This window comes from Arthrobacter sp. JZ12 (genome assembly GCF_035189165.1).
Taxonomy (GTDB): Bacteria; Actinomycetota; Actinomycetes; order Actinomycetales; family Micrococcaceae; genus Arthrobacter_D.
Genome location: NZ_CP045246.1, coordinates 2,630,821 through 2,744,484, shown reverse-complemented (window position 1 = coordinate 2,744,484; position 113,664 = coordinate 2,630,821). Strand labels below are relative to the sequence as shown.

Genomic DNA, 113,664 nt, shown 5'->3' with positions numbered 1-113,664 from the left:
GCCCGGGCTCGCTACTTATGGTCAACTGGGCCACGGCCTCAAGGCGTTCCGATTCCCTCCGGAGCTATTGCAAGAACAGGCTAATTAGCGCAGCGGCAAGGAAGCCCGCCCCCACCAGCATCAGAATTAGCCCGGAGATCAACCCATAGCGGAGCCTGCGACTGTAGGCCTTCTCGTACGAGTCCTCCGAGGAACTCATAGCAGCCGATGCGCGAGCTCCGAAGGCGGACAATCTAGCTCGAGCGAAGACAGACACGGCACCCATGCTCAAAAGGATCGAGCCAAAGATCAGCGGCATGAGTACGGAAGTAGTCACGGTACATCCCAGTACGACGTGTTCATGACAGAGCATCCTACTTTGACCACCAGCGTGCCCAACTAGATGCCCGGGCTTACCAACCTAGTGATTCCTAATTGACCGCGGAAATTAGGGATCCTTCACAGCTCCTCAGGTGGGGAGTGAAGCGGTGATATGGACGGGTTCTCCAGCGTTGGGATCACTTCTAAGAAGTCGGATGAGCCCACTCTTACGCGGACTGGCGAAAGGCTTCACAGGTTCCTGCTGCATCTCGACGAAGAGCTCGAACCGACGACCGCGAGCGTTTCCTTCAATCCACCGTTGCACTTCGGTTAGATCCTCGACGTCGCTCAGGACGTAGGCATCCAGCATCCAGCCGCGCGGCGGTGAGGCTTGTTCCCAGAAGTTGACCCGATAGAACGGTGAATCAAGGAAGTCTTGGTTCTCGGCATGAACAGTTTCAGATGCGCGCATGTGCAATACGGTAGACATTCACGTGACTGCGCGTGATCGCTGGCCGGAGAACGTGATGCACTCGCAACAGAGCAGACTCCTAGCCGGTCTTGCACTCCAGCTTCGATCCCTCACCGCACGATCAGATGATGATGTCGTGCGAAATCTTTACACGGTCAAATTTCGCCTGTGCGGTCGATGAGTAGCTTCAAACTGGCGTCTGATGCTGCAAGTTCAACTTCGCCTCTATCAGTTGCCACCTCCACTACTTTCCCTCCTGGGAAAACACCCCATGCGGCCTCGACTGGCTCACTAATTACTCGTGGTTGGCGATAAACCTCCACAGGTCCAACTAGAGGGCCCAATGTCCCTGTTTTCTGTTAGAACAGAAACTTGCCCGGCTCGGCTTTCACATAGCCGAGCACCCACCTTCCTCTGAGCGTTGATCCTCTTTCTCGATGTGCACACTCAAAAAGACCCCGCTCGGCGTCGGCAGCTATTCGCTTCAGTTGCTGCGGTCGCAAGATTCTTCCAAGTAGCAGGACTACCGAGATGGAAACAAGAGTTACGAGGGCAACGGCCGGCCAGAAACCGATGGCCTCTCGTAAGGAAAGAGAGACCGGGACCGCGAAGCCGATCACGACGAAGGTCGGGATGTTGAAGTCTTGAGCCTTTTCGAGCCAGCCTCGAGGTTCGGGATCCAGATCCTCGTGCCGCTGCATGTGCCCCCCGGTCATCCCTTAAGTAGTACGAAACTCTTCACAGCCCTCGGGTGAAGCCTACGAACCCGAAGACCAGCTAGACCAGCTCTACCTGCCCGACCCTGTGAGAACGTTCGAACGATCCCACAACGTGCCCATGGTGAGGTCGGTCGAACGTGCCAAGGTGATCTGAGACATCGGACGGCCAGTGGTCACAGCTAGGGGCAGTCGCCAGGTGCTTAGGGGAGGTCTGCCAGCTCCGGTGGGCCAGAGACGATGAATTCTCCGATGACTGTTTCGCCGTCCGATTCGTAGACAGGTATCGGGAACTCTTCGCCGCGATGTTCTTCCTGCCAGGCGATTGCCTCTTCTGGGCTATCGAATTGGGGTTGCACGTTCAGGGCGTCCGAGTACGCGTAGCCGGTCCGTCCGTTGGTTGCTATGACAGCAACAAGGTCAGGAGCGACACCTTGCGAGTTATGTGCTGCGCCGTAGGTTTCGCCTTTCTCATTCACCCCAAGTTCGGTGGGGGTTCTGTTGATGTAGCGAGCTTCTGCTCTCCAGCGCATATCCGCTTCTTGTGTGCGGATATCAACTGAATTGTTCCCCGTGGAGATTGGGAGGGCGTCTGCCTCGCTGACGCTGCTGGGGCTGCCGATATCGGAAGGTGAACAGGTGATCGTGCCTGCCTCGTCCAGGAACAAAGTGCCCGGACTCAAACAAGTGACCTTCACAGAGATGTGGGTGCTGCCTTCAGGGGCAGGACCCAGATCAATGCTCGCCGAACCGGTATAAACGCCGTCCACTGGCCCCGACAGTTCGGTGATCACATCACTTCCCGGAAGGGTGAAGAACCCGGCCGCTGCCGCGCCCACTCCACCGAGTACGCCGGCACCGGCAAAGGCGCCCACCCCGAGCCAAAGACGCCGGCGCCGACGCCGTGCTGCAGTAGTCCCTTCCTCCGTGACCTGACGGACGAGATGAGCCCGCAGCGCTTCGCTGAACACCTGGTCCATGGGATCTGTCTTCATGATCGTGCTCCTTCTGCGGCCTCGACCCGAGCCAACTCCGGATGTCCCTCAAGACAGGAACGGAGCCTTATCCTTGCGCGGCGGATCCGCGTCTTCGCAGCACCCTCTGTCAGGCCCACCATGTGCGCCGCCATGGAGATGGGGTATCCCTGAATGACGACCAGGGCAAACAGCTCCGCATCCTTCGCTTTCAGTGACCGCAAAGCGAGGACCAGGTCTTGATGCACCGCGTCTAAAGGTGACTGCTCCAGATAGTCCTCTTCAGCATCCGGCGCTGAGTTCCTGCTCCGAGGAAGCTCATCGAGAAGACCGCGATACCGGATGGTGGCACGCCGGGAATTGCGAGCCGCGTTGGTCGCCGTCACCAGCAGCCATGGCAGCACCGAGCCCTCAACAAGCCGCACGTCTTGACGCCGGCGCCACAGCTCCAGGAAAGCGGTCGCAGCCACATCTTCAGCATCCCGTGCACTGCCAAGGAAATAGCAGACATGCCGATGAACCCGCTCCCGGTGCCGATCAAACAAGGCACCGAAAGCATTCCCATCGCCTGCCAAGCTGCTCGCCCACAACGCAGCTTCGTCAGAATCGGACTCTCCCATACCCTGTAGTGTCCGGCAGGGCACGGAAAGTTTCACACCCTCGGTGAACAAAGCTGATCCCTCACCGCACCCCAGGCGGGAGCGAAGCGGTGATATGGACGGGTTCTCCAGCGTTGGGATCACTTCCAAGTAGTCGGATGAGTCCACTCTTACGCGGACTGGCGAAAGGCTTCACGGGCTCCTGCTGCATCTCGACGAAAAGCTCGAATCGACGTCCGCGAGCGTTTTCTTCAATCCACCGTTGCACTTCGGTTAGATCCTCGACGTCGCTCAGGACGTAGGCATCCAGCATCCAGCCGCGCGGCGGTGAGGCTTGTTCCCAAAAGTTGACCCGATAAAACGGTGAATCAAGGAAGTCTTGGTTCTCGGCATGAACAGTTTCTGATGCGCGCATGTGCAACACGGTAGACATTCACGCGACTGGGCGTGATCGCTGGCCGGAGAACGTGATGCACTCGCAATAGAGCAGACTCCTAGCCGGTCTTGCACTCCAGCTTCGATCCCTCACCGCACGATCCAATTTCGGCTCGACTGTCACCAATCGCGACCTATCATCGTCAAATGATCAAGGTTGTGAAGTGGCTGATCACTGTGGCCTTACTCGTCGGTTTGATAGTTCTTGTCGAGCGCTTGTGGGGATCGGAACCGGCCGCATTGCTCGGCACCTTGATTGCAGTCTCCATCGGCGTATCGCTTGGCGTCACCTGGGGAAGCAGACAAGCAGATGAAACGGACGAGTATCGTCAGAAATGGTTATCCCGTCGACGGGAGAACCCGGAAGATCAGGACGGCAACCCGGCATAGGTTGCTGTAGGCTTCCCTCACTGTACTGAGGGATCGAAAGTTTGGGGGGAGGAACCCCTTCTTCCTTACCCGCTCAAGACTCTATTTTTGAGGTACACCTTCGAGGCTGTGAACATCACCAGGTCCAGAGTGATCCCCACCAGACAGATGATTTGAATCCACGTTTTAACCGTCGGCGCCATTCCACCCCAGGCGCCAGACATCCAGCCCATTCCCGCCCCAACTAGGACAAAGAGCCACACAAGAGACTGCAGCAGGAAGCCTATCGGCTTGAACAGTCTGAGATTGAGCCATGACAAGAACGCGAGGCCGATCAGCAGGAAAGAGAACAGGCCGATGATCGCAAGACCTCTTTGGCCTAGATCGTTGTCTACTCTCAAACCCCTTGCCTCGTACTGGTTTATCCAACCCACGACCCTGCTCGCGTAGACCACAGTGAGCGCAACGAGAGATAGGACAACGACCAGGTTCGCCACGTTAGCGAGAAAGAAGCCTGGCCTTAAACGACGACTCACCGCAGGCCGTGTCGATGACACCCTCGACGCACGTTCGGCTGCCATTACTCGCCAACCCCCAGATTCACTAGTCGCCATGATCCGGCTGTTCACGAAGCTACTAGCTGTAAGCGATATGAACTAGCAATCCCTGTGCACGTGATCCGTCACCCGCACCTACCAGTGCCTTCGCGGTCCTCCAGCGTGCGCTTGCTCGGGCGGGCCTATCGGTCACCGGCTAAGTTGAGAGTGCCGATTATGCTGGAACGTGCCGCTGCGGCCTCTCTCTTAGATGGCAGCGTCCGTGCTGCTAGATAGCCAAAAATCTTCGCGAAATGAGCCTGCTTTGAGCGATTTTGTAAACCTGAGGTTCAAGCGGAATCGCGGGTGGCCATGGCCTGAGGATTCGTACGGCCTCACCCCGATGTTCGGCGAAGATGGATGGTGCCACACTTGCGGCACACCTAGGCGGAAGCAAACTGGATCGCTCACCTTGCAGCGGAAAGGGATGACAAACCCAACAGGTGCCTGGTTGCCATACTGGATGTTCGATTCCTTTTGTGTGGACTCAGCCTTGGGCGAGGAAATATTGGGGAACTTCTCGGTTGAGATGTTTCCTATTCATTGGCATGTGACACCGCCCGGCGAGGCCAAGCAGATAGTTGCTCCGACAAGCGAGGCAGCTTGGTACAGAGAAGAGGACCTCACGAAAGCAGCGCTGTCACGTCACAGCAGCTCAGGCGCACGCTGCTCCGCATGCAATACATGGAGGTGGATGCCAGTACTCATTCAGGACTTACCTGCCCCTTCAACCGAGGTACTTGCTAGCAGATCAGATGTCATCGCGAGCCCGGAATGGTTCGGTGACGGCATGCAATCATTCCGTCATGTGCTATTTCGGCGTGGCCTCGCTCAGAGAATAGCGGAGACGTCCCCGCGGGACTTCAAGATCTTGGAAATCGGCCGCTCCTAGCACCACGACGTTAGGCCGAAGCCTTCCAGCAACGCCGAACCCGCCGACGCGAGTAAGCCACGTCGGATCCTTCACCGCGCGCTTCGCGCGGGGCAATCACCCGCGAACCCGGCTCCATCGCTTAGTTCCCGAGGGAGCTCACTAGGCGAAGGGCAGAAGCCACGTAAGACCGATGAGGATGATTGCGATGCTGAAAATCACAGCCGTTATCTTAAGCAGTCGTTGAACCGCCGCGAGATGGCCTTTGAATGGCCGCAGTTCCTGGATGGCGACGATCTGAAAGGAGATGATGCGCTTCCTGAAAAGGAACAAGGCTACTCCAATGAGTATGAAAGCGATCCCCGATACCACTTCCTCTGGCGCGGTCATCTGCCGCGAGCTGGTGAGGGTCAAGAGCACTGTATTGGGCAACCCGTCTCTCCTCATTGCTGCCAGCCCACTGCCGATCACGACTCTGCCCCCAGCACTCTCACCGAATCACCGAACCAATGGCTGAAGGGCTAAAGCAAGCCCTCCCCACCCCACGAAGAGTCCTACACCGAACAGCACCCTGGAGGTAACGTCGCGGCGCTCCTTGTCATTGAGGTCGCCATAGATAGAAGCGGTCGGCCGCGCAAGGGGTTTCGCGACTCTCCGACGAAAAACAATCAGGAGCAGCGCCGACAGAAGAACCAAGATCCCTACCCACCACTCACTTCTAAGCACAGTGATTAGCGAGCCGCCGATAGCCCCGAACAGGACCAGGAGAAGAGCCGCACCGCCGAGAATGGAAGCACTTAACCTGCTTCGCGCCTTCTCGAAGTTGGGCGAGGTCTTGAGGATCCGCTTAGCGGCCGGTCGATTCGCCCTCTCCAGAGGACCGGCGGTGAAGAAGAGAATTAAGGCCATGACCAGGGCCAGAACTCCGAAGAGGACCGTTACTTGCGATTCAGACAATCGACCCTCCTCGAAAGAACGTTCGGGAAGTCTAACCCGTAACAAGGCGTTCTAACCCTTCAGAAAGTGGATCCCTCACCGCACGCCGATGGTGTCAGGACTTGAGCCGCCGCCGAAGCCACCCTTTGATCGATCGCCTGTCTCCTTCGCGCTCTACTTGGGCCGGCGGTAGTAGCTCGGTGAATTGTTCACTTAGCCGCTGCATCAAGCTCAGATACGCCGTCTTATCGAAGGTGAACCGCTGAAGCTCGAACAACCAGGGTTGTGGTGGTTCCTCGGTGTAGCCGTCTTGCCAGCCGAAGTCTTCCCAGATGACCGTGTCAGCTTCGATTGCGATGCGGGCGCTCACTGTCCCGCAGTCGACATCCCCACAGACAGGGCACAGGAGGAGAGCGACGCGGCCGTCCTTGAACTCTCCTGGCGCAGCAAGCGTAAGCCGGTTGATTTGTTCGATAGCTGCGTGAGGCCAGTCAGCACGCAGCAATGTGGCCTCCTGCTCGATCGCCGCCAAGTCGGTCCCGGCCCGCAGCGTCCTACGCAGTAGGTGCCCGTCGATTGCGAAATCCATGAACTGTTGAGGGGCAGCTAGCCCCTCATACTCAACATCCGCAGGCACCACGCTCAGCACACTCAGCGTCTCCACCCCATCAGTATGCGGCGCCTCTCACGCTCGAACTGCCGTATGGGATGGCTCGATAAATGGTTCGACGAAACGGACTGGCCGAAAGATCCGAACCTAGACGTCTTCCGGGAAGCGGTCTGGGAACTGTCGCTGAATGGCGAATCCGTGGGATGGCTTACCACCGCAGTCATGACTATGCGGTCCTTTCCCTTCATGTGGTTGAAGCAGGAGCAGATGTGGACACAGGTGCACTGGCTCGATGGGACGCACGAATATCTCGAGGAGGACTACGGCCCCGAATGGCCGATAGCGAAGGACCTACGGAATGGGCGCCTAGTTACCACTGACCCTCGGACAGGCCAGGACGTCACCTTCGAAGCAGCGGCCGTCACCGGGCATGACCGCGATCGGCTCTGGGCGCAGCTAGAACATGGCGCAAAACCACAGGATCGAAACGCATAGCCCCCTTCCGACAACCTCGGATACGATCCAGCACCGAACGTTCGAGGTTCGGTTTTTCTGAGGCTTGGTCAGGGCGTCGACCCGAACTGCACCATAAAGGCGCAACCCACGAGGGCGGCACCGCCCAGCACTGCCAAGATCATCGAGATCACTACAGCAACATGTTTCCGCCAACAGATCTTGCTCATCTTCACCAATTGGTGCGTCAGGACGGGCAGGAGATCCTTTTCCATTATTGCCCCCGGCAGCATCTCGTAGTCCCAGTACTTCAGGTGGCCGAAGTAGATGAAGTTGCTCGGCCATTCCTTCTTGACCTTAAAAAAACGCAGCCTCGGGATGACCACCCACACTGAAAATGCAGCAGCGATACTCAGCGCGACAAGACCGCCGAAGTAGAGGATTTCTTGCACTGGACCTTCAAGAGCGTCGTACACTCGCTTGTCGTCGGCTAGCGCAATGGCCGTCGCGACACCGGCTGACTCCAGGGTGAAAGCGAAGGAAGCCTTTGCATCTACCTTCCCGGTCCAGTCGCTAAGTGCACCGTGGATGCGCCAGGCAGTCTCTATGGCCTTGTCATGCGTCTCCTGTGCGATCTCTTCATCAGTCCTACGACCGAACACTCAAACACCCCAGTAAGCGTGGGAGCGGAAAACTCGTTCGTTCACGCCGCTGTCATTCCGCCTGTAAGCCTGCGTCCACAGCCTTTTACCTTCTTCCGTGAAGGCGACTTCATTGTCCATAGCTTCATAGACCTCTGAGGTAATGGTCAGCTGGTAAGCATCACGGATCTCACTGAGCTTGGCAGCTCGGTTTGGCGCTTTACCTATAGATATGAGGTCGTTGCGGTCACGAACACCGCCGCGGACGATCAAAGCTTCACCGGTATCGATGCCGATGCCGTGGCTGATGTTTGCGAACTTCTCGCCGTTACTCCAGCTTTCTTTGATCTTGGGGCGCAAGACTTCGAATACTGCCCAGTTGATTGCAAGAGCAGCACGAACGGCCTTGGTCTCCTTGTCCGCGCCCATGAAAATTGCCATAACCCGGTCGCCGTCGAAGCTCCTGATCTCACCGCCAAAGTTGCGGAGAATACGTGAGGCCGTGTTGATGTAGGCCCGGATGATTTTGGCAGTCGTCTCTTTGTGTAGCGAATTAGCCATTTTGGATGAGCCCGCAAGATCAGCGTACAGGTAGGTTGCGTTAATGCGCCGGCCTCCGTTCTTCATCACAACGTCTTCCGTCTTTGGCACGACGCGTCCATCTGTGATGGCCCAAGGTTCTTTCAAGATGTCGCTGACGCTGCTTTCGATGCTTGGATACAAGCTGTCCCCCTAAGTTCTGCTGGTACCTCGACCTTACCGACGGTCTCCGACATCCAGCGGTGCGCCCCTATCTAACGCCTGCAGCTACGGATTTTTTCACGGCATAACTCTCAATGGTGCCATCGAGGGCTCGGGACGTACCGGCCCATCGCGGCCGCTCACCTAAGGTCCGAGATAGAGCAGGTCTCGGGGAATCAGACAGGCTCGGGCTGACTAGAAGAGCATCTCGGCTCCGGGATGCGGTCGGATCGTATGCATTAGCCGGTCGTCCAGGGTTGCGTAAGCCGAACGCTCTGCGGGACGGTACGAGGCAGAAGAAGAGCGCCGCTCAATTGCTGCGGCGAGGGAGCCGGGAGCCAAACATGCAGCGTCGAGGAAGAGCTTGCTACGGCCGACGGACGTCCCAGCAGATGCGGGGTGACTCGGAGCTATTCCTCATCGATGCGAAACCAACCGTGGAGACATGTGAACGCTAGCACCGAACAAGCGAGGATACCGGCTCCCGCTATGGGCGATAGGCCCCAGATGGTGAGTGCGGTCCACACGGCGCTGCCCAGAGTAACGAAAGACCCGAACCGCGATAGGCGCCGGTTCCGATTGGACTCCTTCGTCGAGATCGGCCGAAACAACGCAAGAGCGAAAGTGAAGGCGCCCGCAACGATCGTCAGGCCGACGCTGATCGAGTATCCACAGCGTTCAGAACCACCAATGGAATCAGCGCTCGAGATACCTGACGAATCGGTCAAGGAGATTCCGAGCGCGGTGATTCAGCCAACTGATAGAAGAGAAGTAGCGGGCGAAAATCGGGCTGACCCAGTAGTAGCCCCTGACGAACGCGCGACCAAGTGCTGAGGTCTGAAGCCGATCGTCTCTGAACCGACGTAGAACAATAACGGACGGATGTTCATATGATCCGTACACGGCAGTCGCGATGTAACACCCACCGCTCGCCGCCTGTCGCCCACCCTGAGTGAACGGGTTCGTCTCCCGCCTCATAAACTTGTCAATGTTCTGCTCGAATACGGCGAGCTGCGCGAGTCGCTCACCATATTCAATTGTTATCTGCTGATTGTAGGCATTAGCTCGGGAAGCGTACTTCTCGGCGGTAGAGTACAGATCCTTCAATTGCGCAATTAGGTCGAGCAACTCCGCCTTGGAGACAACACCATCTGGCGCCCGACGCAGGAGAGCCATCAGCACGCTCATGCGGAGCGCCGCGAGGCCGGCAGCTTCACCCAACTCGATGTCGGGGAAACCGTACTGCCTCGTCAGAATATTCATCTCGACACCGATCACGAAGCACTGCCTGTCCCACTCGTAGATCTGGGCAACAGAAGCTTGCGAGTTCGATCCGGCATCCATCAGCTTCGCCTGCAACGGTTGCAGTTTAGAGTGGCACCGTTGAATCTCGGGTGGGAACATCGGCAGCAGACTCCTTCGGGAGAGCACAATTTCGGGATCACCCGGATGTGTCCCGCACACACCCTATCCAGGGCTGTTGTTTCTAGCCCAAAACAATCTCTGACCTGGTCAAAGGGAAGTGCGGCACCAGGTTGTTAATGAAGGAAATTCCTGTTAGTCATGAAAGCGACTAAACAACCAAGACCAACAGGAATTCCTCATGCGATCATTCCTCGAAAACCTCATCCGGCGCCACCCGACACTCCGGAACTCGACTACGAAACACTGGCCGATTTGCCTTCGGGGCTCCTAGCTGCGCTGGCAACCGTGCCGGCCCCCGCCGCGCCTAGGGCCGCCGCCCATCCGGGGCGGTTGAGTTCCGGGGTCATGCACCGGGCCAAAGCAACGCCGCGTCCACGGCCTTTGTCGTAGGTCGGATGACAGCGGCGGGGATACTGCGTGTGGCGTTATCGACCATGGCCGTCAACTCAACCCGTCCAATGACACCGTCACCGAGTTCAACGGCGATATCCAGGGGCGTGGAATAGGTCTGCATCAGTTAACCGGGCCGCACCGGGTAGACGGCACCGAACAGGCCACCGGGCTGCTGCGCCAGCGTTCGCCTGGTCCGCGCAGGACTTGTCGCGTGCCGGCCCTCTGCCAGCCGGCGGAGCAAACGCTGGAAGGTAGAGGTCGACGGCAGTGGCACGGTTCCGACGCCATGCTCAGCCTCAAGTAGCGCTGACCTGCCGCATCATCCGGTCGGTGGCGCCAGAGGATTGTTGGGTGTTCTCACCCAGGACATTCAGGATCGCGTCGAGAACCCGCTGATGGGGGACAGCACGGATCATCATGTTTGGCGAGGTTTCCCAGTGCGCCCGTCGCGTGGCGTGTACCGCGACGAACGTAGGAGTCGACGTATTCCGTGCTTCCCGGAAATGAACAGAACCCAGCGACGCCGTATCTCGGAGCGGAAGCAGGAATGGCACTTTCTGTTTCCGGGCGGGTCACAACATCCCGCAAGGGGTCTGTTCCGTTGGGCAATTCAAAGTGTCCCGTGAGCCGGTCCAGCCGTAACCAGCACACGCTGCAGGACCGCCCCTTCATGTTGACCAGGGCTGCGATCGCCAAGTAAGTCACCCCGTAAGCCGAACCGGCATAGTGCAGACTCCCAGGCTTCAACACGGGCAAATGCCGCCAGTCCGCCAATCGCACGAATAACCGGCACGGTGGTTTGCCCGGTGAAGGTTGCTCAAAGGTGCCCCGCAAAAGCCCAAAAGTGCCACACTTAATTCATGAAGATCGGCTACGCGCGGGTCTCAACAGTCGAGCAAGACCTCACCATCCAGCAGCATGGACTGGAAGCCCTGGGCGTTGATCCCACCTACATCTTCGTGGATCGCGGCCTCACGGGAACCAACCGCGCCCGCCCCGGACTTCGCGAAGCGATGGCCGCGGTAAGAGCAGGGGACACCCTTGTCGTCACCAAGCTCGACCGCCTCGCGCGCTCTCTAACTGACGCTCGCGACATCGCCGACGAACTCACCCGCAAGGGCGTTGCCCTCAGTCTCGGCGGCAGTGTCTACGATCCCACCGACCCCGTGGGACGCCTGCTCTTCAACGTCCTCGGCATGGTCGCCGAATTTGAAAGCGACCTGATTCGAGCGAGAACCAGGGAAGGTATGGCCGTCGCCAGGGCAAAGGGCCGGTTGCGCGGCAAGCAGCCAAAACTGTCGCTGCCACGCCGCCGTCACCTGCTCGAGCTGGTGGATTCGGGCAAGTACACGCAAATGGAACTCGCCGAACTTTTCGCGGTCTCGCGCACCACGATTTACCGCGAAATCCAACGGCGCGCGCTGCAACGGGCCGCCAAAGGCCGCTAGACCCGGCGGTACGTGAGATCGAAGATCATCCGGCCGGCAGTGTGCGCCTTGTTCTCAAAACTTGTCAGCACACGGCCCTCAAACCGGGGTGCCCAGCCGCCGACCAGGTCCTCGCCCTCGCCGGCTGATGCGGTACCCGCGCGCTCCCTGCCCTCGCGCAGCGGATTGCCACCCACCACATGCTCGACGCCGCTGGCCCACACCTGCGTCAAAGGACTCTCCGCTCCAACCCGCTCGCCGGCGTGAAGGTTCTCGAAAAGCGGCGAGGCGTCGGCTGCGCCGCGCATCTGCACCGCGTAATCCGACCAGTCCGTCGCGAGCCGCAGGATTCCACCCGGCTCAAGCACGCGCCCTGCCAGCTCGATGAACGTGTCCTTCACCAGGCGTCGCTTGTGGTGCCGCGTCTTGTGCCAGGGATCAGGAAAGAACACCCACAGCTCGGCAACCGACGCCGGACGGATCATGGTCGCGAGCGCCTCAGCCGCATTCACCTGCGCCACCCGGACATTGGTTAGCCCTCGCTGATCAATGCGCAACAGCGTCTGCGCCAACCCCGGCCGGTAGACCTCCATAGCCAGGAAATTGCGCTCCGGATGCTCCGCGGCGGCATGTGCCACGGCCTCGCCCAATCCCGAACCGACCTCCACCACCAGGGGAGCCTCGCGACCAAAGGAGGCAGCGGCGTCGTACTCCCACGAAGGATCCACCGACGTATCCGCCGCGGACGCGCGGGGGACATCCACCACCAGCCCCTCTGACAGCTCGTCCCAGGCATCACGACGACGGCCCTGCAGCCGCGACCCGCGCCGCACAAATGAGACGGGGTGGGCGGGGCGGGATAAGGGGTCAGAGGAGGTGTTCATCCCTACAAGCGTAGCCAAGGCCCCCAAAATCAGGCGCCGGCGAGTTCTTCAATGCGCGCCATGGCCAGCTGTGCGTAGAGCGCGGTGCCGTCGGCAAGGACGCTGTCGTCAAAGGCCGCGTAGGGGGAGTGGTTGAACGCAGTGCCCGCCGGATCGGCGCCCGGTTCCACAGCGGACAGGAACACAAAACTTCCCGGAACAGCGGCCAGCACGCGCGAGAAATCCTCCGACCCGCTCAGCGGGTTCGCCATCTGCAGGTACCGCGAATCGCCGAACAGCTCCTTCACCCGGTTCTCCAGGATGGACGTCTCGCCGGGGTCGGTCACCGTGAGCGGGTACTCGGTCTCGTACTCCACACTGGCGTGCAGGCCGTGCCCTTCCGCAATGCCGTTCACCAGACGGGGAATGGCCGTCCGCATGAGCTCGCGGTTGGCTTCGGAGAACGTTCGGATGGTCGCCTCGATCCTGGCCGACTCAGGAATCACGTTCCGCTTGGTGCCCGCGTGGAGAACGCCCACTGTCAGGACCACCGGGTCGAACATGTCGAACTGGCGCGTGATCATCGTCTGCAGGCTCGTGACTACCTCGGCCGCCACCGTCACCGGATCCTTCGCCCGGTGCGGCGCCGAGCCGTGTCCGCCCGCCCCATGAATGGTCACGAACAATCCGTCCGACGCCGACATCAGCGTGCCCGACCGGCTCGCGAACACTCCGTTCGGCAGCAGCGAGGACACCACGTGGATGCCGTACGCCGCATCCGGCCGGCGTCCCGCTGCCTCCAGCACGCCTTCGCGGATCATCACCCCCGCGCCGTCGAAACCTTCCTCGCCGGGCTGAAACATGAGTACGACGTCGCCGGCCAGTTGGTTCCGCCGGTCGGCCAGGAGCCGGCCGGCTCCGGCGAGCATCGCGGTATGCAGGTCGTGTCCGCAGGCGTGCATTGCGCCGTCGATGCGTGAGGCGTACGGGACGCCCGTCTGTTCCTGCACGGGGAGCGCGTCCATGTCGCCGCGGAGCAGGACCACCGGCTTCTGCTCCGCAGCGGACGGTGCGGTTCCGCGCAGGACCGCGGTGACCGACGTCGTATCCGTGCCGGTGGTGATTTCGAAGGGCAGCCCGTCGAGGGCTTCGAGCACCTTCTCCTGGGTGCGGGGCAGGTGCAGGCCGATCTCGGGTTCGCGATGAAGGCGGTGGCGCAGATCGGCGACTTCTTCGGAAAGGCTTGCTGCATCGGACCGGATGGTGTCAGCAGTCATGGTGTCCTCCTGCGGGATGGTCAGGTACCGGCGGCGCAGTAAGGGTGACGGCGCTCACACGCGCTCCATCATCGCCAAGCCCCGTCAGGAGTGCAAGCACTGCGCTGGTAGACTGGAGGGACTTGCTTGCAGCGGTTGAGCTGCAGCCTGCGTCGATGAACGCATTCTTTTGTCCCGCGGATTTCTCCCGACAGCGTGAGAGCGGTTGACACTGTCTGACTTTCCTTCGGCGGACCCTGCGCACCAACCGGTGCGAAGGGAAGATGAGAAGAAAGTTCGTGTTCCTTACATGACTACCTTTGCTGCGCTTGGCGTGCCGTCAGCGCTTGTCCGTACCCTCACCAACCAGGGAATCACCGAGCCGTTCCCCATCCAGGTGAAGACCCTCCCCGACACCCTCAAGGGCAAGGACGTGCTGGGCCGCGGCCGCACCGGCTCCGGCAAGACCCTGGCCTTCAGCCTTCCGCTCGTGGCACGAATGGCCGAGCGCGAAGCCGCCTACCGCCGCAAGCCCGGCCGCCCGCTGGCCCTGGTCCTGGCACCGACCCGCGAGCTCGCCACCCAGATCAATGCGACGGTCGAGCCGCTCGCCGAAGAGCTCGGCCTCAACACCACCGTCATCTACGGCGGCGTGTCCCAGGCGCGCCAGGAGAAGGCGCTGCGCGCCGGCGTCGACATTGTGATCGCCTGCCCCGGCCGCCTCGAGGACCTCATGCGCCAGAAGCTGGTCACCCTGGAGTCGGTGGAGATTACCGTGCTCGACGAGGCCGACCACATGGCCGACCTCGGCTTCCTCCCCGTGGTGAAGAAGCTGCTGGACACCACCCCGTCCGACGGGCAGCGCCTGCTGTTCTCGGCCACGCTGGACAACGGCGTGGACAAGCTGGTGCAGCGCTACCTGTCCAACCCGGTCACCCATTCGGTGGACGACCCGCAGGCCGCGGTCACCACCATGGAGCACCACGTGCTGATGATCGGCGATCAGACTCAGAAGAAGCAGCTCGTTGTGCAACTGGCTTCCGGTGCGGGCAAGCGCGTCCTCTTCATGCGCACCAAGCACCACGCGCGCAAGCTCGCCAAGACCCTGACCGACGCCGGCATCCCCGCCGTGGACCTGCACGGCAACCTCTCGCAGAACGCCCGTGACCGGAACCTCGCCGAGTTCTCCTCCGGCGGGGTGAAGGTCCTGGTCGCCACCGACGTGGCAGCACGCGGCGTACACGTTGACGACGTCGAGCTGGTGGTCCACGTCGATCCGCCCACCGAGCACAAGGCCTACCTGCACCGCTCCGGACGTACGGCCCGCGCCGGCTCGGACGGCACCGTCGTCACCATCACCCTGCCCGAGCAGAAGAGCGAAGTGCAGAAGCTGATGAGGGCGGCCGGCGTCGACGTCGCGTTCGAGACTGTTGCCCCCACCTCGCCGCTGGTCGGCAAGCTCATCGGAGAGGTGGCCGAGAAGGTTGACCCGCGCACCCGCGCCGCGTTGCTCGCGAGCCGGGAGAGCGCCTCGCGCGGCCCCGGAACCTCCACCGGCGCCAACGCCCAGCGCAAGCGTGCCCGCCGTGCCGGTGCCGCTCCCGCGGCCGGTGGCCGGGGCGGACGGGGCGGACGCGGCAAGGTGGCTGCCGAGCCGCAGGGGAACCGGGCGGAACGACGCCGGGACCAGCCGCAGGCGCCGCGCTTCGGCACCGAGGGCGGCGACCGTCGTCGTACCGGTGAAGGTGCGGCTAACGGCAACCGCAGCCGCAGGTTGCGTCCTGCCCGCTCGAACGACGTCGCCGCGCACAGCGCCGGCGGTTCGCGCAGCTCGCAGCCCAAGGCGCAGGCCGGCTCCGGCCAGCAGCGTTCACACGCTCCCGCAACGTCGTCGGCCCGCCCGGCGGCCGCCCGCCGCAGCGGATCCCGCAGGGCCAGCGCACCGGCGTCGAACGAGCGCCGCGGCCGCTAGCGAGCCGCTACCAGCCGGCTGATCAGAGCCGCAACAGAACTGCCCACCGAGCCTTCCGGCCGGTGGGCAGTTTGCGTTTCTTGCCTGGTTACCGCCGCTACTCGTCGTGGATGACTTCCTGGTAGCGCGGGCTGTTCGGGTTCATCACGGAGTTGCGCTTGCTGTAGGCGAAGTAGATCACCAGTCCGATCAGCAGCCAGATGCCGAAGCGCAGCCAGGTTCCGGGTTCGAGTTGCAGGATCAGGAACAGGGAAGCGAGGACGCCGAAGGCCGGGATGATCGGCATGAGCGGCAGGCGGAAGGTCCGCGGCTGGTCGGGCCGCTTGTAGCGCAGGACGATCACGGCGAGGCACACGACGACGAACGCGGCGAGGATTCCGATGTTCGTAAGGTCGGCGATCAGGCGGATGGGGAACACCCCGGCGAGGAACGCCGACGCGATCCCGGCGATCCAGGTCACCCGCTGCGGAGTGCCGTGCCGGTCGGTTTCCGAGAACCAGCGGGGGAGAAGCCCGTCGCGGCTCATGGAGAACCACACACGCGTGACACCGAGCAGGAAGGTGAGCATCACGGTGAGGATGGAGATGACCGCGAAGGCGGAGATGATGGTGGCGATCACCGGCAGCCCCACGGACTGGAAGGCGACGGCGAAGGCCGCGCTGGTGTCAAGCTCCTCCCAGTTCTGCATGCCCGTGAGCACCAGGGTGGCCAGGATGTACAGGCCCATGGCGATGGCCAGCGAGAGCAGGATCGCCTTGGGCATGTGCTTCTTGCCGTCCTCGGCTTCCTCGGCGGCGGTGCTCATGGCGTCATACCCGAACACGGCGAAGAATACGACGGCGGCGCCCGTGAACACTGCACCGAATCCGTTGGGCATGAACGGCGTGTAGTTCTCGGCGCTGACGTAGAAGAATCCCAGGCCGATGATGAACAGGATCAACAGGATCTTCAGCGCCACGGCCACCAGCTCGAACCGCCCGAACGTCTTGGTGCCGCGGCTCAGGATGAAGGTGATGAACAGGCAGACCACGATCGCCGGGAGGTTCACCACACCGCCCTCGACGGTGTCGCCCGTTCCCTGCATCCAGACCGGAACCTCCACTCCGATTCCGCCGAGGAACTCCGTGAAGTAGCCCGAGATGCCGATCGCCACGACGGCGACAATCGCGATGTACTCCAGCAGCAGGTCCCAACCGATGAACCAGCCGATGATCTCCCCCAGCGCGACGTAACCGTAGGTGTAGGCCGACCCCGCCCGCGGAATCATCCCCGCGAACTCCGCATAGGAGAGTGCGGCCGCCGCGCTCGCTAGCCCGGCGATGAGGAACGAGATTAGGACCGCGGGTCCGGCACCCTCACCGCCCTCCTGCCCGCTCGCCACCAGGCCCGCCAGCGTGAAGATGCCGATGCCGATAATGCCGCCGACGCCGATAGCTGTCAGCTGCCAGAGCCCGAGGCTCTTGAACAGCCCGCTCTTCTCGGCTTCGTCGTCCATTTGCGCGATCGATTTCCGCCGCATGATCGAATGGGCGTTCTGCACAGCCATGTCCGTCTCCCATCGCCAGGGTGTTTACCTGCTCCGGGTCTGCTCAGGGCAACCCCGTATGGTTCCTGATTCCGATGATGGGAAGAATAGACCCATGAACGCGATTCTGAACATCATTTGGCTCATTTTCGGCGGAATCTGGCTGGCCATCGGGTATTTCGTCGCAGGAATTGTGTGCTGCCTGCTCATTGTCACGATCCCCTTCGGGATAGCATCCTTCCGGATCGGCGCCTACGCGCTCTGGCCTTTCGGCCGCTCAGTGGTGGACCGCGGCGGCCGCACCTACTTCTTCTCCACGATCGGCAACGTCATCTGGGTGGTGGTCGCCGGAATCTGGATCGCCATCGGGCACGTACTGACGTCCATTCCGATGTTCCTCAGCATCATCGGCATCCCGCTGGGCATCGCGAACATCAAGCTGATTCCGGTCTCCCTCATGCCGCTCGGCAAGGAGATTGTGCCCTCCAGCGGAACCATGTTCCCGCAGGTGCGCTAACTTCCGGCTTGCTTCCGACGCCTGCTTCAGGCGCTTGCTTCCGCGCCGGAATGGGCGCCGGTTACTGGGCCGCGCCGCGGAGGAACTCCTCCATCAGCGGTCCGCCGGAGATGGAGCCGCGCTCGCCTTCGCCGACGAACACGGCCACAGCCAGGTCGCCCTGCAGCGCCACCACCCACGCGTGCGTCTGCGGCGGATCCTCCGTCCCGAACTCGGCCGTGCCGGTCTTGGCCAGCACCGGTTCGCCCGGAATGTCGGCTAGCAGTTGCGCGCCCCCCACGGTGACGACGGCGCCCATCATCTCCCTCAGGTCGGCCGCCTCTTCCGGGGTGAGGTTGCTGGGTGGCGGCTCGCTTGCCTCGCCGCTCGGCGAGGCTCCTTCCGTTGCCTCGCCGGTTGCCTCGGCCTCACCGGTTGCCTCAGCCGACGCTTCAGCCGACGACCCAGCCGACGACGACGGCGCCGCCTCCCCGGGGGCGCTCGCCAGGAGCGTCGGAGCGATGCGCTCTCCGGCTCCCACTGATGCGGCCATGATGGCCAGCGAGAGCGGGGAGACGAGCACCTCGCCCTGACCGATCATGGAGGCCGCATGGGTGGTTCCGTCTGCTTCCGTCGGCACCGAGCCGAAGAAGGCAGGGGTGCCGATCGCGACGTCGACACCGATGCCGAGGTCCGCTGCCGCCGTCGCAAGCGCCTCCTGCGAGACGACGTCGCGCTGGGAGATGAAGCCCGTGTTGCAGGACTGGGCGAGCGACTGAAGAAGCGGGATCTCGCCGGTGAACTCGGCGGGGTAGCCGGGTACGTTGGCGAAGGTGCGCCCCTCGACCTCAAGCTCGGGAGGGCAGTCGGTGGGTGTCTCAGGGGTGAAGCCGTTGCGGAGCAGGGCGAGCGACGTGGCCACCTTGAAAGTAGACCCCGGCGGGTACTGACCCAGCAGGGCGGACTGCATGCCCTCGCTGCCGGGTCCGTTGGCAACGGTGAGGATCTCGCCCGTTGAGGGTCGGATGGCGACGATGGATGAGGCGGACGGCTCCTCGGCGAGCACGTCCTCGGCGAGCGTCTGCAGAGCCGGGTCAAGGGTCAGGTTCAGCGGCTCGCCGGCAGTCGGCTCCTTCTCGAACAGCACCTCGCTGGTGCGCGCTTCTCCTTCTCCGGTGACCGCCTCGATGGTCATGCCGGGCTGGCCGCCCAACTGCTCGTCATACTGCAGTTGGAGGCCGGACAGGCCGGTCACGTCACCGGCTTCGAGTCTCCCCTCGGAGTTGTCGATGAGCTCCTCGGTTGCCGCTCCCACGCTGCCGAGCAGCTCCCGGGCAAAGGTGCGGGTGGGAGCAAGCGGCAGGGAATCCGGAATGCCGACAGCCCCGGGTATCTCGTTCAGTTCCTCGGTTGACACCGGGATGTCGTCGTTGTCGCGGAAGACGATCGCCTCGACGAACGCCTCCTCGCCTGCACCGGCCACCTGCTCCGTGTAGGTAGCGGGATCGAGCCCCACCAGCTCCGCGAGGGCCGCCGCGGAGGACTCGAAATCGCCAGCTTCCAACCGGGTCTTGTCGATTCCCACCCGGATCACCGGACGTTCCGTCACGATCACCTCGCCTCCCGCGCCGCGGATTTCCGCACGCTCCGCCGGGGTCCGGGAAACGCTCAGCGCCGCGTCAGCGCTCAGGTTCTGGACTACGACGGCGGGATCCCACGTCACCTGCCAGGCATCTTCAACCCGGGTGAGCTCAGCGGTGGTGGTGTAGGTCCAGTCGGAATCGGTCTCATCCAGGTCCCAGACGTGGTTGAGCTCAGCCGTGGCAGTGTCGTCTCCGGTGGATTCAACGCCGGTCACAGTGACGGTGGGAGAGAAGGGATCCAGGGGCGCGGTGATCTCTTCGAGCTGCGCGTTCGCGTCCTCCGCAGGGACGGCGCCGAAATTCACTCCGCTGATGTCGCCGCCGGTGAGCCCCTCCGCAAGCTGGGCCGCGGCGTCCTCCGCTGTCGGACCGCTGTTGCTGCAGGACGCGAGCGTCAGGGCCATCATCGCGACGGTCAGAACGGACGTTCTTTTGGCTTTCCCCGGGAATCCCATGGCTCTAATTATTGCGCAGGGCCTCCTGTGTTCTTCCTCACTGTGCCAAGAACGTGACGGCAACCACGAGATGCGGAGGGGAGGGCCGGATCCGCGGAACCGTCGCAGAAGATGCATGCCGTGCTCTCCGCGCATCGAATGATACCCGCCAAGCATGAATTGTGGCCCCAATTATGCCCAGTAGGATCGGGTCTCGATGTGCTCCCGATTACGTAACGCAACAGCCTGGGACGCGCACATCCGCCCGGTCTGCGGACCGCCCGTGAACGAATTACAAAGGAACTTCCACCCATGACGCAGTCTGTTGACGCCGTTGTCCCGGATCTGGCCTCCGCTATCAAGAAATTTTTCAGGCGTGTGCTGCCGATCATGCTGATCATGCTGGTCTGCAACCAGTTGAACCGATCCAACATCGGCTACGCGCAGGAACACCTCCAGGCCGACGTTGGTATCGGCGCAGCCGCCTATGGTTTCGGTGCCGGTCTGTTCTTCATCGCCTACGCGATCTTTGAACTTCCCAGCAACGTCATGATGGAGAAGTACGGCGCCAAGGTGTGGCTGACCCGCATCATGATCAGCTGGGGCACCGTCTCCTTCCTCATGGCATTCGTGCAGAACGAAACCATGTTCTACGTCCTGCGCTTCCTGCTGGGAGCGGCCGAGGCGGGCTTCTTCCCCGCCGTCATCTTCTATTTCGCCCGCTGGGTGCCCGCTACCCACCGCGGCAAGGCAACCGCCATATTCATTGCCGGCTCATCGGTTGCCGCCGCTATCTCCGGCCCCGTCGCCGGCCTCCTGCTCAGCCTGCACGGCGCGCTGGGCCTGCGCGGCTGGCAGTGGCTCTTTGGTTTCGAAGGCGCGCTGTCCGTCGTCGTCGGTATGGCTGTGTACTTTGTCCTCGACGCGAAGATCAAGGATGCCAAGTGGCTCACCGCAGGGGAGAAGGAAGCCCTGACCCAGGCGATCAGCGAAGAGGATGCGCAGCACGCAAAGGCTGACGGCGGCAAGGTCAACCGCTGGAAGATGCTCCTCAACCCCCAGATCCTGCTGCTGTGCGGCATCTACTTCTCCGTTCAGCTCTCGATCTACGCCAACACCTTCTGGCTGCCGAGCATTGTCCGTCAGATCCCCGGCACCACCGATCTCAGCGTCGGCTTCCTCTCCTCCATCCCCTGGATCTGCGCCGTCTTCGCGATGTACTTCGCAGCCAAGCTGCAGGACAAGGCCAAGTCCAAGAAGCCGCTGCTCGTCGTGGCGCTGCTGGTTGCCGCCGTCGGCACCTTCGCTGCCGCAATTACGACGCCGGTGCTCGCCCTGGTCTTCCTGGCCGTCGCGGCCATGGGGTTCAAGAGCGCATCCCCGCTGTTCTGGACCATCCCGCAGTCGGGCCTGCACCCGCTGGTGCTGGCTCCGGCCATCGCGATTATCAACTCGCTCGGCAACCTGGGCGGCTTCGTGGCCCCGTTCGGCTTCGGCATCATCAAGGAGCAGACGGGCAGCGTCATCCCCGGCCTGTTCGCCCTCGCCGCGGCATCCACGCTTGCCGCCGGCCTGGTCTACTTCCTCAAGGAACGCCGGACCGGCAACGATGCTCCGCCCAAGGGGCTGGTGGACACAGCTGAGGTGGAGGCAGTCGAACCTGCTACCCGCCAGGCCTGACGACCCCGACCGCGACCTCTGTCGCCTCCCTGGCCGGGCCTCACCCCCCCTCCCGATCGATGAACCTCCGGGCATACCATCGAAGGCATGAGCCCAACCCGGATTGAATTGGCACCAGGTCTTACGGTTAGCGCGCAGGGATTCGGTGGCATGGCGCTCACCGAGGTTTACGGCGGTGCGGATCCCGAGGAAGCCCTCAGGACCCTGCATTCCGCTGTGGACCTCGGTGTGACGTTCATAGACACTGCAGATATTTACGGAGCCGGCTCCAACGAGGAACTCGTGGGCCGGCTCCTTTCTGTTCGCCGGAACGAAGTGGAGCTGGCCACCAAGTTCGGCATCGAGGGCAGCCCGGCTGCAGGCTATCGCGGTGTCCGCGGGAATGCCGCCTATGTCCGGAGCGCGGCGGAGGCGAGCCTGAAGCGGCTGGGGACGGACGTCATCGACCTCTATTACATGCACCGGCGGGACACGTCAGTGCCGATCGAGGAGACCGTGGGTGCAATGGCCCAGCTCGTCTCCGAGGGCAAGGTGCGCTTCCTCGGTTTGTCGGAGGTTACCGCGGACGAGCTGGCCGCCGCCCACGCGGTGCATCCCATCGCGGCCGTGCAGAGCGAGTGGTCGATTTGGAGCCGCGACGTAGAACGCCAGGTGGTGCCCACAGCGGCTCAGCTAGGCGTTGGGTTTGTTCCCTACTCACCCCTGGGTCGGGGTTTTCTCACCGGTACCGTGCAGCAGGACTCGCTCGGCGACGGCGACTTCCGCCACCGGGTGCCACGCTTCAGTGCCGACGCCATGAAGGCGAACGCGTCCGTCGTGGAGGCGGTGCAGTCCGTCGCGTTGAACACCGGCGCCACCCCCGCGCAGGTGGCACTGGCCTGGCTTTCCGCGCAAGGTTCGCGGTTCGGGCTTCCGGTGGTCCCGATCCCCGGAACGCGCAAACCCGAGCGTGTCGAGGAGAATTTTGCGGCACTGCGCATCCGTCTTTCCGAGGCTGACCTCGACGTGCTCGATGCCGCCGCGGACCTTGTAGTGGGGGAGCGCAGCGCGGATCCGGCATGGGTCTCGAAGGGCAGGGAAGGCTGAGAACAATAGCCCGCTGAGCGCAGTTCGCCTGAAGTGAAAAGGACGCGCGACCATCCCACTCAAGAGTTGAGCGTAGTACACTCAACTTAGTTGTTGTGCTACTCCAGGGAGGTCGGCATGGACGCCAAGTTCACTACCAAGAGCCAGGAAGCGCTGAGCGCTTCCGCCATGAATGCATCCACGGCGGGGAACCCGCAGGTGGAGCCTGTGCACCTGCTCAAGGCGCTGATGGACCAGCGCGACGGCGTTGCCGTCGCCCTCCTTACCGGCGCCGGTGTGGGCGCGGACAGCGTGAGCGTCAAGGCGAGCTCCGCGATCAAGGCGTTGCCGTCGTCGTCGGGCTCCTCCGTGGCGCAGGCGCAGTTCTCCCGGCCCATGCTGCAGGTCATCACGGCCGCCCAGCAGGAGGCCGAGACACTCGGCGACTCCTATGTCTCCACCGAGCACCTGCTGCTGGGTATCGCTGCCGATTCCGGCGCGGCCGGCCGCATCCTGAAGGAAGAGGGCGCGTCCCTCGATGCGCTGAGGGCGGCGCTTCCGGGCGTCCGCGGTGACCGGCGGGTCACCAGCCCGGACCCGGAGAACACCTTCCAGGCGCTCGAGAAGTTCGGCGTGGACCTCACCGAGATTGCACGTTCGGGCAAGCTTGACCCCGTCATCGGGCGGGACACCGAAATCCGTCGCGTGGTGCAGGTGCTGTCCCGCCGCACCAAGAACAACCCGGTGCTGATCGGCGAGCCCGGCGTCGGCAAGACCGCCGTCGTCGAGGGGCTTGCTCAGCGCATGGTCGCCGGTGACGTGCCGGAATCCCTGCGCGGGAAGACGCTGATCAGCCTGGACCTGGGCTCCATGATCGCCGGTGCCAAGTACCGCGGCGAGTTCGAGGAGCGGCTCAAGGCTGTGCTCGAGGAGATCAAGGCGTCGAACGGGCAGATCGTCACGTTCATCGACGAGCTTCACACCGTCGTCGGGGCAGGCGCGTCCGAAGGCTCCATGGACGCCGGCAACATGCTCAAGCCCATGCTCGCCCGCGGTGAACTGCGCCTGATCGGTGCAACCACGCTCGATGAGTACCGCGAGAACATCGAAAAGGACGCCGCGCTGGAACGCCGCTTCCAGCAGGTCTACGTCGGCGAGCCCAGCGTGGAAGACACCATCGGTATCCTGCGCGGACTGAAGGAACGGTACGAGGCGCACCACAAGGTTTCCATCGCCGACTCCGCCCTCGTTGCGGCAGCCACGCTGTCCAACCGCTACATCACCGGCCGGCAGTTGCCCGACAAGGCCATCGACTTGGTGGATGAAGCAGCGTCGCGCCTGCGCATGGAGATTGACTCCGCACCGGAGGAGATCGACCAGCTGCGCCGCGCCGTCGACCGTTTGACCATGGAGGAGCTCGCCCTTGAGGGTGAGACCGACGAGGCGTCCGTGGAGCGGCTCGAGGCCCTGCGTGCGGACATGGCCGACCGCAAGGAGCAGCTGGCCGCGCTGAACGCCCGCTGGGAAGCCGAAAAGGCCGGGCTGAACCGGGTCGGTGACCTGAAGGCGAAGCTGGATGAATTGCGCTCACAGGCCGACCGCGCGCAGCGTGAAGGCGACCTTGAAGCGGCGTCGCGCATCCTGTACGGCGAGATCCCACAGGTGCAGCGCGAGTTGGACGAGGCCCAGGCCGAGGAAGCCCGTACCGCAGACGAGCCTGAGCTGATGGTGGCCGAGGAAGTTACTGGAGCCGACATCGCGGAGGTCATTTCGGCGTGGACCGGCATCCCTGCCGGCCGCATGCTGCAGGGCGAGAGCCAGAAGCTCCTGCACATGGAGGAGAACCTCGGGAACCGGCTGATCGGCCAGAAGAAGGCCGTGGCGTCGGTCTCCGACGCGGTACGCCGTGCACGTGCCGGAATCTCCGACCCGGACCGGCCCACCGGCTCCTTCCTGTTCCTCGGCCCCACCGGCGTCGGCAAGACCGAGCTCGCCAAGTCCCTGGCGGACTTCCTGTTCGACGACGAACGCGCCATGGTGCGCATCGACATGTCCGAGTACTCCGAAAAGCACGCCGTTGCCCGGTTGGTGGGAGCCCCTCCGGGCTACGTCGGCTACGAGGAGGGTGGACAGCTCACCGAGGCCGTCCGGCGCCGCCCCTACAGCGTGGTGCTGCTGGACGAGGTTGAAAAGGCTCACCCGGAAGTCTTCGACATCCTGCTGCAGGTGCTCGACGACGGCCGCCTCACCGACGGCCAGGGCCGCACGGTGGACTTCCGCAACGTCATCCTCGTGATGACCTCGAACCTCGGTTCCCAGTTCCTGGTCGACCCGACGCTCGATGAGAAGGCCCGCCGCGACGCCGTGATGTCGGTGGTGAATGTCAGCTTCAAGCCGGAGTTCCTGAACCGGCTGGACGACATCATCATGTTCGATGCGCTCAGCATCGAGGAGCTCTCGCAGATCGTGGATTTGCAGGTCCAGTCCCTGGCCGGACGCCTGCAGGAACGGCGGCTCACCCTGGATGTCACGGACGCCGCCCGCGAGTGGCTGGCTCTGACGGGCTTCGACCCGGCGTACGGTGCCCGTCCGCTGCGCCGACTGGTGCAGCGCGAGATCGGCGACCGGCTTGCGCGCGGACTCCTCGCCGGAGACATCAGCGACGGCGACAAGGTGCGTGTGGACCGCGCTACCGACGGCGCTGAAGGGCTGAGCGTCGCCAGCGTCACCGACTAGCGGAAATCACCGGCTGACGGCCAGGACACCTGCCGGCGGGTTAGCGCGACCTTCGCCCGCTAGCCCGCCAGCAGTGCTAGCGCGCCAGCAGTGTGTCAGTGATGACGTTGCCCTCGTCAGAGACCACGAAGCAGTCCAGCCTTCGGTCGCCCTCCGCCCACGTGCGCGACGTCGGGGTGACCTGGGTGAGGGTGAGCCCGCTGTAGTCAGCTGCTGCCGTCTCATCGATCTGGACGGCATTGCACAGCTCATCGCCGCTGGCGCCCAGAGACTCCTCGCCGGGGAACTCGGCTTCCGCAGGGAGGCTGGTGGTTGCAAGCAGCTGCGCGTTGTGTGGAGTGGTGCAGGTGACCGTGGTGACATTGGCGCTGACGTTCGCCGAGTCGAAGCTTCGAATGCAGTCACCGGTGGCGAGCTGAAGGGGCGAGAGATTTTCGGCGATGATTCCGTCCGCGCCGGGAGTGGTATTGGCGGAAGGGCCCGCGCCGGGATCGCTTCCCTGCACTGCGTCCACAATGCGTACAATCGCGAAAATCAGAAGGGCTACCACTAGTACTGCAACCGCGACCACAATGAGCCGGCTTCGGCCCGACTTTTTCGGCTCGTTGCTTCGGGTGGCGCGCCTGCTGCCGGCCCGGCCCGGCTCGCCTGCTGAAGCACCGGCCGGCGGGAAGCCGTAGGGCCCGCCGACAGGCGTCTGCGCCTGCGCGGCAGGCTTCGGCGACGGGAAGGGCTGCGCCCATGGCGAGGCAGGGGCGCCTTCAGTGCCAGCGGGGGCACCGGCGTCGTCATCAGCGGGGGCACCGGCGTCGTCAGCAGGGCCACCGGCGTCGGTAGCGGGCGCGCCTGCGGCCGGAGGTTCGGCCTGCTGGGACGCAATCGCCTGTCCCTCCTCGAACAGGGCGTCCCAGCGCTCCTGGTCTTCCTGCGACGCCGTCCAGCCGGGTTCATCGCCTGACGCCGCGAGGTTGGTGATGGCGGGAGGGACATCGCCGGCTTTGCCGCCCGCGGGAGCAGTGCCTGCCACGTCGGCCTCCGCCTGCGGCTGCGGGCCGCCAACCAGGGTCCCCACCTCGTCGGCCTCCTGCGCTACGGCCTCCGCTTCCGACGCCGCTTCGCCGAGGGATGCGGCGTCAGCCGACTCCGCACTGATCTCCGCCGGCTCAAGGGAGGGCTCAGTCAGGGTCACGGCCTCCGCGGGGGTATCGAGATCGGGCTCGAGGGCGTCGTCCGAAACCTCAGGATCGGCGAGCCTTACGTCGTCGGAATCTACGAGCACCGGTTCCGGTATTGCCGGTTCGCCTGCCGAATCGCCGTTCTCCGGCTTGCCCGGCTGATCGCTCATAGTGAACTGCCCTCTCCTGTGCCCAACTGTGCTGCGGGCGGCTGTGCTCCGATTAACCCCCGACTTTAGCCAACAATGTTGCCCGAACGCATGATCGAGACGCGGGGCGCGGCTGGTATTGCGACGTGTTCGAGGCGGCCGGGACGCGCGTGGTACCTGAAAGCATGTAACCTATACGTACGACACATTGACCGGATACTCCGGGGCCTCGCTACGTCTTGCTTCAAGGCTCAAGCGACCACCTCCGGATCGACGCACAAAAGGGGGTCACGCCATGGGGCGCGGCCGTCAGAAGGCGAAAGCCACCAAGCAGGCGCGGGACATGAAGTACTTCAGCCCGGCCACTGACTACTCGGCACTGCAGCGTGAGCTCACAGGCCCCAGTAGTCGTGCCTCCCGCCATGATGATCCGGTTGAACCGGACTACGCGGAGTATGAGGACAAGTACGCGGACCAGTTTGATGATGAAGAGGACGACGGCGACACTCGCCGTATCGGTTAACCAGCCTCTTCGCCTGGGCTGAGAGCCCGCACCATACGTTAAGAACCAGCGGCCACGACAGTAATTGTCAGGCCGCTGGTTCTTGTTGTGCACGCAACGCCTTTCATGCCCAGGCCCAAACGGAAACGTCGGTAGGTTGCAGGATCGTCGGACAGCCCCGACGATCCTGCAACCTACCGACGCGTTTGTGAAAGGAAGCGCTCCGGCTCAGCCGCGGTTATGGCTTCCGGACAGTGCCTCCCGATTGCGTTCGAGTGGAGCGGCAGTGCTCTGGCGCACCACAAGGCTGGTGGCAAGGTCCAGCCTCAGGTTGTTGGGGCGTTCCCCCTCGCGGAGGCGCAGGACCATCCGGGTCGCTTCCTCTGCCATCTGGATGAGCGGCTGGTGGATCGTGGTGAGGGCAGGACTTGACCACCGGGCCAGTTGCAGGTCGTCGTAGCCAACGATGGAGAGTTCCTCCGGGACCCGCAGGCCGATCTGCCGGGCGGCGTCCAGCACGCCCAGGGCCTGCAGATCGCTGCCGGCAAAGATGGCCGTGGGCGGGGCCTCGCTGGTCAGCAGCGCCAGTGCGTGGTCGCGCCCGCCGTCGACGTGGAAGTTGCCGTAGCGGATAAAGCCCGGTTCTATCGGCAGCGAGGCCATGTTCATAGCCGAGCGGTAGCCGTCAACGCGGGCGAGCGAACACATCATGTCTTCGGGGCCGCTGATCACAGCCACACGGGAGTGCCCCAGTTCGATCAGGTGGCGCGTGGCCATCATGCCGCCTGCCCAGTTTGCGGAGCCCACGGAGGGTACATCGGGTGAGGGGTCCCCGGCCGGATCGATGATCACGAAGGGAATTCCGCGGGCATCAAGTTTCTGGCGGAAATCGTGAGGAAGGTCGGAGAAGACAAGCACCACTCCGGCTGGACGTCGGGCCATCACACCCTCGATCCATTCCGTTCCGGGCGCTTGCCGTGTACCTGTCTCCGTGAGGACGACGCTCATGCCGTGTTCGCGCGCAACGTTCTCAACGCCGCGAATCAGCTCCAGAGCCCACGCGCTTTCCAGTTCGTGAAAAACCAACTCCACCAGCCCGGTCCTGACGTTGGATGACTGGCGACGTCGGTACCCGTGCCGCTCCAGTAGCTCCTCAACTTTCGCGCGAGTTTTCGCGGAAACGTCCGAACGCCCGTTCACCACCTTGGAGATGGTGGCCAGCGAGACTCCCGCCTCCGAGGCCAACTGAGCCAGCGTTACCCTTGGTTCCTCCGTACCGTTCGACATGGTGTCAGCATACATGGAGCGAAAGTTTTCGAAAGACCTATCGAAAAACTAATGTGACGCGTCGCACTTTTTCTCCTTGCGCATCCCCGGAATCGATATATACACTCAATCCATCATGTAACTTTCGATGAAAACATCGAAACTTTCGAGAGGCGTTCGATGAAGAACAACCGAACCTGGATGGCACGGGGTCTAGCAGGCACCGCAGCCGTGATGCTGGGACTGACGCTGGCGGGATGTGGCGGAGGAGGCGGCGACGCTTCCAACCGACCCGAAGGTGAGCTGCACCTGGCCGTGTACGGGGACGCCGGTAACACGGTGGAACAGGCAATGGTGGACAAGTTCAACGAGACGTCCGACGTCAAGATCGTACTCGACACCATCCCCGGAGCCGACTACCAGACGAAGCTGCAGACCATCATTGATACCGAGTCTGCCCCGGACATCTTCTTCAACTGGGGCGGCGGAAGCATCGCCAACTTCGTTGATGCCGGCCTCGTCCTGCCGCTCGACGAGTACATCGAGGAAGATCCGCAGCTGAAGGAAGCCTTCCTGCCGTCGGTTTTCGAGACGGCGACGGTGGACGGCAAGGCATACGGCGTGCCGATGCGCGGCACACAGCCGGTGATGCTGTTCAACAACTCGGAAGTCCTCAAGAAGGCAGGCATCGATGCTCCCCCGGCGACGTGGGATGAGCTGCTCGACGCGGTAGAGAAGCTGAAGGCCATTGGAGTTACGCCGATCGCCCTTGGCGGCGCGGACCAGTGGCCCACTCAAATGTGGTTCCAGTACGTCTTCGACCGGGTAGCAGGCGAGGACCTGTTCCAGAAGGCAATCGACGGAGACACCAGCGTGTGGGAGTCCGAGGAGAGTCGCAAGGCACTGGGCATGCTCCGTGAACTGGTGGATGCGGGTGCTTTCGGCACCAACTTCGACTCCGTCAAATTCACCGACGGCGGATCTCCCGCCCTGCTCTCCAGCGGCCGCGCGGGCTTCGAACTGATGGGATCGTGGGCCTACGCCACGCATCAGGATTCGGACCCCGCGTTCGCTGAGGAGGTCCTCGGGTATAGCGAGTTCCCCGCCATTGAAGGTGGAAAGGGTGACCCCCACAACCTGGCCGGCAACACCAACAACTTCTACTCGATCCACAAGAACACCCGCTACCCGGATGAGGCTGCCGAATTCCTCAAGCTGATGTACTCGGACGAGTTCGTGCAGCAGCAGGTTGCAATCGGAAACCTCCCCACCACAACCAACACGGAGCAGTTCCTCGATCAGGCGGCGGATCCCGAGTTCGCCAAGTACCAGTTCGACCTCGTGCAGAACGCGCCGCACTTCCAGCTCTCCTGGGACCAGGCCTACCCGCCCGAGGCAACCGTGACCATCCACACTGCCGTTTCGCAGTTCTTCAGCGGCCAGATCGATGAAGACGGCTTCATCAAGGCCATGCAGAGTTTGTAGGACACACCATGACAACGCTTGCCACCCGCAGGCAGCCCGCGCCGGGCGGCTCCCAGGAGAGCCGTCCGGCCCGCAAGGGCGCCTCACTGGTGGGACGCCCGGGATTCGCCTGGGCGCTCCCTGCCACCATCTTCTTCGCACTGTTTGCCCTTGTACCCCTTGCGGCGGTAGCGGTCCTGTCCTTCACCTCGTGGAGCGGTCTGGGGGATCCGAAGTTCGTGGGCCTCGAGAACTGGGAAACCCTGGTTGCCGATCCCGTGATGCTCAAGAGCCTCTGGCTCAGCCTGCTGTTCATTGTGCTTGGCGTGGTCACGCAGACACCGCTGAGCATCCTGCTGGGGGTCTGGGCCGCGGGTAACCAGCGGAACCGTGCAATCCTCAGCGCAATCTACTTCATTCCGCTGCTGCTTTCATCAGCTGCGATCTCAGTTCTCTGGCGGGCCCTGCTCGACCCGAACTTCGGTATCCCGGGCCAGCTGTCCTGGCTCTTTGGTGACGGCAACCTGCTTGGCAACCAGGCCGGGGCCATTGGGGTTCTCATCTTCGTGGGAATGTGGCAGTTCACCCCGTTCCACACCCTGATCTACCAGGGCGCTGCGAGGGGCATACCGCCCGTCCTGTACCAAGCGGCTCAGATCGACGGCGCGGGCACCGTCCGCCAGTTCTTCTCGATCACCGTGCCGCAGCTGCGGAACACTGCCATCACCTCAATCATCCTGATGGTGGTCGGCGGCCTCACGACCTTCGAAACGGTACTCATCCTGACCAACGGCGGACCGGGCACCGATACCACGATCACAGCCTTCTACATGTACCAGCAGGCCTTCCAGAGCTTTGATTTCGGCGTCGGTAGCGCCATCGCCCTTGTACTGGTGGTCGTTGCCACCGCGATCTCACTCGTGGTGGTCAAGGTATCGGGCTACGACAAGATGACCAGCTCACTGGAAGGACTGTGATGAAGACCCGTCCCAATTACCTGGCCGGCGTCGGCTCATTCCTCTGGCTGCTGATCGTCGCCGTGCCGCTGTACGTCATGCTGGCCGGCACCTTCCAGACCCGCGCGGAGTTCGGCGACAATGGGCCGCTGGCGTTCCCGACCAGCTTCACCCTGCAGAACTACGTGGACGCGATCACCAGCGGTTTCGGCCTCTACTTCCTCAACACGGTGCTCGTCACCGCGGGCGTAGTGGGCATCGTCCTGCTGCTGGTCCCGCCGCTGAGCTACGCGATCGTGCGCAGCAAGAGCAGGGCGGCGTCCTTCGTTTTCCGCTTCTTCCTCCTCGGGCTGGCTATTCCCGCGCAGGCCGTGATCGTCCCGGTCTTCTACCTCATCAACACGGTTGGACTGTACGACAACCTGATCGGCGTCATCCTTCCCACAGCCGCCTTCGCGCTGCCGATCTGCACGCTGATCCTTACCGGAACCATGCGTGACATCACCGGCGAGCTGTATGAAGCAATGGCCATGGACGGAGCGAGCCCCACACGCGCCTTTTTCCGCCTGGTCCTTCCGCTGTCGAAGGGCGGTATCTCCACGATCGCAGTCTTCTCGGCCCTGCAGGCGTGGAACGGCTTCCTCTTCCCCCTCATCCTCACCCAGTCCGAAGACACCCGCGTGGTGACCCTTGGCCTGTTCAACTTCCAGACCCAGTACGGCATCAACATCCCAGGCCTGCTTGCCGCAGTGACCCTTTCGATGGTGCCCGTCCTGCTCGTCTATCTCTTTGCGCGCCGCGCGCTTGTCCAGGGCCTGATGGGCGCTGGAGGAAAGTAACCATGACTGAAACAACTCTCAATGACGCCGCCTGGCGTAACCCGGAAGCTGCGCCTGAGCACCGTGTGCAATCACTGATTCAGGCCATGACCCTCCGGGAGAAGCTCGCTCAACTCGTGGGCGTCTGGGTTGGCGCCAGCACCGAGGGTGGCGAGGTGGCTCCCCACCAGAACGAAATGAACGAGGCTGTAGACCTCGACGAACTCCTGCCCCAGGGGCTGGGACAGCTCACCCGGCCCTTCGGAACAGCTCCGGTGGAGCCCGGCATCGGTGCTCTCTCCCTGCAGCGCACCCAGGAACGGATTGTTTCTGCCAACAGGTTCGGCATTCCTGCGCTGGTCCATGAGGAGTGCCTTGCCGGTTTCGCGGCCTGGAAGGCCACGGCGTACCCCGTGCCGCTCGCATGGGGCGCCACCTTCAATCCCGACCTGGTACGGAAGATGTCCTCGGCCATCGGTGGGGATCTTCACTCCGTAGGCGTCCACCAGGGCCTTGCACCGGTACTGGACGTGGTCCGGGATGCGAGGTGGGGCCGCGTTGAGGAAACCATCGGAGAGGACCCCTACCTGATCGGAACCATCGCTACGGCCTATGTCCAGGGACTGGAGCGGTCCGGCGTCGTCGCCACCCTCAAACACTTCGTGGGTTACTCAGCGTCCAAGGCCGGGCGCAATCTCGCGCCGGTCTCAGTGGGCGAGCGTGAGCGGGCTGATGTGCTGCTGCCGCCATTCGAGATGGCCATCCGCGAATCCGGAGTTCGCTCGGTCATGCATGCCTACACCGACATGGACGGCGTTCCCACGGCGGCTGACTCCTCCCTTCTCACCACACTGCTCAGGGACACCTGGGGCTTCGAGGGCACAGTGGTCGCAGACTACTTCGGCATCGCCTTCCTGAAGGAGCTCCACCGGATAGCCGGGACCCTGGGTGAAGCCGCTGCTGCAGCGCTCGAGGCCGGCGTCGACGTTGAACTGCCCACCATCCACACTTTCGGCGAGCACCTGGTGGCCGAAATCGAGTGCGGGCGGCTGGACGAGGCACTGGTTGACCGCGCCCTGCACCGCGTCCTGAGGCAGAAGCTCGACCTCGGCCTGCTGGACCAGGACTGGTCGGCCGTTCCTCCGGCCCTGGCCGACGCCGCTCCATCGGACGCGCCCGTCATTGACCTGGACAAAGCCCAGAACCGAGCGATCGCAAGGGAACTGGCGGAACAGTCCATTGTTCTGGTGCGGAACGAGGGCGTCCTGCCCCTTGCCGGGAATCCACGTATCGCTTTGGTAGGACCGAACGCCGACACGCACCGCGCATTCCTTGGGTGCTACTCCTTCCCGGCCCATGTGGGGGAGCAGCATCCCGACGTCGAGATGGGACTGTCCATTCCGACAGTGGCCGAGGCGCTCGCCTCCGAATTCGGGGGCAGCGAGATCACGTTGTTCCCCGGCTGCACGGTCGACGGCACGGACACGGCCGGCTTCCAGGACGCACTGGCGGCAGCCGGCGATGCCGACGTCGTCGTTGCTGCACTGGGCGACCGCGCCGGGCTCTTCGGGCGCGGCACCAGCGGCGAAGGATGCGACGTCGAGTCGCTGACCCTTCCGGGCGTCCAGCAGCAACTGCTCGACGAACTCCTCGCAACCGGAAAGCCGGTTGTCGTGGTCCTGCTGACGGGCCGCCCTTATGCCCTTGGCGCGGCAGCGACTGAAGCCGCCGCCGTCGTGCAGGGATTCTTCCCGGGCGAAGAGGGCGCGGCTGCAGTTGCAGGCGTTCTCAGCGGCCGGATCAACCCGGGCGGGCGGCTGCCAGTCAGCATCCCGGCAACGCCGGGCGCCCAGCCCTCCACCTACCTCGCAGCACCGCTGGCGCATGCCAACGGAGTGTCCAACATCGACCCCACGGCGGCGTTCCGCTTCGGCCACGGGCTCAGCTACACCGACTTCACCTGGCTGAACCTGGAGCAGAGCTCAGACACGGCGGCCACCAACGGTGAGGTCACCGTCCAGCTGACGGTGAGCAACACGGGAACGCGCGACGGCGTCGAGGTGGTCCAGCTGTACCTGCACGATCCGGTGGCGAGCGTAGTCAGGCCGGTGCAGCGCCTGATCGGGTTCGCCCGGGTGCCGCTGGCAGCCGGATCGTCGGCTCGGGTCAGCTTCACCGTGCCCGCCGATGTCACGGCCTTCACCGGACGCGACGGGCAGCGCATCGTCGAGCCGGGCGAGATCGAACTCCGCCTTGGGGCATCAAGCAGCGACATCCGCTTCACCGCGCCGGTCACCCTGACCGGGAACACCCGCGTGGTGGATCACACCCGGCGGCTCCACTGCGGCGTTGGGATCGTCGCTCTGTAAATCGCACTTCATCACCAAGCAATTCAGCACCAACCCAAGCAATTCGAAGGAGAATTCATGAAGGTTCGTCATTCCCTTGCTGCCGCGGTCCTCGCATCAGCGATGCTGATCCCCGCCGGGGTTCCCGCGGTCGCCGGGCAGCACCAGCCGGTTCCTCAACCTCCGGGCCTGGCGAAGCAGGATACGCTGCGCTGGGTTGCACCCCAGGATCTCAAGGTGGGAACGGCGGTGGCCGGTGGCGGCCACCACGAAACCCAGTCCTACCCGGATCCGTTCACCTATGACACGGAGTACCGCGAGCGGCTTGCTGCGGAATTCAACTCGGTCTCGCCGGAGAACCAGCTGAAGTGGGAGTACGTGCACCCGGCGCGGGACACCTACCGCTTCGCCGAGATGGACGCGATCGTGGAATTCGCCCAGGCGAACAACCAGGTGGTGCGCGGCCACACCCTGTTCTGGCACAGCCAGAACCCGGCCTGGCTGGAGGAGGGAAACTTCTCTAAGGACGAGCTCCGGGCCATCCTCAAGGAGCACATCCAGACCGTCGTGGGCAGGTACGCAGGGAAGATCCAGCAGTGGGATGTTGCCAACGAGATCTTCAACGGTGACGGCACACTGCGCACCACTGACAACATCTGGATCCGCGAACTGGGACCCGAAATCATCGCCGATGCTTTCCGCTGGGCACACGAGGCCGATCCCAAGGCCAAGCTGTTCTTCAACGACTACGGCGTGGAAGGCATCAACGCCAAGAGCAACGCCTACCTCGAACTCATCCCACGCCTGCAGGCGGAGGGTGTTCCCGTGGACGGCTTCGCCATCCAGGGCCACCTCAGCACGCGCTACGGGTTCCCAGGAGACCTGCAGCAGAACCTGCAGCGTTTCGATGACCTTGGGCTCGAGACCGCCATCACGGAACTCGATGTCCGCATGGATGTTGCAAGGGGTACCGCCCCCACCGCTGCACAGCTTGAGAAGCAGGCCAGCTACTACCAGCGGGCGCTCGAAGCCTGCGTTGCGGTGGACGAGTGCAACTCCTTCACCATCTGGGGCTTCACCGACAAGTACTCCTGGGTCCCCGTGTTCTTCGCCGGTGAGGGCGAAGCAACGGTCATGTGGGACGACTACACCCGCAAGCCCAGCTACCACGCACTGCAGGAAACGCTCGAGCAGGCCTCGCCGGGTCGGGGCAACCGATGAGGCAGCGGCCCCTGGTCGCAGGGGTCACGGCATTCGGGCTGCTCGCGGGAGCCGGCGCGCTGGCGCTGCCCGCAGCCCAGGCCGCTGAGCAGCCGGTGCTGCTCAGCGAAGACTTCGAGGACGGCAGCTTCGGCCCTCTGATCCAGAACGGCGGACCGACACTCTCAGTGGTCGACGCCGACGGTGACAAGGCGCTGCTGGTCCAGGGCAGGTCAAACGACTACGACGGCGTGAAGACGCCGGCGAACCTGCTTCAGGCCGGAGGAACCTACACCTTCTCGGCGCAGGTGAAGCTTGCGGCAGCAACCGGAACGACGACGTCGGCACGCTTCGTCGTCGAGCCCGCCTACAACTGGGTGGGGAACACCACGGTGACGGCCGATGCCTGGACCACCATCACCGGAACGTTCATCGCACCGGCCGGTGCCGATCCCGCCACCCTGCGGGCCTACCTCGGAACGGGAGACCTTGGCGCACCGTATGACTATCTTGTGGACGACGTCGTGATCACCGGTACGGCCGGATCCGCTGACGGCGGCTCCTGGCAGCCGACGCCGGACCCGGCTTTCGTCCCGGGCGGAGCGGACAATCCGACGACGACGCCCCTCGCGTCGGCGCGCGGCACCGGCAACACCGCTGCACTGACGCTCGACGACGGGCCGAACCCCGGCGAAACCGCTGCGGTCCTTGAATTTTTGAGGGCGAAGGGTGTCACCGCGACCTTCTGCGTCATCGGCCAGAACATCCAGGCGGCCGGCGGCGCCGAGCTCCTGCGCCAGATCGTGGCTGACGGACATACGCTCTGCAACCACGGCACGTCCTACGCGGACATGGGTTCCTGGACGCACGCGCAGATCGAGGCCGACCTGAAGGAGAACCTGCGCATCATCCGTGAAGCTGCCGGCGACCCGGACCTTGCCGTGCCCTACTTCAGGGCGGCGAACGGCAGTTGGGGTTCCACCGGTGAGGTGGCGGCAGCACTGGGGATGCAGCCGCTCGGACTCGGCAACGTGATTTTCGACTGGGACGGCAACGACCTGAGCGAGGAAACCCTCACTGCCAACCTCCGGTCCGCCTTCACCCCCGGCGCGGTGGTGCTGGTTCACGACGGCGGCGGCGACCGCTCCGGCACGGTTAGCGCACTCACCACGGTGGTTTCCGAAAAGCTCGCCGAGGGCTGGACCTTCACCCTTCCCCGTGGCGGCACCGCTGCCGGGGGAGAAACCGGCATCACCTCGGACTTCGAGGCCGGTGCCGGAGGCTGGACCGCCCGCGGTGACGGCGTGCAGGTAGCGGCCAGCACGGACGCCCGAGGCGGCACCGGGAGTCTGCTGGTCACGGGCCGCACACAGCCCTGGCACGGCGCGGCCCTGGACGTGACCGACGCCCTGCCCGTCGGCACAGCCGTGGAAGTTTCAGTGTGGGCAAAGCTGGCGCCCGGCCAGGCACCGGCGTCGCTCAAGGTATCGGTGCAGCGGGACAACGGCGGCGGAAGCGCGTACGACGGCGTGGCCGGAGCAGGCGCGTCGGTCACCGCGGACAGCTGGACCCAGCTGCGGGGCACCTACACGCTCGGCGCGGCCGCCGACAAGGCGCAGGTGTACGTGGAAGGCGATCCCGGTGTGGATTTCCTCCTCGATGACTTCAGCCTCGCCCCGATCGTGGAGAAGCCCATCCAGGAGGACGTACCGTCGCTTCGGGAGGTGTTGGGTACCCGGGGGATCGAGCACGTCGGCGTGGCCGTCGACGCGCGGGAAACCGTGGGAACTGCGTCCGACCTGGTGCGCAAGCACTTCAACGCGATCACGCCGGAGAACGCCGGAAAACCGGAGAGCCTGCAGCCGGTCGAGGGACAGTTCGCGTTCACGCAGCTCGATCAGCTGCTGGACTTCGCGGACGCCAACAACGTGCAGGTCTACGGACACGTACTTGCCTGGCACTCGCAGACCCCGGCCTGGTTCTTCAAGGACGGCGAGCGGGACCTGACCAACAGCCCGTCGGACCAGGCTCTGCTGAAGGCCCGGATGGAAGCGCATATCAAGGGCATCGCCGACCACATCAACGCCCGGTACCCCGACGGCAACAGCCCCATCTGGGCCTGGGACGTGGTGAACGAGGTTATTGCCGATGGCGATAACGCCAATCCCCACGACATGCGGGACAGCCGCTGGTTCCAGGTGCTCGGCGAGGAATTCGTCGACGAGGCCTTCCGCCTCGCTGACCGGTACTTCCCGGATGCATCCCTCTTCATCAATGACTACAACACCGAAATGCCGGCGAAGAGGGCCGACTACCTGGAACTGATCAAGGCCCTGCAGGAGCGCGCTGTGCCGATCGATGGCGTGGGACACCAGGCCCATGTTGACGTCGCACGTCCGGTGCAGTGGCTGGAGGACTCGATCAAGGCGGTCGAGGCGCTTGACCCGAACCTGCTGCAGGCCATCACCGAACTGGACGTCAACGCCTCCACCGAGAACAGGGGAGCGGACGTCAGCGGTGGCCAGGTGGATCCCTACAGCCCCGCGTTCACGAATGATGAGGACGCCGCGGCGGAAGTGGGCTACTACTACCGGGACCTGTTCGCCATGCTTACCGAGCATGGGGAGTCGATCGACTCGGTGACGTTCTGGGGCATCAGCAACGCGCGCACCTGGCTGCGCACGTGGCCCATGGCCCGGCCGTGGGAGCAGCCCCTTCCGTTCGACGACGACCTGCAGGTCACGCCGGCCTTCTGGGGAATCGTCGACCCGGCACAGCTGCCAACCCGCCCCGCCGACGTGCTTCCACCGCGCATCGCGGACCAGTCGGACGTCCACGTGGAATCGAAGGGAGCCAGCGGCGCGAAAGTGGACTACCCGCTGCCCTCCGCCATCGACACCCTGGACGGCGAGGTTCCGCTGGACTGCCAGCCGGTACAGGGCAACCGCTTCCCGGTAGGCACGACGACGGTCACCTGCGAGGCGACGGACGAGGCGGGCAATACCCGCACCAGTTCGTTCGACATCGTGGTGACGCGCAACCAGCCGGGTAAGCGCTAGTCAGCGCAAAAAGCGCCGGACCTTTGCAGGATCGTAGGGATGACCCCACGATCCTGCGACTGTCCGGCGCTTTTGCGTGCCGGTCTGTGCGGATCCGGCGCTTCTGCGTGTGAAAGCTAGGAGGCGTACGAGCCCACCAGGCGCACGGCGCCGCCGTCCACGCCCTTGGCGCCCTGCACGTAGTCCGGTCCGTCGGTGTCCTCGCCGGTTGCCGCGGCCACCTGGCCCATCACCCACGAGGGCATGCCGCGCTCGGTGAGCCGGGCAACGGTGTCGTCGGCTCCCTCAGGGGACACCACAGCCACCATGCCGACGCCGAGGTTCAACGTGCGCTCCAGGTCCGGTAGCGGCACGCTGCCCAACTCGGAAACGAGGCTGAAAACCGGGGGGAGGGACCAGGTGGAGCGGTCCACGGTTGCTTCGAGGCCGCGGGGGAGGACCCGTGCGAGGTTCGCTGCGAGGCCGCCGCCGGTGACGTGGCTGAAGCCGTGCACGGCGCCGTCGGAGTCCAGCGGGAAGTGCCGGGCGAGGTCCAGGCAGTCGGCGGCGTAGACGCGCGTGGGCTCGAGGAGCTCCTCGCCGAGGGTTCGGCCCAGTTCCGAGACCTGCCGGTCCAGCGCCCAGCCGGCCTGGTTGATGACGCGCCGCACCAGCGAATAACCGTTGGAGTGGAGGCCCGAGGAGGCCATGCCGATGATGACATCGCCCTCGCGGACCCGCTCGGGGCCGAGCAGGGCGTCGGCTTCCACGACTCCGGTGGCTGCGCCGGCGACGTCGTACTCATGCTCGCCGAGGAGGCCCGGGTGCTCTGCGGTCTCCCCGCCCACCAGAGCGGTACCGGCGACGGAGCAGGCCGCGGCGATGCCGCGGACAATCCCGGCGATCCGCTCGGGGACCACCTTGCCGCAGGCGATGTAGTCGGTCATGTAGAGCGGCTCAGCGCCGACCACCACGATGTCATCGACCACCATGCCCACGAGGTCGAAGCCGATCGTGTCGTGGATGTCCATGGCCTGCGCGATGGCCACCTTGGTGCCCACCCCATCGGTGGAGGTGGCGAGCAGCGGCTTCCGGTAGGTCAGCAGCTTGGAGACGTCATAAAGTCCGGCGAAACCGCCGACGCCGCCCACCACGTTGGCGGTGTGCGTTGCCTTGACGGCGTCCTTCATGAGCTCAACCGCCCGGTCGCCGGCCTCGACGTCCACTCCGGCGCTTGCGTAGGTGATGGGGTCGGGAGAGGTCATACCCGCTCTTTCTTGTCGGCGTCGGTCAGGAGAGTTTCCAGTTCACTGCCGGGGCCGGGGTCGCATCCGTTCGCTCCGGGCTTCTCGGCGGGATCCACCCGCTCGAGCAGATTCTTACCTCGGCGGTCTTCCTCGGGCAGCTCAATCGGGTAGTTGCCGGTGAAGCAGGCTGTGCAGAGTCGTTCGCGGGGCTGCTTGGTGGCGGCAATCATGCCGTCTTCCGAGATGTAGGCCAGGCTGTCGGCCCCGATCGACTTGCTGATCTCGTCCACCGCGGCACCGTTGGCGATGAGCTCGGCGCGCGAGGCGAAGTCGATGCCGTAGAAGCAGGGCCAGCGGACCGGCGGGGACGAGATCTTTACGTGAACTTCGGCCGCACCGGCCTCGCGGAGCATTCGGACCACGGCGCGCTGGGTGTTGCCGCGCACGATCGAATCGTCCACAACCACGATCCGCTTGCCGCGGATCACGGACTCCAGGGCATTGAGCTTCAGCCGGATACCCAACTGGCGCAGGGTCTGGCTCGGCTGGATAAAGGTGCGCCCCACGTAGGAGTTCTTGACGAAGCCGTGCGCAAACGGGATGCCCGACTCCTCCGCGAAGCCGACGGCCGCGGGGGTGCCGGATTCCGGGACGGGAATGACGACGTCGGCCTCGGCCTGGTTCTCGCGGGCCAACTGGCGGCCCATCTCCACGCGGGAGTCGTAGACCGAGCGGCCGGCGATCGCGGCGTCAGGCCGCGCGAGGTACACGTACTCGAAAACACATCCGGCCGGCGTCGTGGGAGCGAAGCGGCGGGAGCGGACACCGCTCTCGTCGATGGCGATGAACTCACCGGGTTCGATCTCGCGGATGAAGCTGGCGCCGACCGTGGCGAGGGCGGCCTGCTCGGACGCCACCACCCAGCCGCGCTCGAGTCGGCCCAGAACAAGCGGGCGAACACCGAAGGAATCACGTGCGGCGTACAGGGTTCCCTCATCCATAAAGACGAAGCAGAACGCGCCCTCGATGGTGGGCAGCAGGTCCATGGCGGTGTCTTCGAGTGAGCGGCCGTCATCGCCGGCCAGCAGTGCGGTGACCAGAGCGGTGTCCGAAGTGTTGCCCTGCGCGATTTCGCCGCTGCGCGGCTTGCCGTGGCGGTCAAGGACCCGTTGGTACAGGTCTGCTGAGTTAGTCAGGTTGCCGTTGTGGGCCAGGGCGACGGTGCCGACGGCGGTTGCCCCGAGGGTTGGCTGCGCGTTGGCCCAGTTGGAGGATCCGGTGGTGGAGTAGCGGCAGTGGCCCACGGAAATGTGGCCGGTGAGAGTGTTGAGCGTGGCCTCGTCGAAGACCTGGGAAACCAGCCCCATGTCCTTGTAGACGTTGATGCGCGCACCGTCGCTGGTCGCGATGCCCGCTGACTCCTGGCCGCGGTGCTGCAGGGCGTAGAGCCCGTAATACGTAAGTTTGGCTACTTCCTCGCCGGGAGCCCAGACGCCGAATACGCCACAGGCGTCCTGGGGGCCTTTTTCACCGGGGAGAAGATCATGGGAAAGCATTCCGTCACCGCGCACCATTACTCCATTCTCTCACGGCGTAACAGGGGCGGATTTCCCGTGCGCGTTTGTTGCGGACGGGCGCGCGTGCGGGCGCGGGAGCTTCCTAGGCGGTGTCGTCGTCGTGGGTGCGCTCCGCGGTGGCCTGGCGGGCGCGGCGAACGCTGATCCAGTCGAGCAGCAGGGCCAGCAGTGCACCGAGGAGCACGCCCGGCAGCGCGAAGACAACCGTGAAGAAGCCGAGCACCGATTCGCGGGTGAGCGTAGGGTCGCCCGGACCGCTGTAGGCGACGATCAGCGCGGCGATGAACCCGATCAGGGCCCCGAGTCCCATGAAGGATGCGAACTTGGGGGCGCGCCGAACGGTGACCTGGCGGCGCTCAGGGTGCTGCGAACTCATGCTTCAAGGCTACCGGGATCAGCCGTCGCGCTTGACCAGTTGGTAGCCGGCCTCCTCGAAGACCAGGGTGTAGTTCTCGCCGGGCCAGGTATCTTCGGCATGCTGTTCGGCGCTCGACGGGCGGACGGGCCCCCAACTCCAGTCGTCGGCGTCGACAATGAGGTAATCCGGGGGCGGATTCTCGTTCCCGATCCAGTAGACCTCGGTTTCCGGCACCAGGTACGGCATCAGGCCGACGCCGGTCTCGACGGTGGATCCCTGCGGAATTGAGTCCATCAGTCGGTGTGCCGCGTCCCAGCGGGGCGACTGGGCGAGCGTCTCCGGCTTCGCCAGCGTCCCCAGTGGCTGATTCGGCAGCAGCATCAGCGCCACCACTGAAACCACGGGCACGACGGCGGCACTGTAGGACCGCAACCAGGTCCGCCTGCTGCGGCGGGCCGCCAGGATTGCATCCACGAGCGCCGCGAAAAGGATGGGCATGAGCACGGCGTTGTAGTGCCAGTCCGGGCCCCAGTAGAACTCGTTGCCTGCCGCAAACCGCCACAGCAGTGTGGGCACCATCAGCAGCGCCAGGGGCGAGCGCAGGAACAGGAACCCGCCGGCCAGGAGCAGCAGCCACAGGGTCTCGTATTTCTCCGGCGCTGTGAGCATGATGAAAAGGGTGTTGACCGGGTCGCGCAGGAGGGCGCCGATGTCGATGCGGTCGGCGTAGTCATAGGTACCGCCGGTGTTCAGGGCGGGGAGGATCAGCGCCACGGACAGCACCATCCACGCCAGGCCCCAGACGGCGAGGCCCAGTCCTACCTTGTAGTGGCGGCGGAAACGCCAGGCCAGGACCAGCCCGAAGGCCAGAACGGTGAGCCCCAGGTCTTCCTTCACGAACACCAGCAGTCCGGCGGTAACGACGGCGGTGCGCAGCCGCCCGTCGAGGTAGGCCTCCAGTGCCAAAGCCAGCAGGGGCAGGGCAAGGGCGATCTCGTGGAACTGCACGGCAACGGCGGCCTGCACACCCCAGGAGACCCCGTAGGCGGCGCCGAGGAACAGGCCTCCGCTGCGTCCGATGTGCCGCACCGCAAGCCGGGTGATCACGAAGGCCGAGAACCCGATGAGAACGTTCTGCAGGATGAGGAGCGTCAGGCCAGACGGAAACAGGGCATACACGGGACCCAGCACCACCAGAAGGGGGTGGAAGTGGTCGCCGAGCAGGTTGAACTCGTGGCCCTTGATCGGCACGATCGGCGCGTTCAGTCCGGCGTAGGCCTTGGCCAGTTGGGTGAAGATTCCAAGGTCCCAGGACGGGGTGTCGAAGCGGTTCCACTGGGCGATCGAGAAGACCGAGTACAGGGCAGTGACAACCCCCGCGACGATCCAGGCTTCCACCGGTTGACGGCGGAAGGAAGCGGCAGCGCTGCGCAGTGCCCGGCGGCGGAGTTCGGCACCGGTCGAGCGCTCCCGCTCGACAGTCATCCCGCGCCCGCTGAGGAGAAGAGCGGCAGTACGCCGCTCAGGTCCGCCCGTTGTCCAGAAGCGGATACCGCGCCGGAGGCCACGGCGTCGGACCAGCTCAGCGTGCCGGTGACCAGAGCAAGCCAGGTGTCGGCGTCGGTCTCGACGACGTTGGGTGGGGTTCCGCGGGTATGCCGCGGACCTTCCACGCACTGGGTGACGCCGAGGGGCGGCACCCGGACTTCCACGCTGTTGCCGGGTGCGCGCGCGGCGAGTTCCTCCAGCGAGAAGCGGACCGCCGTCGTGCGCTCGGTGCGGTCAGTGCTGCCGCCGACCACGGCACGGAGGGCGGCGGTGCCGGCTGCCTGGGAGATACGCCGTCGTGCCATGCTCAGTCCAGGAGGGCCATCACGGGTGCTGCGAGCCGCAGCTTGCCCACCGGTACGCCGCCGCCGAGGACCGGCTGCACAACCTTCTCGAGGACGGGGGCGACGGCCTCGGCGTCGAGCGCGCCCGAGGCGGCCAGGAGCGTCAGCCCCACCAGCGTGGTGGCGCGGATGTTCCCGTCCAGCATCTTCAACGCCATGGAGACGCCGTTGGGAGCAGCCATCACCAGGACGCCTTCGGCGCCGTTCTTCGCGATGATTCCAAGGTCTTCCATCACAACGGAGTTCTCACGTCCGCGGCCGTGCACAGCCCAAGGGTAGTCCAGCATCGCGGTGGCGACGGTGGCAGCGCGGGCATCGGCGTTCTTGTCGCCGGGTGCCTTTGCGATCCTGCCGATACCCCGTGCCAGGCCGGTCAGCGACACCGCGCCAAGCGGGGCTCCGCAACCATCGACGGCCCAGTGCTGGACCTGCTCCCCGGTGTACTCCTCGATGACTTCCGCGATCCGCTTCTGCAGCGGGTGGTCGCGGTCCAGGTAGGTCTTGGTGTCCCAGGAGTTCTCGGTGCAGGCCCAGAGGAAGGCAGCGTGCTTGCCGGAGCAGTTGAAGGCCAGACGACGGCGGCCCTGTCCGGTAGTGAGGAGCCAGTTACGTGCTTCCTCGTCCTGCGGCCAGTCGGGCGGGCACTGCAGGTCATCTTCCGTGACGCCCGCGGCGGTAAGCATCGACTCCACCACGTCCATATGCTCGCGGCTGCCGACATGGCTGGCGGCGGCGAGTGCTACCTGAGCGCCCCTCAACGGCACACCCGACTGCATCGCGGCCAGGGCCTGGAACGGCTTGAGGGTGGAGCGCGGGAAGATGGGCGCATGGACATCGCCGAGCTCGGTCACGGTGGATCCGTCGGCGGCAAGGACCACGGCCGAGCCGATATGGCGGGATTCGATGAAGCCGTTACGCTCCAGAACCGCGAGGTCCACAGCGCTCGTGGAGGTGAAGGTGGCGGGCATGGTTCCAGTATCGCGCATCACTCCGCGGAGAACTCAACCGTGTGCCAGCCGGACGCCCCATCCGGAACCGGGTTGGCGCGCTTCTCGGTCTGCACGCCCTCCGGGTCGTAGGCCCGGCAGCGGATGCGGTGCGAGCCGGGCTCCAACTGGACCTCGTGCGTCCACTGCCGCCAGGTGTCGACGCTGTATTCGGTAGCAAGGGCGGCGTCTTCCCACGGGCCGTCGTCGACTTGCACCTGAACCCTCTCCACACCGCGGTGCTGCGCCCACGCGGTACCGCCCACACGGACCGTCCCTGCCGGCACCTTGGCGAATGGGCGGGGAACCTCCACGCGCGATTGAGTCTTGATCGGGCCCCGCTCGGACCAGCCCCGGTCCGTCCAGTAGGCCCGCGCGTCGGCAAACCGCGTCACCTCGAGGTCCACCACCCACTTGGTCGCCGAGACATAACCGTAGAGTCCCGGCACCACCATGCGGACCGGATAGCCGTGCTCTAAGGGCAGCGGTTCGTCGTTCATCGCGATCGCGAGCAGTGCGTCACGGTCGTCCCGCAGGACGGGCAGGGGAGTGGAGGCGCTGAACCCGTCGGTACTCGTGGACAGGACCATGTCCGCACCGTCGGTAGGACGGGCACGCTCCAGAAGATTGCGGATGGGGTAGCCGAGCCACTTCGCGTTTCCCACCAGGTCCCCGCCCACCGGGTTGGACACACAGGCGAGGGTGATGTGCCGCTCCACCAGTTCGGAGTCCAGCAGGTCCTGGAACGAGATCGTGACTTCTTCCTCCACAAGCCCGTGGACGCGCAGCTGCCACGTGTCGACGTCGACCGCCGGAACCTGCAGCGCTGTGTCGATCCGGTAGAACTCGGAGTTGGGAGTCAACCACGGATCCACTCCGTCGAGCTGTGCGTCGACGCCGCTGGGCACCGCTTCGGCAGGGCTCGCCGGAACGGGCAGGCTCAGGCGTTCGCGCGCGGCATTGACGGTATTGCGGATGCCGCTGACCACCGAGCCGCCGGCGGCCGAAACGACAGCGACGACGGCGGTTACCCCCGCTGCCACGAAGAACCCGCGCCGGGTGGTGCCAGTCTTGGCTCGCGCCGGTGCGGTTGCCGCGGCGCCGGGCCTGCCGTCGTCGTACTCTTCCTGGTTAGGCGCGCTGGGCGCGCTGGAAACGCGCGACGGGAGCCAACGCACCATCCAGTGCAGGGCGGCGAGCCCAACGAGGGTGCCGAGCACCGAGGGGTAGGCGTCCTGGCTGGCAGCTCCGGCCCGGGTAAGCACGGCCGCGACCATGATCGCGCCCATGAGGAGTACGCCCACCGCGCCCAGGATGAACCGGCGCCAGGCAAGGTAACCCAGTGCCGCGGCGAGGAGGACGATCGTAACGCCCATGCCGATGAAGAGGGCGAGCTTGTCGTTGGTTCCGAAGGTGCTGATCGCGAAGTCCTTCAGCCAGGAAGGCGTGAAGTCGATGAACGTGGAACCGAGCGCGATCAGCGGCGCCGAGCGTGTTGAGACGAACGCTCCCACCAGTTCGGCGACTCCCAGGACCAGGCCGGCGGCGAGAACGCCGGCCAGCATCGCGAGTACCGGGACGGATCGTCGAAGGGGCCGGGTACGGCTGGGGCGGCGGGCGATTTTCATACTGGTTCTTCGGAGAGCGGCGGCCACGGTATGGGTCCGGCCGGGGCCGCGCCAAAGGGAAGGTTCTTCTCCTTCACAGTAGACCCGCATAGTAGTTCCGCCCAGCGCCAAACCAGTACCCTGAACTACTGTGAAGGTTCTTGTGATTGGCCCCGGAGGCCGCGAACACGCCATTGTCCGAGCGCTTCTGGCCGATCCCTTTGTCAGCGAGGTCCACGCGGCTCCCGGTAACGCCGGCATCGCCCAGGTGGTCCCCGTGCACAGCATCAACGCGAACGATCCCGCTGCCGTGACCGAACTGGCCCGGTCGCTCGGCTCTGACCTGGTTGTGGTCGGTCCGGAGGCACCGCTCGCCGCCGGGGTCGCGGACGCACTCATCGAAGCGGGCATCCCTGTTTTCGGTCCAACCAAGGCAGCCGCCCAGCTTGAGGCGTCGAAGGCGTTCGCCAAGCAGATCATGGCCGCGGCCGGCGTTCCCACCGCGATGGCCAAGGTTGCCTCCACCGCGGATGAAGCCGCCGAAGCCCTCGATGCTTTCGGCGCTCCGTACGTCGTGAAGGATGATGGGCTCGCCGCGGGCAAGGGCGTCGTGGTCACCTCTGACCGGGATGCCGCGCTGGAACACGCGCAGGCCTGCTTCGACGCGGGTGGCACCGTGGTCATCGAGGAGTACCTCGACGGGCCGGAGGTTTCCCTGTTTGTCCTGTCCGACGGCTCCACCGTTGTGCCGCTGGCCCCGGCGCAGGATTTCAAGCGCATCTTCGACAACGACGAAGGCCCCAATACCGGCGGCATGGGCGCGTATTCGCCGCTCGAGTGGGTGCCTGCCGGGCTGGTGGACGAGGTCATCGAGCGCGTGGCTCAGCCCACCATCGACGAGATGGCCCGCCGCGGCACCCCGTTCACGGGCGTGCTCTACTGCGGTCTCGCCCTCACCTCCCGCGGTCTGCGTGTCATTGAATTCAACGCCCGCTTCGGTGATCCCGAGACCCAGGCCGTGCTCGCACGCTTGAAGACACCTCTCGGCGGCGTCCTGCTTGCCGCTGCGAAGGGTGAGCTGGCGACCATCGACAACCTGCACTGGGCTTCGGAGACGGCCGTCGCCGTCGTGCTCGCCTCGGCCAACTACCCGGACACGCCGCGCACGGGTGACCCCATCCGTGGGCTGGAAGAGGCGGAGGCACTCGACGGCGTGCACGTGCTGCACGCCGGTACCGCGCTGAACGGGGACGGTGCCGTGGTTTCCTCCGGTGGGCGGGTTCTCGCCGTCGTCGGGCTCGGTGCGGATCTCGCCGAGGCGCGCGATAAAGCGTACGACGGCGTCAGCCGCCTTGCGTTGGAAGGCGGTCAGTACCGTACGGATATCGCCGCGCGGGCAGCCCGCGGTGAGATCGTCGTGTCGGCCGGCAGCGAGGCGTAGGGATGGCGCAGGAGATTCCCGGCTGGCGGCACATCTACTCCGGCAAGGTCCGCGACCTGTATGAACCGGAGTCGGGAGAAGACGACCGGGTACTGGTGGTAGCCAGCGACCGCATCAGCGCCTACGACTACGTCCTAACGAGCGAAATTCCCGACAAGGGACGTGTCCTGACGCAGCTGAGCCTGTGGTGGTTCGAGCAGCTGGGCGAGGTCCCCAACCACGTGATCTCGACCGACGTGCCGGCGGAAGTGGCCGGACGGGCGATGATCTGCAAGCGGCTGGAGATGTTCCCGGTCGAGTGCATCGCGCGCGGCTACCTCACCGGTTCCGGACTGAAGGAGTATCAGGCCACCCGTACGGTCTGCGAACTGCCGCTGCCCGAGGGCCTGGTGGACGGGTCACGGCTCGAGAAACCGCTGTTCACGCCGTCGGCCAAGGCAGAGGTAGGGGAGCACGACGAGAACATCACCTACGACGCCGTCGTCATGATGCTGGGCGACGACCTCGCTGCCAAGCTGAAGACGCTGACGCTGGACATCTACTCCCGCGCGGAGGCAATCGCCCGGGACCGCGGGATCATCCTGGCCGACACCAAGGTGGAGTTCGGGCTCTCGAACACCGGTGAGGTGACGTTGGGTGATGAGGTGCTGACCCCCGATTCCTCGCGGTTCTGGGATGCGGAGCTGTACTCGCCGGGCAAGGCGCAACCGTCCTTCGACAAGCAGTTTGTGCGCGACTGGCTGACGTCCGACGAATCCGGTTGGGACGGAAACTCCGAGCCGCCCGCGCTCCCTGCGGACGTGGTGGAGAAGACCCGCGCGCGGTACGTCGAAGCCTATGAGCGGCTGACGGGACGCACGTTCCTCTAGCGTCGGGCATTCGTTCAGAAACTAAAGAGAAGGTGCCTCCAGCCTGGAGGCACCTTCTCTGCATATTGGTCGGGGTGACAGGATTTGAACCTGCGGCCTCGTCGTCCCGAACGACGCGCGCTACCAAGCTGCGCCACACCCCGATTGCGCTTTCCGCTGCACTTCGGAAGAACCGATCCGCGAAAGCAACCTCTCAAGGATAACGGACAAATTCGCCGGTGACGAACCGGACCCGCTTGCGTCTAGACGAGCGAGTCCTGCCAGGCGGCATGCAGGGTGGCAAACCGTCCGTTCCCGTTGATCAGGTCCGCTGGCGTGCCATCTTCCACCACCGCGCCGTCGTGCACCACCAGCACCCGGTCGGCGATCTCCACCGTGGACAGGCGGTGCGCGATGATCAGCGCAGTCCGGTTGCCGAGGAGCTTCTGAAGGCCCTGCTGCACCAGCCGTTCGCTGGGAATGTCGAGCGACGACGTCGCCTCATCCAAAATCAGCACGGCGGGATCGGCAAGGAACGCACGGGCGAAGCTGATCAATTGCCGCTGGCCGGAGGACACCCGGCCGCCGCGCTTGTTGACGTCGGTGTCATAGCCCTCGGGCAGCGATTCGATGAAGTCATGCGCGCCCACGGCCTGCGCCGCAGCCACGATCTCCTCGCGGCTCGCTTCCGGCTTCCCGAGCGCAATGTTGTCCGCCACGCTACCGCTGAAGAGGAAGGCTTCCTGGGTGACCATGACGACGGCGCGGCGCAGGTCCTGCGGGGACAGCTTCCGCAGGTCCACGCCGTCGAGAGTGACGCTGCCCGAGGAGACGTCGTAAAACCGGGCGATCACCTTCGCCAGGGTGGATTTGCCGGCGCCGGTCTGGCCGACCAGCGCGACCGTCTGCCCAGCGGGGATCGTGAGGTCCATGCGCGGCAGGACAACGGGACCGTCCCCGTAACGGAACTCCACGCCGTCAAACGCTATCTCGCCCTTTGCGTGCTTCAGCGGCACTGGGTTCTTCGGCGGCCGCACGGTGGGCACTTCCTCGAGGAGGCCGGAGACCTTCTCGAGGGCGGCCGCTGCCGACTGGAAGGAGTTGTAGAACATGGCCATCTGGTCCACCGGCTGGAAGAAGCGCTTGCTGTAGAGCAGTAGAGCCAGCAACGCGCCGACCTCCAGCGAACCACCAAGTACCCGGAACCCTCCGACCAGAAGGACCACGGCCACCGTCACGTTGCCGATGAGCACCAGCCCGGGCTGGAAGACCCCGTTGAGGTTGATTGAACGGACCGTCACGCGCCGGTAGTCCTCGGCGAGCTGGTCGTAGCGCTCGGCGTTCACCTTCTCGCGGCGGAAGGCCTTCACGGCGCGGATGCCGGTCATCGTCTCGATGAAGTGGACGATGAGCTTCGCCGAGACCACTCGCGACGACCGGTAGGCGATCTGCGAGTGCTTCTGGTACCAGCGGGCCAGGAACGTCATTGGAACGGCGGCAACGAGGATCAGCAGGCCGGTTGGCCAGTCGAGCACAAAGATGGTGACGGCCGTAAAGATCATGTACATCAGACCCGATGCCAATGAGCTGACGCCCGAGTCCAGCAGTTCGCGCAGCGCCTCAAGGTCCGACGTCTGGCGCGAGATGATGCGCCCGGACGTGTACTTCTCGTGGAACTCAAGGCTGAGACGCTGCGTGTGGCGGAAAACCCGGAGGCGCAGGTCGAGCAGCATCTCCTGGCTCAACCGGGCAGCCGCGAGCACATAGCCGGACGTCAGGACCGCTGAGAGCACAGCCGCCAGCAGGTAGGTGATCCCGGTGGCCCACAGAAGCATCGAATCACCCTGCAGCAGCGAGGGGAGCGCGTGGTCGATCCCGAAAGCGATGATCGCAGGACCGGAAACCCGGGCGATCTGCGAGAACACCACCAGCAGTGCGGTCCAGATGAACTGCTTCCGGTTGGGCCGGATCAGCGAACCGAGCAGCCGGAAGGAACGGGCACGGACGGACTTGTTCTGGGCCCGGTCCAGCATCACCACGTCTTCGTTGTGGACTCCGGAAGAAACCCCGGACGACGGCGGCTCGCCGGACTTGCGACCCTTGCCTCGCTGTGGTGCGGTGCTCACGCGCGTGCCCCCTCGTCGTCGTGCTTCAGCTCTTCGAGTTCGCTGTCCAGGTCCACGGGCTCCTCGGTCAGGCTTGCGATGACGTAGCGGTAGTGGTCGCTGCGCGCCAGCAGTTCCGAGTGGGTTCCGACGTCGGCAATCTGGCCGTCCTCCATCAGCGCCACCCGGTCGGCGAGGGCAACGGTGGAGGGGCGGTGGGCGACGATGAGCGTGGTGGTGTCCTTCAGGACCTGGCGCAGCCGCTCCTCGACGAGTTCCTCGGTCCTGACATCCAGCGCGGAGAGGGGGTCGTCCAGCACGAGCACGTTCGGCTTGGCGGCAATCGCCCGGGCCAGAGCCACGCGCTGCCGTTGCCCGCCGGACAGGCTGAGCCCTTCTTCGCCGATGAGGGTGTCCACGCCGTCGGGGAGCGAGTAGACAAAGTGGGCCTGCGCCACGTCCAGGGCCTCTGTGAGGATGGCGGCGCCGTCGTTCTCCGAAGCCGGGTCCACGCCCATCATCACGTTCTCGCGTACCGAGTTGGAGAACAGGGTGGTCTCCTCGAACGCCACGGCAACGTGGCGTCGCAGCTCCTCGACGGTGAGGTCGCGGATGTCCACGCCGTCGATCCGGATCGAGCCGCCGGTAACGTCGTACAGCCTTGGCACGAGCTGAAGCAGGGTGCTCTTGCCGCATCCGGTGACGCCCACCAGGGCCATGGTCTCGCCGGCCTCGAGCGTGAGGTCGATCCCGTTGAGTACCCCAGGCGCTTCCTTGTCCGCGTCCGGGTAGCGGAAGGAGACGTCGTCGAACGTGACCCTGCCGTGAGGCTGGGCGAGCGTCCGGGGGTGCGGAGGATTCGTGATGGTGTTTTCGGACTCCATGACTTCGTAGTGGCGGTCGATCGCAGTCTTCGCCGTAAAGGTCATGGCAAGCAGTGGCCCAATGAACTCGACCCGCCCCGTGACCACGCCGGCGGTTGCGAAGAACGCAACCAGCCCGCCGATCGACACCTCACCGTTGACGGCAAGCAGGATCCCCACGACCAGCGAGGCGCCGAGCGCCAGCTCGGGCAGCAGCGTGACGATCAGCGAGAAGCTCGCCAGGCTCTTGGCCTTGTGAATCTCGGTCTGCCGCAGTTCTTCCGCCTGGTCGCTGAACGCATCCAGCGCCTCCCGGCTCCGGCCGAACGCCTTGAGCACGCGGATGCCGTGCACGGATTCCTCAACCGTCGTGGCGAGGTCACCGGCCTGGTCCTGGCTCTTGCGGGACACCCGGCTGTAGGAGGTCCGGAACCGGAAGCCGTAGATCATCACCGGAACGGCCGCGGCGAGGAAGATGACCGCAAGCGGCCAACTCATGAAGAACATGATTACGACGCCGGCCGTCACCGTCAGCGTGTCGACCACCAGCATGATGGCGCCGAACGCCATCCAGCGCCGCATGAGGTTGAGGTCCGACATGGCGCGGGACAGCAGCTGTCCGCTTCCCCAGCGGTCGTGGAAGGCGACGGCGAGGCCCTGAAGGTGCCGGTAGAAGGAGGTTCGCAGGTTGGTTTCGACCGTGGTGGCCGGGTTGATGACGAAGAAGCGGCGCAGGGCAACGAAGGCTGCCTCGAGGACACCCAGCAGCAACACGATGCCGGAAGCCAACCAGATCGTGGTTGCTTCGGTGCCTTCTGCAAGTGCGTCGTTGACGAGCACACGGAACACCTGCGGGATTGCCAGGACCATGATGCTGGCGCCGAGCGCGGCAAACAGGCCAAGCACCAACCGCGGAATGATCGGCTTGAGGTGCGGATACAGGCGGCCGAGGGATTGCCACAGGGTAGATTGCGTCGGCATGTTCTTCTCTCAGGGAGGAAAGGACCGGGAGAATCCGAAGTTGGTGTCCCCCAGCAACAATCCTAGGTGAGGGAAACGCGACGCGCTCAATAGAGGGCCTCAGTGGAGGCCGGCGGCTAGCGCGCGGTGAGTGTTAGCAGGACGGCCTCGGGGCGGCAGGCAAACCGCACTGGCGCGAAACGGGACGTTCCGATGCCGGCTGAAACGTTCAGCGGCACTACTGCGCCGTTGTTCTCCCACTGAGTGAGCCCGCGCGCCCGCCAGGTGGGCAGGTCGCAGTTGCTCACAAGTGCGCCGTAGCCCGGGATGCAGACCTGCCCACCATGGGTGTGGCCGGCGAGCATCAGGTGGGCGCCGCCGTCGCTAAATGCGTCCAGCACCCGCTGGTAGGGAGCGTGTGCCACTCCGATGCGGAGGTGGGGTGCTTCGTCTGCCGTGCTGCTTCCATTGGGGAAGCCGATGAACCGGTCCCGACCCAGGTGCGGGTCGTCGACTCCGCTGAAGTCGATACGAAGGCCGCGCAAAGCGACGGACTGGGACCGGTTGGTCAGGTCGAGCCACCCGGCTGAACCGAAGCGCGCGAACATCTGCTGCCACGGCAGTTCCTTCAGCGGCTTGTCGCCAAGGGAGGAAGGACCTGCGAAGTACTTGAACGGGTTCAGCAGCCGCGGCGCATAGTAGTCATTGGAGCCGGGGACAAACACCCCCGGGAAGTCCAGCAGCGGTTCCAGTGCGTCGAGCAGGGGACCAAGGGCCTTGGGGTGGCTTAGGTTGTCGCCGGTGTTGACCACGAGGTCCGGCTTCAACTCAGCCAATCCCTGCAGCCACGTCGCCTTGGCGGTCTGGCGCGGAACCATGTGGATGTCGGAGAGGTGGAGAATCTTCAGCGGACGGCTGCCCGGGGGGAGGATCGCCAGGGACTCGGTGCGGAGCCCGAACAGGTTACGTTCTACGAGTGCCGCATACCCGAGGGTTGCGACGCCGGCTGCTGCAGTGAGTCCGAGTGCGATTCCTGCGCCGGCCCGGGTGTCCGCTTTAGTTGTCCCCACGATCAGTTGCCGCCCCCGTTTCCGTTGCCGTTCCCGTTTCCATTGTTCCCAGTATTGTCCGGCGGTGTCACGGGCTGGGTGTTGCCGGTGCTGGGCGGCACGATCAACTGTGCATTGTTGTTGTTATTGCTGTTCCCGTTGTTGTTCGAGGGCTGGTCGGGGCGGCCGCCGCCGTTCATCATGTTTGAGGGCGGATCTGCAAACTCCTTGCCGCGGTAGGCGTCGGAGATCTGCGACATGTAGCGGGCCCAGGACGGAGCCGCAACGAAGGCGCCGTCGATCTCTTCGTAGATCCGCCCTCCAATTCGCAGTGCCGACAGCGAGGTGCTGTTTTCCTTCCAGTTGCCTACCCAACTGGCGGTTGCCATTGCCGAGTTGTAACCGAGGAACCAAGTCTGCGAACGGGCGTCGTTGGTGCCGGTCTTGCCGGCCATAGGGATATCCCCGAACTCCAGCAGCTGTCCGGAGCCCCTCTCAATCACTTCCCGAGTGGCTCGGTTGACACCACGCGCAAGCTCCTTGGAAATAGCCTGCTCGCACTTCTGTTCGGGTACCGGGTAAGTGGTGCCGTCGACCGCAGTGACCTCGGACAGCGCACGAGGCTCACAGGTGAGACCCTCTGCTCCCAGAGCTGCGAAAGCCGTAGCCATGGACATGGGCGATACCTCGCTACCGCCACCAATCAGGGCGGAGGGCTGAACCTGCAGCGGGGCGTATTCGCCACCGGAACTCTTGCCGTCATGTACGCCGAGCTTCGACGCAATCTCGAAGGGCTTGCAAAGGTCCACCTGCTTGGCGGTGTACATGGTCACAGTGTTGTAGGACTGCGCCAGTCCCTCCAGCACGCTGTAGTTGCCGTAGTTGGTGTCGCCGTAGTTCTGGGGCTCGTAGCCGTCCGCGTCCGGTAGGACGTATTCGCCGCCTGGAAGGCAGCTTGCCTTCCAGGTCTCACCCTGGGGGTAGCGCTTCTTGCTTCCGTCGACGACGGTATTCAGGCCCCGTCCATCTTCGAGCCATGCAGCTACGGTGAACGGCTTGAACGTCGATCCGGGCTGGTACCCGCCGAGGCCGCCGAGCGGCCGGTTGGGGTCACCGCCCGCGTACTGGTCAACGTTGAAGTTCTGCACTGAGTCACCGCCGGTCTCACCCGGCATGTAACGGGTGTTCTGGGCCATGACCAGGATGTTTCCGGTGCCGGGCTGGAGGCTCACCATCGAGTGGCCGACTGCGGGGTCGGTGGTCTCACGGTTGGCGGTCTCGTTGATCGCCGTCTGCGCAGCGGCCTGCGCGCGGGCATCCAGGGTGGTCTTGATGGTGAGGCCGCCACGGTAGAGCAGCTTCTCGCGGTCCTCGCGCGTCTCGCCGAAGGCGGCGTCATTGAGGATGAGGTGGGTGACATAGTCACAGAAGTACGGCGCTTGCTCCGCACCGACGCAGCCATTGAGGACGGGCGTGATGTTCAGTCCGAGATCTGAGGCGACCGCGGCGTCGTGCTCTTCCTGGGTGATCTTGCCGGTATCGAGCATGCGGTTGATCACCAGGTTGCGGCGCTCCAGCGCGCGCTCCGGGTAGAGCTCCGGGCTGTAGAAAGTGGGCCCGTTGACCACGCCGGCCAGCAGTGCTGCCTGCTGGATGTTCAGGTCCTTGGCCTCGACATTGAAGAAGTACTTGGACGCGGCCTGCACACCGTAGGTGTTGCCGGTGAACGGAACGATGTTCAGGTAGCCGGCGAGGATTTCATCCTTGCTCAGCTCCTTTTCGACGGCGATCGCCAGCTTGGCCTCACGCAGCTTGTCGCCCAGCGTCTTCTGGCCGCTGAAGGTAACGTCTCCGCCGCTCTGCATGCTCGCATCGATGAGCACGTTGTTGACGTATTGCTGCGTGATGGTGGAGGCACCGCGCGTAGTGTCGCTGCTGATGTTGCTGATGGCCGCACTGATGATGCCCTGCAGGTCCACGCCGCCGTGGTTGTAGAACTGGTCGTCCTCAATAGCGATGAGGGCATCGGTCATGTTCTCGGAGACCTGTTCCAGCGTCACGGGCTGGCGGTTCTCCTCATACAGGGTTGCGATCAACGAGCCGTCGGAGGCGACGATCTTGGACGGCTGAGCAAGCGCTCCGCGCTCGAGCTCGGCCGGAAGGTTCTCGAAGAACTGAATCGACGCTGAGGCGCCGGTGCCGGCAGCGGCTGCAACGGGCACCAGAAGGCCCGCGGCGAGCACCCCACTCAGTGCGCTGATTCCAAGAAATGCAATGATTTTCCCCAAGGTGGTTGCCGTGTCAAAGAATGGGGATTTACGTGCAGCCATGCACTCCAGTTTACTAGCACACGCTAACCTGTGAGTCATGACCAAATGGGAGTACGCCACAATTCCGCTCATCATCCACGCCACCAAGCAGATTCTCGACCAGTGGGGCGAGGACGGCTGGGAACTTGTCCAGGTTGTTCCCGGTCCTGACGGCAACGGACTGGTGGCCTACCTCAAGCGGGAGAAAAACGCATCGTGACCAGCACCAATGAAGCAGTCTCGGCCGTCGAGCGCAGGCTCCTGGATCTCGGGATTGCCCTGCCCGAGGTAGCGGCACCCGTGGCCGCCTACATTCCCGCCGTAGTTTCCGGCAGCCACGTCTTCACCTCCGGGCAACTGCCGTTTATTAATGGCGAACTCCCAGCAACGGGCAACGTCGGCAGTGACGTCTCACCCGAGCAGGCCAAGGAATACGCGGCAACGTGTGCCGTCAACGCGCTGGCGGCGGTGAAGTCGCAGATCGGCGACCTGGACCGCATAAGCCGGATCGTCAAGGTCGTGGGCTTCGTTGCCTCGGACCCGTCCTTTACAGGCCAGCCGGCTGTAATCAATGGTGCGTCGGAACTGCTCGGCGAGGTATTCGGTGAGGCAGGCGCCCACGCACGTTCCGCCGTCGGCGTGGCCGTACTACCATTGAACGCGCCGGTTGAAGTCGAAATAATCGCGGAGTTTGTCTAGTTTCGTGAAGCGTTCAAGCACCAGGTTCTTCCCCGTACGGGAGGAGCATCAGGGCGCCGCCCGCAGTTGGATCGATCATGGTGAGCGCACTCCCATGAAACCCCGGCCGGCGGCGTCCGTTGTCCTTATCCGCGACGCCCCCATCGGCACCGAGGTCTACCTTTCCTATCGGCGGGGGGACTCGCCGCTGGGCGTCGTCGCCTTCCCCGGCGGCAGCGTTGAGGAGCAAGACGACGATCCGATCACCTGGTTCGGCCCCACGCCCGCCCAGTGGGCAGCGGCGCTTGCCACCGAAGACCACCACGTCGCGCGCAGGTTCGTCGTCGCAGCGATCCGCGAATTGTTCGAGGAAACCGGAGTCCTTCTTGCCGGGCCCGATGCTTCCAGCCTGGTGGAGGGGACAAAGCATCCGGAATGGATGAAGGCCCGCGAAGCAATTGCGGCAGGTGACAAGACGTTCGCGGAGATTCTGGCCAAGCGCGGGTTGGGGCTAAGGACTGACCTCATCAAGCCGCTTTCGGCCTGGCTGAGCCCTGACTTCGCCCACCGGCGCTTCGATACCCGGTACTTCGCCGCTGCGCAGCCCGTCAACCAGGAGCCCACCCTGCTGGAGAGCAAGGGCGTCTGGGGCGAATGGCGATGGTCGGCGGAAGAAGTGCGGCAGCGGCACACCACCGCCCTTGGCGACCATATCGGCCAGCCCAACACCAAGGGGCGAACGCTCGAGGAACTCACGGTTCCCGCCGTCGAGCTCATTCTGGAAAAGATCGGGTCCTCGCGCGGGTGCATTGCCTACCTGTCCCACAAGCGGCCTATGAAGGTGTACTCGCCGCGGCTCGTGGAAGTGGACGGTGAGCCGCAGGTGGAGGTCGAGTGCTCCACCGCCACGGAAGGTTCCGAACAGCGCGGCCGCTAGCCGCCGTCGTTCTTGGGACAGCCGTTCCCGGATAGCAGAAAAGCCTCGCGTTAGGGATTGACCGCTAACGCGAGGCTTTTTTGCTATCGCCTCCGGCGCACTCTTGTGCCGGAGAGATCAGCGGCTGCGCTGGCGCAGGCGCTGAATGTCCAGAATGACGACGGCGCGGGCCTCCAGGCGCAGCCAGCCGCGCTGTACGAACTCCGCCAGGGCCTTGTTCACGGTTTCACGCGAAGCACCGACCAGCTGGGCCAGTTCTTCCTGCGTCAGTTCGTGCGCAACGAGGATGCCGTCCGTCGCCGGGCGTCCGAAGCGGTCGGCGAGATCGAGCAGCGCCTTGGCGACGCGTCCGGGAACGTCCGAGAATACAAGGTCAGCCAGCGACTCGTTGGTGCGGCGGAGCCTGCGGGCCAGCGCCTGCAGGAGCTGCGCCGAAACCTCGGGGCGGGTCTCCAACAGTGCGCGGAGGTTCTCGTTCTTCAGACCGGCCAGACGGGTCTCCGAAACAGCAGTGGCCGTTGCAGTGCGCGGGCTGGGGTCGAACAGCGCCATCTCACCGAACAGTTCGCCGGGGCCAAGGATGGCCAGCAGGTTCTCGCGTCCGTCCTGTGCGGTGCGGCCCAGCTTGATCTTGCCGGAGACGATGAAGTAGAGCTGGTCGCCCTGGTCGCCCTCCCGGAAAACCGACGCGCCGCGCGAAAGGTCCACCTCCGTGAGTTCGTCGGTGAGGGCGGCGAACACCTCATCGCCCAGCGAAGCGAACAGGGGCGCCCTGCGCAGTACCTCGATATCCATGAAAGCTCCTCTTTCGTAATGCAAGTTCAACTATTCCAATCTTTTCCCATCTTGCCGTACGTGACGGACATGTGACACCAGATATACGCGTGTTCGCGCACGGCTACGGCAGATGGGCTCCCGGGGAACTGTCAGCACCGCCACGTAGAATCAGGCGAAAGCAGGGAAGTGCGGTGCTTCCTGAAAGGGGAGTGGCGTGTTCGGTCTGACCGTCCTGGACATCATCCTCCTTCTGGTGCTGTTCGGATACCTTGTCGCCGGCCTGAAGAACGGATTTCTTGTCACGCTCGGCGGAATCATCGGTTTCGCAGCCGGCGCCGTCGCGGCCTTCTTCGCCATACCGCTTGTGAGCAGCTGGGTTCCGGACAACGGCTGGCGGCTGCCTGCGGTGATCGCGACTGCGCTGCTGCTCGTCGTCCTGGGTCAGGCACTGGGCGCCGGGCTCGGCCGCGCGCTCAGCTCCAGGACAGGTTCAGCGCCGGTAAGAGCCATCGACAGGTTACTTGGTGGAGTTACCAACGTGCTGGTGGCGGCGCTTGTGCTCGCAATGCTCGCCTTCAGCATCAGCACCATGGGCGTTCCGTTCCTTTCCCAGTCCATCGCCTCCTCGAGGGTCATTAACAGCATCGACACAATGACGCCGTCGCCCGTGCGTTCGTGGATGGCGGAGATCCGGTCCATCGCGGTGGCAGACGGCATTCCCACCCTCCTGGAAGGGGTGGCGCCGGCTGCCCCCGTGCCGGTGCCCGACGCGTCGGTGGACACACCGGAACTGGCCACAGCGTCGCAGTCCGTCCTTCGGATTGCAGGGACCGCCTACCAGTGCGGACAGAACCAGACCGGCTCAGGTTTCGTCGTCGCACCCGGAAAGGTGGTCACCAACGCCCACGTGGTAGCAGGCGTGAACCAGCCCGTCGTCGAGCTTCCCGGAGCCGGCGCCATGCCCGGCCGTGTGGTGTACTTCGACACCGTCAAGGACATCGCCGTCATTGCGGTGGACGGCCTGGATCGGCAGCCCATCGCGCTGGGCGAGGATCTGACCGCAGGGGATACCGCAGCTTTCGCCGGCTACCCTGCGGGTGGACCCTTCCAGATCCAACCCGCGAGCGTCCAGGGCCGGTCCGACGTGCTGGTCGAAAACATCTACGGAGCGGACCCGACGGCCACCGACGTGTACACCCTCGCGGCCAACGTGCAGCAGGGAAACTCGGGAGGTCCGTTGCTGGACATGCAGGGCAGGGTGGCAGGTCTGATCTTCGCCAAGTCCACCTCGGACGTTCCAGTGGGCTACGCCCTGACCCTCGCCGAACTCCGCCCCGCCGTGGAGCAGGCAGATGCCCTGACCGAAACGGTCTCAGCCGGACAGTGCACCCGGCGCTGAGCAGGTGAACAGCTCCTTAACCAAATCGTGATGGCTTGCTGACTGGAAATACTCCACGCGGCAATCCCGGGAGTTAGGCTCATCACACACGAGGCTGTGTGCGTGTGTAAACACGGGAACCCGTGCGCCGCGCGGACGCACGAACGTCCACCAGGTATCAGACCATCAGGAGCACTAATGTTCAGAAGCAAATCTGTGCGCGGTGCGCATCCCACAAGGAAGCGTGCTGCCGCTCTCACCGCCGGTGCCGCAATCAGCGCACTGCTGCTCAGCGGTTGTGTCCAGAGCCAGCGCGAGGAAGACGGCGGAGCGGGAGCCGAGGGGGAGGTCGATTCGACGTTCGTCTTCGCAGCGTCGTCCGACCCCGCATCGCTTGACCCGGCATTCGCTAGCGACGGTGAGTCGTTCCGTGTGAGCCGGCAGATCTTCGAAGGCCTCGTCGGCGTCGAGCCGGGTACTGCGGACCCTGCACCGCTGCTGGCGGAGTCCTGGGAAACCTCCGAGGACGGGTTGTCCACCACCTTCCAGTTGAAGGAAGGCGTCACCTTCCACGACGGCACGGAGTTCAATGCCGAGGCGGTCTGCTTCAACTTCGACCGCTGGTACAACTTCACCGGCCTGGCCCAGGCGCCTTCGGTCTCGTACTACTACAACAACCTCTTCCGTGGCTTCGCTGACTCCCCTGATGCCGCTGTCTACGAGTCCTGCGAGGTGAACGGGGACCTCGAGGCCACCGTCACCCTCGCCAAGCCCTTCGCAGGGTTCATCGCGGCACTGTCGCTCCCTGCGTTCGCTATGCAGAGCCCCGCTGCGCTGGAGGAGTTCGGCGCCGATGACATCGGCGGGTCCGCCGAGGCTCCGGAGCTGAGCGAGTACGCACAGGGTCATCCGGTGGGTACCGGACCGTTCAAGTTCGATTCCTGGAACGTCGGCGAGGACCTGACCGTCTCCGCCTACGAGAACTACTGGGGCGAGCAGGGCCAGGTCCAGACAGTGATCTTCCGTATCATTGACGACCCGCAGGCCCGCACCCAGGCGCTGCAGGCCGGAACCATCGACGGCTTCGACCTCGTGTCACCGGCCGACATCCCGGTGCTCGAGGAGGACGGCTTCAAAATCGTCGCCCGCGATCCGTTCACAATCCTGTACCTGGGCATCAACCACAAGGTCGAGGAATTGAGCGATCCACTGGTTCGCCAGGCTATTCACCACGCAATCGACAAGCAGGCGCTGATCGACCAGACCCTGCCCGAGGGCACGCAGTTGGCCACCCAGTTCATTCCGGACGTGGTTGACGGCTACAACGAGGACGTCACCACCTACGAGTACGATCCGGAGCGCGCGCGTGAGCTGCTCGCCGAGGCAGGGTACCCTGACGGCTTCGAGGTGCAGTTCAACTACCCGACCGACGTCTCACGCCCGTACATGCCTACCCCGGAGCAGGTTTTCACCAACCTGAGCGCCCAGCTGGCAGAGGTGGGTATCACCACCACTCCTGCACCGGATGTCTGGACTCCTGACTACCTCGACCGCATCCAGGGAACCGACAACCACGGCCTGCACCTTCTCGGCTGGACCGGTGACTACAACGACACGGACAACTTCATCGGCGTCTTCTTCGGACAGGAAAAGCCTGAGTTCGGCTTCGACAACCCGGAGCTGTTCGCAGCCCTCGATGAAGCCCGCGGCATGACCGACCGTGAAGAGCAGACCGCCGTTTACGAGGAGATCAACCAGCAGATCGCCGAGTTCAACCCGGCTATCCCGCTCGCGCACCCGGCGCCGTCGTTGGCATTCGCACCGCGCGTCGAGTCGTACCCGGCAAGCCCGGTCAACGACGAAGTATTCAACATGATCGAACTCAACGAGTAGCAGCACTGGCGGAGGGGCCGGCTTCATCGGCCCCTCCGCTTTCTTTTGCCCGCTCGCTCACCGTTGGGGACCCTGTTGAGAGGACATCGTGCTTCGCGTCATTGGTAAACGACTCGCCCTGCTGGTTCCCACCCTGCTAGGCCTGTCGATCCTGTTGTTCCTGTGGGTTCGCAGCCTGCCCGGCGGACCGGCAACTGCCCTGCTGGGCGAACGTGCAACGCCGGAAGCCGTTGCGCGCGTTAACGAGCTTTATGGTTTCGACCAGCCGCTGATCGTCCAGTACTTCACCTACATGGGGAAGCTGCTCCAGGGGGACTTCGGAACCTCGATCATCACCGGCCGTCCTGTGCTGGAGGAGTTCGCAACCCGTTTCCCGGCCACCATCGAGTTGAGCGTCGTGGCCCTGATCTTCGCCGTCGGCGTCGGAATCCCGCTGGGATACCTCGCCGCGCGGCACTACGGAAAGTTCCTGGATCACAGCTCAGTGGTTCTCAGCCTCATCGGCATCACCATCCCCGTGTTCTTCCTGGCCTTCATCCTGAAGTACCTGTTCGCGATCCAGTGGCCGATCCTGCCGCCTGATGGCCGACAGAACCCGCGGATCAACGCAACCCACTTCACCGACTTCTATGTTCTGGATGGCATCCTGACCGGGGAGTACGACGCCGCGTGGGACGCCTTCCTGCACCTCATCCTTCCCGGCCTGGCCCTGGGCACGATCCCGCTGGCAATCATCGTGCGCATCACCCGCGCGTCGGTGCTCGAGGTGCAGAACGCGGACTACGTCCGCACCGCCCGCGCCAAGGGGCTGCTGGAGAAGACCATCCGTGGCCGGTTCATCCTGCGCAACGCGATGCTCCCGGTGGTCACCACCATCGGTCTCCAAACGGGCCTGCTGATCTCCGGAGCGGTCCTAACAGAGACGGTCTTCGCGTTCAACGGGATCGGAAGCTTCCTGCGCGATGCGATCTTCGAACTGGACTACCCGGTGCTGCAGGGGTTCATCATCTTCATCGCGGTCCTGTACGCGCTCATCAACCTCATTGTTGACGTCTCGTACACCATCATCGACCCAAGGGTGCGTGTTCAATGAGCAACGTCCTGCCTCCCGCCGCAGGCGGATCCCTTTCCCCGGCCGGCGAACCATCACCGTCCGGCGAGCCGCAACTCACCGAACAGGGCGGAACCGGCCTCTGGCAGGACGCCTTCCACAGGCTCCGCCGCAACCCGCAGGCCATCGCCGGCGCCGTCATCATCGGCCTGTTCCTGTTGGTGGCCGCGTTGGCGCCCATCCTCGCGCCGTTCGGCGGTGAGGAACTGCCGGGCCGCACCGAAATCCGTCCCACGAGCATTCCCGGCCCCGGTGAGCTTCCGGAATACCCGTTGGGGCTAGACCGGTTCGGCGGCGACGTGCTCAGCAAGCTGATCTGGGGTGCCCAGGCATCGCTGCTGATCGGTGTGATCTCCACCGCTATCGGCCTGGTCGGCGGCATGCTGCTCGGGCTGCTGGCCGGCGGCATTGGGGGCTGGGTGGACAGCCTGATCATGCGGTTCGTGGACATCCTGCTTTCCGTCCCGAACCTGCTGCTCGCTGTCAGTATCGCGGCGATTCTCGGCCAGGGTCCGTACGCGGTGATGATTGCCATCGGAGCCTCGCAGCTGCCGATCTTCGCGCGGCTGCTGCGGTCCTCGATGCTGTCCCAGCGCAATTCGGATTATATTCTCGCCGCCCAGACGCTCGGGTTGAGCCGACGGACCATCACCATGAGCCACCTGCTGCCCAACAGTGTGGGACCGGTCATTGTGCAGGCCACGCTGTCGCTGGCAACCGCCGTGATCGACGCCGCCGCCCTGTCCTTCCTGGGCCTGGGCGGCGAACTGCCGCAGACCGCCGAGTGGGGGCGCATGCTGACCTACGCGCAGGCAGAGCTGGCGTCGTCGCCGTATCTCGCCTTCCTGCCCGGTGCCTGCATCGCCATCACCGCGCTGGGCTTCACGCTGCTGGGCGAGTCCCTGCGCGAGGCGCTGGATCCGAAGACACGCCAGAAGTAGCACCGCAAGCACCACCAGTACGACGACGGCCGGTCACCTTCCGCTGGAAGGTAACCGGCCGTCGTCGTACTTGCCTCCCAAAGGGCGACAAGGGGAGGGAAGGGCCTAGGCGATGTTGAGTTCGTTGCCCGGGATCGAGGCCAGAAGCTTGCGCGTGTAGGGGTGGCGCGGGTTCTGGAAGACCTCCTCCGAGCTGGCCGCCTCGACCAGTTCGCCGTCCTTCATCACGCACACGTAGTCGGAGATGAGCCGGACCACGGCGAGGTCGTGCGAGATGAAGAGGTAGCTCAGGCCCAGCTCGGACTGCAGGTCGCCGAGGAGCTTGAGGATCTGCGCCTGGACCAGCACATCGAGCGCGGAGACGGGCTCGTCGCAAATGAGCAGTTCGGGCTTCAGCGCGAGCGCACGGGCGATGGCCACACGCTGCCGCTGGCCTCCCGAGAGCTCCGACGGATACCGGCGAAGGGCGCTGTGGGGGAGGGCTACCTGGTCCATCAGTTCACGAACCCGCGCGGCCCGCTCCTTCTTGCTACCGCGGTTGTAGGCGTTGAGCGGCTCTTCGACGATCCGCCCGATGGTGAACATCGGGTTGAGCGAGGAGTACGGGTCCTGGAAGACAGGCTGGACCCGTTGGCGGAAATCGGAGAGCTGGGCCTTGTCCAGTGTTGCGACGTCCATGCCGTCGAATGTCATGGTGCCGGAGGTGGGCTCGATCAACTTCAGGAGCATGCGGGCCGTGGTGGTCTTGCCCGACCCGGATTCACCCACGATCGCAACGGTCTGCCCGCGCGGAATGTCCAGCGTCACGTTCTTCGCTGCGTAGAAGTCCTCTGCGCTGCCGCGCCGCTTGTACACCTTGGTGAGGTCGCGAATTTCCACAATGTTGTCGGTCGCCTTGGCTGCCTCGGTGGAGTCGGCCTCCGCCTGGTGCTCCTCGAACGCCGCCTGGGCGGCCGACACGCGCTGCTCGGCGTCCACATGGTAGGCGCCCGGACGCAGCCGCACGGCCGCGACGCTTGGGGCAGCGCGGACCAGCGACTGGGTGTAGGGATGCTTCGGGTCATTGAGCAGCTGTGCCGCAGGACCCGTTTCCACTACGCGGCCCCGGTGCATCACCACGAGGTCGGAGGCGCGCTCCGCGGCGAGCCCGAGGTCGTGGGTGATCAACAGGACGGACGTTCCGAGCTGTTCCGTCATGGTGTCGATCTGGTCAAGGATGGTGCGCTGGACGGTCACGTCCAGGGCACTGGTGGGCTCGTCCGCGATGAGCAGGCGGGGGCGGCAGGCAAGGCCGATCGCGATCAGTGCGCGCTGGCGCATACCGCCCGAGAATTCGTGCGGGTACTGCTTGGCGCGCTCGCCGGCGTCGGGAAGTCCCGCCGCGGACAGCACCTCGATCACGCGGTCCTTGACGTTCTTCTTGTCTGCAAGGCCATGCACCAGCAGGGTCTCGGCTACCTGCGTACCGATCTTCGCGACGGGATTGAGGTTGGACATCGGGTCCTGCGGGACCAGGCCGATGGACCGTCCCCGGATGGTTCGCATGGCGCTTTCCGGGAGGGGGACCAGGTCGCGGCCCTCGAACAGGATGCTGCCGGCGGTGACCCGGCCGTTGCCCGGGAGCAGGCCGATGCAGGCCATCGCCGTCGTCGACTTTCCGGAACCCGATTCGCCGACGATCGCGAGGGTCTTCCCGCGGTGCAGGGTGAAGTTGGCATCCTCCACCGCCGATACGTCTCCGTAAGTGGTGCGGAAGGTGACCGCCAAATTTTTGACCTGAAGCACGGGCGCGTCGTCGGCGTTCTGGAACCCGTTGTCGATTGAGGTGATCTCCGTCATAGGACTATCGTGCCTCAAAACCGCCGACCGTCAGGTCATGCCGCGGTGAGTTTCCGTACCAGGTGGTCGACGGCCAGCCGGTACCCGTCAACGCCCGCACCCACGATCACCGCATCGGAGACGGCCGACAGGTAGGAGTGGTGCCGGAATTCCTCCCGCCGGTGCACGTTGCTGATATGCACCTCCACGGTGGGCAGTCCGACGCCGGCGATCGCGTCCCGCAGGGCAACCGAGGTGTGCGTGTAGGCGCCGGCGTTGATCACGATGCCGTCGGCGGTGCCCGCCGCCGCGTGGATGGCGTCCACCAGCTCACCCTCGTGATTCGACTGCCTGCAGGTCACCGCCCAGCCGTGCGCGCCGGCGGCCGACGCGCAGAGCTGCTCAACGTCCTCGAGCGTGGAAGACCCATAGATCCCCGGCTCCCGGGTACCAAGCAGGTTCAGGTTGGGGCCGTTGAGGATCAGCAGGGTGGGAGTCGCCATGGCTTAACTATGCCCCACCGGTACCGTCTCTCCGCGGCGCAGGCGGGTTGCCGCCGTCGCACCCGCGAAGGTCACCAGGCTCATGACCGCCAGCACGACGCCGGGATGCCACCACGCTCCGTCGGTCGCCTCGCCGAAGACCTGGGTGAGGGACGGCGCGAAGCCGGCCACGATCGCTGCGAGGCTGTACGAGAAGGACAGCGCGGTGAAGCTGGTGCTCGGCTCGAACAGGTCGGCCATGAGTCCTCCGAGGGCGGCCCAGGCGGCGGTGGGAAGGATTCCGCCGAGCAGGATCGCCGTGACGTAGAGCGGGGCGTCGGCAATGCTGATGACCCAGTACAGCGGGAAGGCGATGAGGGCCGTTCCCAGCGCACCGATGGCCACTACTCGTGCCGAGCCGATCCGCGAGGCGAGCCACCCGAAAGCGGGAATGGTGGCAAGCTGCAGTAGCGAACCCACCAGGGCGGCGTTGAGCACGGTCTCCTCCGACAGCCCCAACCGCTCGGTCCCGTAGGCCTGGGTGTAGGACACCATGAGGAAGTAGGAACCGATTCCCAGCAGGGCAGAGGCTACGGCAACGACGACGGCGGCCGGTTGCGTGCGCAGCACGGTCACCAGCGGCAGGCGGACCTTGTCGCTGGACTGGAAGACGGGAGTCTCATCGATGGCGAGGCGGAGGTAGAGCGCGACCGCAAGGAAGGGGAAGGCCAGGAGGAACGGGATGCGCCAGCCCCAGGTGGCCATGACATCGGGCATGGCCACCGAGAGGATCAGGAAGATCAGCGAGATCAGCATGGTGCCCACGGGCGAACCGAGCTGGGGTATTGCCGCGTACAGGGCGCGTCGCCGGCCGCTGGCGTGCTCCGTGGCGATGAGGATCGAACCGCCCCATTCCCCGCCGAGGGAGAGGCCCTGCAGCAGGCGGAGGACGGTCAGGAGGATGGGGGCCCAGATGCCGATGACGCTGTAGTCAGGCAGCAGGCCCACTGCTCCGGTGGCCAGGCCCATCAGCAGGATGGTCCAGATCAGGGTCTGCTTCCGGCCGATGCGGTCGCCGAGGTGGCCGAACAGGATGGCACCGAGCGGTCGGGCTACGAAGCCCATTGCGAAGACCAGGAACGCGGACAGGGTACCGGCCAGCGGGTTCTGGTCGGTGAAGAAGACTTCGTTGAACACGAGTGCGGCAGCGGTGCCGAAGACGTAGAAGTCGTAGGACTCGAGTGCGGTGCCTACGAAGGATGCGGCTGCGGTACGCCGGGCCATTCCGGGGCGAACGGCCGGCGGGGTTGAGGGTGCGGTAGAGGTTGACACGAAGAAAGATTGTCCTCGCAGCCGCGGCTGAACAGCCAGCTTCCGGGGCCAACATCACAGGGCGTGTAGACCCGGCTCACATAGTTGTGGCCCGGCAGCGTTTCAAGCGCTGCCGGACCACCTAGATTTCGGGGCCGGAACCCTGTCAGCTACTTCCGCAGTGAGGCTGCGATCTGCTGCATGATTGTTGGGTCGGACAGCGTGGTGGCGTCTCCAACCTCACGTCCCTCCGCAACGTCCTTCAAAAGCCGGCGCATGATCTTGCCCGAGCGGGTCTTGGGCAGTTCAGGCACCACCAGGATGTTGCGCGGCTTCGCGATCGGCCCGATTTCCTTACCGACGTGGTTGCGCAGGGTGGCGACGATGTCGTCGTCTTGAGCTGCCGAGCCCCGCAGAATCACAAACGCCACCACCGCTTCACCGGTGGTTTCGTCAGAGGCACCGACGACGGCGGCCTCCGCCACCGCGGGATGGCTCACCAGCGCTGATTCGATCTCTGTGGTGGAGAGACGGTGACCGGAGACGTTCATGACGTCGTCCACCCGGCCCAGCAGCCAGATGTCGCCGTCCTCGTCGCGTTTGGCGCCGTCGCCGGCGAAGTACATGTTGTCGAACCGCGACCAGTACGTGTCCTTGAAGCGCTGAGGGTCTCCCCAGATACCGCGCAGCATGGACGGCCACGGTTCACGGACCACCAGATAGCCGCCGGATCCGTTGGGCACCGACTTGCCCATCTCATCCACCACGTCGACGGCGATTCCGGGCATGGCAACCTGGGCCGATCCCGGCTTGCAGGCTGTGACCCCGGGTAGGGGCGAGATCATGTGCGCACCGGTTTCGGTCTGCCACCAGGTGTCCACGATCGGGGCCCGGGTTTCCGAGCGTCCGCCGTTCCCGCCAATGACTTCGCGGTACCACATCCACGCCTCGGGGTTGATGGGCTCACCGACGGAACCGAGGACGCGGATCGAGGAGAGATCGAACTTCGCGGGAATGTCCCGCCCCCACTTCATGAAGGTGCGGATGGCCGTGGGAGCGGTGTACAGAATGGACACCTTGTACTTCTCGACGAGCTCCCACCAGCGGCCCTGGTGCGGTGTATCCGGTGTGCCCTCATACATGAGCTGGGTAGCACCGTTGACCAGCGGCGAGTACGCAACGTAGCTGTGCCCGGTGACCCAACCGACGTCGGCCGTGCACCAGAAGACGTCGGTTTCGGGGTGCAGGTCGAAGGTGTACTTCTGCGTGAAGGCCGTCTGCGTCAGATAGCCGCCCGTGGTGTGGAGGATGCCCTTTGGCTTTCCGGTGGTGCCGGACGTGTACAGGATGAACAGCGGATGCTCCGAGTCGTGCCCCGGGGCGGTGTGCTGGTCCGAGGCCTGTTCAACGACGTCGTCCCACCAGACATCCCGGCCCTCGGCCCACTCAACGGGTTCGCCGTTGCGCTTGACCACAACCACGTTCTCCACGGTGTGCCCGGGACGTTCCAGTGCGCTGTCGACGGCCGGCTTGAGCGGGCTTGGCTTGCCGCGGCGGTAGGTGCCGTCTGCTGTGACGACGAGCTTGGCCTCGGCGTCATCGATCCTGCTGCGCAAGGCGTCGGCGGAGAACCCGCCGAAGACCACCGAGTGGACAGCGCCGATACGGGCGCAGGCCAACATGGTGATGACGGCCTCGGGAATCATCGGCAGGTACACCGCCACACGGTCACCCTTGGCCACGCCGAGCGATTCGAAGGCATTCGCCGCCTTCTTCACAGCGGTAGTCAGTTCGGCGTAGGTATACGTGCGGGTGTCCCCGGGCTCGCCCTCGAAGTGGATGGCGACCCGCTCGCCGCGGCCCTGCTCCACATGGCGGTCCAGCGCGTTGTACGCGGCATTGACCTTGCCTCCGACAAACCACTTTGCGAATGGGGCATCCGACCAGTCCAGCGCCTCCGAGAAGTCCTCGTGCCAGGTCAGCAGTTCGCGCGCCTGCCGGGCCCAGAACTCGGGGGCATTCCTGCCCGCTTCATACATCTCCGCAGTGGCGATCGCGTTGGCCGCGAACTCCTCACTGGGAGGGAATCGACGCTCCTCATGCAGCAAATTCTCGAAAGCGTCACCCGCGCGAGTCTGGGTGTTTTCAGACATTGTGATCCCTTCGGCCAGTCAGTGCGTGCGCGGGCCGGAACAGACGGCAACGGCCCGCATATGTGCTGCATCCCACACTAGTCCCGGGCCCCGACAAATCGTGTGCCAGCCGTCACACCGCAGATGCGAACAGCCCTGATTCTGCGCCGAGCGGTGCATGGCAACAGTCGACATGACCGATGATGGTAGGAAAAGGAAGTACGCGTTGACTAGGGTTGTTCCAGAAATCAATCCGCTCAACGCCCTCGGCACACTAACTGCGGCATGCGCCGCTGTTATGAAACGGAGAAACCCGACATGACCGAACAGCGCCAGTACGACGCCGGTGCAGACCTCGCGCACAGTTCGTCGGTGCAGCACTCGGGCCAGTCCGAGACGCCGGCAGGATCTGCCTCAACGGCGCAGGCGGGCCCCGAAGCGGTTGCAGGACCCTTCACCCTGCGGGAAACGGTCATCGGCGTCTCCGTCCTCGTCATGTTCATCGGCACCATCCTTCCCTTCGTGGAGGGAGTCAACCTTTGGCAGACGTTCTCCCTGTTCTTCCTCGGCATAGGCATCCTTCTTCCCCTTGCCGCCCTGGCACTGCTGATCGGCCGGCGCCTAGGTTCGAAGCGCCTCCGGGTCGGATCGCTTTCGGTGGACCAGTTCGCGTCCGTTGTTGCGTCTTTCGCTGTGGTCTTCTTCTTCCTGCAGACCGTGACCACCTTCGGGATTGGTTCCTTCGTTGCGTTGCTTGGCTCAGTGGGTTTCTTAGCAGCAACCGTCGGCGGCCCCCATCTGGGAATCTTCAAGCCCGACTTCAAGGGACGCCCGTCATCGTCGGCGCATCCGATGGCACGCGAAATTCTTCCGGCTAGGCCGCGGCCCCAGAAGCCCGTGCCGGCGGAGACCGTCAGCGGCTGGACCGGCTCCACAGCGGGAAGTGCTGATTCGGCCGGAACCGGCGGCCCGAGCAGCACCGGCTACACCGCCGGATACGCCGTCGCCGGGTACGCGGCCGGTCAGCTTCCGGGTGCGGGTGAGAGGCAGGACCAGCACGCCGCTCCCGCCAGCCGGCAGGTACCTGCCGCCGAGGCAGGCGAAACGAAGGCTGAAGCCTCGGCGGAGCAGGAGAAGCCGGTCAGCGAGCCGGCACCCACAATGCCCGTGGCAAAGGGAACTCCCGAGGCTCACGGTGCAACCGCCGTCGCCTCCTCTTCCGATGCACAACGGGAGTCCGCACAGCAGGCAGCACCGGCGCCTACCATGGCGCAGCCGACGGTCGAAAAGGCAAGGCAGGAATCGGCGTCGCAGCCCGCCCAGGCTGCCGAACCCGCCCATCCCCAGACCGAATCCATCTCCGCCACGCGGGAGGCGGAGGATGAGGAACCTGTCCTGGAGGCCTTCTGGTTCGCCGTCGGTACCCCTCGCTCCGTGGTGGACGAGCAGACCGGCGCACCGCTGTTCGTTCTTCAGCCGGGCGACTGGGAGGTCGGAATCGAAGACCGCGGCCACGAGTTCCTGGTGCAGGACAAGCGCACCGGCCGGATCGGCGTTATGCGCGACCTGCGCAACATCGAGCGCGCACCGCGCGAAGGATAGGAATCGCGGGGCGGCAGGCCGGCGGGAAAGGACGAGGCGTGACCGAGACGCAGGCGTCACCGATCGCGCTGAAGCGCCGTGCACGCAGGATCCACCGTGAGCTGGCGGACGCCTACCCGTACGCGGTCGCCGAACTCGACTTCCGGAATCCGTTTGAACTGCTGGTTGCGACAGTGCTCTCGGCGCAGACAACCGACATCCGGGTCAACCTGACAACACCTGCGCTTTTTGCCCGCTACCCCAATGCGCGCAGCCTTGCCGAAGCGGATGAGACCGAGCTGCAGGACATGATCCGGCCCACCGGCTTCTTCCGCGCCAAAGCCCGTAGCCTGCTTGCGCTTGCCACCCGGATCGTGGACGAGTTTGACGGCGAGGTGCCCGGCCGCCTCGAGGATCTGGTTACGCTGCCCGGGGTCGGTCGCAAGACGGCCAACGTTGTGCTGGGAAACGCATTCGGCGTGCCGGGCATCACTGTGGACACACACTTCGGCAGGTTGTCCCGGCGCTTCGGCTGGACCGCCGAGGATGACCCGGTGAAGGTGGAGTCCGACGTCGGGAGCCTCTTCGAGCGCAGGGACTGGACCATGTTGTCCCATCGGGTGATCTTTCATGGCCGGCGGGTTTGCCATGCCAGGAAGCCGGCGTGCGGTGCGTGCCCGGTTGTAGCGCTGTGTCCGTCCTACGGTGAGGGCGAGGTGGATCCGGACAAAGCGGCCAAGCTGCTCAAGTACGAGCTGGCCCCGGGGCGCGAGGAGCTTCGCCGCAGGATGCTGGAGGGCGCTTCGCGGAGCGAGTTGCAGGCCGCCGGATTCACCCTGGGCGCATGAGCGCGTACTTGCAGCTCAAGGCGTTCGCTGAGCGCTCCGGCGTCCTCGGGCCGGGCGAGAATTCACGCGAGTCCTGGCAGGTGGTGGGCCTGAATGTTGCCACCGCCAGACCGGCTGCGGTGCTGATTCTCTTCGGCCGTCTGGATGACCGTCTGTCACACGCCCACTCCGATGCCGTCCCGGATGACCTGGACGTACTGCTCGTTGTCCGCGCCGGCTCACTGCGCAGCCATCCGGGGCAGGTGGCGTTCCCGGGCGGAAGGATCGACAGCGAGGATGCGACACCAACCGCGGCAGCTCTGCGAGAGGCAGAAGAAGAAACCGGACTGGATCCCGCGGGCGTTGAGGTGCTCGGGGAACTGCCACCGGTGGGCCTGCCGATCAGCAATCATCTGGTGACTCCCGTGCTCGCGTGGTGGTCTGCGCCCACCCCGGTGCGGGTAGTGGATCACGCCGAGTCTGCTCACGTGTTCCGTGCCCCGGTGGCGGATCTGCTGTCTCCGGCCGCCAGGTTCAATGCGGTGGTCCGACGGCAGGGCCGCAAGCATCTCACGCCGGCCTTCGACGTGGATGGCGTGGTGATCTGGGGATTCACGGGGTTGCTGTTGTCGCGGCTTTTCGACGGATTGGGCTGGACGCAGCCCTGGGATGAGGCGCGGGAACAGGACGCGCCCCTCTAGGCGGATTGCGGCGACTCTGCCTTGGCTGCGATTTCCGCAAGGTCCCTGGCCAATGCCTTGCGTGTCATTGCCATTCCGATCCTGCCGAACAGCATCATCATGAGCCGGCTGATCCGGGTGGGGTAAGTGAGCGCAGCGCCGAACGTCATGGTCAGGTCCGTTCCTCCGGAGCTTTCCGCCAGGGTGAAGCGAGTGGTGTAGTCGGCGCCGTTCTGCAGCGCCTTCACCGTGGTGCTGCGTGGTGCCTCTGCCTGTGCCACCCACATCTCCACCGTTTCCGAGCGGCCCATCATGGTTCGTGTCTCCTTCCACCGCGTCCCTTCCCGATACGGCCCGGCGCTCAGCATCTGTACTGACTGGACGCCCGACAGGGTTTGAGCGGACCCCTCGACGTCCGTGATGACGGACCAGACCCGTTCCGGTGAGGCGTGGATGTGCCGCGTGATGCTGGTGGTGTGACTCATGGGTCGAGACTAGCGTCGGCCACCGACAAAGGAGCTACTTCGCATCAGCGTAGGAATCGACCGCCACGACGTTCACGGGAAAGTCCACCGGTATCTCGCCGAACATCAGCCTCGCGGCAGCAGCGGACGCGTCGACAACTAGTCTGGAGACCTCTTTCGCCGTTTCCTTGGGCACATGCAGCATCACCTCGTCGTGCAAGAAGAAGACGATTTCCGCTCCGGCTAGCCGAGAGCTGTCGGCGCGCAGCCGCCGTCGTACCTCCGCAAGCCAGCACAGTGCCCATTCGGCAGCGGTTGCCTGCACCACGAAGTTGCGGGTGAAACGCCCGCGCGACCGGGCCAGCGCGTCTGCGCGCCGCTGTTCTGCGGCACTGGCTGTCCGCTGGGAGGCGAGCCAGCCGTCCGACGGCGGGGGACACCCGCGTCCCAGGAAACTGGACACGACGCCCCCTGCTTCGCCGGTCCGCGCTGCCGCCTCCACTACCGCGATTGCCTGCGGATACGCTCGCGTCAACTGTGGCATGAGGCGTCCGGATTCGCCGGTAGTGGCACCGTACATGGCACCCAGCATGGCAACCTTCGCCTTGGCGCGCTCACCGCCGAAGCCCTGGTCGGCGATCCCCTGGTAGAGGTCCCGGCCGCGTCCCGCGGAGGCCAGGGCGGAATCCCTGCCGAGCGCGGCGAGGACCCGCGGCTCCAGCTGCGCGGCGTCGGCCACGATCAGCACCTTACCGGGATCGGCCCGCACGGCATCACGGACCTGGCGCGGGATCTGCAGCGCACCACCACCACGGGAGGCCCAACGACCCGATACGCTTCCGCCCACAACGTACTCCGGCCGGAACCGCCCGTCGGCCACCCACGTGTCCAGCCAGGCCCAGCCGTTTGCTGACAGCAGCCGGGCAAGCTTCTTGTAGCTCAGCAGCGGTGGGATCGCGGGATGCTGTTGCCGCTGTAGCTCCCAGGACCGCGTGGAGGACACTTCGATTCCCGCCCGGTGCAGGGCCCGCAGGAGCTCCTGCTGCGAGTCCGGATTGAGCTGTGGGCTGCCCAGCGCAGTCCGTAATTCGCGTGCCAGGGCCTCGAGTCTGTCCGGGCGGCTGCCCTCGGGCGGACGGGGTCCCAGCTCCGAGCGGAGCAGCTCATCGTGAATGTCGGCGCGCCAGGGAATACCGTGAAACTCCATCTCTGCGGCAAGCAGCGCTCCCGCTGACTCCGCCGCGAGCAGGAGCGCCAGTCGGGCTGAAGCAGCGCTTTCCGCGACGGTCCGCTGTTGAGCGGCGAACTCCTCTGCCACTTCGAGGGCCGTCCTGCCCGTCTGCGGGGCCGCGGCGTCGAACAGGCTGCCCTGCATCGGAGATGGTGCGGCCGGCGGCAGGGCCCTGCCCACCCGAATCTCGGCGTCCTCTGCAGCCTGGACACGCAGTTGACTGGCGTAATCGCTCTCGGCGCAGGAAGGCGCGTAGCGCAGTACCTCCCGGCTCAGTGGGACATCAAGGCAACGTTCAACGGTAAGGCCTGCTGAGAGCATGACGGGGTACCAGGTGCGGGTGGAGTCCCAGACCCAACGGACTCCCGTCCTATCCAGCCTGCGCACGGTGTCCACCAGATCCTTAACCGGTACGACGACGGCATCTCCGGTCGGCTTTCCTGTCGCGTCGATCGGCAGGAACGCTACCTGCGCATCATCGGAGTAGTTGATGCGCTGTCCGCTCGACGGCGGCGCGAGGACGATGTACACCCTTTCCATTCTCCTGCAACCAGGGGGATCTCCTGCTCCTGCGCGGTGTCTGCACTGTTCCTGCGCTGAAGTTGTCCACATAGCGCCGGTAGTGCGCGGTCCGCGGGAGCGGATGCCGCAGGCTGGGGCTATGCCTTCCTGGACCCCGGCCGCAGAAACTTCCGCCGTCGTGCTGGTTACTTCCTCCCAGCGAATCCGTGATGAGGTGGCGAGGGTTGCCGTCGCAGCCGGCCTCAGCGTGACCCCCACTGCAACGGTGAATGAGGCGCTCGCGCTGCGTCCCGCCGTCGTGCTGTTGGACAGTGGAAGCGCAGGTTCCGCCGTCCCGGGGTGCACCGTCATCCTCGTCGGGGTTGAGGGTGGGGAGTCCCGGGCCTGGACGGCCGCTTCCCGCTGTGGCGCCGACCGGGTTGCCATCCTTCCGCAGGCCGCCGGTTGGCTGGCCGAGCATCTGGGCGCGCTGCACCACGCGAACCAGGGCAAGGTGGTGGGCGTGCTCGGTGCTTCCGGCGGTGCAGGTGCCAGCGTCACCAGTTGCTGGCTGGCCGCTGCCGCGGCCGACCGCGGCCTTCGCGCACTTCTCGTGGACGGTGACCCGTTAGGCGGCGGGCTGGAGGTAGTGCTTGGCAGCGAACTGAGCACCGGGGTCCGTTGGCCCGATCTGGGAGAAGTTCGCGGAACGCTCAACCCGGACCAGTTGGTACACGCCCTTCCCGCGGTAGGCGGCTTCTCACTGCTGTCCATGGGGACGGACCCGCCGGCACCGGGAGTCCTCGCGTCGCCGGCTGTGCCGCCGGTCATGGAAGCAGCTCGAGCCGCCTTTGACATCACTGTTGTAGACATCGCGCGCGGGTGGTCTGCTGACGGCTCGCTGCTGCCGTACTGCGACACGGTGCTGCTCCTTGTTCCGGGCAGGATCAGGGTAATTGCAGCGGCCCGGGCAGTTGCGGACCAACTGCAACCGCTCCCTGTCTTCGCCGGAGTGCGCGGGCCGCTCGGGCCGGACTTGGATCCGGAGCGCGTGGCTCGGGCGGTGGGAGTTTCGAGTATCGGCTATCTGCCCTACCTGCGGGCAGCGCCGGGCGCAGAGAACCAGGGCGGCGTGCTGAGTCTCGCTCGTCGTCGTTCTGTTCGCTCCTTCACCCGGTCGGTGCTCGACGCGGTGCTGCCTGCTTCGCTGCGGCCGGCAGCATGAGCCAGCGGATGAGGGCCCGGCGCGTGCAGAGCGCCCAGCCGACGGATCAGGCGATGGTGGAGCAGGTTCGCGACGCCGTTCTCAGCGAGGCATCTCCGGTGACGGGCGCCCGTCTTGCCGCTGCAGTCCAGTCGACCGGTCGGTTGCTGGGCTCGGAGGGTGCGTTCCGCACCCTGGACCGGGTGCGGGCCGAACTTCAGGGGCTGGGTCCGCTCCAGCGTTTCGCTGAAGATCCGGCCGTCACCGACATCCTCGTGAACGGTCCCGGTGCCGTTTGGGTGGACGACGGGAACGGGCTGCACAGGACCGATCTGACGTTTCCCACCGACGCCGAGGTTAGGGCGCTGGCCACGCGGCTGGTTGCAGCGGGAGGCCGAAGGCTGGACGACGGAAGCCCATGCGTGGACGTTCGGCTGGACCGCTACCGGGTGCATGCCGTCCTGCCTCCGCTGTCAACCGTTGGAACCCTGCTCTCGGTGCGCATTCAGCGCCAACGACACTTTTCATTCGATGAGCTTGTCGCCGGCGGCGCCATGGATTCTTCGACCGCCACCGTTCTGCGGCAAATCGTGCAACGCCGCCTGAACTTCCTCATAAGCGGGGCAACCGGAACCGGCAAGACCACGTTGCTCTCAGCCCTCCTATCCTTGAGCAGCCCGCACGAGCGCCTTGTTACGGTGGAGGACTCCGCCGAGTTGAGTCCCGCGCATCCTCACGTTATTGGCCTCCAGGCCCGTCACGGGAACGTCGAGGGAAGCGGTGCAGTAGGTTTGGCGGAGTTGGTCCGCCAGGCCCTGCGCATGCGTCCCGACCGGCTGGTTGTGGGTGAGTGCCGCGGAGCGGAGGTTCGCGAGCTGCTCACGGCAATGAACACAGGCCACGACGGCGCCGGCGGAACCATTCACGCGAACTCCGCTTCGAGCGTTCCCGCCCGGCTCGCCGCCCTCGCCGCACTGGCCGGAATGGACGCCGGCCCGCTCGCTCAGCAGGCAGCGAGCGCACTGGACGTCATTGTGCATGTCGTGCGCAGCGGGGGAGGCCGGACGGTCCAGGAGATCGGTGTCCTGCAACGGGCCGCTGATGGTGGCCTCACTGTGCTCGCTGCACTCACCCGCAGGGGCAGCGTCTCGGAGCGCGGACCGGGCTGGCAGAACCTGACGGCTCGGCTGGAACGGGGACGGTGAGGTGGACGGTGCTGCAGTGGCCTGTCTGCTCTTCGCCGCGTGCTGGCTGCTGGCCATGCCCCGGCGCTTTCATGCGACGCTTCGTATTGGAGGGACGCAGCGCGGGGCAACTTCGGAGCATGTGCCGATCCGGTGGCGGCCACCCGTCCGGGTTGACCGCCACGACATTCCGCTTTTCGTTCATCAGCTGACAGGTCTACTTCAGGCGGGACGCACGCCGCTGCAGTTGTGGGGAGACGCACTCGGTGGGAGCAAGGTGAGCAGCAGTAACGGGAGCAGTCGTAACGGATTCTCCGCAGCCGCACGCCCCGTGCTGGAGGCCGCCCACCAGGCCGCCGTACTGGGACTGAGCGTTCCGCACGTCCTCCGGAACGCCTCAGTAACCACGAAGGAACCCGCCATGCGGGACCTGTGGGCAGACCTCGCATCCTGCCTTGAAGTCGCAGACCGTAGCGGCGCCCCGCTTGCAGGTGTCCTCGCGCGCTATGCGGTGCAATGCGAGTCCCAGTTGGACTCCGACGCGGCGCGGGACACGGCGCTCGCCGGACCCCGTGCCACCGTTCGGCTCTTGTCCTGGTTGCCACTGTTCGGTCTGGGGGTCGGCTATCTCATCGGTGTTGACCCGCTGGCTGTGCTTCTCGGTTCCATCCCCGGCGTCGCAGCCCTGTGCGCAGGTGTTGTACTGATGATCGCCGGCCGCATCTGGTCCAGACGGTTGGTTCAGGCAGCGGCTGGAGACGCATCATGACCGGCGGCGTACTCTCTGCGCTTCTGTTCGCTGCCTGCTGGGTCTTGCACCTGGCCCCGTCTCTCCAAGCCCCACCTCGCCTAGCCCCGCCTCCTCAGGGTTGGCCGCTCCGGGGGCGGCCGCCCGACTCCACGAGGGTCACCAAACGGAAGCACGGCGAGATTCCGCATGACGATCCTGCACTCATGATGGACCTGATGGCGGCCATGCTGGCGGCCGTGTCCTCACTCGAGTACGGCCTTTCAGTGCTCGCGCGGTCATCGTCTCCGCCGACGGGCGCTGCCTTGAGGACCGTGACTACCGCCCTCGATCTCGGCGCAACGTGGGACGTGGCATGGGACATTGCGCTGCCGTCCAACACTGGCGCCATCGCGCCGCTGGGGCAGGCCCTGCGCTTCGCCGGAACCACCGGTGCTCCATCCGCAGCGGTCGTGACGGCGTATGCCGCCCAGTTCCGGCGCAGAAGGAACCGGCAGGCTGAGAAACGGGCGGCTGCCCTGGGCGTGCGCCTGGTGGTTCCACTGGGCCTCTGCTCCCTGCCCGCGTTCGTCTGCCTGGGGGTGATCCCCATCCTCGTGGGTCTGTTCCCCACCTTCGGGTGAGCGGGATTCGCGCTCCACAGTCCCCGAAGCTTCCTGCACTTATCCACTTACAGGCACCAGCCGCAAAAGCTCCCCGCCTTCCGCGAAAAACTCAAAGCAGCCGCTGAAGCCGAAGCGGCGAGGATCGGGCAGAACCCCTGCGCGATCCAGCCACACCCCCAACCCCTGGTCCCAGCACAACCTGAAGGAGATCCCATGTCACACCCCATCACCCGAACTGTCCACAACCAGCCTCGGCGGGAAGCAGACGGCAGCGACCTTGCCTCAGCAATGCTTCGGCCCTGCCAGCCGCGGGATGCCTCTGTCCGCAGTGGAAGGCAGCCCCTCATGGGGTCGGAAGCAGGGCTCGCCACCGCGGAATACGCAATCGCCACGCTGGCCGCGGTTGGATTCGCTGCGCTGCTGGTGGCGGTTCTCTCAAGCGGGGAGATCCAGGGCATGCTGATGTCACTGGTCACCTCCGCGCTCACGTTCGGCTAAGCCGTCGTGCCCCGCACAGGTCCTGCTAAACGTGTAGCGAAGGAAGGCGGTGCCGTGACTGCCGAAGTCGCCGTCGTCCTTCCCGCAGTCGTCGTCCTGCTTGCAGCGGTTCTTGGCGCCGCATCCGTGGGCATAACGCAGTTGCGGATCGAGGAGGCTGCGCGGGCAGGAGCGCGTGAGGTTATGCGCGGTGAATCTCCCGCCGTCGTCCAGGCCACGGTAAGCAGGATCGCCGGCGGTGACGCCGCGTTCGCCGTGCAGGATGAGGGTGGCTTCCGCACTGTGACGGTGTCAGGAAGCGTGGATGCACCCGTGCTGGACCTTTTCGACCTCGAGCTCAGCGCTCGGGCGGTCGCCAGTCCGGAGCTTCGCGGATGAGCCTGCCTGCACCGGGGCAAAGGCCCGGTCCCGACAGGGAGGCTGGTGCGGGCACGGTACTGACGGCCGGAGTGGCGATGGTTGCACTCCTGTTGGTAGCTGCGGTGGGCCTGTTAACCCAGGCCTCCGTGGCTGCGTCCCGGGCAGCGACGGCGGCGGATCTGTCTGCACTCGCCGCGGCCGATGCCGCCCGTGGAATCCGGGACGGGACCCCTTGCGTGGTTGCCAATGCAACGGTGGCGCAGCACAAGGCTGTCCTTGCCTCCTGTGAAGTCCAAGGCGAGCAGGGGCACATTGTGCAGGTGCAGACAGAGATCCGCGCGGTTCCCTTCCTGCCGCCGGCTGTGGGAAGGGCGCGTGCCGGACCGCCGCCGAAAACGTCCGACCGACCATGAAGAGAGGAGGATTACCCGTCCGTCATGCTCGCCTCTGGCGCAGGCTCGCCGTCCGGAGCCTGCGCCAGCAGCATGCGCAGGAGGGTGAGCGCGCCGGATTTGCTCAGCGGGTTATTGCGGTTGCCACACTTGGGCGACTGGACGCAGGAAGGACAACCGTCGTCGCACTCGCAGGACTGGATGGCATCGGCGGTTGCGCCCAGCCAGGTCGCTGCCGCTTCGAAGCCGCGCTCGGCGAAGCCGGCACCGCCAGGGTGCCCGTCGTAGACAAAGATGGTGGGCAGGCCGGTATCCGCATGCAGCGCGGTGGACACCCCACCAATGTCCCACCGGTCACTGGAAGCCACGAGGGGAAGCAGCCCGATCGCCGCATGCTCGGCTGCATGCAGGGCACCGGGCAGATCGGCCGCGGTGATGCCGGAGCTTTCCAGCAGGCGGTTGTCGCACTCGAACCAGACACTCTTGGTGAAGAGGTCACGCGCTCCAAGGTCGAGAGGCTCTTCGCCGAGGATCTCGTTGGAGACAAACGCCTTGCGCTGGAAGGAGATCACCTGGGTGGTGACCTTCACCTCGCCGAAGCAGACGCGGATGGGGCCCCAGGGCACGCTGCGCTGCTCCGAGATCACCTCGATCTGCGTGACGTCCCGGGCCTGCGTGTAATAGTCGGGATTGGCGCGGGTGACGATCGCGCAGTGGTCCTGCTCGTTCAGTTCCTCGACAACGTAGCTTTGGCCCTGATGGATGTACACCGCACCGGTGTGGGCCTGGTAGTGGCTCTGCGGCGAGTCCATTGTGCCGAGAACGGACCCCGTCTCGCTCTCGATGATGTTGATCGGTCCGCCGCCGTCGGCCCGCAGGTTAACCATTCCTGCTGCGCTCTGCGGGTGCGTCCAGAACCAGCCGGCTGGGCGCCGGCGCAGCAGTCCCTGATCCACCAGCTGGCCGAGCAGGGTGGGAGCCGTAGTCCCGAAGAGCGGCAGGTCCCCTTCGGCCAGGGGAATCTCCGCGGCGGCAGCGCACAGGTGCGGCCCAAGCACGTACGGGTTGGCGGGATCGAAAACCGTCGCCTCAACACCCACATCGAACACCGCCTCAGGATGGTGAACCAGATAGGTGTCCAAGGGGTCGTCGCTCGCCACGAAGGCAGCAAGCGCGTCCTGCCCGGAGCGCCCGGCCCGGCCGATCTGCTGCAGGAGCGAAGCACGTGTGCCGGGCCACCCCGCCACCAGCACCGCGTCTAGACCGGAGATGTCGATGCCCAGTTCCAGTGCCGAGGTGCTGGCCACACCCAGTAGGCGGCCTGACCGCAGCGCCGACTCAAGCTGGCGGCGCTCCTCAGGCAGGTATCCGGAACGGTAGGCGGCCACCCGTGCCGGAAGGCTCGGCTCAACCTCCTGCAGGAGCCTCTTGGTGTTCGCAGCAATGCTTTCAGCACCACGGCGCGATTTGATGAACGCGATGGTGCGCACATGGGCGGAGACAAGGTTTGTGAGCAGGTCCGACGTTTCAGCGATGACCGTCCGGCGCTGACGCGCGCCGTTCTCCCCACGGAGCTCGGTCAGCTGCGGCTCCCAGAACGCAACCGTGGTGGAGCCGTGAGGCGAGGCGTCCTCGGTGAAGGAACGGACCGGTGCGCCGATGAGCTTTCCGAAAGACTCACCGGGCGCAGCAGAAGTCGCTGACGCACCGATGAATACCGGACGGGCACCATAGAACTCGCAGACCCTGCGCAGCCTGCGCAGCAGGTTCGCCACGTGGGACCCGAAGACCCCCCGGTAGCTGTGCGCCTCATCCACGACCACGTAGGCGAGGCGACGGAAGAAACGCGCCCACCACGCGTGGTTGGGCAGAATTCCGTAGTGCAGCATGTCCGGATTCGCGAGCACCAGATTGGCATGGTCGCGTATCCAGCGCCGCGCTCCTGAGTCGGTGTCCCCGTCGTACGTGTCAGCTCGGACGGTTGAAAGACCAAGGGAAGAGATCGCCGAAAGCTGGTCGGCCGCCAGCGCCTTGGTGGGGGAGAGGTAAAGAGCGACGGCGCCCGCGGGCTCCAGCGCGATCTGCTCCTGAAGCGCGGAACGATGGATGGCATCGAGCACCGGCAGCTGGTAGCTAAGCGACTTGCCGGAGGCGGTTCCCGTCGCGATCACCACGTGGGATCCGCTGTGCGCCGCGTCAGCGGCTTCAGCCTGGTGCTTCCAGGGCTCGGCAATACCCTGGGCACGGTAAGCGGCAACAACGTCATCATGAACCCAGGCCGGCCACGCGCTGTGAACAGCCTCGCGCGGCGGCAGATGCCGCACATGGACCAGCTGCTCAGGATCCTCGCCGCCCAGCAGCGGAATCAGGGAATCATGGGCAGGCACCAGCCCATTCTGTCACCCCGGCTCCCACGGGCGGGGTGGATTTCGCCCTCAGCGGCGAATCACGAAGACGTCGGCCAGATGCGTCCAGCCCAGGTGCTGGTACAGGTGCCGTCCATCGGCAGAAGCCATCAGCAGGCCGGTGTCCACGTCCTCCTCCAGGATGTCGGCAGTCAGGGCACGCATGACAAAACTGCCCAGTCCCCGCCGTCGGTACTTCTCCTCAGTGACAATGCGGTCGAAAACCGCATAGCCGTCCTGCCGGGCCACAGATCCGCGCGCCGCCTCCTCACCGTTCGCAGTGACCGAGACCCTCCGGCACTGCGCCTCACGGATGTGGTGGAGGGTGAACACGTCGTCGGGCGGAAGGGGATCCTCCACGTCCTGTTCCTCCATATCAGCACTCATCAGCGCCTGCCAGCGGTCGGTGACGCGCATTCCCAGCGGTTCGGCAGCGTCAATGAGGTCCTGCATGCGGTTGGTGATCACCGTAAGTACGCGGTAGGAGTCCTCGCGCGTTTCCTGCGCGAGTTTGAGGTACTCACCGATGGTGGGCTCATACACGATGGTTTCGAGATGATTCTGCTGGTCGGTGAGCAGGACGGACATGCTCAGACCGTTGTCCTGCGCTTCGTAGCCGCGGCACTTGGCCTAGCCGAAAACCCAGGTGCGGACAAGCTGGTCGGAAAGTACTGCTTCCATGAGTGAACGATAGTGGTGCTGCGGGTGCTTGAACATAGCAGGACGGAGTGGTCGCCGATTTGGAGCGGGCAGTTCTGCCGCCGGTACCCTTTAACGCGTGCCCATGAACCGTATCGTCCTCTACTACGCCTTCACCCCGCTGCCTGATCCGGAGGCAATCCGGCTCTGGCAGCGCGCCCTGTGCGAGAAGCTCGGGCTCCGCGGCCGCATCCTCATCTCGAAGGACGGGATCAACGGAACCGTGGGCGGCGAGCTCAACGCCGTCAAACAATACGTAAAGACAACACGTGAGTACCCGGCCTTCAAGAAGATGGACATCAAGTGGTCCGAGGGCGGAGCGGACGACTTCCCGCGCCTGAGCGTGAAGGTCCGCGACGAGATCGTGTCCTTCGGTGCGCCGGGTGAGCTGAAGGTTGACGAGAACGGCGTTGTCGGCGGAGGCGTCCACCTGCGGCCGGAACAGCTGCACCAGCTGGTGGACGAGCGCGGCGATGAGGTTGTCTTCTTCGACGGCCGCAACGCGCTCGAGGCGCAGATTGGGAAGTTCCGGAATGCGGTGGTTCCCGATGTGAACACCACCCACGACTTTGTCCGCGAACTGGACTCCGGGAAGTACGACCACCTGAAGGACAAGCCCGTGGTCACCTACTGCACCGGGGGCATCCGCTGCGAGGTTCTCTCCAGCCTGATGGTCAACCGCGGCTTCAACGAGGTGTATCAGCTGCAGGGCGGCATAGTCCGGTACGGCGAGGCCTACGGCGACTCGGGGCTGTGGGAGGGTTCGCTCTACGTCTTCGACAAGCGGATGCACGTCGAATTCACCAAGGACGCCAAGACCATCGGCAAGTGCGTCCGCTGCCAGGCGGCCACCAACAAGTTCGAGAACTGCTCCAACCTGAGCTGCCGCAATCTCACCCTCTACTGCGCTGACTGCGCTGCGGACCCGGCCACGCTCCGCTGCCCGCAGGGGTGTGAGACGGACGAGGCCGAAGCGACAGCTGTCGGCGCCGCCTAGCCAGCCTAGTTGGGGTGACGGCCAGCTAGGACGACGGCGGTGGGCCGGGTTCCAGCGCCACAACCCAGACCATGTCCACGCCGGAATTGGTGATGGCAACTTCCAGGTTTTCGGCCGGTGCCATCACCTGAATGTGCGATGACACAGCCGAACCGGAGCATCCGACCGATCCGTCCCCGACCGGTTCTCCGTCAGCTGTAACGGCCACGGCCATGCTGTCGCCGGAGGCAACACCGTTCCGGTCCGCACATGCCATCCGCAGCTCGTACCAACCGGCGTCGGTGTTGTGGAAAGCGCCCATGCTCGGTTCGGACCCCTGGTGCGTGCCCGTGAGGTGCGTGCCCTCGTGGCTCCCCAGAACGGACTCGGCCCAGACGGCTGTATCCGCGCCCAACCCGGCGGATGGCGCTTCTTCCGTCGGCGACGTGCACGACGTAAGACTGAGCGCGCCCAATGCCGCACAGATGGCTGCCACGGTGCGCATTGCGTAGTTCCCCATCCGCCAAGTAAACCCCATCCGACAACCTAGACTGGCCAGCGTGACGAACTTCGCCGCCGTACCCGGTGCCCCCCGAAGCGACGACCAGGACCTCCTCGATCGGCTCGCCGCCGACCTGCGGGACATCAACTACACGGTCGACGGCGTCGCGGACCTGGTCGGGCCGGACGCCTACGCGGCGCTTGAGCGGGACCAGCCCGTTCCCGCCCTGCTGGCGGCCCGCGCCGCCGTCGACGGCGCCGGCGGTGACCATGCCGCCGGTGGCAGCCAAGCAACCCGACGACTGGCCGCCGTCGTGCTGGTGTTCCTGCTGGGGGAGGCGCTGCCTCCTGACGTCCTCGCCGCCGCCCTGCCGCAGACCACGGTTGCGGGACTGCAGACCCTGAACCTGCTGGAAGAGTACGACGACGGCGCGTCCCTCCGCGCGGCGGTGGACCTGCGCCCCTACTCCTCGGATACCGGCGGTGAGGTGTGGGTCGCGTCGGATCTGGGTTCGCATGTGCGTCCGGGCGTGCTGCGCGCCGACCACGTGCTGGGGATCGGGCAGGCCTCCCTTACCCTTGCCCAGTTCGCCGTGCGGCAACCCGTGCAGCGGGCGCTGGATCTGGGAACCGGCTGCGGAATCCAGACCTTTCACCTGCTGGCTCACGCAGGGCACGTCACAGCAACCGACATCTCTGAGCGGGCACTCGCCATGACCCGGTTCAACCTGCTGCTCAACGCCGATGCGCTCGGAATCGATCCGCTCAACCTTGACGCCCGTGTCTCCCTGAGGCTGGGCAGCCTGCTGGAGCCGGTGGCTGGGGAGACCTTCGATCAGGTGGTGTCCAACCCGCCATTCGTCATCACGCCGCGCAGCGCCGGCGAACAGGCCGAGGACCGCTTCACCTACCGCGACGGCGGCCTCGCTGGGGACGCGATCGTCGCCACACTGATTTCCGGCCTCCCCTCGGTGCTGAAGCCCGGCGGGACGGCCCAACTGCTTGGTAACTGGGAGATTCCGCAGGGCGCCTCGTGGCAGGAACGGATCACCGGGTGGCTGGAGGACACCGCTGACGCCTGGGTGATCCAGCGCGAGCAGCTTCCGCCCACGCAGTACGCCGAGACCTGGCTGCGCGACGCCGCCGAGCAGCGGGACCCCGCACGTTTCGCCCAGCGCTTCAGTGCGTATCTCGCGGACTTCGCCTCACGCGCCGTGGAACACATCGGATTCGGGTACGTGTGGCTGCGTAACGCCGGTGGGCCGGCGAATCTTCGGCGCTTCGAAGAGATCACCTACGAGCTCGAGCAGCCCATCGGCCCGCACATCACCGCGGCCGTGGAGCGCCACGACTGGCTTGGCTCCTGCGAGGATCTGTCGCGCGTGCACCTGCTGGTAGCCGACGACGTCACCGAGGAGCGGCACCAGCGCCCGGGCGCCGAGCACCCGGGCGTGATCCTCCTTCGCCAGGGTGCCGGATTCCGGCGGACCAATCTGCTCAGCACCGAACTGGCCGGCTTTATGTCAGCGTGCGACGGCGAACTCTCCGCCGGGCAGATCATCGGTGCCCTTGCCGCGCTGCTGGACCGGACGGATGACGATTTCCGAAGCGGCCTTATCGGGGATGTACGCAATCTCGTGGCCGAGGGCTTCCTTCTTCCGGTGAAGGAAGACTGAGGACGTCGGCCGGGCTCGCTCGGCTCTGGAATAGGGATCGGGATATGCACAGACCTGCCCCGTCGGCGGGGTGCCCTGCGGCGAACCGTTACCCTAGTGCAGGTACGCATGCCGCATACTGTGAAGGGCAGGACGCCCGAACAACCTCATTCTGTGCTCAGATCGAGCGGCTTGCTGCTGTTTAAAGAAGTACCCGTACCGAGGAGAAAAGTGCCAACCAAGGCAACCGACAAGAAGCCCGGCAAGAAGCTCGTCATTGTCGAGTCTCCGGCCAAGAGCAAGACCATTGCGGGCTACCTCGGCGAGGGCTTCGAAGTAACTGCATCCATGGGGCACATCCGCGACCTGCCCCAGCCTTCCGACCTGCCAGCCGAGCTGAAAAAGAGCTCACTCGGCAAGTTCGCCGTGGACCTGGAAAAGGATTTCGAGCCTTACTACGTGGTCTCGGCCGACAAGAAGAAGCGGGTCGCCGAACTCAAGGCCGCCCTGAAGGACGCCAGCGAACTGTACCTGGCCACTGACGGTGACAGGGAGGGCGAGGCCATCGCCTGGCACCTGCTGGAGGTGCTCAAGCCCAAGGTACCCGTCTACCGGCTGACCTTCCCCGAAATCACCCGCGAAGCCATCCAGCGCGCCATGGAGGAGTTGCGGGACCTTGACATCCCCATGGTCGACGCACAGGAAACCCGGCGCATCCTCGACCGCCTCTACGGGTACGAGATCTCCCCAGTGCTGTGGCGCAAGGTGGCGCGGGGCCTGTCCGCAGGCCGAGTGCAGTCCGTGGCCACCCGCCTCGTGGTGGAAAGGGAGCGGGAGCGCATGGCGTTCCGCGCGGCGTCGTACTGGGATTTGACCGGAACGTTCTCGCCGGAGGATTCCGCCAAGGGCGAGTCGTTCAATGCGAAACTGGTGTCCGTAGATGGTACGCGGGTAGCAACGGGCAAGGACTTCACCGATCGCGGTGAACTCAAGACCCAGAACGTCGCCCTCCTCAACGAGGCGTCAGCCACGGCGCTCGCCGAGGGGCTGCAGCAGTCGGCCTTCGAGGTCCGCTCGGTCGAGACCAAGCCGTACACCCGCCGGCCGGCTGCGCCGTTCACCACCTCCACTCTCCAGCAGGAAGCCGCCCGCAAGCTGCGGTTCTCCTCTCGCGTGACCATGCAGGTTGCCCAGCGCCTGTATGAGAACGGCTACATCACGTACATGCGAACCGATTCGCCGGCCCTGAGCGACCAGGCGATCAACGCCGCCCGCAGGCAGGCCTCCGAGCTGTACGGAGCCGAGTATGTTCCGGACGCCCGCAGGGTCTACAAGGGCAAGTCCAAGAACGCGCAGGAAGCACACGAGGCCATCCGTCCCGCGGGCGATTCCTTCCGCACCCCGGCGCAGGTTGCGCAGCAGCTTCAGGGTGACGAATTCCGGCTGTACGAGCTGATTTGGAAGCGCACGGTCGCCTCCCAGATGGCGGATGCCAAGGGCTCGACCGCCTCGGTCCGCCTTGGCGCGGTCACCGCCGACGGCAAGGATGCCGAGTTCGCCGCGTCCGGAACGGTCATCACCTTCCGCGGCTTCCTGGCTGCCTATGAGGAAGGGCGGGATGCCTCCCGCGATGACGAAGACCGGACAGACGCCGACGACGCCGGACAGGGCGGCCGCCTGCCGAACCTCGCCACCGGCGACGCTCTGGGAGTGGACTCCGTCCAGCCCGTGGGGCACGAGACCTCGCCGCCGCCGCGGTACACGGAAGCGTCGCTCGTCAAGGTGCTCGAAGAGCGCGGTATCGGCAGGCCGTCCACGTACGCTGCCACTATCTCCACCATCATGGACCGGGGCTACGTCCGGACTCGCGGGCAGGCCCTGGTTCCGAGCTGGATTGCGTTCTCGGTGGTTCGCCTGTTGGAGGAGCACTTCCACGACTACGTGGACTATGACTTCACGGCGGAACTGGAGGAGGACCTCGACCGGATCGCCCGAGGCGAGCAGGGGCGGGTTCAGTGGCTCAACCACTTCTACTACGGAGACCAGAGCCACACCGGCCTGAACACGATCGTCAACGACCTCGGCGAGATCGACGCGCGGCGCATCAACTCGGTTGAAATTGCCGACGGCATTGTGCTTCGGGTCGGCAAATTCGGTCCCTACCTCGAGAAACCGCTGCCGGCGGACGCTCCGGAAGGAACGGAGCCGCAGCGCGCCAACGTGCCCGAAGACCTGGCTCCCGATGAGCTCACCGCAGAGAAGGCGGTGGAGCTCATGAACAACCCGGCTTCCGAGGAGCGGGTCCTGGGGACAGATCCCGAGACAGGACGCACCATCGTGGCGCGTGACGGCCGCTACGGACCGTACGTCATCGAGCTCATTCCCGAGCCGACGGCGGAGGAACTGGCCAATCAGCCGGTGGAGTATTACAAGAACGGGAAGCCGAAGCCGCCGAAGAAGCCTGCGAAGGTCAAGCCGCGCACCGGATCGCTCTTCAAGAGCATGTCGATCGAAACTGTCACGCTCGAAGACGCGCTCAAGCTGATGAACCTGCCCCGGGTCCTCGGACAGGACGCCGAAGGCAACGAAATCACCGTGCAGAACGGGCGCTTCGGCCCCTACCTGAAGAAGGGGTCCGATTCCCGTTCCATCGGATCGGAAGAGGAAATCTTCACCATCACGCTGGAACAGGCGCTCGAAATCTACTCACAGCCCAAGCAGCGTGGAGCCCGGACAGCTGCCCCGCCGCTGGCCGAGTTCGGGGACGACCCGGTGTCCGAGAAGCCGATCGTGGTCAAGGAGGGCCGTTTCGGTCCTTACATTACTGACGGCGTCACGAACATCACCGTGCCGCGATCGACCGCGATCGAGGAGTTGACCAGGGAGACGGCAGTGGCGTTGCTGGCGGAGAAGCGTGCAAAGGGGCCCGCTCCCCGCAAGTCGGGAGGTCGTGCACCGGCCAAGCGCAAGGCGACGGCGCGGAAGTAGCCCGCGCTCAGCAGTTGCATGGGCCGGCTGCGGATTAAGACGCCGCCGGCGCACCCTACATAATGGGACCATGCGGCTAGGCGTTCTCGATATCGGATCCAATACTGTCCATCTGTTGTTGGTGGACGCGCACGCCGGGGCTCGCCCGGTTCCCTATGCGTCCCACAAGCGGCCACTGCAGCTTGTGAGCTACCTGGACCCGGAAGGGTGCATCAGCGAGGACGGGCAGCGCGAACTCATCGCCTTCATCAAGCAGGCCCGGGCGTTTGCTGCCGAGCATCGGGCCGAGGACTTCCTTGCCTTCTGTACCTCCGCAATTCGCGAGTCCGGAAACGGCGAGGACGTGCTGCGACGGGTAGAGGCGGAAACCTCGGTTGTCCTGCAGGAACTCACCGGAGCAGAGGAAGCCGCCGCCACCTTTCAGGCCGTTCGGCGATGGTACGGATGGGGCACCGGTTCCATTCTCAACCTCGACATCGGGGGAGGTTCCTTCGAGATGGCCATGGGCCATGACGAACTGCCCGAGGTGGCCCAATCCGTTCCCCTCGGCGCAGGCCGGCTGACACGGGAATGGCTCCCCGGCGACCCGCCGGCTCCGCGCGACGTCAAGCAGCTCCGCCGCTACATCCGGCAGACACTCAAAGACTCGGCCAGCGCCTTCGCAGGGCTGGGGAAGCCACACCTGGTTGCCGGCACGTCCAAGACTTTCCGGTCCCTGGCACGCATCGCCGGGGCAGCGCCTTCAGCGGCGGGCCCGTTTGTGCGGCGGACCCTGCGCTATGAGGATCTTGCGCTCTGGTCGAAGCGCCTGGAAGCGATGCCCGTCTCCGACAGGGTGAATCTCGACGGCGTCTCTGAGTTGCGCGCACGCCAGGTGCTTGCCGGGGCACTGGTGGCGGAAGCCGCCTTCGAAGCCTTCAATGTGACGCAGATGGACATCTGCCCCTGGGCACTGCGCGAAGGGCTCATTCTCCGCCGCTTCGACCACTTCATGTTCGAGGCCGATGAACCCATGCCGTCCGTCGGCGTCGGTCATGTGCGTCTTGGCGCGCAGGGGTCCTGACACCCCGACAGGCATGCAATAGGCGTTAATTTAGGCACCGGACCAGCACCCCAAAAGGAAGTGCCGGTGAGCGTCAGCGTGATTGGGGGAAACACTGCTGTTGCTCACCGGCACTGACCGGGCCAGGGAGAGCCCGGCTTCATCACTCGCACCTTTATGAGGTGATAACGACTGTACTGGAAAACCTTGGAGCTGACCCCCATACAGGCTGTGAGGATGCTGGGAATCCAGCCGCCATGACACGATGGGCCAATGGCTACTTCCATCTCCCAGCACATCTCCTTCCTTGGCTGCGGTTCAATGAACGGCGCAATTCTTACCGGTCTCCTTGCCGCCGGCCTACCGGCGAGCCAGGTGACCGCGACGGTGCGAACCCCCGAGAAGGCTGCAGCCCTCGCAGGCAGGCACGCAGTGGCCGCGCTGTCCACAGCCGAGGACTCCGGCGCCAATCGGAAAGCCGCTGAAGCGGCCGACGTCGTCCTGCTGGGTGTGAAGCCGGTGGGCATTCTCGACCTGGCGCGGGAGATCGGTCCTGCACTGAAGCCGGGCACGGTGGTGATCAGTGTCGCGGCAGCCATTTCGATCGACATGCTCGAAGCAGCGCTGCCTCCGGGCCAGCCGGTGATCCGCAGCATGCCCAACACACCGTCCAGCCTGGGCAGGGGCGTCCTCTCGATCTCGGCCGGCACAAATGCCACGCCTGAGCTCATGGAGCAGGCACGCACCATCCTCGGAGCCGCCGGAACGGTGGTCGAAGTACCCGAGGAGCAGGTGGATGCGCTGTCAGCCGTCAGCGGTTCCGGGCCGGCGTACGCGTTCTACCTGGCGGAGGCAATGGCCGCGGCCGGTGTGAAACTGGGGCTCGACGAGGACCTGGCACGGCTGCTGGCCACCCAGACGGTTGCCGGTGCGGGTTTCATGCTCGCCGAGGACGGCGCAGATGCTACAGCGCTGCGCAAGGCGGTGACCAGCCCCAACGGCACCACCGAACGGGCTATCGCCACTTTCGAAGAGCAGGGGCTGCCCGACATCATCGCCGCAGGCGCCCGCGCCGCCGCGGAACGTGCCGCAGCCATAACCCGCGAACTAGGCGGCTGACGCCTCAGGGGCGGGCGGCGAACCGCTCCAGCAGGTCCACGTGACCGGAGACAATGAGCATGTCCCGGCTGGTCACCTTGGTGTCGGGGCGGGCATAGGTGAAGTCTTCACCCGGCGACTTCACACCGACCACGGTTACCCCGTACTTGGAGCGCACCGCCGACTCGCCGAGCGTGAAGCCCTGTGTCTCCTTCGGCGGGTACATCTTCACGATGGCGAAGCCGTCGTCGAACTCGATGAAGTCCAGCATCCGGCCGCCCACCAGGTGGGCAGCCCGCTGGCCGGCGTCAGCCTCCGGATAGATCACGTGGTTCGCCCCGATGCGCTTCAGGATCTTGCCGTGCGAGGGCGTGATGGCCTTGACCCAGAGGTTGTCGATGTTGAGGTCCACCAGGTTGGCGGTGATGAGCACGCTCGACTCGATGGATGTACCGACACCGACGACGGCGGCGGTGAACTCCTGCGCGCCGAGCTGGCGCAGCGCGTCGATATTGGTGGCATCCGCTTCGACAACGTGGGTCAGGACGCCGGCCCATTTCTGGACCAGCTGCGGGTCCTTTTCGATGGCAAGGACTTCGCGTCCCTGCTTCACCAGCTGCTCAGCGGTCGCGGAGCCGAATCGGCCCAGGCCGATCACGAGCACTGGCGCGTTGTGTGCTGGTCTGTCAGCCAATGATCGGCCTCTCTTCCGGGTAGTGGTAGAGCGTGCTGCGTTGGCGCAGTGCAAGCGCCGATGCAAGGGTAATCGTTCCGAGGCGTCCGGCGAACATCAGCGCGGAGAGCACGTACTTGCCCTCGGGAGGCAGCTCCGCGCTGAGATTGGTGCTCAGGCCGCAGGTGGCGAATGCGGAGATCACTTCGAAGAGCACCCGGTTCAGTTCCTCGCCCGAGATCCACAGGATGAGGCCCGTGCCGACCAGGACGATCGTGGCGCCCATGAACAGCACGGAAATCGCAACGCGCATGGCGCCCTGCGGGATTTTGCGGCCGTAGACACTGACATCCGAGTCGCCGCGACCCTCGGCAAGGATCGCCAGAAACATCAGGGCAATGGTCGTGACCTTGATGCCGCCGGCGGTCGACGCCGAACCGCCGCCTGCAAACATCAGCGCGTCGGTCAGAAGCATCGTGGTGGACTCCATTTCGCTCTGATCCACCAGATTGAAGCCGCCCGAGCGGGTCATGACCGAGGCAAAGACCGCGTGGATCACCTTGTCGCTTGCGCTCAACTCGCCGATAGTCCGAGTGTTGGACCACTCCATCAGCCCCCACAGCACCGTTCCGGCGAACAGCAGGATGAGCGACACATTGATGGTGAGCTTTGCGTGCAGGCTCCATTTCCGCACATGGTGGCGGAACTGCAGGAGGACCAGAATCACCGGGAATCCGAGGCTGCCGATGAAGACGCCGAGCATGAGCGGTACGAGGATCCACAGGTCCGTTTCGTAGGGAACCAGGCCGTCCGAGTGCGGTGTGAAGCCCGCGTTGTTGAAGGCCGAGATGGAGTAGAAAATCCCGTGCCAGACGGCCAGCCAGAACGGCTCTCCCAGAATCATGAACCGCGGAATAAGGGCCAGCGCCAGAACCACCTCCACCACCACCGACGTGGTGATGACGATCCTCAGCAGCGTGCCGACTTCCCCTAGGCGGGTTGCGTTGTTCAGGGCGGACTGCGCCAGCAGCTTGCCGCGCACGCCCAGGCGCTTGCTCACCACCAGTGCAAGCAGGGAGGCCAGGGTCAGCGTCCCCAGCCCACCGACGAAGATGGCGACAAGAATGACCAGTTGCCCGAAGAAGGACCAGTAGGCGGCTGTCGAGACAACGGTGAGGCCCACAACGCACACTGCGGAGACGGCAGTGAACAGCGCGTCGTGCAGGGGTGTGAAATCTCCGGACCGGCTTGCGAACGGCAGGCTGAGCAGGAAGGTGAAGAGCAGGACAACGAGCGCGAAGATCAGGAGGGCAACGCGCGCGGGCGAGCTGTTGACTACTCCGTCAATGAAATCCCGTGCCCTGCGGAGCAGCCGGAGATCGACCCGGTCCTCACCGCCCAACCAGGACGGTTGTTCTCTTGCCATCCCTGACGATCAGCTCCCGTTTCTCCTGCGGTCCCTTTGCGGTGTGCCGCTGGGCCTCCCGAGTAGTAAACCACTTTCCCCTGAACCTCGTGGGCAGGAGAGCCCCTGATCGCGTAGCCTGCTGGAGTGGCAAGTAGTTCCGATGACGCGTCCGCAGCGCCCTTCCCAACCAGGGTCGTGTGGGACGAAGCCATGCTTGCCTACAACTTCGGTTCCCACCATCCGATGAATCCGTTGCGGCTGGACCTGACGGCGAGGCTGCTGAATTTGGTCGGCCTCTTCGACCTGCCTCAGGTAACGCGCGAGATTCCGGACGTGGCCGACGACGCCAGCCTTCTCACAGTGCACGACGCCGACTACGTCCAGGCGGTCAAGGACGCGGACGCTGATCCCGACAGCGCGGACGGGGCAGTAGGGATCGGCACGGACGATACTCCCGCCTTCCCCGGAATGCACTCAGCCAGTGCGCGGATGGTTGGCGGATCCCTCGCCGCCGCAGAGGCCGTGCTGTCCGGGAGCGCGCAGCATGCAGTCAACTTCGGCGGCGGACTGCACCACGCGGGGCGGGCCAGGGCCGGCGGCTTCTGCATCTATAACGACGCGGCAGCGGCTATCCAGCGCCTGCTCGACGGGGGAGTGCAGCGCGTGCTCTATCTCGACGTCGACGCCCACCACGGCGATGGCACTCAGGAGATTTTCTGGGACGACAAGCGCGTTATGACCATCTCCCTGCACGAGACAGGCATGAGCCTGTTCCCCGGAACCGGTTTCCCGGACGAACTTGGGGGCCCCTCCGCGTTCGGGTTCGCGGTCAACCTTGCGCTGCCGACCATCACCAGCGACTCAGGGTTCCTGCGCGCGTTCCACGCGGTGGTTCCCCAGTTGGCCACTGCGTTCCAGCCTGAAGTGATCGTGAGCCAGCACGGCTGCGACAGCCACCGGGACGACCCCCTGACCAACCTCCGATTCACGGTGGATGCCCAGTATGCGGCGGCCGTCGCGATCCGCGATCTCGCCTCAAGCCTCTGCGAAGGGCGGTGGATCGCTACCGGGGGCGGCGGCTACAACATCACCTCGGTGGTTCCGCGGTCATGGACTCTGCTCACCGCCGTGGCCGCCGGCACGGACATCACTCCCTCATCGCCCGTACCCGAGCCGTGGCGAGCGTACGTGAAAGAACACTTTGGGAGCACCGCGCCCTACGTGTTCGGAGATGGGTCCGACACCTGGTGGCAGTCCTGGGAAGCCGGCTTCGACCCCAACGAAAACCTGGACCGTGCCATCATGGCCACCCGCAAGGCGGTCTTCCCGCTGCACGGGCTTGACCCGTGGTTTGACTGAACCTGCCCCATCGCCTCCTCTACCACTCAAGGGATGCCTCTTTCGTTATATGCGGCTAAGGTAATGGGATGGTCGTGGATGATGTATTCGCCGTCATCGCTGAACCCACCCGCCGACACATTCTGGTCTCGCTGCGAGACGGGGACAAGGCTGTAGGCGAACTGGTTCAGCAACTGGAGGTCAGCCAGCCCACCGTTTCCAAGCATTTGAAGGTGCTGAGGGAGGCAGGGCTGGTGTCCATGCGGGCGCAGGGGCAGAAGCGTTTCTACTCGCTGAACGCTGAACCTCTCGAGGGCGTAGCCTCCTGGCTGGCAGAGTTCCAGCCGGCCGTTTCCGCGGAGCATGTGCTGGCGCCCGCCGTCATTGAAGCCGATCTGGAAGAACTGTTGGTGGCCCGATCCGGAGCAGGCAACCCGGAGGCGGTCCAGCCGTTTGGCCGCACTGTGGGGCGCGCAGCAGAGCGTGCCGCTGACCTCCTCTCACAGTTCCCAAAGCTCCGGCGCCGCAAGGAGTAACTCCCGAATGCGGCGGATCCGTCCGGCGTCATATTTCGTTCACACATTTGCCGAATGTTTGCCACGCGCTAACCTCGTTCCATGACAACCCGTTGGTATGCGTATTTTGCGTTGGCTCTGAAGGAGCCGCGTCAGGTGACACTCACCTAATACGCCTACCAACCCCTTCAGAGCCAACCGGGCAGGACAAGTTCCTGCCCTTCGTCGTTTCCACGGCGGGCTCTGTTGCATCAGTCCCGCTGCAGAATCCTCCAGGAAAGCCGGGACCATGAAGACCCTCACCTCCACACAACCCACCGCCACCCAGCGCGGGACCGCGCCGTTGCCTGCACCCTCCGAGCTGCTGGCCGAGATTCCGGGCAGCGTTGAGATTTCAGATTCCATCCGCCGCTCGCGTGAGGACATCCGGGCCGTCCTGAACGGAGTGGACAATCGCCTGCTGGTCATTGCCGGGCCCTGCTCCATTCACGACGCGGAGGCAGGACTCGAGTACGCCAGGCTGCTTGTGGGCGCTGCCCGGGAGCACCGCGAGGACCTGTTGGTGGTCATGCGTGCCTACTTCGAGAAGCCCCGGACCACCGTCGGGTGGAAGGGGCTGATCAACGACCCGCATCTCGACGGCAGCCACGACATTGCCACGGGGCTGCGCGCCGCGCGCTCCTTCCTTGTAAAGGTTGCGGAGCTTGGGCTGCCCGTGGGGACGGAATTCCTCGAGCCGATCAGCCCGCAGTACATTTCGGACCTGGTGAGCTGGGGAGCCGTGGGTGCCCGTACCACCGAGAGCCAGATTCACCGTCAGTTCGTCTCCGGACTGCCTATGCCGGTCGGCTTCAAGAATGGAACCGACGGCGGCATCGGAGTGGCGCTTGATGCGTGCGCTGCAGCGTCTGCGCCGCAGTCCTTCCTGGGCATTGACGACGACGGTCGCGCCGCCGTCGTCTCCACCGCCGGAAACCCGGACACACACTTGATCCTGCGCGGCGGGGCCAGCGGCCCGAATTACGGTGCCGGCCACCTCGCAAATGCGACGGCGAAGCTAACCTCGGCCGGGCTCAATGGTCGCCTGATCGTGGACGCGAGCCACGCCAACAGCGGCAAGGATCACGAGCGGCAGGCGGGAGTGGCGCGGGAGCTGGCGGAGTCAGTGGCTGGGACCGAAGTCATTGCAGGGGTAATGCTGGAAAGCTTCCTGGTGCCGGGTGCCCAGAAGCTGGATGTTGCAGCACCCCGCGAGCTTGTCTACGGGCAGAGCGTCACCGATGCCTGCATGGGCTGGGACGTGACCGCCGGTGTGCTGGCCGATCTCGCGGAAGGATCGCGGCGCCGTCGTACTGATGGCAAGCCGTGACCGACCCGTGCTTTCACTTTGGTCACTTCAACCACTACAGTATCTCCCTAGACGGATAACCTCAGGTCTCAAGGCGACACGCCGTCCGGCGATCCTCAAGGAGCGGACCGCCAATCTCAGGGTTAGGTCTCAGAGAGAAGGACAGTGGTGAGATGACGAGCGGGAGCAGCTTTTCCGACGTGCGCTTCCTTACAGTCGCGGAAGTGGCCGAGGTAATGCGGGTGTCCAAGATGACTGTTTACCGGCTGATCCACGCGGGAGATATGCCGGCGGTACAGTTCGGAAGGTCATACCGGGTGCCTGAGTCGGCCGTCCAGCAGTATCTGCGGTCGGCGTCCATCGACGGGCAATCCAGCACCGGCTGATTGCCGTCGGGCCCCGCTGCGCGCCGGGCGTCTTCGTCCGGTCAGGAAGGCCGGTTTGAGCGGGTACTCTGTTAAGAAGCGTTTCGCGTAGACGGCCGTTTTGGTGCGGCCGCACGGTGCACGTCCTGTGCGCGCACCAACCTGTCAGATTCGAGCGTCCCTGCCGCCGGTACCGGTCGGTAGTGGTTGTCCGGAACCGGAATGAATAGTTTGTGAGGACTCTATGGGTTCAGTAATTAAGAAGCGCCGCAAGCGTATGGCAAAGAAGAAGCACCGCAAGCTGCTTCGCAAGACCCGCCACCAGCGCCGCAACAAGAAGTAGCATCGCATCCGGTCCGCCAGTCAGGCGGGCCGGTTTTGCATTTAAGGCCTGAACTGCGTGCGAAGCGGCGAAACGGGATGCTTCAGGGGAGGATGGTCAGCCCCTGAAGCGCGCGAAACCGCGCCAGAGGCCGTACACCACACCTGCTCCCGTTGCCGCCTTGAGTCCGAGCGTCGCCGCACGGCGGCCGCTGCGGAAATCGTAGATGGGCCAGTTGTGGTCGCGGGCGTGCTTGCGCAGCCGGTGATCCGGGTTGATGGCAACCGGGTGACCCACCATGGTGAGCAGCGGAATGTCGTTGTAGGAGTCGCTGTATGCCCAGCATCGCGAGAGGTCCAGTCCTTCAGTTTCAGCCAGTTCCTGGACAGCGGTGGCCTTCGCAGGACCGTGAAGGAATTCGCCGACGAGTTTGCCTGTGTAGAGGCCATCGGCCACCTCACCGACCGTTCCCAGCGCTCCAGTCAGCCCAAGGCGATTCGCGATGACACTGGCGACCTCCACCGGTGTGCCCGTGACCAGCCAGACCCGGCGGCCGTTTCGCAGATGCTGCTCGGCCAACGCCCTGGCTCCCGGCCAGATTTTGGAGGCAATCATCTCGTCGTAAACTTCCTCGCCCAGGGCGAGTACATCCTCGTGAGCAATTCCGATCGCGAAGGCCAGGGCGGCGTCCCTCACCGCATGGATATCGGTCATGTTCTCCCCGCGCATGACAAACCGCAGCTGTTTCCAGGCCAGGCCGGCTGCGAAGCGAAGGGTGAATGCCTTCCGTTGGTACATTTTCCGGGCCACGTGGAAGAGGCTGGCGCCGCGCATCATGGTGTTGTCGACGTCGAAGAAGGCCGCTTCGCCGAGCTGGCCGCCCAGCGGTGCCGCCTCCGCCGGCACGCTCTGCTGTGCAGTGCCGGGTTCGACGGCGGGTTGGAGACTGGGCGCGGACATACCCCGAGTCTAATCACTGCCAGCCACGCCCGAGGCGCCCCAATGCGGGGCGCGGCCAGTAGGGTGGAAGCCATGAGTCAGCATGTGCAGGGAACGGATGCCGCTGCGGAGGACTGGACCTCCGGCCTGGTGCTGGTCACACGCCCGGACTGTCATCTGTGCACCGCTGCGCGAGAGACGGTCGATCGGGTTGCCAAGGACCGGGGTGTCGCCTGGAAGGAAGTGTCGGTCACTGATCACCCGGAGCTGCTACAACGCTTTTCCGAGGAAGTTCCGGTGCTGCTTCTGGACGGTGTGCAGCGGGACTTTTGGACGATCGACGAGGTACGCCTGCGGCGTTTGCTCGCCTAGCCGGTTCGTCGCGAACTTTGAGGGCACCACGGCGCGATCTAAAGTTGTCTTACCCCGTCGTCATCCTCCGGCGGGCCGCCGGCGCCATCCGGGCCGCCGACGCACAGTGATGGAGCGATGAATCAGTGAGCATGTCGGAAATACCCGGGCTGCGTACTCCGGCCGGTGATCAGCAGGGCAGGCACATTCCGCCTGCGTCGCTCGCGCGCCTGACCATCTACCTACGGGCACTGAATTCACTGCTGGCCGAAGGCATCGAGAGGGTGTCTTCCGAGGAACTGGCCGACGCGGCCGGTGTCAATTCACCGATGCTGCGCAAGGACCTTTCCTATCTCGGTTCCTACGGCACTCGCGGTGTGGGCTACGACGTGCAGTACCTGAACAGCCAGATCTCCACCGCCCTTGGCCTGACGCAGGACTGGCGCGTTGCCATTGTCGGTGCGGGCAACCTCGGCAGGGCCCTCGCGGGATATTCAGGCTTCCAGTCGCGAGGTTTCGAAGTGGTTGCTCTGTTCGATACCGACCAGATGATTGTGGGCACGGAGGTGGGTTGGCTGCGCGTGAGCCCCGTCCAGGAGCTAGCCACGGTGCTTCACCGGACGCGCGCCAATATGGCCGTACTTGCGGTGCCGGCAGCGGTGGCGCAGGAGTTGTGCGACGAACTGGTGGCTGCAGGCATCACCAGCATCCTCAGCTTCGCTCCGGTTGTGCTGCAGATCCCCGATCACGTCCAGTTGCGCAAGGTGGACATGGCCACGGAGCTCCAGATTCTTGCCTATCACGCGCAAAGGGCGCAGGACCCCGATCTTGAGACCGGATCCCGCGCCCGTGCTGCACAGTAGCTGAACCGCTTCACCTCAGTAGCTGTAACGCATTACCTCAGTAGGTGAGCTGCTGGGGTTTGAAGTAGGGATTGGAGGGCTTGAGCCAGCAGAGCACAACTCCGGCCACGCCCAGCAGGGTGATGAGGATGTTCAGTGTGATTTCCAGTCCGCCGGGCTGAAGGCTCTGTCCGCCGAGTTGCTGCTGGACCTCGGGATTACCCTGCAGCGCGGCGAGCGTAACCCAGCTCATGATCAGAAGCAGCAGGGAGATCGCGGCGAGCACAGTGGCGGTGATGCGGGCCCAGTTGTGGCCCTTGCGGATGAAGATGGCCAGCAGCACGTAGATGCCGGTGGTAACCAGCCCGACGACGATGGCAATTCCGATGGCTGCGCCCTGAAGGCTTGCTGGAGTGCCGCTGGCAGCTCCGCCGCCCAGCAGTGTCGAGATGAAGTTGAGAACGCCGGCAGCGATGATTAGCCAGAACGCAAGGTTCACTTCCCGGGGCAGCGGAGGGCGCGCCGACGTCGGCATTGAAGCAGCGCTGGGGTAGGCGTAGCCGGAGGGCTGGGCCGCCTGGTAGGAGTACGGCGAAGCAGGCTTCTGCGGCTCGGGCGACAGGCCCGCGCCGGAGTTTTGGGTGGGACCCGGTTCTGCCGGATTCAGGGGATCTGTCCCGGAGAGATGACGCGGATCGCGTTCGGAAGGCTGTGGGTCATTGGGTGGGATGCTCATGGGCTCAGCGTACCTTCGTGGAATGCGGCGGAGGCGGATCCTGAGGATGAATAAACAAGGGGCGCACCGGGTGGTCCGGTGCGCCCCTTGTCGGGATTCTGCAGTGTGGTGCAGTGCCTAGTTGGCCGAGGGGGCCACGAAGGCTGCATCCAGGTTGATGGTGACCTTGTCACCGACCAGAACACCGCCGGCTTCGAGGGCAGCGTTCCAGGTCAGGCCGAACTCCTTGCGGGAGATCACGGTCTGGCCGGAGAAGCCGGCGCGGGTGGCGCCGAACGGATCGACCGCGACACCGTTGAACTCGGTGTCGATGACAACCTCTTTGGTGATGCCGCGGATGGTGAGGTCACCGATCAGCTTGTAGGTCTCGCCCGCACCCTCGACGCGGGTGGACTCGAAGGTCATCTCGGGGAACTGCTCAACGTCGAAGAAGTCTTCTCCACGGACGTGCGCGTCGCGGTTCTCGTCGTTTGAGTTGAATGATGCGGTCTTGATGGTTGCGGTGACCTTGGAGTCCTCGAGGGAGGAGCCGACCTGCAGGGAAGCGTCAACGGTGTCGAAGTTGCCGCGGACCTTGCTGATGCCTGCGTGCCGTACGGTGAAGCCGACCTCGCTGTGTGCGCCGTCGAAGTTCCAGGTGCCCTGGGTGAGTCCGGTGGGGATTGCCATGATCTTTCTCCTGATCTCGGTAACTAATCGTGTGGCTGATCGGTGATCGGCCGGGACGGCTGATCGGGTGTACCTGTAATAAACATGCGTTTGCATCTTTTATTCCAGAGTTTGCTTCAACTTTCAAATATTTTTTTCCGCGCACTACAGGAGCGGTCCGGGGACGGGTTGCAGGAGCGCTTCGGCTTGGGCAGGGACGGGGGTGAAATAGAGCCGATTTAGCCTCAGGTATCAGAGGGTGCGAAACTTGGTATATGCCCACAGCCACCGTTCATCTTGTGCGCCATGGTGAAGTACATAACCCGGATGGGGTCCTCTACGGCCGGTTGCCGGAGTTTCACCTGTCCGAGCTCGGCCGCGAGATGGCCGAGCGGGTTGCCACGCACTTCGTTGAGCGGCGCAAAAGCGGGTCCGAGATCGTGCATCTTGTCGCCTCGCCGCTGACCCGCGCGCAGGAAACCGCAGAGCCAACCGCCCGTGAGTTGGGTCTGACGGTGGTGACTGACGAACGCATCATCGAGGCGGAAAACAAGTTCGAGGGAATGGCGCAGGTTGCCCAGCAGTTGCGGCACCCCCGGCACTGGAAGTCGCTGCGCAACCCGTTCACGCCCTCCTGGGGCGAGCCCTACCAGGCACAGGTGAAGCGTGTCATGGACGCGGTGAACGACGCGCGCCGCCAAGCTCTTGAGATCACCGAGGGCCGGAACGCAGAAGCCATCATGGTCAGCCACCAGTTGCCCATCTGGGTTGCGCGGCTAGCGGCTGAAAAGAAGCGGTTGTGGCATGACCCCCGCCAGCGCAGGTGTTCCCTGACTTCGGTCACCTCTCTCTATTTCGACGGCGATGACCTCACCGGCGTCCGGTACGAGGAGCCCTGCGCGGACCTGCTGCCCCGTGCGAAGAACCTCCCGGGAGCGTAATACCATTACTACGCGTTGTAGAACTTTGTGGAAGCTGTTGTGACTCTTTCGAATGTTGCCCCTCGCCGTCGTCGTTATGCCGGCAGGCTGATGCGCCTTGTCGCGCCCGCGGTGGCTGCCGCCGTCGTACTTTCCGGCTGTGCCGCCCAGGATCCGCTGGCGCAGCAGGCCGCCGAAGGGAACAACAAGAATTACATTGCCGGCGACGGTTCAGTGACCGAGTACGCGGCAGGGGACCGCGGTGAGCCGGTGGAGATTGAGGGGTCGCTGTATGAGGGGCAGACGGTGTCCTCGGCCGAGTGGCCCGGCCAGGTGACGGTGCTCAACTTCTGGTACGCCGCCTGCGCACCCTGCCGGGAGGAAGCACCGGACCTCGTGGCCCTGCACGATGAGTTCCGGCCGCAGGGCGTGCAGTTCTACGGCGTGAACATTCGGGACGGCAAAGAAAACGCCGAAGCGTTCGAGCGGAACTTCGAGATTCCCTACCCGAGCTTCAACGACTCCGACGGCGGCGTCCTACTGTCCATGACCAGCTACGTTCCGCCGCAGGCCGTTCCGACCACCATCGTCCTGGACAAGGAGGGCCGGGTTTCTGCCCGCATCCTTGGACTGGCTGACAAGGGAACCCTCAGCGCGCTCATCGACTCCGCGCTGGCGGAGTAGCGGACGTGCTCTCTTCCGGTATCCCCACTGCGCTTGCCCCCGCCGGCAATGCGTTCGCCGACACGGTTCTCAACGGTTCCATGGTGCTGGCCCTGCCCGTTGCGCTGCTGGCCGGGCTCGTGTCGTTCGTTTCACCGTGCGTCCTGCCGCTGGTGCCCGGCTACCTGGGTTACGTCAGCGGGCTGACCGGAGTCGATCTCGAACAGCAGAAGCGTGGGCGCATGGTGGCCGGTATCGGGCTGTTCGTCGTCGGGTTTTCGCTCGTTTTCATGGCCTACGGTGCACTTTTCGGGCAGTTGGGTGCCTGGATGGCCGGTTCGCAGGAGTGGCTGCTTCGCGTGTTCGGGCTGGTCGTGATCGTGCTTGGCATCGTGTTCATGGGCGGGCTCTCCTGGTTCCAGCAGGACCGCAAAATCCATGCCCGCGTCCCCAGCGGACTCTGGGGTGCGCCGCTGCTGGGCCTGACGTTCGGGCTGGGTTGGGCTCCCTGCATCGGGCCCACTCTTTCGGCCGTTCAACTGCTCGCCTTCTCGAACGACGGCGCCAGCGCCGCCAAGGGCGCATTGCTCACCTTTGTGTACTGCCTGGGACTGGGAATGCCGTTCCTGCTGATCGCACTCGGACTGAGGCGCGGCATGGGCGCTATGGCGTTCTTCCGGAAGCACCGTCTGCTGCTGCAGCGGTTTGGTGGAGGAATGCTCATCGCTGTGGGCGTCCTGATGGCGTCGGGCGTCTGGAATCTCTGGATCAATGAGCTCCAGCAGTGGCTCGGCAGCGTGACGCTGCCCATCTGAGACAACTGACTGGAAAGCTGAAGCGAAGGAACACCTGATGGCACCAAAGGACCGCGAGAGCGAGGTTGCGCTTCCCGCACTGGGATTTGTGGGAACCCTGCGCTGGATCTGGACGCAGTTGACCAGCATGCGTACCGCGTTGTTCCTGCTGCTGCTGCTCGCCGTCGCGGCCGTCCCCGGGTCCCTCTTCCCGCAGCGGCCCGCAAACCCGGCCGTCGTTACCCAGTACATCCAGGACAACCCGGAGACCGGTCCCGTGCTGGACTGGTTCCAGCTCTTCGACGTCTATTCGTCCGTTTGGTTCTCGGCCATCTATCTCCTGCTGTTCATTTCGCTGATCGGTTGTGTGATTCCCCGGGCCATCGCGCACGCAAAGGCCTGGCGTTCCAAACCGCCTCGCACCCCGAGCAGGCTCTCCCGCATGCCGGTCCATGGAGCGTTCACCCTTCCCGCAGGCCGCGCGTCAGTGGGCTTTGGATCAGCAGGCGCGGGCCGGGAAGGGGGCCGGCCCGATTCGGCGCGTGCCGCCGTCGTCGACGCCGCCGCAGTGCTGAAGAAGCGCGGCTACCGGGTGGACATCCGGGACGAGGACGGGGCCCGGCCCTCGGTCGGGGCTGAAAAGGGCTTCGCCAAGGAACTGGGCAACCTGGTCTTCCACCTGTCCCTGATCGGTGTGCTGGTCTCCGTGGCCGTGGGCGGGCTGTTCGGATACCGGGGGCAGAAGATCCTGGTTGAGGGGGACACGTTCGTGAACACACTCGTGGGCTACGACTCCTTCACGCCGGGCACCAACTTCTCCGAGGACAACCTCGATCCCTACTCAGTCCGGCTCGATGCCTTCGACGTGCAGTTCGACCGCCAGGTCACGCACTACGGCCAGCCCATCGATTTCACCGCCACGATGACCACGCGGTCTGCTCCCGGCGCCGAACCCGAGGAGCAGATCCTCAAGGTGAACGAGCCGCTGACGATCGGCGGCACCAGCGTGTACCTGGTGGGCAACGGATACGCTCCGGTAGTCACGGTGCGCGACGGTGACGGCAACATCGCGCACCAGGGCCCTGTGGTGTCCATTCCGCAGGACGGACTCTTCACCTCGCTGATCGTGCTCAAGGCGCCCGACGCACGGCCGGACCAGCTCGGTTTCGTGGGTTTCTTCCTTCCCACCGCGGCCATCGACGAGAACGGTGTCTCGTTCTCCCGTGACCCGGATCCCTTCCTGCCGCAGCTGAACCTCAACTCCTACTACGGCGACCTGGGACTGGACGACGGCGAACCCCAGAACGTGTACGTCCTGGACACCGACAACCTCACTGAGCTCAACAGCCGTAACCTCGAGGCAGGTGGAATCGTCCTCGATCCGGGGGAGACCGTGGATCTGCCCGAGGGCAAGGGCTCCATCACCTTTGACGGGCTGAGGCGCTATGTGGCCCTGGATATCACCCACGACCCGGCGGAACTCGGAGCCCTGGTGTTTTCTTCCCTAGCGCTTGCCGGGCTGGCTGCATCCCTGTTCATCGGCAGGCGGCGCGTGTGGGTAAGGACCGGGACCGACGACGGCGGGCGCACAACGGTGGAGTACGGCCTGCTGGCCCGTGGCGAGGACCACCGGCTAGCCGGGGAAGGCGCAGCCCTGGAGAAACTGTTGCGGGCACGCTGGCTGGCGGAGCCCACCGAAGACGACGACAATGAAACAGCGCATGCGGGGGCGTCGGCGCACCAGAGCGGTAAGGACAACTGATGCAGAACATAAACCAGACCCTCGGGCAGTACAGCGAGCTGTTCATGTTGCTCGCGGCGCTCGCCTACACCGTGGCCTTCCTTGCCTTCACCTGGGACCTGGTCCGAAGCAGCCGCCGCATCCGGGAGATGGAGGCAGGGCTGGTCGAGTCTGCCGAGGAGCGCGAACTTGTGCTTGCCGGCGCGGTGGCTGCGGGCAAGCGCGGGCGCTCCGCCGGCGCTGAGGCTCCCGCCGGCAGCACCGCCGACGACGCGATGCAGTACCGCGGCGAGCGGCGTGCGATCGCGCGTGTCGCCGTCGCACTCACGGTACTCGCGGCGATCATCCACACTGTTGCCGTAGTCAGCCGCGGCATGGCCGCCGGCCGCGTGCCCTGGGGCAACATGTACGAGTTCTGCACCACCGGCGGACTGGTGGTCGCCGTCGTCTTCCTGCTGGTTCTGACGCGTAAGGACCTGCGGTTCCTGGGGACCTTCGTCATCGGCCTCGTGGTGGTCATGCTCTGCGCTGCGACCATCGGATTTCCGACGCCGGTGGCCAACCTGGTGCCAGCCCTTCAGAGCTACTGGCTCATCATCCACGTCTCGGTTGCGGTGGCTGCTTCAGCGCTGTTCACGCTGACCTTCGCGATGTCGGTCCTGCAGCTCCTGCAGGCTAACCGGGTTGCCCGCCTCGCCGCCGGCGGAAGCGACCGGATGCCGTTCATGCGGCTGGTCCCGTCCGCACTGAGCCTCGAGAACCTCTCGTACCGGATCAACGCCATCGCCTTTGTACTGTGGACCTTCACCCTGATGGCCGGAGCGATTTGGGCCGAGCGCGCATGGGGACGGTACTGGGGCTGGGACACGAAGGAAGTCTGGACCTTCGTGATCTGGGTGGTCTACGCCGGGTACCTGCATGCACGTGCAACGCGCGGTTGGACCGGAACGCGTGCCGCCTGGCTCTCCATCGTTGGCTACCTGTGCATTGTCTTCAACTTCACGATCGTGAACATCTACTTCTCAGGACTGCACAGCTACTCGGGCGTCTGACCTTTAGACCCCGTAGGAGGGGAGTCTCAGGCGGTCTTGCCGTCGCTGGGAGTTCCCTCGTCGTCGTGCTTTTTCTTGTGCTTCTCCGCGTCGCGGGCGCGGCGCTCTGCTTCTTTCCGGCGCTGTTCGGCCTCACGGGCCTCCTGACGCCGCCGTAGTTCCAAATTGCGGAGGAACTGGGGATCGTCATCCGGGGCGGTGGGACGGCCAGTGGAGCGCTGGCTGGGTCGGTCGTCACCGCGCGGTCGGCCGAAAAGGAACCAGAGTCCGGCACCCAGCAGCGGCACAAAGAGGATGGTGAGCACCCAGGCGGGCTTGGAAATGCTCCGGACTGCGTTTGCGCGGCTCATCAGGCAGTCGAACAGTGCGTAGATGATGACGGCGATCCCCAGGATCACGAGGAACAGCAGCAGTCGGGGCATGCATCAATTGTAGGCGAGTAAACTTGGGACGTGCCTTTCCTCAAATTCACCGCTCTTCGCCTCGGCCTCGTCGCGGTGTTCTTCGTTATCTGTTACTCGCTGGGCCTCGGCGCAATCTTCTCGATCATCGCCGCCGGCATTCTGGCGTGGTGTGTAACCTACCTGTTCTTCCGCGACATGCGTAACAAGGCGGCGGCTTCGCTGCAGCGGCGCTTCCGCGACGGTGCACCGCCGGTCCGCAACGCCCACGAGCTCAGGGATGCAAACGCGGAGGATTCGCTTGACCCCAATACGCCGGTCAACTCGGACCGGCGTCAGCCGTAGTTCCCGGACGCGCGGAAGTCAGGCCAGCCCGCCGGACAGCACCAGTCCCACCGCAAAGAGCACGCTGAAGCCCAGATTTATGATGCTGGTCTGCTTGAGCACGGGAATGAGGCTGCGCCCTTTCTTGCCGTTGAGCATCAGCCAGCTCGGCATCAGGCACAGCGGCGTCAACAGCAGGACCAGCAGCACCCACGGGTGGTCGTAGATGAGGAACAGCGGAAGCAGCAGTGCAACCGCGAGCATCATCACGTAGCTGATGCGGGCAGCGGTGTCGCCCAGCCGGACCGCCAGGGTGAGCTTTCCAGCCTCCCGGTCCGTGGGGATGTCGCGCACGTTGTTGGCCATGAGCAGGGCCATGGCGAAGATTCCCGTACTGATCGCCCCGATCCAGGCCGGCCCGCTCACCGTGCCGGCCTGCGTGTAGGTGGTCCCCAGCGTTGCCACCAGGCCGAAGAAGACGAAGACAAACAGGTCTCCGAGCCCAAGGTAGCCGTACGGGTTCCGTCCCCCTGTGTAGCCCCAGGCGGCAGCGACGCAGCCCAGTCCCACCAGCAGCAGGAACCACGCCTGCGACAGCACCACAAGAACAATGCCCGCAAGCATCGCCAGAGCGAAGCACCCGAATGCGGCCCACTTCACGTGAGAGGGTTCGGCCGCGCCCGAGCCGGTCAGCCGAAGCGGGCCGACACGGTCGTCGTCAGTCCCCCGGATCCCGTCGGAGTAGTCGTTCGCATAGTTCACCCCGATCTGCAGCAGTATTGCGACAAGCGCAGCCAATACGGCATTGACGGGCTTGAAGCCACCCAGTTCGAACGCTGCGGCGCTGCCGATTATTACGGGAGCTATCGCCATCGGGAGTGTGCGGGGACGGGCACCCTCAACCCATTGCGCAGCTGTGGCCACGGTACTCCTTCAAAATCTGTGCCTGCTTGCTTCTAACTTCAGTGCCTTACAGCGCGGTCTGCTCAAACAGCGCCCGCACGGCCAGCCGGTCCGGCTTCCCGTTAGGCAGCATAGGCAGCCGATCGAGGGTCAGCACGATCTTCGGAGCGGCGTGCGACCCCAGTTGGTCCTGCGCGTGGCGGCGGACCGCGTCCGGATTGACGGAGCCGACGACGGCGGCAGCCACCTGCGCGCCCCACTCCGGGTGCGCTATCCCGAGCACCAATGCTTCACTGACGCCATCCATGCCCTCCAGGACGCTGGCGACCGCGGTTGCGGAGACCTTCAGGCCCCCTGTGATGATGACATCGTCCATCCGGCCGCGAACGGTGAGGACGCCGTCCTCCACAGTCCCGTCGTCGTCAGTGCGGAACCAGCGCCGGCCCGAATTGAAGGGGAACTTCTCCCGAGTCAGCTCCGGCTTGCCGAGATAGCCTTCGGCCAGGACCGGGCCGCTGATCCAGAGGCGGCCCTCTTCAGTGGTGAGTTCGACTCCGTCCAGGGGGACGCCGTCGTAAACGCATCCGCCGCAGGTCTCACTCATGCCGTAGGTGCGCACGATTTTCAGCCCGTGGCTACGGGCCTTTTCGCGCAGGGCATCGGTGACGGCCGCGCCGCCCAGCAGGATGGCATTGAACCGCTGCAGGACCTTGATTGTTTCCGGCGACGGGTCCTCCAACAGCCGGTGCAGCTGGGTGGGGACGAGTGAGGTGAACCGGACCCTGTCGGTCAATTCAGCGGCGGCCTGGGTGAAGCCTTCCGGGGTGAAACCGTCTGCGAGATCCATTGCCCACGGGCGGGTTCCGGCGTAGAGCGAGCGCACCAGCACCTGGAACCCGGCAACGTAATGAACCGGAAGCGTGAGCAGCCACTGACCCTCAGCCTTCAACGCATAAGCGGTGCCCATTGCGGAGGCGGCGAGGGCGTCGACGCTCAGCATCGTTTGCTTGGGCATGCCCGTGGATCCGGAGGTGCTGAGCACGGCGGCAATCTCGTCGTTGGGGAGCTCGCCGTCGAAGGGCTGATGCGCATCGGCGTGTGGGGCGACTGCCGGACCCTCACCTGCAAGTGCAGCGGCGAGGGGCTCCAGAAGAGCGTGCGGGTTGTATCCGGGGGCGGTGTGGACGGGAAGGAGTTCCATCGAAGCCTAGAAGTAGTAGGGGAAGTTGGACCAGTCGGGACTGCGTTTCTCGAGGAACGCCTCCTTGCCCTCAACCGCTTCATCGGTCATGTAGGCCATGCGGGTCGCTTCGCCGGCAAACACCTGCTGGCCGGCCAGGCCGTCATCAGCCAGGTTGAACGCGAACTTGAGCATCCGGATGGCCTGCGGACTCTGGCGCGCGATGTCCGCTGCATACTCGAGGGCCACTTCCTCGAGCCGTTCATGATCGACTGCCTCGTTCACCGCACCCATCGCCACCATCTGCTCGGCCGAGTACTCACGGGCCAGGAAGAAGATCTCGCGTGCGCGCTTCTGCCCGATCTGCCGTGCCAACAGGGCCGAACCATATCCGGCATCGAAGCTGCCCACCGTCGCGTCGGTCTGCTTGAACTTGCCGTGCTGCCGCGAGGCAAGCGTGAGGTCAGCGACAACGTGCAGGCTGTGCCCGCCGCCGGCCGCCCAGCCGTTCACGACGGCGATGACCACCTTGGGCATGGTTCGCATCAGTCGCTGGACCTCGAGGATGTGCAGCCTGCCGGCGCGGGCCGGGTCGATGGTCTCCCGGGTCTCGCCCTCCCCGTTCTGTACTACGTATCGATAACCGTCACGCCCCCGAATCCGCTGGTCCCCACCGGAACAGAACGAGTGGCCGCCGTCCTTGGGGGACGGGCCGTTGCCCGTCAGGAGAACCGTGGCGACATCGGGGGTCATCCGCGCGTGATCCATCACGCGGTACAGTTCGTCGACTGTGCCGGGCCGAAATGCGTTACGGACTTCAGGACGGTTGAACGCGATGCGGACAGTAGGCAGGTCGCGCATGGTGCCCTCAGGGCTGCGTTCTACCTGGCTGCGTTCTACCTGGCTGCGTTCTTCCTGGCTGCGTTCTACCTGACGGTGGTACGTAACATCCACCAGGTCCTCGAACCCCTCAACCAGCCTCCACCGGGCAGGGTCGAAGGTGTCTGATACTCGCACTGGGAGGTCAATGGTCACCAATCGAGTCTAGCTTCGGAAGCGGGGGTCACTTCAAAGCGGAACCTTCCCGGCTAACCGATGCAGAACTCGTTGCCCTCGGGGTCTGTCATCGTGTACCAGACGTGCGGGCCCTGGTTGGCCTGGTAGAGGAATTTCGCCCCGCGCTTTTCCAAGGCGGAGCGCAGCGCGTCCTTGTCGTCGCCGTCGAGGTTGATGTCCAGATGAATCCGGTCCTTGACCGTCTTCGGTTCGGGTACCGGCTGGAACAGCACCCGCTGCCGGCCTTTCATGCCCACCTCGTCCGGGCGGCAGATTGCGGCACCGTCCTTCCAGACTCGGACCCCGTTGTGCTCGATGACATCGCTTTCCTTTGCGTACCCGGCCGCCAGCATCTCATCGATGAGGTCCTGGTTGGTGGGTTCAACTACCCAACCGAGGGTCTCGGCCCACCAGTCAGCTTGGGCGTGGGCGTCTGCGCAGTCAATCGCTACCTGAATGTTGTATGCCATGCGCCGAGCCTAGGAACCACGGAGTGCGCGGGCCAGTGCCTTCAGGACGGATCTTGTCCTGAAGTTGAAAGTTTGCCCGGCGCCGCCGTCGTCCTCAATGAAAGCCGGCCGCTCGCGAAGAGGCCCTCCCCATCCGCGCAGCCGGGTCTGGACCGCAGCGGGGGAGCGGACTAGCGTGGCACACACCCGCGCCGCCAAGGGACTCGGGCGTCCAACTGAGGAGGAAGCATGGCGAACCACACCTACAGCATCTCGGAAGTTGTTGGAACATCACCGGACGGTGTCGACGCCGCAGTCACCAATGCGGTTACGCAGGCTTCAAAGACGCTGCGCAACCTGGACTGGTTCGAGGTTCGGGAAATTCGAGGGCATCTGGTTGATGGGGCGGTCGCCGACTGGCAGGTGACGGTGAAACTGGGATTCCGGTTGGAGGAGTAGGGGCTCGCGCGGGTTCAGCCGCCTGCTATGGATGCTGGGCAGCAGGCGGGATGCGGACGGCAATCTTGCCCACCGTCCTGCCGGTTTCGCTCATCTGGTGTGCCTCGCGGATTTGGGCAAGGTCAAAGGTTGCGGCAACGTGCGGGCTCAGCTTTCCCTCCGCAAGCCACTTCACCATGTGGTTGAAGCCTTCCTTGGTTGGCAGACCGCCTATGAGTCCTGTAACCAGGCCATAACGTCCGCGCAGGCGCCGGACCAGGAGCCTGCCCACTGAGAGGGAATGGTTGCATGGGCACTCCTTTGTGCGGCCGTTGAATGCAATACATGCAGATGGAGTGGGCATACCGCAAGCGGTTGACCGCCCACACGGCCCATGCGATTCTTTATAGAACGAGCGGTCAGTAATTGCGCCGCCTTCAGCAGGACCTCGCGACAAGGACGACGATGACGGAGGCGGGCATGCCCGAGGCGTTTCTGGTGGGCGGGGTCCGGACGCCCATAGGACGGTACGGAGGATCGCTCGCGACCGTTCGGCCCGACGATCTGGCCGCTCTGACGGTCCGGGAAGCCGTAGCCCGCGCCGGGCTCGACCCCGAAGCCATCGACGAAGTGATCCTCGGAAACGCCAACGGCGCCGGCGAGGAAAACCGCAACGTCGCCCGCATGGCCGCCCTGCTTGCCGGCCTGCCCGCCACGATTCCCGGAATCACCGTGAACCGGCTCTGCGCCTCCGGCCTGTCCGCCATCATCCTCGCCTCCTCGATGATCAAGGCGGGAGAGGCCGACGTCGTTCTCGCCGGTGGCGTCGAATCCATGAGCCGCGCGCCCTGGGTGATGGAAAAGCCAACGACGGCGTTCGCCAAGCCCGGCGCAGTCTTCGACACTTCGATCGGCTGGCGCTTCACCAACCCCACCTTCGCCGCCCAGGAGAAGACAACCTTCTCCATGCCCGAGACGGCAGAGGAGGTTGCCCGCGTTGACGGCATTTCCCGGGAGGACGCCGATGCCTTTGCGCTCCGCTCGCACCAGCGGGCCGTTGCGGCGATTGATGCGGGCCGCTTCGCCGACGAGATTGTCCCCGTCCAGACCCACCACGGGAAGAAAAACGTCACGGTAGACACCGACGAGGGACCACGGCGGGACACCACACGTGAGGCGCTCGCCGGCCTCAAACCGGTTGTCTCGAAGGAGGGGGTGGTTACTGCCGGCAACTCGAGCTCGCTGAACGACGGCGCCTCAGCCGTGATTGTCGCCTCGGGCGCCGCTGTGGACCGGCTCGGGCTCGCTCCCCGGGCACGCATCGTTGCCGGCGCCTCAGCAGGCGTACCGCCCGAAGTGATGGGAATCGGCCCCGTGCCGGCCACCCAGAAGGCACTCGGTCTGGCCGGCCGGAAGATCGGCGACCTGGACGCCGTCGAACTCAATGAGGCCTTCGCCACCCAGTCCCTTGCGTGCATACGCCGGCTCGGGCTCGATGAGGAGATCGTCAACCGCGACGGCGGCGCCATCGCCCTCGGACATCCACTCGGGTCTTCGGGTTCACGCATCGCCATCACCCTGCTCGGCCGCCTCGAGCGGGAGGGTGGTCGCCTCGGATTGGCCACGATGTGCGTCGGCGTCGGACAGGGCACCGCAATGCTGGTGGAGCGCGTGTAGTGGACGCCCTCGTCATCGACGCCGGCACAGACCGTCTCAGCGTGCAGCTGAACCGGCCGGAGGTGCGCAATGCCATTGACCGGCAGATGGTCGACGAACTTCATGCGGTCTGTGCTGATCTCGAGCGGGACCCGCGGATCCTGATCCTGTCCGGCACCGAGGGAGTCTTCGCATCGGGCGCCGATATTGCCGAGCTACGGGAACGACGGCGGGACGACGCGCTTGCAGGCATCAACTCCACACTGTTCACCCGAATCGCCCGCCTTCCGATGCCGGTCATCGCCGCCCTCGACGGCTACGCCCTGGGAGGGGGCGCGGAGCTGGCCTTCGCCGCGGACTTTCGCATCGGCACGCCCCGCCTGAAGATCGGCAATCCGGAGACCGGGTTGGGCATTCTCCCGGCGGCGGGTGCAACGTGGCGGCTGCGTGAACTCGTCGGTGAGCCCCTCGCAAAGGAAATCCTTCTGGCCGGGCGAATCCTCGACGCCGAGGAAGCGCTCGCCGCCCGGCTGATCACTGGGATCCACCCCGTTGAAGACCTCCTATCTGCCGCGCATGGACTGGCCGACCGCATTGCCCGCCAGGATCCGCTCGCCACGCGCATCACCAAGAGCGTTTTCTCCGCGCCGCGGGATGCGCATCCCATGATCGACCAGCTGGCCCAGGCGGTCCTCTTCGAGTCCGACGCCAAGTTCGAGCGCATGCAGGCATTCCTGACGAAGAAGGATCTGACGAGGAAAGACACTACAAGCAAAGACACGGATCGAAAGAAGCAAAAGTGAACACCTCGGGCAGGCATGCGTTGCCGGGAACCGTCGGCGTCCTTGGCGGCGGACGGATGGGAGCAGGCATTGCGCACGCATTCTGTGTCGCGGGCACCGTCGTCGTGATTGTGGAGCAGAATGAGCAGGCGGCAGAAGCCGCCCGGGGCCGCGTCATCGCGGCACTGGACCGTACCATCGCGAAGGGCGGGACTTCGGAGAGCCTCGACGTGCTCTCGAGTCGGCTGACCACCACAACGGACTACTCCCACCTGGCGCCGTGCGGCCTGGTGGTGGAGGCGGTGCCGGAGGATTTCGATCTCAAATCGACCGCCCTGCGCGCGGTGGAGGACGTGGTCGACGACGCCGCGTGGCTGGCTACAAACACCTCCTCCCTTTCAATCGGCGACCTCGCGGCAGCCCTGCAGCGCCCGGAGCGGTTCTGCGGACTGCACTTCTTCAACCCGGTTCCGGCGTCCGCGCTGATCGAGGTGGTGCTGGGGCCGGCCACTTCGGCGGAGCTGAAGCGGGCCGCGCAGGAGTGGGCAGTAGCTTTGGGCAAGACGCCCGTGGTGGTCAAGGATGCGCCGGGTTTCGCGAGCTCCCGACTTGGCGTGGCGATTGCACTGGAAGCGATGCGCATGATGGAGGAAGGGGTGGCTTCGCCCGAGGACATCGACGCCGCGATGGAGCTTGGCTACAAGCATTCGGTTGGTCCGCTGCGCACCACGGACATCGTGGGCCTCGACGTCCGCCTCGGCATTGCCGAATACCTTGCTTCGACCCTCGGCGAGCGCTTCGAGCCTCCACGGATTTTGCGCGAAAAGGTCGAGCGCGGTGAGCTGGGCAGGAAGTCCGGACAGGGGTTCTTCACCTGGGATGACTAGCCCCGCGGTGCGCCGGAAAGGGCTAAGGTTTTCTCCATGAGTGAGCGGAC

General features: G+C 64.8%; 108 protein-coding genes and 1 tRNA gene (1 of these 109 only partly in view). 57 read left to right on the top strand and 52 right to left on the bottom strand.

The genetic code is table 11. From position 1 onward, the window contains the following. Nucleotides 1–448: 448 nt before the first annotated feature. From GC088_RS12710 to GC088_RS12690, 5 genes are all read right to left on the bottom strand, one after another. Nucleotides 449–772: a hypothetical protein gene (locus GC088_RS12710; RefSeq protein WP_323959359.1), complete on the bottom strand. Its 324-nt coding sequence runs from the start codon at nt 770–772 to the stop codon at nt 449–451. 359 nt (nt 773–1,131) lie between these two features. Continuing rightward, nucleotides 1,132–1,488 (bottom strand): hypothetical protein, encoded by a 357-nt coding sequence (locus tag GC088_RS12705; RefSeq protein ID WP_323959358.1) that lies wholly within the window; start codon nt 1,486–1,488, stop codon nt 1,132–1,134. 203 nt (nt 1,489–1,691) lie between these two features. Next, on the bottom strand, nt 1,692–2,483 hold the full coding sequence (locus tag GC088_RS12700) for a peptidase M56 family protein (protein WP_323959357.1): 792 nt from the start codon (nt 2,481–2,483) through the stop codon (nt 1,692–1,694). Continuing rightward, entirely contained in the window at nt 2,480–3,082 is a 603-nt protein-coding gene (locus GC088_RS12695) for an RNA polymerase sigma factor (protein WP_323959356.1), read from the bottom strand. The genes GC088_RS12700 and GC088_RS12695 overlap by 4 nt, the downstream gene beginning before the upstream one ends. Nucleotides 3,083–3,143: 61 nt before the next feature. After that, complete coding sequence (locus tag GC088_RS12690; RefSeq protein ID WP_323959355.1) at nt 3,144–3,476, bottom strand: hypothetical protein; 333 nt, start codon at nt 3,474–3,476, stop codon at nt 3,144–3,146. 167 nt (nt 3,477–3,643) lie between these two features. Between GC088_RS12690 and GC088_RS12685 the strand changes: the two genes are divergently transcribed. Beyond that, nucleotides 3,644–3,886 (top strand): hypothetical protein, encoded by a 243-nt coding sequence (locus tag GC088_RS12685; RefSeq protein WP_323959354.1) that lies wholly within the window; start codon nt 3,644–3,646, stop codon nt 3,884–3,886. A gap of 65 nt (nt 3,887–3,951) precedes the next feature. Here GC088_RS12685 and GC088_RS12680 read toward each other — a convergent pair whose 3' ends face one another. From GC088_RS12680 to GC088_RS12665, 4 genes are all read right to left on the bottom strand, one after another. Then, nucleotides 3,952–4,362, bottom strand: coding sequence for a hypothetical protein (locus tag GC088_RS12680; protein ID WP_323959353.1), 411 nt, complete (start codon nt 4,360–4,362; stop codon nt 3,952–3,954). Nucleotides 4,363–5,494: 1,132 nt separating this feature from the next. After that, nucleotides 5,495–5,746 carry a hypothetical protein gene (locus tag GC088_RS12675; RefSeq protein WP_323959352.1) on the bottom strand — a complete coding sequence of 84 codons (252 nt, stop codon included), beginning with the start codon at nt 5,744–5,746 and terminating at the stop codon, nt 5,495–5,497. Nucleotides 5,747–5,830: 84 nt separating this feature from the next. Next, nucleotides 5,831–6,289 (bottom strand): hypothetical protein, encoded by a 459-nt coding sequence (locus GC088_RS12670; protein ID WP_323959350.1) that lies wholly within the window; start codon nt 6,287–6,289, stop codon nt 5,831–5,833. A 94-nt stretch (nt 6,290–6,383) separates the two neighbouring features. Beyond that, nucleotides 6,384–6,932, bottom strand: a complete 549-nt coding sequence (locus tag GC088_RS12665) for a hypothetical protein (RefSeq protein WP_323959348.1) — start codon at nt 6,930–6,932, stop codon at nt 6,384–6,386. Nucleotides 6,933–6,971: 39 nt separating this feature from the next. On the opposite strand from GC088_RS12665, the gene GC088_RS12660 reads away from it, so the two are divergent. Continuing rightward, nucleotides 6,972–7,373, top strand: a complete 402-nt coding sequence (locus GC088_RS12660; RefSeq protein WP_323959347.1) for a hypothetical protein — start codon at nt 6,972–6,974, stop codon at nt 7,371–7,373. 68 nt (nt 7,374–7,441) lie between these two features. Here the strand turns inward: GC088_RS12660 and GC088_RS12655 are convergent, their stop codons facing one another. From GC088_RS12655 to GC088_RS12640, 4 genes are all read right to left on the bottom strand, one after another. Next, complete coding sequence (locus tag GC088_RS12655) at nt 7,442–7,993, bottom strand: Pycsar system effector family protein (protein ID WP_323959346.1); 552 nt, start codon at nt 7,991–7,993, stop codon at nt 7,442–7,444. Continuing rightward, nucleotides 7,994–8,623, bottom strand: a complete 630-nt coding sequence (locus tag GC088_RS12650) for an adenylate/guanylate cyclase domain-containing protein (protein ID WP_323959345.1) — start codon at nt 8,621–8,623, stop codon at nt 7,994–7,996. It lies immediately after the preceding gene. A gap of 786 nt (nt 8,624–9,409) precedes the next feature. Then, nucleotides 9,410–10,072: a CFI-box extended C-terminal domain-containing protein gene (locus tag GC088_RS12645; RefSeq protein ID WP_323959344.1), complete on the bottom strand. Its 663-nt coding sequence runs from the start codon at nt 10,070–10,072 to the stop codon at nt 9,410–9,412. 409 nt (nt 10,073–10,481) lie between these two features. Beyond that, complete coding sequence (locus GC088_RS12640; RefSeq protein WP_323959343.1) at nt 10,482–10,652, bottom strand: hypothetical protein; 171 nt, start codon at nt 10,650–10,652, stop codon at nt 10,482–10,484. 739 nt (nt 10,653–11,391) lie between these two features. Here GC088_RS12640 and GC088_RS12635 point away from each other — a divergent pair. Next, nucleotides 11,392–11,979, top strand: coding sequence for a recombinase family protein (locus tag GC088_RS12635; protein ID WP_323959342.1), 588 nt, complete (start codon nt 11,392–11,394; stop codon nt 11,977–11,979). Here GC088_RS12635 and trmB read toward each other — a convergent pair. Both trmB and GC088_RS12625 read right to left on the bottom strand, forming a co-directional pair. Further along, a complete protein-coding gene (gene trmB / locus GC088_RS12630; protein ID WP_323959341.1) occupies nt 11,976–12,842 on the bottom strand; it encodes a tRNA (guanosine(46)-N7)-methyltransferase TrmB in 867 nt (288 codons plus the stop codon). The genes GC088_RS12635 and trmB overlap by 4 nt on opposite strands. Nucleotides 12,843–12,871: 29 nt before the next feature. Continuing rightward, the gene (locus GC088_RS12625; protein ID WP_323959340.1) at nt 12,872–14,098 is read right to left on the bottom strand and encodes a M20 metallopeptidase family protein; all 1,227 of its coding nucleotides are present in this window, start codon (nt 14,096–14,098) and stop codon (nt 12,872–12,874) included. 289 nt (nt 14,099–14,387) lie between these two features. Between GC088_RS12625 and GC088_RS12620 the strand changes: the two genes are divergently transcribed. Next, on the top strand, nt 14,388–16,049 hold the full coding sequence (locus GC088_RS12620; protein WP_323959339.1) for a DEAD/DEAH box helicase: 1,662 nt from the start codon (nt 14,388–14,390) through the stop codon (nt 16,047–16,049). 97 nt (nt 16,050–16,146) lie between these two features. On the opposite strand, the gene GC088_RS12615 is transcribed toward GC088_RS12620, so the two are convergent. Further along, a complete protein-coding gene (locus tag GC088_RS12615; RefSeq protein WP_323959338.1) occupies nt 16,147–17,595 on the bottom strand; it encodes an amino acid permease in 1,449 nt (482 codons plus the stop codon). Between the two features lie 94 nt (nt 17,596–17,689). Between GC088_RS12615 and GC088_RS12610 the strand changes: the two genes are divergently transcribed. Then, nucleotides 17,690–18,091 carry a YccF domain-containing protein gene (locus GC088_RS12610; RefSeq protein WP_323959337.1) on the top strand — a complete coding sequence of 134 codons (402 nt, stop codon included), beginning with the start codon at nt 17,690–17,692 and terminating at the stop codon, nt 18,089–18,091. Nucleotides 18,092–18,152: 61 nt separating this feature from the next. Here GC088_RS12610 and GC088_RS12605 read toward each other — a convergent pair whose 3' ends face one another. After that, nucleotides 18,153–20,168 (bottom strand): penicillin-binding transpeptidase domain-containing protein, encoded by a 2,016-nt coding sequence (locus tag GC088_RS12605; RefSeq protein ID WP_323959336.1) that lies wholly within the window; start codon nt 20,166–20,168, stop codon nt 18,153–18,155. 291 nt (nt 20,169–20,459) lie between these two features. Between GC088_RS12605 and GC088_RS12600 the strand changes: the two genes are divergently transcribed. The 3 genes from GC088_RS12600 (at nt 20,460) to clpB (ending at nt 25,628) form a co-directional block, all read left to right on the top strand. Next, complete coding sequence (locus GC088_RS12600) at nt 20,460–21,827, top strand: MFS transporter (RefSeq protein ID WP_323959335.1); 1,368 nt, start codon at nt 20,460–20,462, stop codon at nt 21,825–21,827. Nucleotides 21,828–21,914: 87 nt separating this feature from the next. Next, entirely contained in the window at nt 21,915–22,913 is a 999-nt protein-coding gene (locus tag GC088_RS12595) for an aldo/keto reductase (protein WP_323959334.1), read from the top strand. A 117-nt stretch (nt 22,914–23,030) separates the two neighbouring features. After that, entirely contained in the window at nt 23,031–25,628 is a 2,598-nt protein-coding gene (gene clpB / locus GC088_RS12590; RefSeq protein ID WP_323959333.1) for an ATP-dependent chaperone ClpB, read from the top strand. Between the two features lie 76 nt (nt 25,629–25,704). On the opposite strand, the gene GC088_RS12585 is transcribed toward clpB, so the two are convergent. After that, nucleotides 25,705–26,973, bottom strand: a complete 1,269-nt coding sequence (locus GC088_RS12585) for a septum formation family protein (protein ID WP_323959332.1) — start codon at nt 26,971–26,973, stop codon at nt 25,705–25,707. Between the two features lie 274 nt (nt 26,974–27,247). On the opposite strand from GC088_RS12585, the gene GC088_RS12580 reads away from it, so the two are divergent. Then, a complete protein-coding gene (locus GC088_RS12580; RefSeq protein ID WP_323959331.1) occupies nt 27,248–27,475 on the top strand; it encodes a DUF3073 domain-containing protein in 228 nt (75 codons plus the stop codon). Between the two features lie 207 nt (nt 27,476–27,682). On the opposite strand, the gene GC088_RS12575 is transcribed toward GC088_RS12580, so the two are convergent. Then, entirely contained in the window at nt 27,683–28,741 is a 1,059-nt protein-coding gene (locus tag GC088_RS12575) for a LacI family DNA-binding transcriptional regulator (protein ID WP_323959330.1), read from the bottom strand. Nucleotides 28,742–28,900: 159 nt separating this feature from the next. Between GC088_RS12575 and GC088_RS12570 the strand changes: the two genes are divergently transcribed. Genes GC088_RS12570 through GC088_RS12545 form a run of 6 tightly spaced genes read left to right on the top strand, consistent with a single transcriptional unit; the run spans nt 28,901 to nt 38,565 of the window. Further along, nucleotides 28,901–30,205 (top strand): extracellular solute-binding protein, encoded by a 1,305-nt coding sequence (locus GC088_RS12570; RefSeq protein WP_323959329.1) that lies wholly within the window; start codon nt 28,901–28,903, stop codon nt 30,203–30,205. Between the two features lie 8 nt (nt 30,206–30,213). Next, nucleotides 30,214–31,161, top strand: coding sequence for a carbohydrate ABC transporter permease (locus GC088_RS12565; protein ID WP_323959328.1), 948 nt, complete (start codon nt 30,214–30,216; stop codon nt 31,159–31,161). Next, nucleotides 31,161–31,979 (top strand): carbohydrate ABC transporter permease, encoded by an 819-nt coding sequence (locus tag GC088_RS12560; protein WP_323959327.1) that lies wholly within the window; start codon nt 31,161–31,163, stop codon nt 31,977–31,979. Before GC088_RS12565 ends, GC088_RS12560 begins: the two co-directional genes overlap by 1 nt. A gap of 2 nt (nt 31,980–31,981) precedes the next feature. After that, complete coding sequence (locus tag GC088_RS12555) at nt 31,982–34,327, top strand: beta-xylosidase/alpha-l-arabinosidase (protein ID WP_323959326.1); 2,346 nt, start codon at nt 31,982–31,984, stop codon at nt 34,325–34,327. A gap of 57 nt (nt 34,328–34,384) precedes the next feature. Next, nucleotides 34,385–35,527, top strand: coding sequence for an endo-1,4-beta-xylanase (locus tag GC088_RS12550; protein WP_323959325.1), 1,143 nt, complete (start codon nt 34,385–34,387; stop codon nt 35,525–35,527). Continuing rightward, nucleotides 35,524–38,565, top strand: coding sequence for an endo-1,4-beta-xylanase (locus GC088_RS12545; RefSeq protein ID WP_323959324.1), 3,042 nt, complete (start codon nt 35,524–35,526; stop codon nt 38,563–38,565). Before GC088_RS12550 ends, GC088_RS12545 begins: the two co-directional genes overlap by 4 nt. A gap of 116 nt (nt 38,566–38,681) precedes the next feature. Here the strand turns inward: GC088_RS12545 and purM are convergent, their stop codons facing one another. The 7 genes from purM to GC088_RS12510 all read right to left on the bottom strand — a co-directional run bounded on the left by purM (nt 38,682) and on the right by GC088_RS12510 (nt 46,232). After that, nucleotides 38,682–39,809, bottom strand: a complete 1,128-nt coding sequence (gene purM / locus GC088_RS12540) for a phosphoribosylformylglycinamidine cyclo-ligase (RefSeq protein WP_323959323.1) — start codon at nt 39,807–39,809, stop codon at nt 38,682–38,684. Further along, entirely contained in the window at nt 39,806–41,365 is a 1,560-nt protein-coding gene (purF, locus tag GC088_RS12535) for an amidophosphoribosyltransferase (protein WP_323959322.1), read from the bottom strand. Before purF ends, purM begins: the two co-directional genes overlap by 4 nt. A gap of 85 nt (nt 41,366–41,450) precedes the next feature. Then, nucleotides 41,451–41,744 carry a hypothetical protein gene (locus tag GC088_RS12530; protein WP_323959321.1) on the bottom strand — a complete coding sequence of 98 codons (294 nt, stop codon included), beginning with the start codon at nt 41,742–41,744 and terminating at the stop codon, nt 41,451–41,453. Nucleotides 41,745–41,762: 18 nt separating this feature from the next. Continuing rightward, on the bottom strand, nt 41,763–43,211 hold the full coding sequence (locus tag GC088_RS12525) for a DUF2079 domain-containing protein (RefSeq protein ID WP_323959320.1): 1,449 nt from the start codon (nt 43,209–43,211) through the stop codon (nt 41,763–41,765). Then, nucleotides 43,208–43,579 carry a sterol carrier family protein gene (locus GC088_RS12520; protein ID WP_323959319.1) on the bottom strand — a complete coding sequence of 124 codons (372 nt, stop codon included), beginning with the start codon at nt 43,577–43,579 and terminating at the stop codon, nt 43,208–43,210. The genes GC088_RS12525 and GC088_RS12520 overlap by 4 nt, the downstream gene beginning before the upstream one ends. Before the next feature lie 2 nt (nt 43,580–43,581). Continuing rightward, nucleotides 43,582–44,586 (bottom strand): asparaginase, encoded by a 1,005-nt coding sequence (locus GC088_RS12515; protein ID WP_323959318.1) that lies wholly within the window; start codon nt 44,584–44,586, stop codon nt 43,582–43,584. Nucleotides 44,587–44,603: 17 nt separating this feature from the next. Beyond that, complete coding sequence (locus tag GC088_RS12510) at nt 44,604–46,232, bottom strand: molybdopterin-dependent oxidoreductase (protein WP_323959317.1); 1,629 nt, start codon at nt 46,230–46,232, stop codon at nt 44,604–44,606. Between the two features lie 130 nt (nt 46,233–46,362). Here GC088_RS12510 and purD point away from each other — a divergent pair, with 130 nt between their 5' ends. Both purD and GC088_RS12500 read left to right on the top strand, forming a co-directional pair. Next, nucleotides 46,363–47,652, top strand: coding sequence for a phosphoribosylamine--glycine ligase (purD, locus tag GC088_RS12505; protein ID WP_323959316.1), 1,290 nt, complete (start codon nt 46,363–46,365; stop codon nt 47,650–47,652). 2 nt (nt 47,653–47,654) lie between these two features. After that, entirely contained in the window at nt 47,655–48,521 is an 867-nt protein-coding gene (locus tag GC088_RS12500; RefSeq protein WP_323959315.1) for a phosphoribosylaminoimidazolesuccinocarboxamide synthase, read from the top strand. Nucleotides 48,522–48,587: 66 nt separating this feature from the next. Here the strand turns inward: GC088_RS12500 and GC088_RS12495 are convergent. The 5 genes from GC088_RS12495 to GC088_RS12475 form a co-directional block, all read right to left on the bottom strand. After that, nucleotides 48,588–48,664 (bottom strand) — tRNA-Pro (locus GC088_RS12495). A gap of 99 nt (nt 48,665–48,763) precedes the next feature. Next, entirely contained in the window at nt 48,764–50,533 is a 1,770-nt protein-coding gene (locus GC088_RS12490; protein WP_323962069.1) for an ABC transporter ATP-binding protein, read from the bottom strand. A gap of 89 nt (nt 50,534–50,622) precedes the next feature. After that, nucleotides 50,623–52,449, bottom strand: a complete 1,827-nt coding sequence (locus tag GC088_RS12485) for an ABC transporter ATP-binding protein (protein WP_323959314.1) — start codon at nt 52,447–52,449, stop codon at nt 50,623–50,625. Between the two features lie 116 nt (nt 52,450–52,565). After that, nucleotides 52,566–53,498 (bottom strand): metallophosphoesterase, encoded by a 933-nt coding sequence (locus GC088_RS12480; protein WP_323959313.1) that lies wholly within the window; start codon nt 53,496–53,498, stop codon nt 52,566–52,568. A 2-nt stretch (nt 53,499–53,500) separates the two neighbouring features. After that, nucleotides 53,501–55,807 (bottom strand): transglycosylase domain-containing protein, encoded by a 2,307-nt coding sequence (locus tag GC088_RS12475; RefSeq protein ID WP_323959312.1) that lies wholly within the window; start codon nt 55,805–55,807, stop codon nt 53,501–53,503. A 37-nt stretch (nt 55,808–55,844) separates the two neighbouring features. On the opposite strand from GC088_RS12475, the gene GC088_RS12470 reads away from it, so the two are divergent. From GC088_RS12470 to GC088_RS12460, 3 genes are read left to right on the top strand one after another with little or no spacing between them, the layout of a single operon-like run. Continuing rightward, entirely contained in the window at nt 55,845–56,006 is a 162-nt protein-coding gene (locus GC088_RS12470; RefSeq protein WP_090584370.1) for a Sp36 family protein, read from the top strand. After that, nucleotides 56,003–56,485 carry a RidA family protein gene (locus GC088_RS12465; protein ID WP_323959311.1) on the top strand — a complete coding sequence of 161 codons (483 nt, stop codon included), beginning with the start codon at nt 56,003–56,005 and terminating at the stop codon, nt 56,483–56,485. The genes GC088_RS12470 and GC088_RS12465 overlap by 4 nt, the downstream gene beginning before the upstream one ends. 4 nt (nt 56,486–56,489) lie before the next feature. Next, the gene (locus GC088_RS12460) at nt 56,490–57,401 is read left to right on the top strand and encodes an NUDIX hydrolase (protein WP_323959310.1); all 912 of its coding nucleotides are present in this window, start codon (nt 56,490–56,492) and stop codon (nt 57,399–57,401) included. 117 nt (nt 57,402–57,518) lie between these two features. Here the strand turns inward: GC088_RS12460 and GC088_RS12455 are convergent, their stop codons facing one another. Beyond that, complete coding sequence (locus GC088_RS12455) at nt 57,519–58,196, bottom strand: Crp/Fnr family transcriptional regulator (protein WP_026544229.1); 678 nt, start codon at nt 58,194–58,196, stop codon at nt 57,519–57,521. 196 nt (nt 58,197–58,392) lie between these two features. On the opposite strand from GC088_RS12455, the gene GC088_RS12450 reads away from it, so the two are divergent. The 4 genes from GC088_RS12450 (at nt 58,393) to GC088_RS12435 (ending at nt 63,501) form a co-directional block, all read left to right on the top strand. After that, on the top strand, nt 58,393–59,577 hold the full coding sequence (locus GC088_RS12450; protein ID WP_323959309.1) for a MarP family serine protease: 1,185 nt from the start codon (nt 58,393–58,395) through the stop codon (nt 59,575–59,577). A 177-nt stretch (nt 59,578–59,754) separates the two neighbouring features. Beyond that, nucleotides 59,755–61,449 carry an ABC transporter substrate-binding protein gene (locus tag GC088_RS12445; protein WP_323959308.1) on the top strand — a complete coding sequence of 565 codons (1,695 nt, stop codon included), beginning with the start codon at nt 59,755–59,757 and terminating at the stop codon, nt 61,447–61,449. Nucleotides 61,450–61,537: 88 nt separating this feature from the next. Further along, nucleotides 61,538–62,542 (top strand): ABC transporter permease, encoded by a 1,005-nt coding sequence (locus GC088_RS12440; protein WP_323959307.1) that lies wholly within the window; start codon nt 61,538–61,540, stop codon nt 62,540–62,542. Beyond that, nucleotides 62,539–63,501: an ABC transporter permease gene (locus GC088_RS12435; RefSeq protein WP_323959306.1), complete on the top strand. Its 963-nt coding sequence runs from the start codon at nt 62,539–62,541 to the stop codon at nt 63,499–63,501. The genes GC088_RS12440 and GC088_RS12435 overlap by 4 nt, the downstream gene beginning before the upstream one ends. Before the next feature lie 105 nt (nt 63,502–63,606). Here GC088_RS12435 and GC088_RS12430 read toward each other — a convergent pair whose 3' ends face one another. The 4 genes from GC088_RS12430 to acs form a co-directional block, all read right to left on the bottom strand. After that, nucleotides 63,607–65,340 (bottom strand): dipeptide ABC transporter ATP-binding protein, encoded by a 1,734-nt coding sequence (locus tag GC088_RS12430; protein ID WP_323959305.1) that lies wholly within the window; start codon nt 65,338–65,340, stop codon nt 63,607–63,609. A 35-nt stretch (nt 65,341–65,375) separates the two neighbouring features. Continuing rightward, nucleotides 65,376–65,822 (bottom strand): type II 3-dehydroquinate dehydratase, encoded by a 447-nt coding sequence (aroQ, locus tag GC088_RS12425; protein WP_323959304.1) that lies wholly within the window; start codon nt 65,820–65,822, stop codon nt 65,376–65,378. A gap of 3 nt (nt 65,823–65,825) precedes the next feature. Continuing rightward, the gene (locus GC088_RS12420) at nt 65,826–67,133 is read right to left on the bottom strand and encodes an MFS transporter (protein ID WP_323959303.1); all 1,308 of its coding nucleotides are present in this window, start codon (nt 67,131–67,133) and stop codon (nt 65,826–65,828) included. Nucleotides 67,134–67,282: 149 nt separating this feature from the next. Continuing rightward, on the bottom strand, nt 67,283–69,265 hold the full coding sequence (acs, locus tag GC088_RS12415) for an acetate--CoA ligase (protein ID WP_323959302.1): 1,983 nt from the start codon (nt 69,263–69,265) through the stop codon (nt 67,283–67,285). A gap of 297 nt (nt 69,266–69,562) precedes the next feature. Between acs and GC088_RS12410 the strand changes: the two genes are divergently transcribed. The 3 genes from GC088_RS12410 to GC088_RS12400 are packed head-to-tail and all read left to right on the top strand — an operon-like array spanning nt 69,563 to nt 72,353. Continuing rightward, nucleotides 69,563–70,846 (top strand): hypothetical protein, encoded by a 1,284-nt coding sequence (locus tag GC088_RS12410; protein WP_323959301.1) that lies wholly within the window; start codon nt 69,563–69,565, stop codon nt 70,844–70,846. Between the two features lie 38 nt (nt 70,847–70,884). After that, on the top strand, nt 70,885–71,673 hold the full coding sequence (gene nth, locus GC088_RS12405) for an endonuclease III (RefSeq protein WP_323959300.1): 789 nt from the start codon (nt 70,885–70,887) through the stop codon (nt 71,671–71,673). Beyond that, a complete protein-coding gene (locus tag GC088_RS12400) occupies nt 71,670–72,353 on the top strand; it encodes an NUDIX hydrolase (RefSeq protein WP_323959299.1) in 684 nt (227 codons plus the stop codon). Before nth ends, GC088_RS12400 begins: the two co-directional genes overlap by 4 nt. On the opposite strand, the gene GC088_RS12395 is transcribed toward GC088_RS12400, so the two are convergent. Together GC088_RS12395 and GC088_RS12390 are read right to left on the bottom strand one after the other, a co-directional pair. Further along, nucleotides 72,350–72,817 carry an SRPBCC family protein gene (locus GC088_RS12395; RefSeq protein ID WP_323959298.1) on the bottom strand — a complete coding sequence of 156 codons (468 nt, stop codon included), beginning with the start codon at nt 72,815–72,817 and terminating at the stop codon, nt 72,350–72,352. The genes GC088_RS12400 and GC088_RS12395 overlap by 4 nt on opposite strands. A 34-nt stretch (nt 72,818–72,851) precedes the next feature. Continuing rightward, nucleotides 72,852–74,567 (bottom strand): bifunctional 3'-5' exonuclease/DNA polymerase, encoded by a 1,716-nt coding sequence (locus tag GC088_RS12390; RefSeq protein ID WP_416377463.1) that lies wholly within the window; start codon nt 74,565–74,567, stop codon nt 72,852–72,854. A gap of 121 nt (nt 74,568–74,688) precedes the next feature. Between GC088_RS12390 and ssd the strand changes: the two genes are divergently transcribed. The 7 genes from ssd (at nt 74,689) to GC088_RS12355 (ending at nt 79,540) form a co-directional block, all read left to right on the top strand. Continuing rightward, entirely contained in the window at nt 74,689–75,753 is a 1,065-nt protein-coding gene (gene ssd / locus GC088_RS12385; RefSeq protein WP_323959296.1) for a septum site-determining protein Ssd, read from the top strand. After that, complete coding sequence (locus GC088_RS12380) at nt 75,750–76,937, top strand: TadA family conjugal transfer-associated ATPase (RefSeq protein WP_323959295.1); 1,188 nt, start codon at nt 75,750–75,752, stop codon at nt 76,935–76,937. Before ssd ends, GC088_RS12380 begins: the two co-directional genes overlap by 4 nt. Nucleotide 76,938: 1 nt before the next feature. Beyond that, nucleotides 76,939–77,685 carry a type II secretion system F family protein gene (locus GC088_RS12375; protein ID WP_323959294.1) on the top strand — a complete coding sequence of 249 codons (747 nt, stop codon included), beginning with the start codon at nt 76,939–76,941 and terminating at the stop codon, nt 77,683–77,685. A 185-nt stretch (nt 77,686–77,870) separates the two neighbouring features. Beyond that, complete coding sequence (locus tag GC088_RS12370) at nt 77,871–78,287, top strand: type II secretion system F family protein (protein ID WP_323959293.1); 417 nt, start codon at nt 77,871–77,873, stop codon at nt 78,285–78,287. Between the two features lie 195 nt (nt 78,288–78,482). After that, nucleotides 78,483–78,767 carry a DUF4244 domain-containing protein gene (locus GC088_RS12365; RefSeq protein WP_323959292.1) on the top strand — a complete coding sequence of 95 codons (285 nt, stop codon included), beginning with the start codon at nt 78,483–78,485 and terminating at the stop codon, nt 78,765–78,767. A gap of 54 nt (nt 78,768–78,821) precedes the next feature. Beyond that, entirely contained in the window at nt 78,822–79,145 is a 324-nt protein-coding gene (locus GC088_RS12360) for a TadE family type IV pilus minor pilin (RefSeq protein ID WP_323959291.1), read from the top strand. Beyond that, entirely contained in the window at nt 79,142–79,540 is a 399-nt protein-coding gene (locus tag GC088_RS12355; protein ID WP_323959290.1) for an Rv3654c family TadE-like protein, read from the top strand. The genes GC088_RS12360 and GC088_RS12355 overlap by 4 nt, the downstream gene beginning before the upstream one ends. Nucleotides 79,541–79,551: 11 nt before the next feature. Here GC088_RS12355 and GC088_RS12350 read toward each other — a convergent pair whose 3' ends face one another. After that, a complete protein-coding gene (locus GC088_RS12350) occupies nt 79,552–81,906 on the bottom strand; it encodes a DNA 3'-5' helicase SftH (RefSeq protein WP_323959289.1) in 2,355 nt (784 codons plus the stop codon). 48 nt (nt 81,907–81,954) lie between these two features. Continuing rightward, on the bottom strand, nt 81,955–82,512 hold the full coding sequence (locus tag GC088_RS12345) for a GNAT family N-acetyltransferase (RefSeq protein WP_323959288.1): 558 nt from the start codon (nt 82,510–82,512) through the stop codon (nt 81,955–81,957). Between the two features lie 190 nt (nt 82,513–82,702). On the opposite strand from GC088_RS12345, the gene GC088_RS12340 reads away from it, so the two are divergent. Further along, on the top strand, nt 82,703–83,620 hold the full coding sequence (locus GC088_RS12340) for an oxygen-dependent tRNA uridine(34) hydroxylase TrhO (RefSeq protein ID WP_323959287.1): 918 nt from the start codon (nt 82,703–82,705) through the stop codon (nt 83,618–83,620). Nucleotides 83,621–83,645: 25 nt separating this feature from the next. Here GC088_RS12340 and GC088_RS12335 read toward each other — a convergent pair whose 3' ends face one another. Further along, on the bottom strand, nt 83,646–84,119 hold the full coding sequence (locus tag GC088_RS12335) for a hypothetical protein (RefSeq protein ID WP_323959286.1): 474 nt from the start codon (nt 84,117–84,119) through the stop codon (nt 83,646–83,648). Nucleotides 84,120–84,159: 40 nt separating this feature from the next. On the opposite strand from GC088_RS12335, the gene GC088_RS12330 reads away from it, so the two are divergent. The 4 genes from GC088_RS12330 (at nt 84,160) to proC (ending at nt 90,904) form a co-directional block, all read left to right on the top strand. Then, entirely contained in the window at nt 84,160–85,776 is a 1,617-nt protein-coding gene (locus GC088_RS12330) for a DUF7059 domain-containing protein (RefSeq protein WP_323959285.1), read from the top strand. 210 nt (nt 85,777–85,986) lie between these two features. Continuing rightward, the gene (topA, locus tag GC088_RS12325; RefSeq protein WP_323959284.1) at nt 85,987–88,743 is read left to right on the top strand and encodes a type I DNA topoisomerase; all 2,757 of its coding nucleotides are present in this window, start codon (nt 85,987–85,989) and stop codon (nt 88,741–88,743) included. Between the two features lie 70 nt (nt 88,744–88,813). Beyond that, nucleotides 88,814–89,806, top strand: a complete 993-nt coding sequence (locus GC088_RS12320; protein WP_323959283.1) for a Ppx/GppA phosphatase family protein — start codon at nt 88,814–88,816, stop codon at nt 89,804–89,806. Between the two features lie 264 nt (nt 89,807–90,070). Next, a complete protein-coding gene (gene proC / locus GC088_RS12315) occupies nt 90,071–90,904 on the top strand; it encodes a pyrroline-5-carboxylate reductase (RefSeq protein ID WP_323962067.1) in 834 nt (277 codons plus the stop codon). A gap of 4 nt (nt 90,905–90,908) precedes the next feature. Here the strand turns inward: proC and GC088_RS12310 are convergent, their stop codons facing one another. Together GC088_RS12310 and GC088_RS12305 are read right to left on the bottom strand one after the other, a co-directional pair. Further along, a complete protein-coding gene (locus GC088_RS12310; protein WP_323962065.1) occupies nt 90,909–91,547 on the bottom strand; it encodes a potassium channel family protein in 639 nt (212 codons plus the stop codon). A 22-nt stretch (nt 91,548–91,569) separates the two neighbouring features. Further along, on the bottom strand, nt 91,570–92,982 hold the full coding sequence (locus GC088_RS12305) for a TrkH family potassium uptake protein (protein ID WP_323959282.1): 1,413 nt from the start codon (nt 92,980–92,982) through the stop codon (nt 91,570–91,572). Nucleotides 92,983–93,174: 192 nt separating this feature from the next. Between GC088_RS12305 and GC088_RS12300 the strand changes: the two genes are divergently transcribed. The 5 genes from GC088_RS12300 to GC088_RS12280 all read left to right on the top strand — a co-directional run bounded on the left by GC088_RS12300 (nt 93,175) and on the right by GC088_RS12280 (nt 96,873). Next, nucleotides 93,175–94,323 (top strand): acetoin utilization protein AcuC, encoded by a 1,149-nt coding sequence (locus GC088_RS12300; RefSeq protein ID WP_323962063.1) that lies wholly within the window; start codon nt 93,175–93,177, stop codon nt 94,321–94,323. A gap of 68 nt (nt 94,324–94,391) precedes the next feature. Next, complete coding sequence (locus GC088_RS12295) at nt 94,392–94,838, top strand: ArsR/SmtB family transcription factor (RefSeq protein WP_323959281.1); 447 nt, start codon at nt 94,392–94,394, stop codon at nt 94,836–94,838. A gap of 268 nt (nt 94,839–95,106) precedes the next feature. Beyond that, nucleotides 95,107–96,186: a 3-deoxy-7-phosphoheptulonate synthase gene (locus GC088_RS12290; RefSeq protein WP_323959280.1), complete on the top strand. Its 1,080-nt coding sequence runs from the start codon at nt 95,107–95,109 to the stop codon at nt 96,184–96,186. A 152-nt stretch (nt 96,187–96,338) separates the two neighbouring features. Continuing rightward, nucleotides 96,339–96,551 carry a helix-turn-helix domain-containing protein gene (locus tag GC088_RS12285; protein ID WP_323959279.1) on the top strand — a complete coding sequence of 71 codons (213 nt, stop codon included), beginning with the start codon at nt 96,339–96,341 and terminating at the stop codon, nt 96,549–96,551. A 223-nt stretch (nt 96,552–96,774) separates the two neighbouring features. Beyond that, entirely contained in the window at nt 96,775–96,873 is a 99-nt protein-coding gene (locus GC088_RS12280) for a 30S ribosomal protein bS22 (protein WP_003792170.1), read from the top strand. A 96-nt stretch (nt 96,874–96,969) separates the two neighbouring features. Here the strand turns inward: GC088_RS12280 and GC088_RS12275 are convergent, their stop codons facing one another. Further along, nucleotides 96,970–97,812 (bottom strand): HAD family hydrolase, encoded by an 843-nt coding sequence (locus GC088_RS12275; RefSeq protein ID WP_323959277.1) that lies wholly within the window; start codon nt 97,810–97,812, stop codon nt 96,970–96,972. A gap of 72 nt (nt 97,813–97,884) precedes the next feature. Here GC088_RS12275 and GC088_RS12270 point away from each other — a divergent pair, with 72 nt between their 5' ends. Both GC088_RS12270 and GC088_RS12265 read left to right on the top strand, forming a co-directional pair. After that, a complete protein-coding gene (locus GC088_RS12270; protein ID WP_323959276.1) occupies nt 97,885–98,163 on the top strand; it encodes a glutaredoxin family protein in 279 nt (92 codons plus the stop codon). Between the two features lie 131 nt (nt 98,164–98,294). Beyond that, a complete protein-coding gene (locus tag GC088_RS12265) occupies nt 98,295–99,005 on the top strand; it encodes a redox-sensing transcriptional repressor Rex (protein WP_323959275.1) in 711 nt (236 codons plus the stop codon). A gap of 37 nt (nt 99,006–99,042) precedes the next feature. Here GC088_RS12265 and GC088_RS12260 read toward each other — a convergent pair whose 3' ends face one another. Further along, a complete protein-coding gene (locus GC088_RS12260) occupies nt 99,043–99,720 on the bottom strand; it encodes a hypothetical protein (RefSeq protein ID WP_323959274.1) in 678 nt (225 codons plus the stop codon). A gap of 117 nt (nt 99,721–99,837) precedes the next feature. Further along, entirely contained in the window at nt 99,838–100,389 is a 552-nt protein-coding gene (locus tag GC088_RS12255; protein WP_323959273.1) for a YceI family protein, read from the bottom strand. A 254-nt stretch (nt 100,390–100,643) separates the two neighbouring features. On the opposite strand from GC088_RS12255, the gene GC088_RS12250 reads away from it, so the two are divergent. The 5 genes from GC088_RS12250 (at nt 100,644) to ccsB (ending at nt 105,538) form a co-directional block, all read left to right on the top strand. After that, entirely contained in the window at nt 100,644–101,309 is a 666-nt protein-coding gene (locus GC088_RS12250; protein WP_323959272.1) for a histidine phosphatase family protein, read from the top strand. Nucleotides 101,310–101,399: 90 nt separating this feature from the next. Next, entirely contained in the window at nt 101,400–101,972 is a 573-nt protein-coding gene (locus GC088_RS12245; RefSeq protein ID WP_323962061.1) for a TlpA family protein disulfide reductase, read from the top strand. Between the two features lie 80 nt (nt 101,973–102,052). Further along, complete coding sequence (locus GC088_RS12240) at nt 102,053–102,766, top strand: cytochrome c biogenesis CcdA family protein (RefSeq protein WP_323962059.1); 714 nt, start codon at nt 102,053–102,055, stop codon at nt 102,764–102,766. 37 nt (nt 102,767–102,803) lie between these two features. Continuing rightward, entirely contained in the window at nt 102,804–104,507 is a 1,704-nt protein-coding gene (gene resB, locus GC088_RS12235; protein WP_323959271.1) for a cytochrome c biogenesis protein ResB, read from the top strand. Continuing rightward, nucleotides 104,507–105,538, top strand: coding sequence for a c-type cytochrome biogenesis protein CcsB (gene ccsB, locus GC088_RS12230; protein WP_323959270.1), 1,032 nt, complete (start codon nt 104,507–104,509; stop codon nt 105,536–105,538). Before resB ends, ccsB begins: the two co-directional genes overlap by 1 nt. A 26-nt stretch (nt 105,539–105,564) precedes the next feature. Here the strand turns inward: ccsB and GC088_RS12225 are convergent, their stop codons facing one another. Continuing rightward, nucleotides 105,565–105,960 carry a PLD nuclease N-terminal domain-containing protein gene (locus GC088_RS12225; RefSeq protein WP_323959269.1) on the bottom strand — a complete coding sequence of 132 codons (396 nt, stop codon included), beginning with the start codon at nt 105,958–105,960 and terminating at the stop codon, nt 105,565–105,567. A 30-nt stretch (nt 105,961–105,990) separates the two neighbouring features. Here GC088_RS12225 and GC088_RS12220 point away from each other — a divergent pair, with 30 nt between their 5' ends. Then, complete coding sequence (locus tag GC088_RS12220; RefSeq protein ID WP_323959268.1) at nt 105,991–106,284, top strand: DUF4229 domain-containing protein; 294 nt, start codon at nt 105,991–105,993, stop codon at nt 106,282–106,284. An 18-nt stretch (nt 106,285–106,302) separates the two neighbouring features. Here GC088_RS12220 and GC088_RS12215 read toward each other — a convergent pair whose 3' ends face one another. Genes GC088_RS12215 through GC088_RS12200 form a run of 4 tightly spaced genes read right to left on the bottom strand, consistent with a single transcriptional unit; the run spans nt 106,303 to nt 109,872 of the window. Next, nucleotides 106,303–107,187, bottom strand: coding sequence for a 1,4-dihydroxy-2-naphthoate polyprenyltransferase (locus GC088_RS12215; protein WP_323959267.1), 885 nt, complete (start codon nt 107,185–107,187; stop codon nt 106,303–106,305). Nucleotides 107,188–107,233: 46 nt separating this feature from the next. After that, nucleotides 107,234–108,367: an o-succinylbenzoate--CoA ligase gene (gene menE, locus GC088_RS12210; RefSeq protein ID WP_323959266.1), complete on the bottom strand. Its 1,134-nt coding sequence runs from the start codon at nt 108,365–108,367 to the stop codon at nt 107,234–107,236. Between the two features lie 6 nt (nt 108,368–108,373). Continuing rightward, nucleotides 108,374–109,381, bottom strand: coding sequence for a 1,4-dihydroxy-2-naphthoyl-CoA synthase (locus GC088_RS12205; protein ID WP_323959265.1), 1,008 nt, complete (start codon nt 109,379–109,381; stop codon nt 108,374–108,376). A gap of 53 nt (nt 109,382–109,434) precedes the next feature. Continuing rightward, the gene (locus GC088_RS12200; RefSeq protein WP_323959264.1) at nt 109,435–109,872 is read right to left on the bottom strand and encodes a VOC family protein; all 438 of its coding nucleotides are present in this window, start codon (nt 109,870–109,872) and stop codon (nt 109,435–109,437) included. Between the two features lie 228 nt (nt 109,873–110,100). Here GC088_RS12200 and GC088_RS12195 point away from each other — a divergent pair, with 228 nt between their 5' ends. Then, nucleotides 110,101–110,310: a dodecin gene (locus GC088_RS12195; protein WP_323959263.1), complete on the top strand. Its 210-nt coding sequence runs from the start codon at nt 110,101–110,103 to the stop codon at nt 110,308–110,310. Nucleotides 110,311–110,335: 25 nt separating this feature from the next. Here GC088_RS12195 and GC088_RS12190 read toward each other — a convergent pair whose 3' ends face one another. Further along, on the bottom strand, nt 110,336–110,581 hold the full coding sequence (locus GC088_RS12190) for a zinc-binding dehydrogenase (protein WP_323959262.1): 246 nt from the start codon (nt 110,579–110,581) through the stop codon (nt 110,336–110,338). A gap of 188 nt (nt 110,582–110,769) precedes the next feature. Between GC088_RS12190 and GC088_RS12185 the strand changes: the two genes are divergently transcribed. The 4 genes in view from GC088_RS12185 to GC088_RS12170 are tightly spaced (at most 56 nt apart) and all read left to right on the top strand, a layout consistent with a single transcriptional unit that may run on beyond the window. Continuing rightward, on the top strand, nt 110,770–111,966 hold the full coding sequence (locus GC088_RS12185; protein WP_323962057.1) for a thiolase family protein: 1,197 nt from the start codon (nt 110,770–110,772) through the stop codon (nt 111,964–111,966). Next, nucleotides 111,966–112,748, top strand: coding sequence for an enoyl-CoA hydratase/isomerase family protein (locus GC088_RS12180; RefSeq protein WP_323959261.1), 783 nt, complete (start codon nt 111,966–111,968; stop codon nt 112,746–112,748). Before GC088_RS12185 ends, GC088_RS12180 begins: the two co-directional genes overlap by 1 nt. 56 nt (nt 112,749–112,804) lie before the next feature. Next, nucleotides 112,805–113,614 (top strand): 3-hydroxyacyl-CoA dehydrogenase family protein, encoded by an 810-nt coding sequence (locus GC088_RS12175; RefSeq protein WP_416377539.1) that lies wholly within the window; start codon nt 112,805–112,807, stop codon nt 113,612–113,614. A 36-nt stretch (nt 113,615–113,650) separates the two neighbouring features. After that, nucleotides 113,651–113,664: the 5' portion of an endonuclease/exonuclease/phosphatase family protein gene (locus GC088_RS12170; protein WP_323959259.1), read on the top strand. 823 nt of this gene lie beyond the right edge of the window; the window shows 14 of its 837 coding nt (coding positions 1–14); the start codon lies at nt 113,651–113,653; its stop codon lies beyond the right edge, outside the window.

What these genes read in the sequence shown, in the direction of transcription:
- GC088_RS12200 (WP_323959264.1), bottom strand. Translation starts at nt 109,872, where the DNA reads ATGGCATACAACATTCAGGTAGCGATTGACTGCGCAGACGCCCACGCC.
- GC088_RS12285 (WP_323959279.1), top strand. Translation starts at nt 96,339, where the DNA reads ATGACGAGCGGGAGCAGCTTTTCCGACGTGCGCTTCCTTACAGTCGCG.
- aroQ (WP_323959304.1), bottom strand. Translation starts at nt 65,822, where the DNA reads ATGGCGACTCCCACCCTGCTGATCCTCAACGGCCCCAACCTGAACCTG.
- GC088_RS12435 (WP_323959306.1), top strand. Translation starts at nt 62,539, where the DNA reads ATGAGCAACGTCCTGCCTCCCGCCGCAGGCGGATCCCTTTCCCCGGCC.
- GC088_RS12610 (WP_323959337.1), top strand. Translation starts at nt 17,690, where the DNA reads ATGAACGCGATTCTGAACATCATTTGGCTCATTTTCGGCGGAATCTGG.
- GC088_RS12580 (WP_323959331.1), top strand. Translation starts at nt 27,248, where the DNA reads ATGGGGCGCGGCCGTCAGAAGGCGAAAGCCACCAAGCAGGCGCGGGAC.
- GC088_RS12485 (WP_323959314.1), bottom strand. Translation starts at nt 52,449, where the DNA reads ATGCCGACGCAATCTACCCTGTGGCAATCCCTCGGCCGCCTGTATCCG.
- clpB (WP_323959333.1), top strand. Translation starts at nt 23,031, where the DNA reads ATGGACGCCAAGTTCACTACCAAGAGCCAGGAAGCGCTGAGCGCTTCC.
- GC088_RS12640 (WP_323959343.1), bottom strand. Translation starts at nt 10,652, where the DNA reads ATGCAGACCTATTCCACGCCCCTGGATATCGCCGTTGAACTCGGTGAC.
- GC088_RS12225 (WP_323959269.1), bottom strand. Translation starts at nt 105,960, where the DNA reads ATGCCCCGACTGCTGCTGTTCCTCGTGATCCTGGGGATCGCCGTCATC.
- GC088_RS12570 (WP_323959329.1), top strand. Translation starts at nt 28,901, where the DNA reads ATGAAGAACAACCGAACCTGGATGGCACGGGGTCTAGCAGGCACCGCA.
- GC088_RS12700 (WP_323959357.1), bottom strand. Translation starts at nt 2,483, where the DNA reads ATGAAGACAGATCCCATGGACCAGGTGTTCAGCGAAGCGCTGCGGGCT.
- GC088_RS12390 (WP_416377463.1), bottom strand. Translation starts at nt 74,567, where the DNA reads ATGGAAAGGGTGTACATCGTCCTCGCGCCGCCGTCGAGCGGACAGCGC.
- GC088_RS12605 (WP_323959336.1), bottom strand. Translation starts at nt 20,168, where the DNA reads ATGGGATTCCCGGGGAAAGCCAAAAGAACGTCCGTTCTGACCGTCGCG.
- ccsB (WP_323959270.1), top strand. Translation starts at nt 104,507, where the DNA reads ATGCAGAACATAAACCAGACCCTCGGGCAGTACAGCGAGCTGTTCATG.
- GC088_RS12320 (WP_323959283.1), top strand. Translation starts at nt 88,814, where the DNA reads ATGCGGCTAGGCGTTCTCGATATCGGATCCAATACTGTCCATCTGTTG.
- GC088_RS12400 (WP_323959299.1), top strand. Translation starts at nt 71,670, where the DNA reads ATGAGCGCGTACTTGCAGCTCAAGGCGTTCGCTGAGCGCTCCGGCGTC.
- GC088_RS12500 (WP_323959315.1), top strand. Translation starts at nt 47,655, where the DNA reads ATGGCGCAGGAGATTCCCGGCTGGCGGCACATCTACTCCGGCAAGGTC.
- GC088_RS12295 (WP_323959281.1), top strand. Translation starts at nt 94,392, where the DNA reads ATGGTCGTGGATGATGTATTCGCCGTCATCGCTGAACCCACCCGCCGA.
- GC088_RS12300 (WP_323962063.1), top strand. Translation starts at nt 93,175, where the DNA reads ATGCTTGCCTACAACTTCGGTTCCCACCATCCGATGAATCCGTTGCGG.
- GC088_RS12565 (WP_323959328.1), top strand. Translation starts at nt 30,214, where the DNA reads ATGACAACGCTTGCCACCCGCAGGCAGCCCGCGCCGGGCGGCTCCCAG.
- GC088_RS12395 (WP_323959298.1), bottom strand. Translation starts at nt 72,817, where the DNA reads ATGAGTCACACCACCAGCATCACGCGGCACATCCACGCCTCACCGGAA.
- GC088_RS12305 (WP_323959282.1), bottom strand. Translation starts at nt 92,982, where the DNA reads ATGGCAAGAGAACAACCGTCCTGGTTGGGCGGTGAGGACCGGGTCGAT.
- GC088_RS12260 (WP_323959274.1), bottom strand. Translation starts at nt 99,720, where the DNA reads ATGAGCATCCCACCCAATGACCCACAGCCTTCCGAACGCGATCCGCGT.
- GC088_RS12510 (WP_323959317.1), bottom strand. Translation starts at nt 46,232, where the DNA reads ATGAAAATCGCCCGCCGCCCCAGCCGTACCCGGCCCCTTCGACGATCC.
- purM (WP_323959323.1), bottom strand. Translation starts at nt 39,809, where the DNA reads ATGACCTCTCCCGACCCCATCACCTACGCAAGCGCCGGAGTGGACGTC.
- GC088_RS12625 (WP_323959340.1), bottom strand. Translation starts at nt 14,098, where the DNA reads ATGACTGCTGACACCATCCGGTCCGATGCAGCAAGCCTTTCCGAAGAA.
- GC088_RS12345 (WP_323959288.1), bottom strand. Translation starts at nt 82,512, where the DNA reads ATGTCCGTCCTGCTCACCGACCAGCAGAATCATCTCGAAACCATCGTG.
- GC088_RS12475 (WP_323959312.1), bottom strand. Translation starts at nt 55,807, where the DNA reads ATGGCTGCACGTAAATCCCCATTCTTTGACACGGCAACCACCTTGGGG.
- GC088_RS12250 (WP_323959272.1), top strand. Translation starts at nt 100,644, where the DNA reads ATGCCCACAGCCACCGTTCATCTTGTGCGCCATGGTGAAGTACATAAC.
- GC088_RS12490 (WP_323962069.1), bottom strand. Translation starts at nt 50,533, where the DNA reads ATGCTGGACCGGGCCCAGAACAAGTCCGTCCGTGCCCGTTCCTTCCGG.
- GC088_RS12525 (WP_323959320.1), bottom strand. Translation starts at nt 43,211, where the DNA reads ATGACTGTCGAGCGGGAGCGCTCGACCGGTGCCGAACTCCGCCGCCGG.
- GC088_RS12335 (WP_323959286.1), bottom strand. Translation starts at nt 84,119, where the DNA reads ATGGGGAACTACGCAATGCGCACCGTGGCAGCCATCTGTGCGGCATTG.
- GC088_RS12380 (WP_323959295.1), top strand. Translation starts at nt 75,750, where the DNA reads ATGAGCCAGCGGATGAGGGCCCGGCGCGTGCAGAGCGCCCAGCCGACG.
- GC088_RS12290 (WP_323959280.1), top strand. Translation starts at nt 95,107, where the DNA reads ATGAAGACCCTCACCTCCACACAACCCACCGCCACCCAGCGCGGGACC.
- GC088_RS12545 (WP_323959324.1), top strand. Translation starts at nt 35,524, where the DNA reads ATGAGGCAGCGGCCCCTGGTCGCAGGGGTCACGGCATTCGGGCTGCTC.
- GC088_RS12445 (WP_323959308.1), top strand. Translation starts at nt 59,755, where the DNA reads ATGTTCAGAAGCAAATCTGTGCGCGGTGCGCATCCCACAAGGAAGCGT.
- GC088_RS12365 (WP_323959292.1), top strand. Translation starts at nt 78,483, where the DNA reads ATGTCACACCCCATCACCCGAACTGTCCACAACCAGCCTCGGCGGGAA.
- GC088_RS12595 (WP_323959334.1), top strand. Translation starts at nt 21,915, where the DNA reads ATGAGCCCAACCCGGATTGAATTGGCACCAGGTCTTACGGTTAGCGCG.
- GC088_RS12615 (WP_323959338.1), bottom strand. Translation starts at nt 17,595, where the DNA reads ATGGCTGTGCAGAACGCCCATTCGATCATGCGGCGGAAATCGATCGCG.
- purF (WP_323959322.1), bottom strand. Translation starts at nt 41,365, where the DNA reads ATGGTGCGCGGTGACGGAATGCTTTCCCATGATCTTCTCCCCGGTGAA.
- GC088_RS12455 (WP_026544229.1), bottom strand. Translation starts at nt 58,196, where the DNA reads ATGGATATCGAGGTACTGCGCAGGGCGCCCCTGTTCGCTTCGCTGGGC.
- GC088_RS12175 (WP_416377539.1), top strand. Translation starts at nt 112,805, where the DNA reads ATGGGAGCAGGCATTGCGCACGCATTCTGTGTCGCGGGCACCGTCGTC.
- GC088_RS12470 (WP_090584370.1), top strand. Translation starts at nt 55,845, where the DNA reads ATGACCAAATGGGAGTACGCCACAATTCCGCTCATCATCCACGCCACC.
- GC088_RS12690 (WP_323959355.1), bottom strand. Translation starts at nt 3,476, where the DNA reads ATGCGCGCATCAGAAACTGTTCATGCCGAGAACCAAGACTTCCTTGAT.
- GC088_RS12240 (WP_323962059.1), top strand. Translation starts at nt 102,053, where the DNA reads ATGGTGCTGGCCCTGCCCGTTGCGCTGCTGGCCGGGCTCGTGTCGTTC.
- GC088_RS12270 (WP_323959276.1), top strand. Translation starts at nt 97,885, where the DNA reads ATGAGTCAGCATGTGCAGGGAACGGATGCCGCTGCGGAGGACTGGACC.
- acs (WP_323959302.1), bottom strand. Translation starts at nt 69,265, where the DNA reads ATGTCTGAAAACACCCAGACTCGCGCGGGTGACGCTTTCGAGAATTTG.
- GC088_RS12370 (WP_323959293.1), top strand. Translation starts at nt 77,871, where the DNA reads ATGATGGACCTGATGGCGGCCATGCTGGCGGCCGTGTCCTCACTCGAG.
- GC088_RS12255 (WP_323959273.1), bottom strand. Translation starts at nt 100,389, where the DNA reads ATGGCAATCCCCACCGGACTCACCCAGGGCACCTGGAACTTCGACGGC.
- GC088_RS12265 (WP_323959275.1), top strand. Translation starts at nt 98,295, where the DNA reads ATGTCGGAAATACCCGGGCTGCGTACTCCGGCCGGTGATCAGCAGGGC.
- GC088_RS12520 (WP_323959319.1), bottom strand. Translation starts at nt 43,579, where the DNA reads ATGGCACGACGGCGTATCTCCCAGGCAGCCGGCACCGCCGCCCTCCGT.
- GC088_RS12430 (WP_323959305.1), bottom strand. Translation starts at nt 65,340, where the DNA reads ATGACGGAGATCACCTCAATCGACAACGGGTTCCAGAACGCCGACGAC.
- GC088_RS12560 (WP_323959327.1), top strand. Translation starts at nt 31,161, where the DNA reads ATGAAGACCCGTCCCAATTACCTGGCCGGCGTCGGCTCATTCCTCTGG.
- GC088_RS12245 (WP_323962061.1), top strand. Translation starts at nt 101,400, where the DNA reads ATGCGCCTTGTCGCGCCCGCGGTGGCTGCCGCCGTCGTACTTTCCGGC.
- resB (WP_323959271.1), top strand. Translation starts at nt 102,804, where the DNA reads ATGGCACCAAAGGACCGCGAGAGCGAGGTTGCGCTTCCCGCACTGGGA.
- GC088_RS12195 (WP_323959263.1), top strand. Translation starts at nt 110,101, where the DNA reads ATGGCGAACCACACCTACAGCATCTCGGAAGTTGTTGGAACATCACCG.
- GC088_RS12660 (WP_323959347.1), top strand. Translation starts at nt 6,972, where the DNA reads ATGGGATGGCTCGATAAATGGTTCGACGAAACGGACTGGCCGAAAGAT.
- GC088_RS12515 (WP_323959318.1), bottom strand. Translation starts at nt 44,586, where the DNA reads ATGCCCGCCACCTTCACCTCCACGAGCGCTGTGGACCTCGCGGTTCTG.
- GC088_RS12355 (WP_323959290.1), top strand. Translation starts at nt 79,142, where the DNA reads ATGAGCCTGCCTGCACCGGGGCAAAGGCCCGGTCCCGACAGGGAGGCT.
- GC088_RS12555 (WP_323959326.1), top strand. Translation starts at nt 31,982, where the DNA reads ATGACTGAAACAACTCTCAATGACGCCGCCTGGCGTAACCCGGAAGCT.
- GC088_RS12550 (WP_323959325.1), top strand. Translation starts at nt 34,385, where the DNA reads ATGAAGGTTCGTCATTCCCTTGCTGCCGCGGTCCTCGCATCAGCGATG.
- GC088_RS12705 (WP_323959358.1), bottom strand. Translation starts at nt 1,488, where the DNA reads ATGACCGGGGGGCACATGCAGCGGCACGAGGATCTGGATCCCGAACCT.
- GC088_RS12275 (WP_323959277.1), bottom strand. Translation starts at nt 97,812, where the DNA reads ATGTCCGCGCCCAGTCTCCAACCCGCCGTCGAACCCGGCACTGCACAG.
- GC088_RS12695 (WP_323959356.1), bottom strand. Translation starts at nt 3,082, where the DNA reads ATGGGAGAGTCCGATTCTGACGAAGCTGCGTTGTGGGCGAGCAGCTTG.
- GC088_RS12585 (WP_323959332.1), bottom strand. Translation starts at nt 26,973, where the DNA reads ATGAGCGATCAGCCGGGCAAGCCGGAGAACGGCGATTCGGCAGGCGAA.
- GC088_RS12635 (WP_323959342.1), top strand. Translation starts at nt 11,392, where the DNA reads ATGAAGATCGGCTACGCGCGGGTCTCAACAGTCGAGCAAGACCTCACC.
- GC088_RS12685 (WP_323959354.1), top strand. Translation starts at nt 3,644, where the DNA reads ATGATCAAGGTTGTGAAGTGGCTGATCACTGTGGCCTTACTCGTCGGT.
- ssd (WP_323959296.1), top strand. Translation starts at nt 74,689, where the DNA reads ATGCCTTCCTGGACCCCGGCCGCAGAAACTTCCGCCGTCGTGCTGGTT.
- GC088_RS12410 (WP_323959301.1), top strand. Translation starts at nt 69,563, where the DNA reads ATGACCGAACAGCGCCAGTACGACGCCGGTGCAGACCTCGCGCACAGT.
- GC088_RS12710 (WP_323959359.1), bottom strand. Translation starts at nt 772, where the DNA reads ATGCGCGCATCTGAAACTGTTCATGCCGAGAACCAAGACTTCCTTGAT.
- GC088_RS12600 (WP_323959335.1), top strand. Translation starts at nt 20,460, where the DNA reads ATGACGCAGTCTGTTGACGCCGTTGTCCCGGATCTGGCCTCCGCTATC.
- GC088_RS12575 (WP_323959330.1), bottom strand. Translation starts at nt 28,741, where the DNA reads ATGTCGAACGGTACGGAGGAACCAAGGGTAACGCTGGCTCAGTTGGCC.
- menE (WP_323959266.1), bottom strand. Translation starts at nt 108,367, where the DNA reads ATGGAACTCCTTCCCGTCCACACCGCCCCCGGATACAACCCGCACGCT.
- GC088_RS12620 (WP_323959339.1), top strand. Translation starts at nt 14,388, where the DNA reads ATGACTACCTTTGCTGCGCTTGGCGTGCCGTCAGCGCTTGTCCGTACC.
- GC088_RS12280 (WP_003792170.1), top strand. Translation starts at nt 96,775, where the DNA reads ATGGGTTCAGTAATTAAGAAGCGCCGCAAGCGTATGGCAAAGAAGAAG.
- GC088_RS12530 (WP_323959321.1), bottom strand. Translation starts at nt 41,744, where the DNA reads ATGAGTTCGCAGCACCCTGAGCGCCGCCAGGTCACCGTTCGGCGCGCC.
- GC088_RS12185 (WP_323962057.1), top strand. Translation starts at nt 110,770, where the DNA reads ATGCCCGAGGCGTTTCTGGTGGGCGGGGTCCGGACGCCCATAGGACGG.
- trmB (WP_323959341.1), bottom strand. Translation starts at nt 12,842, where the DNA reads ATGAACACCTCCTCTGACCCCTTATCCCGCCCCGCCCACCCCGTCTCA.